The organism is Corynebacterium auris (assembly GCF_030408575.1).
GTDB classification, from domain to species: domain Bacteria; phylum Actinomycetota; class Actinomycetes; order Mycobacteriales; family Mycobacteriaceae; genus Corynebacterium; species Corynebacterium auris.
In genome coordinates this window covers 167,921-280,472 of sequence record NZ_CP047047.1, presented here as the reverse complement: position 1 = coordinate 280,472, position 112,552 = coordinate 167,921, and the positions used below count along the sequence as shown (strand labels likewise).

The following is a 112,552-nucleotide window of genomic DNA, read 5'->3' as shown; positions in this document are numbered from 1 at the left end:
TTTGGCCGGTCGCAGACCTACGCCGAGCTCGACGAGGAGGTGCGTCGCGCCGCGGCGGGCCTGAAGGCCTTCGGCGTGCGCCCCGGCGACCGCGTGGCCATCATGTTGCCGAACTGCCCGCAGCACGTGGCCGCGTTCATGGCCGTGCAGCTGCTCGGCGCCGTCGTCGTCGAGCACAACCCGCTCTACACCGCCTCTGAGCTGCGCCCGCAGTTCCAGGACCACGGCGCGCGCGTGGCCATCGTGTGGGACAAGGCGGCCGACACGGCGGAGAAGCTGCGCTCGGACACCGACCTCGAGATCGTGGTCAGCGTGGACATGACCAAGGCGATGCCGCGGCTGCAGCAGTTCGCGCTGCGGCTGCCGGTGAAGAAAGTGCGCACCCTGCGCGAGCAGCTCACGGGGCCGGCGTCCAACGCCGTGCCGTGGGAGGACCTGACGGGCTCGGCCATCGGCGGCGACGGCCGCGACATCACCTACCCGGACACCCTGCGCCCCGAGGACCCCGCGCTGATCCTCTACACCTCCGGCACGACCGGCAAGCCGAAGGGCGCGCAGCTGACCCACTCCAACCTGCACGCCAACGCCTGGCAGGGCGTGGCCTGGGTGCGCCAGCTGCAGGAGCCCGGCCAGCGCATGCTGGCAACGCTGCCGTTCTTCCACGCCTACGGCCTGACCTTCTCCCTCACGCTGACCTTCCTCATCGGCAGCGAGGTGGTACTGCTGCCGGCGCCGCGGCTGGAGCTCATCATGAGCGCGATCAAGAAGCGCACCCCCTCCTTCGTTCCGGGTGTGCCAACTCTCTTCGAGCGCATCATCAAGGAGGCAAAGGAGTCCGGCGTCGACATGTCCCGCGTCGAGATTGGCTTCTCCGGCGCCTCCTCCTTGCCCGAATCGGCCATTGACCAGTGGGAATCCATCACCGGCGGGCACCTGATCGAGGGCTACGGCCTGACCGAGACCTCGCCGATCCTGCTCGGCAACCCGCAGAGCGACGACCGCCGCCCCGGGTACGTCGGCATCCCCTTCCCCGACACGGAAATCCGCGTGGTCGACCCGGACAACCCGGACGAGGAGCGCCCGCTGGGAGAGGAGGGCGAGATCCTCGCCCGCGGCCCCCAGGTGTTCTCCGGCTACCTCAACAACCCCGAGGCCACGGAGAAGGCCTTCCACGACGGCTGGTTCCGCACCGGCGACATGGGCTTTATGGACGAGGACGGCTTCGTCCGGCTCGTCTCCCGCATCAAGGAGCTCATCATCACCGGCGGTTTCAACGTCTACCCGCAGGAGGTCGAGGACGTCATCCGCGAGCACCCGGACATCGTCGACGTCGCCGTGGTGGGTCGGCCCCGCTCGGACGGCTCCGAGGACGTCGTCGCCTGCGTCACCCTCGGCGAAGGCGCCCCCCTGCAGCCGGAGGACCTGCGCGACTACGCCCGCGAGCGCCTGACCCGCTACAAGGTGCCGCGCACCTTCTACCACTTCGAGGAGCTGCCCCGCGACCAGCTGGGCAAGATCCGCCGCCGCGAGGTGCAGGCGGAGCTCATCAAGCGCCTGGAGGAGGCCGACTAATCAATCGCCACGCCGACCCAGACGGGCTCGGGCACGAGGGTCACGCCGAATCGCTTCTCGACGCCCCCACGGACCTCCCGGGCCAAAGCCACGATGTCGTCGGCGGTGGCTCCCCCGCGGTTCGTCAGCGCCAGGGTGTGCTTGGTGCTTAACCGCGCAGGCGCCGCCTCACCGGGGTAGCCGCGGTGGAACCCGGCGCGCTCGATGAGCCACGCCGCTGACAGCTTCTCTCGCCCGTCGGGCTGGGCGAAGCGCGGCATGCCCGCCTCCCCGACCTTCGCCTCGATGGCGTCGGCCAGCGCGGCGTCCACAACGGGGTTGGTGAAAAACGACCCAGCCGACCACGTATCGTGGTCCGCCCCGTCGAGCACCATGCCCTTCGCCCGGCGCGTCTCCAGGATGTTCTCCCGCGCCTGCGCCAGGGGTAGGCGCTCGCCGCCCAGGTGGCGCAGCGGCCGCGACAGCTCCGCCTCCTCCAGGCGCAGCTCGACCTCGAGGACGACGGCGCGCTGGGTGAACTTCAGGTTGGAGTAGCGGTAGGCCAGCTCTAGTGCTGCGGCGGGCACCCACTCGTCGCGCCCCGTCTCGCGGTCGTAGAGGCGCACGCGCGTGAGCACCTCGGAGATCTCCGCCCCGTAGGCGCCGACGTTCTGCACCGGGGTGGCTCCCGCCGAGCCAGGGATGCCGGAGAGCGCCTCAATACCGCCCAGGCCCCGCTCGACGGCGAAGGCGACGACGTCGTCCCACACGGTGCCTGCGCCGACGCGGAGCGTGTGGGCGTCGATAAGCTCGATGCCCTTGTTCTCGGCGATGACGGCCACGAGATCGAGCTGGCCCTCTGCGACGAGGAGGTTCGAGCCCCCGCCCACGACAAGAAGCGGCTGTCCCTCCGCGTCGAGGCGCGCGACGGTGGCGGCGAGCTCCCCGGCGCTGCCGCAGCGGATGAGGTCGCGCGGGCTGCCGCCGACGCGAAGGGTCGTTAGGGAGGCAAATGATGAATCAAACACGGCACCAACGGTAGTCTGATGGGCATGACTGCACACAGCGAAATCAGCGTCACGGTCAACCACCCGGCGCAGAAGGTTCACCAGGCGTTTACCACCAAGGAGTACTGGGAGTTCATCGCCGAGAGGCTGTCCCCGGAGCCCGGCCAGCTCGCCGACTTCACGGGCGAGACCGCCACCCTCTACGAGATCCTCCCGCAGTCCATCCTCCCCGAGGCGGCGCAGGCCATGATCTCCCAGGACCTGAAGCTCAAGCGCGTGGTCACGATCGGCTCCCTCGACGGCGATTCCGCCGAGCTGTCCTACACCGGCGACGTCAAGGGCACCCCGGTGGACTTCTCCGGCACCATTGCTCTTACCGGCGAGGGCGAGACCACCACCCTGGCCTACGACAACGAGGCCAAGGTGAGCATTCCCTTCATGGGTTCGGCGCTCGAACCGAAAGTCAGCGAGGCCCTGGAGGAGATCTTCGGCAACGAGGCCAAGCTCACCGAGCAGTGGATCTCCGAGAACCTCTAGCGCTTCACGATGGCCGATCACGCCCATAACCTGCGCGCGCAGTCCGGGCGTGGTCGGCCCTTCGGCGTGATCACCCGGGGCACCACCGGCGTCAACCGGCTGCGCCGCTCGGACCGGTGGACCCGGCACAACCCCGCCATCCAGTCACTCCTGCGCTCCGTGCCGCGCCCGCTGGCCGTCGACGTCGGCTACGGCAGCTCGCACACCACCACCGTCGAGTGGGCCCGCTGGCTGCGGCAGATCAACCCAGGCGTCGAGGTTGTGGGCCTAGAGATCGACCCTTCCCGCGTGCTCGCACCGCGCGACGGGGTGCGCTTCCAGCTCGGCGGCTTCGAGCTCGCCGGCTACCGGCCGCACCTCGTGCGCGCCTTCAACGTGCTGCGCCAGTACGACGTCGCGGACGTCCCCGCCGTGTGGCGGGCCGTCTGCTCCCGGCTCGCCCCCGGTGGCTTCTTCATCGAGGGAACCTGCGACGAGCTCGGCCGCCGCGCCGCATGGCTGCTTCTCGACGCCTCCGGGCCGCGCTCCCTCCACCTCGCGTGGGACCCGGCCGACGTCACCGCGCCCTCCGACGTCGCCGAACGCCTGCCGAAGGCGCTCATCCACCGCAACGTGCCCGGTGAGAAGATCCACGCCCTGCTTTCCGCGGCCGATAGCGCGTGGGAGCACGCCGCCGGGTGGGCGCCCCACGGCCCGCGCGTGCGCTGGGTCCACGCCCACGCCGCGCTCCGGCGCGCCGGCTGGCCGCTGCACCCCCTGCGCCGCAAGCTTCGCGACTGCACGCTGTCGATCGATTGGGCAGCCGTCGCACCCTCCGTAAGATGAAGCGCATGAAGACTGCCTGGAAAGTCACCGTCGGCGTCCTCGCCGCCCTCCTCATTATCCTTCTCCTCGCCGAGTTCGGGCTGCGCGCCTTCATGGCTGACCAGATCCGTTCCGGCGTGGCCGACGAAAGCCCCGGCGCCATGTCCGCAGGCGACACAGACGTGTCCTTCGGTTCCAGCCCCATCACCTTCGGCCTGCTGCGCGGTGCCATCCCCCACGTGAGCATCTCCACCCCGTCGACGCTGGCCGCCTCCGGGGACACCTACACCGGCCAGCCCGCGGCGACGATCTCCCTGGATAACCTCCGCGTCGAGGAGGACCGCCAGGTCGCGGACAGTTTTTCCGTGAGCACCGAGCTGCCCGACGATTACGTGCGCTCGCTTCTGCAGGAGCAGCTCGCCTCAAGCCTCGACGGCGCCTTCGGCGGCTCGCTCCTCCAGGAGCTCATCACCGTCTCCGGCGTGGAGTCCAACCCCGCAGAGGGCACCTTCACCATTGATTTCAGCGGCCGGGCTGCCTCCGTTGACCTGCGCCCCACCACCGTCGACGGGACGCTCCAGCTGGAGGCCGCCTCCACCGAGCTATTCGGCTTCGAGCTGCCCGACATCGTCGCGGAGGGGCTGACCAACGCCCTGCAGGAAAGCACGGGCGACGTCAACGCCGGTACGTTGCGCATCGGCGAGTTCACCGTCGTCGAAGGCGGGCTCCGCATCGTCGCCGAGGGCGAAAACGTTGACCTGCAGGATCTCCCCTCGGCTGTCCCCGCGCAGGAACGCACGTAGCGTGCCGGCCGGCTACGGCGCTGCCGGGTCGGCGAACACCCTCTCCGCCCCGGCCTCCATGGCCGCGATGATCGCGTCGGTGTCGCCGGGGCCCCCGTAGACGGCCACGGGTGTCTCAGCCGCGGGAACGACCTGCCCCGCCTCGACCGCGAGGGCGTCCGCTCCCACGCGGCGTGCCGCGTCGACGGCCGCCGGATGGCCGCCGGGGATGACGCCGAAGCGGGTGGGCGCGGGCACCGCCTGGCGCACCGCGATGATGTCGGCGAGCACGGCCGAGTCGTCCGCTAGCGCGGCGTCAACTGCGAGCCACACTTCCTCCGCACCGGTTTCGGCGGCGAGCCTGGCCTCCGCCGCCTTGATCACGCTGTGGTGGCGGCCGGTGGGCCAGCCAACCACCGCGATGACGGGCACCCCGAGCTTGGCCGCCGCGGCGACGTGCGTCGGTTCCACCACCACCCCCGCGGCGCGGGCAGCCGAATCAACGCGAAACGGCGGCTGGCCACCCAGCAAACTCACGCCCGCCCGGGTGGCCAGCCACTCTAGGTCGTCCACTGGGCCTACCAGCCGTAGTTGCCGCGCAGGATGTTGTTCAGCTGCGGCCTGACGTCGAAGTAGTAGACGCCGATGGCCACGGCCCCGAACCAGGCGATGAACGGCATCTGCAGCAGGCACACCACGCTGGAGCCGGCGAGGATGCCCACCCAGACCCACTTGCTCTTCCTGTCGGCGGCGTCGTAGGCGTCATCGCGCGTCGTCGCAGCCATGGCGGCGCCGACGACGCCCGCCAGGCCGACGAGCAGGAAGAGGAACCCGCGCACGAGCACGGGGATCTGGAGGATCAGCTCAACGGTGCTGAGGGGGCCAAACCCAATCACACTGCGTTCTTTCTCTCGGCGTTTTTTCTCACTGTGCGTCGGCTACTCGCCCGCGCGCTGGTCGGTGTCGTCGTCGACAACCTCGCCCTCAACAATATCGCTGTCGGTGTCGTCCCTATCGAACTGGTCGGTCACCTTGTTGATGATCTCGTCGAGGCGGGTCCGCATCTCGTTGATGGTGCCCTCTGCGTCGATGTCGGATTCCTCCGCGCGGTTGCGCACGCCCGCGACGGCCTGGTTGAAGGTCTCACGCACCTCAGAGACGGCATCCTTCAGGGCGTCCTTCGCGTCCTCCGTCTGCGGGGAGTTCGCGGTGGCGTCGCTGGCCCGCGACAGCGAGCCGGTGAGGTCGCGGAAAATGTTCTCGGCGTCCGAGGCGAAGGAGGTGGCCGCGGCGCGGAAGTCACGGTCGTTCTCGGAGGAGTTGAAGGCCTCCCGGGCGTTGTCGATCGCCGCCTTCAGCTGCTGGCCGAAGCCCTCCGCCGCCTCTTCCTTGGCGTGGGCGCCCTGCGGGCCGTCCGACTCCCGGTCCTCGCGGAACTTGTCGGCGAAGTGGCTGGCCACATTACCCAGCGCGGAACCCGCGAGCAGCCAGGCCTCGCCCGCGCTTTTCAGGTTATCCAGCAGGGAGCCGCGCTCCCCGGATTTCTCCTCGGTTTCGACGGCCTCGGGCGCGTTGGTTTCGGTCGCGTTATCCTCGCCCGCCTCTCCGCGGAACTCGGGCTTGGGCGCGTCGGGGGCATCCTCGTCAAAGTTGCCGGTGATGTCGTTGTGGGGGGTGTAATCGGAGGCCATCGTGGGGTCCCTTCGTTCAAATCGCTGGAAAAGGTTCTCTAAAAGAAAAGTATCTGGTAGCAAGTGTAGATAGCCACACCCGCGAGCGCACCAACAACCGTGCCGTTAATGCGGATGAACTGCAGATCTTTACCCACCATCAGCTCGATCTTCTCGCTCGCTTCCTCACCGTCCCAGCGCTTGATGGTTTCGGAGATGATGCCGACGATCTCGCTGGCGCCGTTTTCCGCCACGAAGCGCGTCGCCCGCTCCAGGTTCCGGGCGGCCTCGGCGCGCACATCGGGGTCGGAGACAAGCTTGCCGCCCCACTCGCGGCACAGACCGGTGATCTTTCTGCGCAGCGCCGAATCGGGGTCGCCGGCCGCCTCGATGAGCGCGCTTGAGGCCTGCTCCCACAACCCGCCGGACACCGAGGCCAACGCGTCAGAACCCAGGATGTCGCCCTTGATGCCTTCGACGCGCCGGATCATGTCCGGGTCGTACTGCAGGTCGTAGGCGAACTGCGAGATCTGGCGGCGGATCGCCCGGCGGGCCTCGTGGTTGGGGTCTTCGTCGACGTCCGCCATGAAATTCACCATCTCGCGGTAGACGCGCTCGCCGACGAGCTCCTTGGCAAAGCGGGGGGCCCAGCGCGGCATCCGCTCGTCGATCATCGAGATGATGCTGTCCTCCATGTCGTTTACTTTTCGACGCCCCCACGCCACTGTGTCGTCGACAAGCGGCTCGAGCTTTCCGTCCGCGATGAGGCCGTCGAGCGCGCGGCCGAGCGGCGGGCCCCACGCGGGTCGCGCCGCGCGGTCGACGATCTGGGTCTGGATGAGGTGCTCCGCGTCGGCCGGGTCGATCCCTCTCACCGCGCGCTCGATGAAGGCGCCGACGCGGGCGGAGACCGCCTCGGCGTTGCCGGGCTCGGTGAGCCACTGACCAACGCGGCGGGGGACGTCAGCCTCGGTAATCTTCGCCGTGATGGTGTTGGCGTTGAGGAAGTTCTCGCTGACGAACTCGCTGAGCGCCCCGGCCACCTGGTCCTTTTTGCGGGGGATGAGCGCGGTGTGCGGGATGGGCAGGCCCATGGGGCGGCGAAACAGGGCGGTCACGGCGAACCAGTCCGCCAACCCGCCCACCATGCCCGCCTCTGCCCCGGCGCGGACATAGCCCACCCAGGCCCCGGCGTCGCCGCGCGACTGCAGCCAGGAGCAGGTGAGAAAGATGACGGCCATGACGCCCAGCAGGCTCGTGACGGAGATTTTGTAGCGCCGCAGCGTCGTGCGGCGCGCCTCTTCGTCCGCCGGGGTGGGCAGCGCGAAAGCGTGAGAAGACATGACCCGATTAAAGCAGGCCCCCGCCACGAAGGCGGGGGCCTGGTCGGCGAGGCGAGGGCGACGCGCTAGTTCACGCGGCCGGTGCGCTCCCGGTACTGCCGGTAGCCCTTGCGGCCCGCGAAGAGAAGGCCGAAGCCAAGCACGAGCGTGATGGCCACCTCGGCGAGCCCCAGAATGAGCAGGGTGTCGCCGATCTGGTCCTGCGTGCCGTTGCCGTACAGGTTGAGCCCGACGCCCCACACGGACAAGCCGATGCCGAAGAGCGCGGCGAGGATGAAGCCCATGCCGACCCACAGCTTGCGGGTGTGCAGCGAGGAGTGGGGCGCGCCCAGCGAGACCGGGTCGTAGCCCTCGATGTAGGAGTCCTCGATGCGTGCCTCGTAGTCCGGGAAGGACTCCTCGCGGATGTCCGCCACGGTTTGGTTGGAGTTAGCCATGTCGCTCGCTTCCTTCGTAAGCCTCGTCAAAAGGGGGTATCTCTGTCCCAGTATATGGCACCCGGGAGCGCCGCCGGGGGGATTAGTCGTCGCCGCCGCGGAACGCCGCGCGGGCGCGCTCGGCGTTGATCGCGCCGACTGCGTCCAAGGGGATACCCGCCGGGCACACGTCGGCGCACTCGCCGTAGAGGGAGCAGTGGCCGAAGTTGGTCTCCAGCTCGTCCACCATCTGGCGGGCGCGCTTGCCGCGCTCCTGCTTGCCCAGCGGAAGGAGCTTGAGGTGCTTCAGCTTCGCGCCGGTGAACAGGTGCGCCGCGCCGTTCGGGCAGGCCGCCACACAGGCGCCGCAGCCGATGCAGGCGGCGTAGTCGAGCGCGAGCTCGGCGTCGTGGTGGTTCACGTGCAGGGTGTCGGCGTCGGGCGCGGTGCCGGCGGCGACGGAGACGTAGCCGCCCTGCTGCATCACGCGGTCGAGCGCGGAGCGGTCGACGGCGAGGTCCTTGATCACGGGGAAGGCCCCGGAGCGGAACGGCTCGATACGCAGGGTGTCGCCGTCCTTGTAGTTCGTCAGGCGCTGCAGGCAGGCGGTGGTGTTCTCGCCGGCGCCGTGCGGGCGGCCGTTGACGGTGACGCCGCAGGTGCCGCAGATGCCTTCGCGGCAGTCGGAGGCGAAGGTAAAGGGCTCCTTGCCTTCCTCGACGTACTTGTTGTTCACGTGGTCGAGCAGCTCCAGGATCGACATCTGCTCGACGGCGTCGTCGACCTGGACCGTCTCGTAGCTACCTTCAGTATCGGGTCCGGCCTGACGCCAGATCTCAAGTGTCAGTTTCATTACTTGTAGTTCCTTGCCATCAGAGGGATCGAATCGAAGTGCAGGGGCTCGGCGTGGCGGATGAACTCGCCCTCGCCGGCCGGCTCCCAGGCGGAGACGAAGCACCAGTTTTCGTCGTCACGCTGCGCCTCGCCGTCCTCCGTGAGGTGGTCGAGGCGGTAGTGGGCGCCGCAGGACTCGTCGCGGTCGAGGGCGTCGACGCACATGAGCTCGCCGAGGTTGATGTAGTCCACCAAGCGGATCGCGGCCTCGAGCGTCTGGTTCATGTCGTTCGCGCTGCCCGGGATGGAGATGTTGGCCCAGAAGTCCTCGCGCAGGGCGCGGATCTTCTGCAGGCCCTCCTGGAGGCCCTCGACGGAGCGGGACACGCCGCAGTGCTCGTAGAGGATGTCGCCGAGCTGCTCGTGGAAGTACTCCGGGCCGTGGGGCTCGGGGCCGGCGACGCTCATGAGACGCTCGATCATGTCCTGGGCGCGCTGGACGGCCTCCTGGGCCTCCGGCGAGTCGTCGTCCGGGGCGGCCTCACCGAGGTGGTCCGCCAGGTAGTTCGGGATGGTGAACGGCAGGGTGAACCAGCCGTCCACCGAGGCGGATAGCAGCGAGTTCGCGCCGAGGCGGTTGGCGCCGTGGTAGGTCCAGGAGCACTCCCCGGCGGCGAAGAGGCCGTCGATCGAGGTCATCTCGTTGAAGTCGGTCCACAGCCCGCCCATGGTGAAGTGCACGGTCGGCGCGATGCGCATCGGGGCCTTGTACGGGTCCTCGCCGGTGGAGTCCTCGTACATCTCGAAGAGGTTGGAGTAGCGCTCGCGGATCGTGTCCTCGCCGAGGCGCTCGATGGCGTCGGTGAAGTCGAGGTACGCGGAATTGTGCAGCGGGCCCACGCCGTAGCCGGCGTTGAGCTGCTGGGAAATCGCGCGCGAGGCGACGTCGCGGGGCACGAGGTTGCCGAAGGCCGGGTAGCGGCGCTCGAGGAAGTAGTCGCGCTCTTCCTCGGGGATCTCGTTCGGGTCGCGGTCGTCTTCCTTTTCCTTCGGCGTCCAGATTCGGCCGTCGTTACGCAGCGACTCGGACATGAGCGTGGTCTTCGCCTGCCACTTGGCGTTGACCGGCAGGCCGGTCGGGTGGAACTGGATGAAGCAGGGCGAGGCGAGGTAGGCGCCGCGCTCGTAGGCGCGCATCATGGCGGAGGAGTTGGAGTTCTTCGCCAGAGTCGTCTTGTGGTAGACGTTGCCGTACCCGCCGGTGGCGAGGATGACGGCGTGGCCGGTGAACGGCGCGATCTCACCGTTAATGAGGTTGCGCGTGACAATGCCGTTGCAGTGCTTCTTGCCGTCCTTCTCGGTGATGATCAGGTCCATCAGGTCGTGGTGGGTGAAGATCTCCACGTTGCCCAGGTGGATCTGGCGCTGCAGCGCCGAGGCGGTGGACAGCTGCAGCTGCTGGCCCGTTTGGCCGCGGGTGTAGTAGGTGCGCGAGACCTGCACGCCGCCGAAGGAGCGGGTGGCCAGGGTGCCGCCGTACTCGCGGGCGAAGGGGGCGCCGATGGCGTTCATGTGGTCGATGACGCGGACGGACTCGACGGCCAGGCGCCAGCAGTCCGACTCGCGGCAGCGGTAGTCGCCGCCCTTGACGGTGTCCTTGACGTGGCGGTACGCGCCGTCGTTGTCCACCTTCTTGCCGCGGGCGGAGTTCACGCCGCCCTGCGCGGCGATGGAGTGCGCGCGGCGCGGCGCGTCGTGGTAGGTGAAGACCTTGACGTTGTAGCCCAGCTCGCCGAGCGCGGCAGCCGCTGCGCCGCCGGACAGGCCGGTGCCGACCACGAGGACGGTGAACTTGCGGCGGTTGAGCGGGGAGACCAGGTTCATGTGGTCCTTCTGGTACTCCCACATGTCCTTCATGCGGACCTCGTGGCGGTTCGGCTCCGCGTTGTCGAGGATCAGACCGGGGGTGACGCCGGGGACGATGGAGTCGGGCTGACGGAACGCCTGGGGGGCGCCGGCGGCGGTCGCCTCGGTGGCCTTGGGCTGCTGGGACTCCTGCTGGGCCCCCTGCTGCGACTCCGAGCCGGAGCCCTGCGGGTTAATCGATGTAGTCATGTGAATGTTCTCCTAATCAGCCGTTACCGCTCGAAGTTGGGGACCCAGCCGAGCATGATCGCGATCGGCATGACGACGTTGCCGAGCACGACAATCGCCGGGAGGATGTAGGCGAGAATCACCATGATCGCGTGGCCGCGCTTGCCCAACCACCCGAGGTCGGAGACCGCGAGGTAGATACCGTGGGTCAGGTGCAGCAGCAGCGCGAGGTTGGCGACGATGTAGACGACGGCGACCCACCAGCGGCTCGGGTCGAACGTGGCGATGAGGTTGTTGCGCACCGCGCCGTGGACGAACTCGTCGGAGGCGACGACCTCGCCGAAGGTCATGTCGAGCAGGTGGAAGATGATGAACAGCAGCAGGATGACGCCCGTGATGATCATCGAGCGCGTCGCTGTGGACTGCCAGCCGCCCATCAGGCCCGTGCGCTTGAACTTGCCGCGGGAGCGGGAGGAACGTGCACGCAGCGCGAACGCGCCGTAAATGTGCAGGACCAGGGCGACCAGCAGGACGATGCGGATCACCCACAGGAGAACGCCCTCCGGGAGCAGCGGCGCACCCATAGTGCGCAGGAACTCGGCGTACTCGTCGATGGGGGCGACGCCGTTGCTGTGCAGCGGCATGAAGATCTTTAGGTTGCCCACCATGTGGCCGAGGACGAACAGGCCGAACAGCAAGCCCGTAATGGCCATGGTGAGCTTAATCGCCCACGTCGGGAAAGACGGCTGCTCGCGTAGCGGCTTTTCAGTAATTTTTCCGTGACGAACTGCGTCACGCTCTGCGTTTTGAACAGTCATGGCACCTCCAGTGTCGTACATACCTTACGAAATGCTGCCGAGCTTCACCTACTTCTCCGCGCCCGGCGAACACCTGCCGCGCGCCGCGAACACCGACAGCGGCACACGCCCCCAGCGCCGCCCGAGGCCACTCCCAGCGTTTTCCGAGCACTCGTCCCCGGCGTGCCCCCGGCTTAGCCCAAAGTGTGACCTTAATCACTACGTGCGGGCGCGTATGGCCCCCGCCCCTTCCTCCACCCCAAAGGGTGTCAATCTTTCGTCTGTTAGGTTCGACTAACCCCGTGGCCTGTGGCGATGCGCCTGCGAAGACTTTTCAGGCGCCTTCGCACATTGCGTGCCGGCCCCGCCCGGGGGTGGTTAGATAAAGCCATGTCCAAGACCTACGTGGGTTCGCGGCTGCGGCAGCTGCGACGCGAGCGCAACCTGAGCCAGGCCTCGCTGGCGGCCGCCCTCGAGCTCTCCGCCTCCTACGTCAACCAAATAGAGCACGACGTGCGCCCGCTGACGGTTCCCGTGCTCAAGCGGATCACCGAGGCCTTCGGCGTCGACGCCACGTTCTTCTCCCGCGACGACGACTCGCGGCTGCTCGCCGAGCTCAAGGACGTCGTGGAAGACCAGGAGCTGGGGACCCCCCAGATCGAACTGCAGGAGCTTTCGGAGCTGGTCTACCGCCACCCGTCTGTCGCGCGCACGGTCGTGGAGATGCACCGCCGCTACAGCAACGCGCGCGACAAGCTCACCCTGGCCACGGACTCGCGTGTCTCCTCGGCCGAGAGCCTGTCCATGCCGCACGACGAGGTGCGCGACTTCTTCTACTCCCGCCAGAACTACCTGGACGACCTCGACCACGCGGCGGAGTCCCTCGCCGAGGCGATCGGCGTCGAGCGCTTCGGCATCCACACCACCGAACGCGAGCTCACCCGCCGCATCTCGCGCGAGCACGGCATCGAGGTGAGCACGACCCCGTCGACGGAGGGGGTGCTCCACCGCCTCGACATCGACCGCGGCGTGTTGTCCCTGTCGCCCATATTGTCCTCCGGCCAGCGCGCCTTCCGCATCGCTTCCGAGCTCGGCTACCTCGAGGCAGGTTCGCTTATCGACGCCCACGTCGCCGCCGAACCCTTTTCCACCGAGACCTCGGCGAACCTTGCCCGGCGCGGCATCGCCTCCTACTTCGCCGCCGCGACCTTATTGCCCTACACCCTCATGCACTCCGAGTCGGAGCGCCACGGTTACGACGTGGACTACCTCTGCCACGTCTTCGGCGTGGGCTACGAGACGGTCGCCTCCCGCCTGTCCACCCTCCAGCGCGCGAACATGCGGGGCGTGCCCTTCACCTTCGTCCGCGTCGACCGGGCGGGAAACATCTCGAAGCGCCAGTCCGCCACCGGCTACCACTTCTCCACCTCGGGGGGCACCTGCCCCCTGTGGGGAATCTACGAGTCCTTCGCCCGCCCCGGCGAATCCGTGCGGCAGCACGCCATGATGCCCGACGGACGCACCTACCTGTGGGTGGCACGCGCGGTGCGCCACCACCGCTTCCAGTTCAACGAGACGGAAAAGCTCTTCGCCATCGGCCTCGGCTGCGAAACCCGCCACGCCGACCGCACCATTTACGCACGGGGCCTGCCGCTGCACGACGTCTCTCAGGCCACCCCCATCGGCGCCGGCTGCCGCGTCTGCCCCCGCGAGCACTGCCCGCAGCGCGCCTTCCCCTCCATCCAGCACGGCATCCAGGTCGACCCCCACACCACCTCCATCGCGCCCTACTAAGAGAGCCCACCGGCGTATGCGTTTTTCTCTACACTGGGCGCCATGACTGAGACAAAGAACACCGTAAACCGAGTCATCGACGCCCCCGCCGACCAGATCTTCGACCTTCTCTCCAACCCCGAGCGCCACCCGGAGACCGACAACTCCGGCATGGTCGTCTCCGCCGACCAGGCGGAGCGCATCAAGGGCGTCGGCGAGATCTTCACCATGAACATGACCAAGGACGGCGGAGACGACTACCAGACCCGCAACGAGGTTTTCGCCTTCCAGGAAAACAAGGTCATCGGCTGGAAGAACCTCGAGAACATCACCTCCGACGTGACGGTCGGCGCCAAGTGGCTGTACGAGCTCGAGCCGGTTGACCCGGACCACACCCGCGTGGCCCTGACCTACGACCGCTCCGAGATCGCCGACGACAGCCTGCTGCCCATGACCGAGCAGTTCAACGACGACTTCCTCGAGACCAGCCTCGACGCCGTCGCGGCCGCCGTCTCCGGCAGCTAACGTCGCCCGAACGCACAGAAGGAGCTCACCGGATCGGTGAGCTCCTTCTTTCGTCGTCAAGCACAATGCCTACATGTTGATCATGTGGCCCTCGATGCCGTGTGCGACCTCCTTGAGGGCCTCGGACAGCGTCGGGTGGATGTGGATGTTGCGGGCGATCTCGCTGGCGGTGAGGTCGAAGCGCTGCGCCAGGGTGATCTCGGGCAGAAGCTCGGAGACGTTCGCGCCGACGAGGTGGGCGCCGAGGATCTCGCCGAACTCGGCGTCGGCGACGAGCTTGGCAAAGCCCTGGGTCTCGGCGAGGCCGACGGCCTTACCGTTGGCCGAGTAGGGGAAGGTGGAGACCTTGATCTCGCGGTCCGGCCACTTCTCGCGGGCCTGAGCCTCGGTGTAGCCCATGGAGGCGACCTGCGGGTTGCAGAAGGTGGCGCGCGGGGTCATCAGGTAGTCCTCGATGAGCAGGGTCTCCTCGCCCGCGATGACCTCGGCGGCGATAATGCCCTGCGTCTCGGCGACGTGGGCGAGCTGCAGCTTCGCCGTGACGTCGCCGATGGCGTAGATGCCCTCGACGTTGGTGCGCATGCGCTCGTCGATCGCGATGGCGCCGCGCTCGGTGAGCTCCACGCCGGTGTTTTCCAGGCCGTAGCCCTCGGTGCGCGGAGCGAAGCCGACGGAAATCATGACGCGGTCGACGGTGAGCGTCTCCGTCTTGTCGGAGTCGTTCTTCTGCACGTCCACCTCGACGGAGTCGCCATTGTCGCGCACCGCGGTGGTGGCGTGGCCCGTCAGCAGCTTCACGCCAAGCTTCTTGTACGCCCGGGCGATCTCCTTGGACACGTCCTTGTCCTCGTTCGGCAGGACGCGGTCCATGTACTCGACGACGGTGACCTCAACGCCGTAGTTGGCCAGCACGTAGGCGAACTCCATGCCGATCGCGCCAGCGCCCACGATGACCATCTTCTTCGGAGCCTCGGGGTTGAGGATCTGCTCCTCGTAGGACACGACATTGTCCGACAGCTCGATGCCCGGCAGCGTGCGCACCACGGAGCCGGTGGCGATGATGCAGTTGTCGAAGGTGACGGTCTTACCCTCGTCCTCACCCTCGGTGATCTCGATGGTCTTGGCGTCCTTGAAGGAGCCCAGGCCGTTGATCTCGGTGATCTTGTTCTTCTTCATCAGGTAGTGCACGCCGCCGACGATCTTCTCGGAGACCTTCCGGGAGCGCTTGTGGGCGTCCGCGTAGTCGAACTCCACCTCCCCCTTGATGCCGAAGGTCTTGGCGTCATGCTTAAAGATGCTGGCAACCTCGGCGTTTTTGATCAGAGACTTCGACGGGATGCAGCCGACGTTCAGGCACACCCCGCCCCAGTACTTCTTCTCAACAACGGCGACTTTCTTCCCCAGCTGTGCAGCGCGGATAGCGGCGACGTAGCCACCAGGGCCCGCGCCGACGACAACAACGTCAAAATGTTCGTTACTCACGCCCCCCAGAATACGTGCGTATCAGCCGCCGTGGCGGGGCTGCGGGGAATTGTATTCCCCGCGCGGGGGTTTTTACCCCCTTCGCACTGCAATGTCGCGGGCTTCTGGCAAGATATCCCAAGAGATTGCCTCGCTTCTGTCGGCGGGCAGCCAGCCGATCAGCCATCTAGCCAACCACGAAAACGAGCAAAGCGATTCACATGAAGATCACACGCCCTGTCATCGCCGGTGCCGCCGCCATCGCCATCGCAGCCGGCGCCGTCCCCGCCGCCGCTCACCTGTCCGCGGAGCCCCTGAGCGAGCCCACGGTCGCCTTCGAGCAGGCCGGCCTGAACCGCGCCGCCGACGCGGGCTTCGCCGCTGCGCTTGAGACCCCGCCTGCCCCCGCGGATCCTGCAGCGTCGGAGGAACCTGCCGAGGGCGAGCAAAAGGACGGCGGCAAGGCCGGTGCCGCCCTGAGTCCCAACCGTCCCTCCGCAGCGGTTCCTGGTGCACGGGTGCGCGCTACCGCCGCGCCCGCAGGCAGCCCCGCCGCCGGGCAGGCTCCCGCTCCCGCGGAGGGTGCGTCCGCACCCGCGGACGATGCTGGTTCGAACGATGCCGCCCAGGGAACCGTTCAGAGCCCCGTCAAGGCGCTGACTGCCGCGCCGGTCGACTACAACAACAGGCCGCAGAGCTGGTTCAACACGGTGCAGCGGGCGGACCACTGGGAGGCGCTGGCCGTCCCCTCCCCCGCCATGGAGCGAGGCATCCCGGTCGCCGTGCGCCGGGCCACCGACGCCGCGGGTAACCGCGTGCAGGACGCGCCGACGGTGTACCTGCTCAACGGCGCCGGCGGCTCCGAGCAGAACACGGACTGGATCGCCCAGGCATACAACCACGTGGAGCAGACCTTCCGCGGCCAGGGCGTCAACGTTGTCATCCCGATGGAGGGAGCCTTCTCCTACTACGTGGACTGGGTGAGCGAGCCCGAGGTGAACACCTACTACAAGGGCAAGCAGCTGTGGTCGACGTTCTTGGGCGACGAGCTGCCCCAGGCGATCGAGCCGCACCTGGGCGCCAACGACAAGCGCGCCGTGGTCGGGTTCTCCATGTCCGCCACCTCCGCCCTGCTGCTGGCGGAGCACAAGCCCGGCACCTTCGACGCCGTCGGCGCCTTCTCCGGCTGCCCGGCGACCTCCACGCCGCTGCCGTGGTTTGCCACCCAGCTCACGCTCAACCGCGGCGGGGCGACGCCCGAGCAGGTGTGGGGCCCGATGGGTTCCGAGCTCAACCGCCACAACGACGCCTTGGTCAACTCCGAGAAGCTGAGGGGCACGGCGCTGTACGTCTCCAACGCGTCTGGCCTTGCGGGCGAGACCGACCTGCTGGGCTACCACCTCAACGAGGACGGGACGAACTTCCCGGTGGCCTCCGCGGCGGCGGCGACGCTGCAGGTCGAGGGCGGCGTCATCGAGGGCGTGACCAATAGCTGCACGCACGACCTGACGGCGAAGCTGGATAGCCAGGGCATCGAAGCGAACTTCAACTTCCGTAACACCGGCACGCACTCCTGGCCCTACTGGTTGGAGGACCTCTCGCAGTCCTGGGTCCAGACCATCGGCCCGGCGCTGACCGGCCGGAGCGCCGCAGAGCTCGGCCCGAAGTAGGCCCGCCCGAGGCACGAAAAACCGCCCCCGTCTGGGGGCGGTTTTTCAGTTTTACCGGGTGGTTTAGAGCAGCCCCAGGCCGACCGCGACCGTCGACGAGGTCGAGGAGCCGAGGTGGATGAGGTGGCCGAGGGCCTCGTTGATCTGCAGCTGGATCTGCTCAATCAGGTTCATGGGGTATCCCTTCTGGGTTGGGGGTGGGTAGTGAACTAGGTACGGCTGCTCATTCGCCGTGGGCGGAGTAATTGTTACACAGCGAAGGAGACACCGCTAGTAACAATTTTCACATAAGTAACAGTAGTATGTGTACACGGGGTCGAACTCGACACCGCTTTCAGATACATTAACTCCGGTGCCCCACCCGGCTCACAAAACGTTTGGCGTCGGCTTGCTGCGGGGCTGGAAAGAACTGAAAACCATCTACGTGAAGGATGTACCCGCCCCATGAGCATCAAGCGTTCGGTCCTCGCAGTGGCCGCTACTTTCTCCCTCGCCCTCGGCACCGCGCCGGCCGTGGCCCCCACCTTCGCCACCGCCGCGGGCCCCTCCGTGGCCAACGCCCAGGAGGGCGTCGTCAAGGCCTGGGACGCCCCGAATGACCCGCCCCTGGTGGTGGGCACCTCCAGGCCGCAGGCCTGGGTCCAGCAGGTCGACCACCAAAACGTCCTGTCCTACAAGGTGTACTCGCCCTCGATGGGCCGCGACATCCCCGTCGCCGTCATCCCGGCCACCGACGCCGAGGGTCGGCGCGTGGCCAACGCCCCGATCATCTACCTGCTCAACGGCGCCGGCGGGGCGGAGCAGGACGCGGACTGGCTGACCCGCTTTGGCACCCGCGACTTCTTCAAGGGCAAGGGCGTCAACGTGGTTGTCCCGCAGGCCGGCGCCTTCTCCTACTACACCGACTGGGTCCGCGACGACGTGCAGTCCATGTACATCAACGGCCCGCAGAAGTGGGAGACCTTCCTCACCCGCGAGCTGCCTGGCCCCATCGAGCGCACCCTCAACGCCGACCAGCGCCGCGCGATCGTCGGCTTCTCCATGTCCGGCACGTCTGCCCTGGTGCTACCCACCCACAACCCGGGCTTTTACGACGCCGCCGCCTCCTTCTCCGGCTGCGCAGCCACGGCCTCCCCGCACGCGTACAACTACGCGCGCCTGACCGTCAACCGCGCCTCGGGCAGCGGTGACTTCCGCACCGTGACCCCGGAGATGATGTGGGGCCCGATGGGCGGGCCGTACAACGGCTACAACGACGCGCTGGCCAACGCCGAGAAGCTCCGCGGCACCGCGCTCTACGTCTCCACCGGCACCGGCCTGGCCTCGGAGACCGACATGGTCGGCTTCCTCGCTGGCCAGGGCATCCCGCCGGCGGTCGCCTCGATCGGCGCGGCGCAGCTGCAGATCGAAGGCGGCGTGATCGAGGCCGCCATCAACCAGTGCTCGCACGACCTGCGCGCGAAGCTGAACAGCCTGGACATCCCGGCGCACTACGAGTTCCGCAACACCGGCACCCACTCCTGGCCGGTGTGGCGCGAGGACATTCAGAAGGCGTGGTTCACCACCATCGCCCCGGCCTTCGGCATGTAGGGCCCCGCGAGTAGACTGTCCCGGGTGACGTCCCACAGGCTGCGCTCCACCCCGATCCCCGGTACCCGCGACGAGTACACGGGGGTCGAGTTCAATCTGGGGTTCCATGTCACCCACTACCACCTGGACATGGACTACAAGGTCGGGCCGAACCGCCTGGCCGCGACGGCCACGTTGACCTTGAACAACTGGCGCGACCTGGAGCGCATGACGCTCGATTTGGACGAGAACATGAAAGCCCGCCGGGTCGAAGCCTCGGGCGGTATCGCGGTCGCCTCCTTCCGCCAGTCGGGGGGCAAGCTGCGCATCCGTTTCGCCGAGGCCGTGCCGGTGGACTCCGAGTTCACCCTGAGCATCCGCTACCAGGGCAACCCTGGCACGAAGCCGACCGCGTGGGGCGCACTCGGGTGGGAGGAGCTCGACAACGGCTCGCTGGTGGCCAACCAGCCCAACGGCGCGTCCGCGTGGTTCCCCTGCGACGACACACCCGACGAGAAGGCGACCTACTCCTTCGACATCCGCACTGACCGCGACTACACGGCGGTGACGAACTTCACCGCGGCGCCGATGGCCACCTACCTCGCGACCGTCCAGGTGGGCCAGTACTCCCGCCACCGCCTCGGCCCCGACACCTACGCCTGGCTGCCCGCCGGGACGAACCCGGGTGATGTGGCCGCGCAGCAGGAGATGCTCGACTTCTTCCGCGACACCTTCGGCCCCTACCCCTTCGAGCGCTACGAGGTCGTGGTCACCGAAGATCCGCTGGAGATCCCGCTGGAGGCCCAGGGCATGGCGATCTTCGGCAGCAACCACCTGAGCGGCAACGAGCGCCTCATCGCGCACGAGCTCGCCCACCAGTGGTTCGGCAACTCCCTCGGGATCGCGCAGTGGAACGACATCTGGCTCAACGAGGGCTTCGCCTGCTACGCGGAGTGGCTCTGGGCGGAGTACAAGGGCGCGCCGATCGACTCGCTCGTGCGCGAGCACTACGACCGCCTTCCCGCCCCGCGCTTCCCTCTCGGCGATCCCGGCGCGCGGCACATGTTCGACGACGAAGTGTACAAGCGCGGGGCCATCACGCTGCATGCTTTACGACGCCACATCGGCGACCAGGGCTTCTTCGCCGGGCTGCGCGACTACGTGGCCAACAACGCCCACGGCGTGGTCGAGCCCCGCGACCTGATCGCGGCGCTGGCCCCCCGCGCCGACGGCGTCGAGGAGATCCTGGACGCCTGGCTCGGCCACGCCGCGCTGCCGGAGTGCCCGTGAGGAGCCTCTCCTTCGCCACCCTCTTCGCCGCCGTCTCCGGCTTCGTCGTTTTGTGGGTGGCGCAGTGGGCCCTCGACGCCGACACGGACTACCGCTACTTCGCGGCGTTCTGGGGCCTGTTTTTCGCTTCCGCCGGGCTTATCGACGGCCTGACGCACGAAACGACCCGCGCCGTCGCCTCCGCCGGCGAGTCCGGGCGCACCGGCAGCGCCCGGCCGTGGCGCTTCGCCGGCTGGCTCGCCGCCGCGGCCGTCGCCGCCGGCGCCGTGGGCGGGGCCCTGTTCATGCCCCACGTGGTGCCCTCCGCCCCGGGTGCCGCAACCGGGCTTTTGGTGTTCGGCCTGGCCAGCTACGTCGCCCAGGCGACCCTGTCGGGCGTGCTCAGCGGCACGCGCCTGTGGGACCGCTACGCCGGGCTGGTGGCGCTCGACTCGGGCGTCAGGCTCGTGCTCGCCCTGGTGGCGTGGTGGGCCGGGTGGGGCCTGGGCGCCTTCCTGCTCATCACCGTGATCGGGGCGGCGAGCTGGGCGGTGTTCGTGCGCCGCGGGCTGCGCGGCGCGGTGGACGTCGACAAGCGGGCGTTTGCCCGCCGCGTCGGCTCGGCGATGCTCGCCTCGGGGGCCTCGGCGGCGCTGATCACGGGCTTTCCCACGGCGGCGAACGCGGCGTTCCCGCTGTCTGAGGGCGCGGCCGTCTCGGCGATCATCAACGCCGTGATCCTCACCCGCGCCCCCGTCCTCGTGCCGCTGCAGCGCTTCCAATCCGCGCTGGTCGTGCGCTTCGTGGACCGCCGCGAGAGCATCTACCGGGCGCTCGGCGCCCCCATTGGTGCGGTGCTCGGGGTGGGGGCGGCGGGCTTCGTCGCGGCGTGGGCGTTCGGCCCGTGGATCCTGCGGCTGGCGTTCAAGCCGGAGATGTTCGTGCCTGGCCCCACCCTCGGGGCTCTGACCTTCGCCTCGGCGTTCATGGGCGCGCTCATGATCACCGGCATCGCGGTGCTGGCGCAGGACAAGCACGCCTGGTACGTCGCCGGCTGGGGCGTCGCCTCCGTCGTGGCGTTTAGCCTCATGTTCGCCCTGCCGTTCGACGTCGCGACGACGGTGATCGTCGCCCTCGTCGTCGGGCCCCTGGCGGGCGCGGCCGTCCACGCCGTCGGCCTGACGCGGGCCGTATAGTTACACGGCATGGGAAGAATGCTCGTCACGGGAGGCGCCGGGTTCATCGGCTCCAATTTCGTGCGCCTGGTGCGCGAGCGCGGGGTGGCCGAGGTGGTCGTGCTCGACGCGCTGACCTACGCCGGCAACCGCACCAACCTCGACGGCTGCGACGTCGAGTTCGTCCACGGCAGCGTGACCGACTCCGCGCTGGTCAACGACCTGGTGGCCCGCTGCGGCACGGTGGTGCACTTCGCGGCGGAATCCCACAACGACAACTCTCTTGCACAGCCTTCCCCCTTCGTGCACACGAACCTCGTGGGCACGTTCACGCTGCTCGAGGCCGTGCGCGCCCACGGGGCGCGGCTGCACCACATCTCCACCGACGAGGTCTTCGGCGACCTCCCTCTCGACGGCGACGAGGCCTTCACCGAGGACACCCCCTACAACCCCTCAAGCCCCTACTCGGCGACGAAGGCCGGCTCCGACCACTTGGTACGCGCGTGGATCCGCAGCTTCGGCATCGATGCGACGATCTCGAACTGCTCGAACAACTACGGCCCCTACCAGCACGTGGAGAAGTTCATCCCGCGCCAGATCACCAACCTCCTCACCGGGCGCCCCGCCAAGCTCTACGGCAGCGGCGCCCAGGTGCGCGATTGGATCCACGTCGACGACCACAACGACGCCGTGCTTACCATCCTCGAGCGGGGACGAAGCGGGCACACCTACACCATCGGGGCCGGACCCAGCCGCACCACCAACAAGCAGGTCGTCGAGCTCATCTGCGAGATCATGGGCGGCGAGTACGTCCACGTGGCCGACCGGCCAGGCCACGACCAGCGCTACGCCATGGATGCCACGAAGCTGCGGCGCGAGCTGGGGTGGAGCCCGCGCTACAGCCCCACCATCCGTGAGGGCTTAGAGCGCACCATCGCCTGGTACTCCGAGAACGAAAGCTGGTGGCGGGGCGTGAAAGAGGGCGTCGAAAAGCGGTACGCGCAAAACGGGCAGTAGAAGGCGCTAGGAGTAGCGCAGCAAGGCAACTTCTTTGCTGCCCTCCTCCCCGAACTCGTGAACCTCCTTGTCCACGATGATCTCAGCTTTAGGGTCGATCTCCGTACCCGGCTGTGTACCATCAGGGCACGCATTGATGCTCCGCGGGTCAAACCACTCCACATGCGGTTTTGCGTCTTGTCAAGGTTGAAGGTGCCGCCGCCTGTTTCTTTGATCAAGGCCCGGTAGTCGTCGGGTAATGTCCGGCCGATGGCATGCTCGATTGCGGTGAGGCGGGCATTGTCGGCCGGTTCAGCGGGTTTTGAAAACGAATGTGTAAAAGGTCATTGTTGTTTTCATTTCGGCGCAGGCTGTGTGGAGCGCCTATTGCCTAAAATTCCGGTTCGACGGTTTCTGCGAGAAATTCTTCGTGGGACCAGTATGTCCGGTCCCAGTAGCAGATGAAGTCACGCGGCTCGATCGTGATGTAGTGATCCGGAAGGACGAGGCCATACTCCTGGGTGATAACTTGTAGGCCCTTTGCTTCGAGTGCCTGCGCTGTTTCATCGACCGGTAGGCTGTTGTCTGGGCCGATGGGGACGCCGAGGAAGGTGACGTTGTCGTTGTTGAAGTCCACTCGGGCGGTGACGCATCTGCCGTCTTCGATGATCGAGACGATCTTCCACATCTCTTCCTCCGCACCGTCATTGTCGATGAGGAGGAAGCCCTCGAGGTCGGTACCGGATCCCTTCTTGTTGAAGAAATAGTCGTCGAGAAGGGCGATGTTTTCCTCGACCGTGCCGCCGAGATTGAAGTGCAGCGGCAAATCAAAAGTGAAATCCATTAGTCGCCTTTCGGGTTAGCGTCCGGATCGGTTGCGGTCCAACAGATGGTGGCAGTTTCTCCTTCGAAAACGTAGAACGACACTCCGGTGCCAGTGACCGTGATGCCGCCTGATTCTTTCTTTGTGGGGATATCGCGTTTTTTCAACTCGTTTTGGAATTTGGTGGCACGCATGGGTACCGGAATGCCCAGGAACGTGTCGCCTGGTTCCAGCGATAAGACCTCGCATTCGGTAGAGAGACCCTTTTCGAAAAGTATTTTCACGTAGCGACTCTCTCCATTGAAATCAGCTGTTCCTCTTAAGGTTTCCATGGACAAAAGATCGCGTCGGAAGGGGTCGGCAATTCGGGATGCGAGGTGGTCGATGTTTTTCCCGAACTCGAGCGGTTCAGGCGGATGAGTAGAAAATTCCATGCTGGGGTCTCCTAGGTGAGTTGGTTTGGGTTGACGCGTGGGGAAGGTGATCTGGTGATGAAGCCTTCTTTCAGTGCGTATTCGATTGCCTCGTCCAGGGCTTCATCATATCGACCTTCGAATTGGGGTTGAGTTAGAAAATCGTATTCCATTTGGAAGATCTTATCCGTATCACCTTTCTTGAATAATTCAGCTTGGAGTTCACGATACCGCTTAGCTTCTTTCTTAGGCCCCCAGCTTTCTGTCAGTCTGTGATCCTCCGGGGTCATTTGGATAGCGGGTGCGTTGCTCGGGTTGAGCCCCTTTCTTCCCAGTCCTCCTGCGGCATCAGGATTGCTCTTGATAACCTCCTGCGCTATCAGGTGGTGGCGGTGAAGCTGGATGCCTGTTACGTGTGTCGCGTTCAACCTGTAGTAGCTGCTACCGCGCAATGGCTGTTCAACGGTAGACTTTACGCTACATCTTAAGGATTCTGCTAGGAGGAATGCTGCAGGTGCAGCGTGAGCGGTTCGGTATGTCGGTGGGGCTGTCGCACTAATTGCTTGGTTCGCCCCGGGTTTAATAGAGGGTAGGAATTTGGAAAAGGAGCCCTACACATGCCCTCGAAGTAGACGCCTTAAGTTGAAGCAGCGCGCCATCGAACTGGTGCTGCACGCGCAAGCTGACCTGGACACGTCTCGTGGTGCGATATCCCGCATCGCTGTCGAGCTCGGAATGAGCAAGGAAACTCTGCGCGGCTGGGTCCGCGCTCATAAACAATCCGGCGCGGCAACCCCGGCTGAATCGGTGGATTGTGCAGCACAAAACCGCAGACTGCGAGCTGAACTGATTGAAGCGAAGCGCGCTAACGAGATTTTGAAAAGAGCATCAGCTTTTTTCGCGCCCGAGTGCGAGCGCCCACACACGTAGTCGTCCGGTTCATCGACGACAACCGGGAGGAATTCGGGGTCGAGCCGATTATTCGCACCCTTGGCGACAACCCAGCACGACAATCGCCCTGAGCACCTACTACGCCTACACACCCCTGGCCTGAATCATCTCGATCTATCCGCGACCGACAACTACGCAAAGCGTTGCGTGCTATCTACGACGACAACTACTCCTGCTATGGAGCGCGCACACTATGGGCTGAGGTCAATCGCCGAGGCGACTTCGGTCACGTCGCCCGGTGCACCGCCTAGTGCCTCATGGCACTCGACAGCATCCACGGCATCCGTGGTATCCGACGCCGGAGGAAAAGGCCTTCCACCCGTGAGCGCTGCCCCCGATAACTGCCCATTCGACTTGGTCACACGCGGCTTGTGTGTCGATGCGCCGAACCGACTGCAGGTCGCGGACATCACATACACCCCCCCCACACACGTGTCGGATGGGTGTACGCCTTTGTCCTCGACGCGTACACCCTGCGAGATTGTTGGCTGGCCCATCACCAACCACATGCGCCCATCACTGGCTAAAGACGCACTCGACATGGCCTTGTCAGCGCGCTTGCGCGCCGGTGAAGATGTCTCCGGTCTGATCCATCACTTTAGACAGGGGCGTGCAGTACAGGTCGGTCGTCTACGGACAGACCCTGGCTCAGTCGCAGGTTATCGCCTCGGTTGGCTCGCGGGGGCCCGACCTCGCCTTCAAAATCAGACAGGCTGATCTCCTCACCCTCCTCCATCAGCGACGGGCCGGAGAAGTCCGGCAGCGGGGCACGTTCCTCCTTTGCGTAGATAATCTCGGTTTGGCCTCCTGGTGAGTGGAACTGGAAGGTGCCCCCGACGGCGACGGCGTTTCGGGCGCCGTCGCCTGAGGAACAGGCCGTCAGGGTCACGGCGCTGAGCACCGCGGCAACCGCGATGGCGGCTCTGCGGGGTGTGCTCGGCATGGATTAGATCTCCTTATTCCGGGGCGGTGGGTAAGAAGACGGTGTTCTGGTTGTCCCGGAAGACCACAACACCGAGGAAGGTCATCGTGCTGCCCGGTGGGTGGTCTGCAGCGACCCAGCTCACCCCAGCGACCGACCATGCTGTGGGGTTAGGCGTACCGCAGGGAACTCATCATCCCAGTTTCCTGGTGATAAGCGTTGTGGCAGTGAAACGCCCACTCACCGGGGTTGTCGGCGATCAAGTCCGCGTTCACCGTTTCGCCGGGGAGAATGAGGACAGTGTCCTTGCGCAGACCGCTACTTCCGGGAAGAGCCCAGGTATGCCCGTGCAGGTGCATCGGATGGGGCATGGCCGTGGGGTTGTGCATCCGCATCCGCAGGCGTTGGCCTTCTTGGACTGTGCCCGGGGAATCAGCACCGTCGATGCGCAGTCCCCACTGGTAGGGCATCATCTGGCCGGTTAATTCGACCGCTGTTTCCTTATCCACGTCACCGGCCGGGAGCAGGGCTCGTTCCGCCGGCTCAAAGGACGTCAAGAAGGTACCGGGGGCAGTGAGTTCGGGGAAGGTAGTCTCTGGTGCGGGGGTCTGGCCCGCGGCGGTCCGGATGACGGCAAACGCCCAGTCGTCCTTGCCGGCGGCCAGGGCGGTCAGGGGAAAGACCCCATCACCGAGTACCACCTCCACGTCGACGCGTTCACCCATCGAGAGGTAGAACGACTCGATGTCGTGGGGACGGACCGGGAAACCGTCGACGTGGGTGACGGTCATGCGGTGGCCACCGAGAGCCACCTTGAAGATGGTGTCAGCGCCGGAGCTGATGAACCTCAGGCGGGCTTTATCCCCCGGTCAGGCATTAAACGTTCGGTGCGCCCGGGGAATGCGTCCGTTGATGAGGTAGTGCGGATACATCACATCGCCGGCATCCCCGCCCAGTACCCGGTCCGGGGTGCCGTGCGTCATCTGGCCGTGACCTCCCATCCCCTTCTTCCCGTTATGGTCGCCCGAACCCATTCCGGTGAGCTTGTCGAGCTCATCGTCGGGAGTGCCCTGAATGCCATCGACCCAGTCGTCGAGCACGATGGTCCACTCGACGTCCTGGTCCTCAGCGTCGTCCGGGTCGCGGATGATCAGTGGGGCGTGCAGACCCCGGTCGAGTTGTAGGCCGGAGTGGGAATGGTAGAAGTAGGTGCCACCGTGGGGGACTTCAAAAGCGTAGGAGAAAGACTCGCCAGGTTCAATGGGGTCCTGGGTCATGCCGGGCACACCGTCGGCTGCGTTGTGGAGTGCGATGCCATGCCAGTGGATGGAGGTGCTCTCAGGCAGTTCATTGGTGATATCGACCTGGAGGACGTCGCCGGCGGTGGCCTCAATGGCCGTATCCCTGGTGTCAGAGACGTATCCCCACGTCTTGGCTTCGATGCCGCCGATATCCAGGGAGAGGGGCCGGGGCGGTCAGTGTCCGGCGCACCGTCGGCTCACCGAGCGCAGTGGGGGTGGGAGTGGGGCGAAGGGAGGGATCTGGTGCTGAGGCAGCGGGTCCAGGGTCGCTGGTGCAGGCGGCCACGGCCCCGGTGCCGGCGAGGACGAGCCCGCCGAGCAGAAACTGTCGTCGGGAAAACGCGTTCATCATGATTTAACCTTCCTTGGTGTTAGATTTCAGTGACACGGGAGACAGGCGCAGGTGAGGACCCTGCTGAGCCATCACGTCAGGCGCAGGTCTGTGACACAGGTGGCGCCGTCGTCGGTGGTGGAAAACTCCGTGGTGCCGGTACGCCCCTGGTAGCTGACCTCAATCAGGCCGGTGGCATCATCGGGAAGCCAGAAGCCAATAAACCCGTTGTCGAAGGTGGTTGTCGCCTCGTCCACCAGCACCTCACCGGTCGCCTCATCGGTGATCGTGACCTGGATATCCTCATTGTCGAGTTCCCCCAGGCAGGTCGTGAGGCTGTGGTAGAAGCAGTCGTGGGTGGAGGTGAGATAGGGTGCGATCGAGACATACGTCTGATTGTCGGGAAGATCGACCATGACTTCCTGGTCATCGCTCGAGAGCAGCAGTTCATCGGCGCGCACTGAGGCGATCAGATCCGTGGGACGCTCTGTGACCTTCTGCCGGTCGAGGTGATCAATGATCTCCACCGCGTCCATGGCGGCCAGGCCATGGACAGTCAGGAATGTGTCCTGGGACACCGTCCCATCGGCGGTGGGTTCCGGGTCGGCGGCCGAACACCCCGTGAGGGCGAGGGCGAGGGCGGCGGCTGCGATCGCTGCTCGTTTCACGTCAATCTCCTTGGATCGTGGTAGGGCCATAAGAAGACACCGCCTCAAGGTCGATGCCATACCTTTATCTAGCACGGGTGCCTGACGGACTAGAATCCAAAAACCCTGCTCACAGTCTTATAACAGGGCGAAAAGGGGGTGAATTCGGTGGGCTGGGTCACCACCGGGGCACCACCCCACAGTCGTGGGCGATGTCCTTCTACCCGCCCCGGGTATGCGGTGCAGGCAGTGAAATCCCTGGTGGCGCCTGCTGAACCGACCAGGGGAGGCGATGCCGCCGGCCCGGGTTGGGGCACAGGGGTGACGGCGGTCGAAGGGTGATGTTTGAAGATTTGATGAAGTTTTCCCCGCCGGGCACTGAGCGAGGGTGGTATTCCCCCTGGCCGGAGCGATACTTGGGTCTATGGCTGACCGCACACCGACCACCGCCACGCCCCCGGGGCGGGTGCTGGTCGTCGATGATGAACAATCCCTGGCTCAGATGGTGGCCGCCTACCTCATCCGGGCCGGCTTCGATACCCGCCAGGCGCACACCGGCACCCAGGCCGTGGACGAGGCCCGTCGCTTTTCCCCCGATGTTGTGGTGCTGGATCTGGGGCTGCCCGAACTCGACGGCCTGGAGGTGTGCCGACGGATCCGCACCTTCTCGGACTGCTACATCCTCATGCTCACCGCGCGTGGCAGCGAGGACGACAAGATCAGCGGTTTGACCCTGGGGGCGGATGACTACATCACCAAACCTTTTAGCATCCGGGAACTGGTGACCCGGGTGCATGCGGTGCTGCGCCGCCCGCGCACCAGCACCACCCCACCGCAGGTGACCACCCCCTTGATCGTTGGTGATCTCATCCTTGACCCCGTCGCCCATCAGGTGCGGGTGGGGGAGACGACCGTGGAGCTCACCCGCACGGAGTTCGAGCTGCTGGTTGCCCTGGCCCTGCGCCCCGGCCAGGTGCTGACCCGCCACGACCTGGTCACCGAGGTCTGGGACACCGCCTGGGTCGGTGATGAACGCATCGTCGATGTCCACATCGGCAACTTGCGTCGCAAGCTCGGTACCGACACCCGGGGCCGGGGGTTTATCGACACCGTGCGTGGCGTGGGCTACCGGGTGGGGCAGCCATGAATCACGGACCCGGCCTGACCTTCCGCTTCCTGGCTGCCCAGGTGTTTGTCGTGGTGATTAGCCTGCTGGTGGCCTCGGCCGTGGCCACGGTGGTGGGCCCGACCCTGTTCCATGATCATATGTTGATGGCCGGCCGGGAGGACCCCTCGCTGGAGCTGTTCCATGCCGAGCAGGCCTACCGGGACGCCAACCTGATCACCCTGACCGTCGCCCTGCCCACTGCCTTGATCAGCGCCCTGCTGGCCAGCCTGTGGTTATCGCGTCGCCTGCGCACCCCCCTGCAGGATCTCACCCGCGCCGCTACCAGCCTGGCGGCCGGCAACTATCGTATCCGCGTGCCCGCCGGAGAAGCAGGCCCCGAGGTCACCACCCTGGCGCATGCCTTCAACGCCATGGCCGACCGGCTGGAACACACCGAACAGGTCCGCCGCCAGATGCTCTCTGATCTGGCCCACGAAATGGGCACCCCCTTATCGGTGCTCACGGCCTACCTCGATGGTCTCCAGGACGGGGTCGTGGACTGGAATAATGCCGCCCACACGATCATGGCTGACCAACTCACCCGCCTGACCCGGTTGATGGAAGACATCGACGATGTCTCCCGGGCCCAGGAACACCGGATCGATTTGGACCTGGCGGAGGAAGGGCTCGGGGATCTGCTCCATACCGCCGCTGCTGCCGCGGGGGAAGCTTATGCTGACAAAGGCGTCGATTTACAGGTCGAGACCATTACGGACACCGCCCGGGTGCTCGTGGACCGGCAACGCTTCGGCCAGGTGATGAGCAATCTCCTGTCGAACGCGCTACGGCACACCCCGGCCGGCGGGCAGGTCCGGATCGGCGTCCACCGACAGGGGGAGTCCACCGCGCTCATCCACGTCGCCGATGACGGCGAGGGCATCCCACCTGGCCAGCTCGGACACATCTTCGAACGCTTCTACCGGGGGGATGCCGCCCGCAGCCGGGACAACGGCGGGGCCGGTATCGGCCTGACCATCTCCAAGGCATTGGTCGAGGCCCACGGCGGCACTCTCACCGCCACCTCCCCCGGACCCGGTCGCGGAGCGGTGTTTGCCCTCCGCCTCCCGCTGTCCCCTCCCGACAGTGAGGAGGCTACTCGGTGACCACACCCTGCCCCGCGTGAGGGCCGTGCCCGCCACCCCTTGAAAATATACCCCGGGGGGGTATATGCTAGGCATCGCCCATCCCGCCGACCAGTAGGAGCTTTCCCATGATCACCTCCCCGCCCCGCCTCTTGCCGATGGCCTCCCACGGCTGCAGCTGTTGCGGACCTGCCTCACGTGCCGACACCGCCTCCATCCCTGCCGCCAGCGACTCGTCAGCGGGAGGGTCCTCCCCTAGCTACCAGGTCACCGGCCTGACCTGCGGGCACTGCGCGAAAAGCGTGACCCAGGCCCTTCAGGCCCTCCCCCAGGTCGACGACGTCCAGATTGATCTCGCTGCTGGTGGTGTTTCCACCGTCACCGTCACCGGTGCCGTACCTCCGGAGATGGTTCGCCGGGCCATCGAAGAGGCCGGCTACACCGTCTTATCCTGATCAGTTTTACCCATCATCTCGACCCTGACCGGGTTGAGCGGAAGGAACGTCATGAGCACTCCCCACCATTCCGGTGATCACTATGGTGATCACCCCGCTCCGGAAACAGACCACACCCACCACCCGGATCATGCCAGCCACGAACACCACGCAGATACCGACACCCACGGCCAGGCGATGCCCCACGATCACCCGCACTCCGCCCTGGACGAAGACCACCGCGTTCATGGTCACGGCGAACACGCCGGACACAGCACCGCAATGTTTCGGGACCGCTTCTGGTGGTCGCTGATTCTGTCCATTCCCGTCGTTATTTTCAGCCCCATGGTCGCCCACCTGCTCGGCTACCACCTCCCGGCATTCCCCGGATCCACCTGGATCCCCCCGGTGCTGGGCACGATCATCTTCGTCTACGGCGGAACGCCTTTCCTCAAGGGCGGATGGAACGAACTGAAATCCCGCCAACCCGGGATGATGCTCCTGATCGCCATGGCCATCACCGTGGCGTTTGTCGCCTCCTGGGTCACCACTCTGGGGCTGGGCGGTTTTGACCTGGACTTCTGGTGGGAGCTGTCCCTGCTGGTGACCATCATGCTGCTGGGCCACTGGCTGGAGATGCGTGCTCTCGGGGCCGCGTCCTCCGCGCTTGACGCGCTGGCTGCCCTGCTGCCGGACGAGGCCGAGAAAGTCATCGACGGGACCACCCGCACCGTGGCCATCTCCGAGCTGGTCGTCGACGACGTCGTGCTGGTGAGGGCCGGTGCCCGGGTGCCGGCCGACGGAACCATCCTCGACGGAGCCGCCGAATTCGATGAGGCGATGATCACCGGCGAATCCCGTCCCGTCTTCCGCGACACCGGTGACAAGGTGGTCGCCGGTACCGTGGCCACCGACAACACCGTCCGCATCCGGGTGGAGGCTACCGGCGGAGACACCGCCCTGGCCGGGATCCAACGCATGGTTGCCGACGCCCAGGAGTCCTCCTCCCGGGCCCAGGCCCTGGCGGATCGGGCGGCGGCGTTGTTGTTCTGGTTCGCGCTGATCTCCGCTCTGATCACCGCGGTGGTGTGGACCATTATCGGCAGCCCGGACGATGCCGTGGTGCGCACGGTCACGGTGCTGGTCATCGCCTGTCCGCACGCCCTGGGCCTGGCGATTCCGCTGGTCATTGCGATCTCCAGCGAGCGGGCCGCGAAATCCGGGGTGCTCATCAAGGACCGGATGGCGCTCGAGCGGATGCGCACCATCGACGTGGTGCTCTTCGACAAAACCGGCACTCTGACCGAGGGGGCGCACGCGGTCACCGGTGTCGCCGCAGCTGTCGGCGTCACCGAGGGCGAGCTGCTGGCCCTGGCCGCCTCCGCGGAGGCCGACAGCGAGCACCCCGTGGCCCGCGCCATCGTGGCGGCCGCGGCCGCCCATCCCGAGGCCTCCCGTCAGCAAATCCGTGCAACTGGTTTCAGCGCCGCCTCCGGCCGGGGGGTCCGGGCCACTGTCGATGGCGCTGAGATCCTCGTGGGCGGGCCGAACATGCTGCGCGAGTTCAACCTCACCACCCCGGCCGAGCTCACCGACACCACCAGCGCCTGGACCGGGCGTGGGGCCGGTGTGCTCCATATTGTCCGCGACGGTCAGATCATCGGTGCGGTGGCCGTCGAGGACAAGATCCGCCCCGAATCCCGCGCCGCCGTGAAAGCCCTGCAGGACCGCGGGGTGAAGGTCGCGATGATCACCGGCGACGCCCAGCAGGTGGCCCACGCTGTCGGTCAGGATTTAGGCATTAATGAGGTCTTCGCCGAGGTCCTGCCCCAGGACAAGGACACCAAGGTCACCCAGTTACAGGAGCGTGGCCTGAGCGTGGCCATGGTCGGCGACGGTGTCAACGACGCCCCCGCTCTGACCCGCGCGGAGGTCGGTATCGCCATCGGGGCCGGCACGGATGTGGCCATGGAATCCGCCGGAGTGGTCCTGGCCAGTGATGACCCTCGTGCAGTGCTGTCGATGATTGAGCTCTCGCAGGCCAGCTACCGCAAGATGATCCAGAACCTCATCTGGGCCTCTGGCTACAACATTCTCGCCGTGCCGCTGGCCGCCGGCGTGCTCGCCCCGATCGGGTTCGTGCTGTCCCCGGCTGTGGGCGCGATCTTGATGTCTGCCTCGACCATCGTGGTGGCCCTGAACGCCCAGCTGTTGCGCCGCATTGATTTGGATCCGGCCCACCTGGCTCCGACCGACGGGAAGGAGGAGAAGGCTGCTATGAGCTCTGCAGCCCCCGTCCGCTGACTTTCAATCCTTCATCGACTCCCCCATACACAACCTCCGAAAGGGAACCCCCATGAAGCGCACCATCACCATCGCCGCTCTCGCCTTGACCTCCATTCTGGTTTTGTCCGCCTGCGCAGATAACACTGAGGGAGAAAACACCGACACCACGACCATCGCCACTACGTCCGCCCCCGACACCACCGAAACGACCGGGGCCACCACGGATCCTGAGACAGAGACGGGGGCGGCCGGAGAGGTCTCCGCCGAGCACAATGACGCGGACATCATGTTCGCGCAGATGATGATCCCGCATCACCAACAGGCCGTGGAGATGAGTGAAATCCTCCTGGCCAAGGACGATATCCCGGCCGAGGTCATCGAGTTCGCCCAGGGTGTTATCGATGCCCAGGGCCCGGAGATCGACCGGATGAATACCATGCTCGAGACCTGGGAAGAAGATCCGGTCACCGGTGATATGGGTGAGATGGACCATGGCGGGATGAGTGGAATGATGAGCGAGGAGGACATGACAGCCCTCGAGGACGCCCAGGGCACCGAGGCTGCCCGGCTATACCTTGAGCAGATGACCGCCCACCATGAGGGCGCCGTCGATATGGCCCGCGATGAGGTCACTGATGGCCAGAACCCGCAGGCCATCGCTCTGGCTGAGCAGGTCATTGAAGATCAGGAGGCCGAGATCGCCGAGATGGAGCAGATGCTCAACGAGCTCTGAACAAGGACGTTCCCCGACCACCCCAGATGAGAAACACGACCATACAGCCATCGTGTTGCGCGGTCGTATCTAGTAACACCGTGGTGAGTATCGAGTAACGCATTGGTGAGTATCCAGTAACAGTTCGGGGGAGGATTCTGGTGACCGCGTGACTTCAGGGCACGCGGCGTTACCAGAGGAGTCTGATTGTGACTGACTACCGGGCGGTAATGGATCAAGTGCTGAAAGGCTGGTCTGTCCGCCAAATCTGTTCGAGTTCGCGGTGCTCGCACACCACCGTGCAAAAGGCTCGCGATTCGCTGGTGGAACACAACATCACAACCCGTGAGCAACTTCGTGGGGTTGCGGATCATGAGCTGGCGGACTGGTTCGTCGACGGGCGCAGCCATGCTCAGGGGGATTTCGTCCCGATCGATTTCGACGCTGTCGCCAAAGCGCGCACCGGGCGCAACAAGGTGACCCTGCAGGTGCTGTGGGGCCGCTACACCGCACAACCTGGGGGCACAGGCCAGCGGTACTACAGCTACGAGCGGTTTCGTCAACTTGTGGCTCAACACGTTGATGCAGCCGGGCTGACCGCCAGGATCACCCATGCCCCGGGCCATACGATGCAGGTGGACTGGGCAGGCACGAAGATGCGGTTGTTTGACCCCACCGGCGGACAAGGCTCGAAGGTCAGCATCTTTGTCGCCTCGCTGCCGTATTCGGGCATGGTGTTCGCCTGCGCGTGCGCGGATGAGCGCCAGGGAGGACCTGACCCCCTGTTGGTGGACATAGGCTAGCCCCGGTTGATAGCCGGAGGAAGGTAGTCTCAGTCCATGCCTCGTAAGTCCTACTCTGAGGAGTTCAAGCGCGACGCGGTCGCGATGTATGAAGACACAGACGGTGTGTCTCTTAACTCGGTTGCTCATGATCTCGGTGTTAACCGTGGCAGTCTCGCTGCCTGGGTTACGCGCTACGGCACGGGCAAAAAAGCCCGCGCAACAAAAAGCATCGGATTCAGAGCGGATCCGACAGCTCGAGAAGCAAAACCGGCTTCTTCAAGAAGAGCGAGATATCCTTCGCAAGGCGGCGCAGTATTTTGCGAAAGAGATGGGCTTGTGATCCGCTTCACGTTCATCTGGGACCATCGCACCGAGTTTTCGCTCACACGGATGTGCGACGTGCTGAAGGTGCAGCGATCTTCCTATTACAAGTGGAAAAAGACGCAGGCCGCGCGCCGTCAGCAGGGTTGTTGACGATGCTGTTCTTGGTGCTCGTATCCGCACTGTGTTCACCGACGAACACGGACTCTACGGAGCCAAGCGCATCGCCGCGGTGTTGAACGATTCTGATTCGGGGGCGCATGAGGTGGTCAATCACAAACGCGTTGCACGCATCATGAAGGCCATGGGCATCCAGGGGTTTGACGAAGAAACGTCGCGTGCGCACCACCGTGGCAGATGCTGGCCGCAGTGTCTTTTTCGGATCTTGTTCGCAGGCAGTTTCATGCCCCGGCGCCGAATCGCGTGCTTGTCGGCGACATTACCTACCTGCCGGTATCCGGTGGCGGCAATATGTATCTTGCCACCGTGATCGATTGTTATTCCCGCAGGCTGGTGGGATTTTCTATTGCTTGCCACATGCGCGTCGATCTGGTTATCGATGCGTTGGACTCAGCGCGGCGCGCCCGGGGCAGTCTGAAAGGAGCGATTTTTCATTCAGATCACGGCAGTGTCTATACCTCGAAGGCATTTCGCTCACGATGCACGATGTTAGGGGTGACCCAATCGATGGGGGCGGTGGGAACCAGCGCAGACAACGCGCTGGCGGAGTCGTTCAACGCGACATTGAAACGCGAGGTGCTGCACAACCGAAAAATGCTTCGACTCGATGCTGCACGCCAGACGGGACGTCTTCGCGTGGTGTGTGCGCTACAACCAGAAGCGCAGACACTCATGGTGCGATTATCTCTCGCCCATCGAGTTCGAAAACCGCACCTGCGGTAAACTCACCCTGACCGCATAAGTTCAATTCCCTGTGTCCACTTTCCCGGGGTCGGGCCCTTCTCATCCGCCGGTGGGGCGGTGACCTCGTCGAAACGGATGGTCAGCAGGCGACCAGCTCCCTCGGGGTGGTCGGCGGCTGTTTTTAAGGTGAATCCGGTATCCGAGATGCGGTCAACGGTGACTTTTCCGCTGCGCCCACCGACACCGGTAACGGTGCATACCGCGCCCTGGGTGATTTCTTTCGGACACCCCGTTAACGGGAAGTACTTGTCCATGTTCTGAATCAGTTCGCGGTGTGCCAGCGAGGAAGGTCTTCTTTTGCGAAAAGGGGGTAGACCTGCCGGTAGCTGGAGTAAGCCTTGTTGTCGAACTTTTCCAGGGCTAGATTGGTGGGTTCGAATGCTTGGATGGAACCACCGATGAAGTTTTGTTTTATCCCGCCGCCGGCGGTGTACGGATCCGACGACGGGAATCCGAGGGGGCTTTTCTCCCAGCCGGCTTTGGCCCAAAAGTCGCGAATCTTCCCGCTAACAGTGTGTACCCCGCCAGCAGGCGAGTAGTAGATCGATTAGTAGATCGATCCGTTCTGAAAGTGGTTGTACTTGCCTTTTCCGTCCGGGGTTGTCAACTCATCGGTGGTGGGATAGCCTAGCGGGCCAGTCTCCCACCCTTGGGCCGCCCACTTATCACGAATTCCACCCCAGATCTGGTGCGCGTCGGTGTTCGGCGACCAGTAGATTGATCCGCCCTGGAAGTGGTTGAACCGGCCCACACCGTCAGGTGTTTTCAACTCATCGGTTACGGGGTAGCCCAGTGCGGCGTTTTCCCACCCGAGATCGCCCCATTTGTCGCGGATGCGTCCACCCACCTGGTGGGCGGTGCCGTTGTCGACGTTGGGGTGCCAGTAGATGGAGGCGTCGCGTTGGAAGACCTGGAAACGACCGTTCCATGCAGCCACACTCTCCGGTGTGGTGGCATCCCCGAACCTGCCCCATCCACCAAGCCGGTGGTAGGTCTCCTCAATTCTCCCGCCGATCCAGTAGCCGTGGAACACTGCGGCCGAGGCGGTAGCCACCGTCATTGCACACACCATCACAGCGCCAGCGACAACAGCCGTAACCCGTGCACCGAGCCTCACGGCACACCACCTCACACACAGTAAATAACAACGCTTCTCTACGAAACCTTTGGACATCCGAAATACTAAGACACCCCCGGCAACTTCGCTCGGCAACCGGGAATATTTCTTTCCCCCGGCACACTTCCTCACATCCGGGAAGAACCTTCCACCCCGCCTACACTTGATCCCCATGAGCCCTACCCCCATCAACGGCCTGGAAATCCACCCCCTGACCCTCCACGAGGACAACCGCGGCTGGTTCAAGGAGAACTGGTCCGGCCAGCGTCTGCGCCCGGCGCAGAACAACGTCTCCTTCAACGCCCGGCGCGGCGCGACCCGCGGCATGCACGCCGAGCCGTGGGACAAGTGGGTCTCCGTCGCCTCCGGGCGCGCCTACGGCGCGTGGGTGGACATGCGCGGGGGCTCGCCCACCTACGGCGCGACCTGGGGCACCGAGATCGGCCCCGACACCGCCGTGTTCGTCCCGCGCGGGGTGGCCAACGGCTTCCAGGCTCTTGAGGACGCAACCACGTACACCTACCTGGTCAACGCCCGCTACAACCCCAACGGCGCGTACGCCTACTGCTCCTACCGCGAGATCGACTGGCCGCTCGAGCCCGCCGAGCTCTCCGAGGCGGATAAGAAGCATCCGCCGCTTGCCTGCGCCCCCACCGTGCCACCCCGCAAAATCCTCATCACCGGCGCGAACGGCCAGCTCGGCCGTGCGCTACGCAAGGTGTACTCCGAGCGCGAGGCGGAGTTTTGCACCCGGGCGGAGTTCGACATCACCGCTCCCCCGGAGCGGAATTGGAACGAGTACCGGGCGATCATCAACTGCGCCGCCTACAACGACGTCAACGGGGCGGAAACCGAGAGGCACGCAGCCTGGGCAGTCAACGCGGACGCGGTCGCCGGACTCGCCCGCATCGCCTCCGAGCACGACCTGACCCTGGTGCACGTCTCCAGCGACTACGTCTTCGATGGGTTACATACAGAGCACTCCGAGGACGAGCTCCCGTCGCCCTTAAGCGCCTATGGGGCGTCGAAAAGCGCGGGCGAAACCGCGGCACGGGCCACGCCGCGCCACTACGTCATCCGCACCTCCTGGGTCTTCGGCGAGGGCGAGAACTTCATGGAATCCATGGCGCGCCTCTACGAACGCGGCGTGCAGCCCAGCGTGATCATGGACCAGCGCGGCCGCCCCACCCACGCCGAGGACCTTGCCAAGGGCATCGCGCACCTTCTGGCCACGGGCGCCGAGTACGGGGTGTACAACATCACCTCCGCGGGCGATCCCGCCGGGCGCGACGAGATCGCCATGGCCGTCTTCGCCGGGCTCGGCGGCGACCCGGCGGACGTGCACCCGGTGACCACCGCGCAGTACGCCGCCCTCGCTGGACCGGAGGCGCCGCGCCCGGCGGAATCGACGCTCAGCCTGGACAAGATCACGGCAACGGGCTTCACGCCCTCGCACTGGCGCGCCGCGCTGGCCATCTACCTCGCGCTTCGGGGGGCCTAAACCGTGAAAGGCATCATCCTGGCGGGCGGCTCGGGCACGCGGCTCTACCCCATCACCAAGGGCATATCCAAGCAGCTCATGCCCATCTACGACAAGCCGATGATCTACTACCCGCTGAGCACCCTCATCAGCGCCGGCATCCGCGAGATCCTCGTCATCACCACCCCCGAGGACGCCCCCACTTTTCGACGCCTCCTCGGCGACGGCTCCCAGTTCGGCGTCATGCTGGACTACGCCGTGCAGCCCTCGCCCGACGGCCTGGCCCAGGCCTTCGTCATCGGCGAGGATTTCATCGGCGAGGATTCCGTGGCCCTCGTGCTCGGCGACAACATTTTTGACGGCTCCGGTCTGACGGAGGTGCTCGGGCAGGTCCGCGACATCGAGGGCGGCGCCATCTTCGCCTACGAGGTCTCCGACCCGCAGCGCTACGGCGTGGTGGAGTTCGACGACTCCGGCACGGCCCTGTCGATCGAGGAAAAACCCGAGCACCCAAAGTCCCCCTTCGCGGTGGTGGGCCTGTACTTCTACGACAACAGCGTGGTCGACATCGCCCGCCGCATCACCCCCTCGGCGCGCGGCGAACTGGAGATCACCTCGGTCAACGAGGCCTACCTGCGCCGCGGCGCCCTCACGGTGCACCGGCTCCACCGCGGCGACGTGTGGCTCGACACCGGCACCATCGACTCCATGAGCGAGGCGAGCTCGTACGTCGAGGTCATCCAGAAACGCACCGGGACCGTCATCGGCTCCCCCGAGGTCGCGGCCTACCGCGAGGGGTTCATCTCCCGGGAATACCTGCGCCAGCTCGGCGAGACGATGCTGAAATCCGGGTACGGGCGCTACCTCATCGACGCCGCACGGGACTAGGATTAGCCGCCGTGGCCACCGTTTCCGCTCTCCTGTCCGCCTATCGCGGCACCCCCGCCGACGAGCTGCGCACCGCGCTCGACTCTTTGCTCGCCCAGACCCGCCCCGCCGACGAGATCGTCCTCGTCTTCGACGGGCCCGTCTCCGACGAGGTCGCCTCGACCGTCCGGGGCTACGGCGACGCGGTGCGCGTGGTCGCGCTCGAACGCAACGGCGGCCTCGGCCCCGCGCTTCAGGCGGGGCTGGAGTCCATCGACTCCGACTATGTGCTGCGCCTCGACACCGACGACGCCGCCTACCCGCAGCGGCTGGAGAAACAGCTGGAGTTCATGGAGGCCCACCCCGAGGTCGCCGCCCTGGGTTCGGCCGTGACCGAGTTCCAGCACGAGGCCGAGCTGGGCGACCCCGCCGCGCTGCGGGTGCGGGCGCTGCCCGAGCACCACGCCGAGCTCGCGCGTTACGCGCTGATCAACTCGCCGCTCAACCACCCCTCCGTCATGCTGCGCACCGCCGACGTCACCGCCGCCGGCGGGTACAGGGGCGTGCACTTCATGGAGGACTACGACCTGTGGGCGCGGCTCATCGCCGCGGGCTACGCGCTGCACAACCTGCCCGAGCCGCTGACGCACTTCCGCGTCAGCCCCGCTCAGTTCGCGCGCCGCACCGGCCGGGGGATGTTCGCCGCCGAGCGGCAGATGCAGGCCAACCTGGTTCGCTACGGCCTGATCGGGCCGTGGCGCTCCCGCGCTAACCTGGCCGTCCGCACGGCCTACCGGCTTTTGCCCACAGCGGTTCTGACGCGCGTGTACGCCAAACTTTTCCACCGCGCGGGGTAACCTAATCGGTGCCATGAACGAGATTCAGGATTACTCAGACACCTGGCTGATCGTCCCCTGTTTCAACGAGGGGCCGGTGATCCAGTCGGTGCTCGAAAACGCGCGGGCGACTTTCCCGAACGTCGTCGCCGTCAACGATGGCTCCAAGGACAACTCCGCCGCGGCGATCCGCGCCGCGGGCGCCCACCTGGTCAACCACCCCGTCAACCTCGGGCAGGGCGCCGCGCTGCAGACGGGCATCGAGTACGCGCGCTCGCAGCCGGGGGCGCGCTACTTTGTCACCTTCGACGCCGACGGCCAGCACCAAGTCAAAGACGTCGTGCGCATGGTCGCCCGGCTACGCGAGGAGCCCCTCGACATCGTCGTGGGCACCCGCTTCGCCGGGCAGGACAACTCCCAGGTGCCGTGGATCAAGCGCGTGGTGCTCAAGACCGTCGTCTTCCTCTCCCCCCGCACGCGCCGCCTCGGGCTGTCCGACGCCCACAACGGCCTCCGCGCCTTTAACAAAAAAGTCGCCGACGAGATGAACATTCGAATGAACGGCATGTCCCACGCCTCCGAGATCGTCGCCATGATCGACGACCGCAACTGGCGCGTCTCCGAGGAGCCCGTGGACATCCTCTACACCGAATACTCCATGAGCAAGGGCCAGTCTCTCATCAACGGGATCAACATTCTGGCCGACGGCTTCGTCGCAAGGAGACTCCCGTGATCCAGATCCTCCTGCTGCTTGCAGCGTTCCTCCTCGCCCTGTACTTCTTTGCCAACCGCCGCAAGGCGAACGCAAAGGCGTGGGTCAAGGTCGGCTTCTTCGCCCTCGTTCTCGCCGCCATCTGGGCGATTCTGCGCCCCGACGACGTCACCGTCGTGGCCAACTGGCTCGGCGTGGACCGCGGCACCGACCTCATGCTCTACGTGCTCATCGTGGCCTTCTTCTTCACCACGATCTCCACGTGGACCCGCTTCCGCGAGCAGGAGCTGCGCTACGCGCGCCTGGCGCGAGCCGTGGCGTTGCAGAACGCGGTCGCCCCGGAATCGCGCACGCCGTAGCGTCTTCCGTCGTCCACCCCGACGTGCTCCGCGTGGATGGGGTGTGGGCGGTCTTCGGGCCGAGGTGTGAGATGTTCTCGTCGCGACTTCGACATGGGTCGGCTGGTACAACAACCGTCGTGTGCACTCGGCGCTGGGGTACCGCCCACCCTGCGAGGCCCATCAGGAATACACCGCCGCGAAAGCCCAAGCGGCCTAATCAACAACAATATGGCCCTCTACAAAACCCTGGGCTTGACAGGGCCCTCTACAAAACTCGAGGCTTGACAGGACCCCAAAACGTCACCAAGATCCGAAACCCGATACACCACTACCCAAGACTAGACCGGCAGATCCACCACTACCCAGGACTTGACCGGGGTGTACCCCTCCGATGTCAGAGATGACGATCAGGTTTCACCGTACTGAAATACAGTGTGGTAGACAAAGGTATGCGTGCGGCGACGACAATCAAGGCTGTTTTTTCCTTCGCGGTTTTTTCGGGAATTTTTGCCCTGTTGGCGGGTTGCTCGCCAGCAGGAGATGGAGGTCCAGCAGCTTCGACGGCACAGGACTGGTCGGAGTCAGGTAATTACATTGTCTCTTACGGCCCGGTGCTTGAGCCCTTTGGGAATAACAGTTCAAATAGCTACTACCTCCATGCACCTACAGGGCAAGAGATTGACCACGTGCAAGGCTCGGGTAGCTGGACTCCGGTAGCTCTCCCGACAAACGGGGGAAGCTACCTCTACTTCGCCGACTCAATACAACAGCACGGTCTGCACAACGGTTCCGTTGACATCCACGACTATGACCCCATTACGTATTTCAGATCTTCTCCCGAAGGCTCTATGGCGATTGCCATTGTCAACTCGTCGCAATCAGACACATTCGCCCACCAAGCAATCGTTCTGAAGGAAGATGGGGCCACTTCAACTCACGACCTCCCGTTAGTTCCACACTCTCTCGCTGTCGGTGAGAAACATGCCATCGTAATCGGATATACGCCGAACGGAACAGCTAGCGACAGAAGAATGTTTCTCTTAGATGCCGAGGGAAACGGCAGGGAAATAGCGTTTCCAGATGGCTACGAAGTCAACTCCCCTGATTTTAAGTATCCACACGTCAACTATCTGGGGGATGGGCTCTTCGAGATTCTCCAGGGACGAGTGGAGGGAAACCGAACTTTTCTCACTGCTTTCGAAGTCCGAGTAAGCGGGGACGACACGCTCGACACTGAGCAAGTAACCGAGCACGTCATGACACTCCATGAAGATTTTGCTGTCACTCGCACCCTGCAACGAGGCGAAAACGGGTTCATTGACAACGAAGGCAGAGTGTTCATCAATAGAAGGGATTCTGCAGATCCCGAGTTAACGGGAACGATTGAGGGATTTTCCGAAGAACAGTTCATTCCCGTGAATTCCGCTGGCTCCGACGCCAAATTCGCACTGAACCGAGGTGGAAAAATTGAAGTGAGGAGCTGGAACGCTCCGGAAAAACCGCTGACAACCTTCGATTACCACAGTGAAGCGTGTAAGGACTCGAGCTGCGGGATATCGTCAATCTCCGAGATTGGCTAACTGCAGATCGAGGATTCTTCCTCTGCTCATGACATGTACTTGTACCACGTCGTACGACCAATGCCGAGCCGGCGGGCCGCCTTTGCCTTAGGTACACCACCGGCCACCCACTGCTTGGCCTGTGCAACTTGGCAAAACACAGGCGGCCATGATGTCGGCGGCGGTTTGGGCGATGTCGCCATCCGCGACCGGATCATTCGGGTCGGCGAAGCTGTGAAGATCAGGCACTCGCCGTCATACACCAGTCACGTGCCCTCGGAACGAACGTCTAAGTCGGTGTGGTCGATGAGGGGCCACATCCACCAGGTGTGGGGTCCCCGGGGCGACTACTCACCACGCCGCCGACCTCATATTCGATATGCAACCGCTGAACCGAACTGCTTTACGGAAACCACCAAACGCATAGCCCAGCCACGTCAAACGCCCGAGCCAGGCAAGGTCTCCCCTTGCCCATACGCTCCCGTGTGTCTGATCTGATGTAGTTGGTCCGGTTCGGCTTGGGAAGTAGGCCGTGTTGGCGGCCTGTTTTAGTCCGTTTCAGCGCTGAAAATTAGGCCACTTCCCAATGTGGCTGTGACTGGTGTGGCCCCTTTTTTGGATAGGGAAAGGACCATGCCGATAACGATCCCCCAGTAGGTTTCTGTTCCTGAGAAATGTCCTGTTCAGAAGACCGAAATGGTAGCGGTGTGGTGAGTATCTGGTAGCGCCTGAGTGGGTACCCGGTAGCGGTATCTCACTCAGGCGTTGCCGGTTGTTATGCGTTGGTGGTCAGGCGCATGTTTGGTCCTTCGAGTGTGATGATTTCGGCGCCGGAGACGAGTCGGTTGAGGATTGACTCGGAGATCACGGCGTCGGGGATGGACTTGTACCACTCGTGTGGGGTGAACTGTGAGGTCACAATGGTTGAGACTTTGCGTTCCCGCCCGGCGAGGATATTGAGTAGTTGGTGCGCGGTCGCGGCGTCAACAGGTGTGGTGAGAAAGTCATCCAGGACTAGGACGTCGACGTCGTGGAGTTGCTGGATGAACTTCAGCCGTGTGGGGTTATCGGGGCGGAGGACTGCCAGTTCGGCGGCGAGCATGTCGGTGCGGTAGAACCGTGCGGAGTAGTCGTTGCGGCATGCTGCGGTGATGAGTGCTTGGGCGAGGTAGGTTTTACCAACTGAGGATTTGGTTCGCTCGTGAAACCGCGCGGTGCGAGCATCCGAACTGGTGTTCAATCTGGCGGTAAGAACGCTGCCGAATCAGCAGCGTCATCACCGCACGGTAATCCGTCATAAGCGGACTCCTTCCAGTACGAGCCGCACCCGAGTGGTGCGGCTACCGGAAGTATCACCTTGAGCGCTGTGAGCTGCTACCGGATACTCACTGAAGCGCTACCGGAAATTCACGACGCTGCTACCAAATAGCCGGTCGCAACAATGTCCCGCCTTCGTTTATTCGCGAGATCCGGGACGTGGATTTTTCAGGAAAGGACCAGAAAGTAGATGACGATCAGCATGACCACGATCGAAACTATCAGGCAGCTCGATGACGAGGGAATGTCCAGACGAGCGATTGCCAAAGCGGTAAACGTGGCGCGGGCCACGGTCGATAAGTACGTCAATCAGGAAGATTTCAGCCCCACCCCGCCGGTGACGGTGCGTAAACCCGGCTCGATCGTGCTGGGTGAGACGCTGTGCGCCGTGATTGATGGTTGGCTTGAAAATGATCAGCGCATGCCGCGAAAGCAGCGCCACACCGCGCGACGCATTTGCGACCGCCTCGTCGACGAGCACGGATATACCGGCTCGTATTCCCCGGTTCAGCGCTACGTCAAGCAGTGGAAACAGGACCACACATCCCCAGGGGATGGGTTCATGGAGTTGGAATGGTCACCTGGGGTCATCCAGGTCGATTTCGGCCAAGCCGAGGTCGTTATGGCGGGAACTGCTAAGGTGGTGCACCTTTTGGTGGTGACGTTTCCGTATTCGAATATGCGGTTTTGCAGGGCGTTCGCCGGAGAGACCGCTGAGTGCGTTATCACCGGCCTTTTGGACGTCATCGACACCGCCGGCGGGGTGCCGAGAGAGATGGTCTTCGACAACGCCACCGCCATTGGGCGCCGCTTGGGCCACCACCGTGGTGGAATCCGAACTCTTCGCCGCGCTCACAGGCGCACTATCGGACGAAGGCTCGCTACTGCAACCCGTACTCGGGCCATGAGAAAGGCAACGTGGAAAACGCGGTCGGTTTCATCCGGCGCAACCTGTGTGTGCCTGTGCCTGAAGTAGCCAGCCTGGCGGAGCTAAACGACTATCTCAGCTCCGGGTGCGCCGCGTTTGCCGACCAGATCCACTACAAAAAGTCGGCCACGATCGCGGAGCTATTACAACAGGATCAGCAAGCGCTCAAGGCGTGCCCGTCGGTGAGGTTTAACCCGGTGCGCTTCGAAGTGCGCCGCACCGATAAGACCGGGGTCGTCACAGTCGGCGGCAATCGCTACCTTGTGGGCCCTGCCTGGGCGGGAAGGCAAGTCACGGTGGAGCTATCGCATGACACCATCACCGTCTTAGACGACAACACCCGACGCATCGTCGCACTGCCACGAGTCTTCGGCACCACAGAGGAAACGGTGATCAACCCACTGAGTGTTTTGCCTTCGCTGGCGAAAAAGCCCGGGGCGTGGGCGAACTCACCAGAGGGTGTCAGGAAGTTTGTGTGTGAGGCTCTGATCCAGAAGGAGTTTCACTGATAATGACTACCGTGTCACCGAAGAAAGGCCATGACCCGAGCAGGGTCAACGAGATCAGCGCGAAGCTGATGGAAAACCCGGAAATCGCCGCACTGATCGGCGAGCTATCAACCTCCGTCGACGATGCCAGCGACCTGGTCAAAGGTCTATTGCAAGCCTCGATCAACGCGGGTCTGCAGGCGGAGATGGACGCCCATTTGGGGTACGGGCACTCAGATCGCGCGGCCAAAGCCCAGGTAAGCCCCTCAAACGGTGGCAATCACCGTAACGGGTCGTACACCAAAACTGTGGGCACCGGCTACGGCCCGGTGGACATCACAGTGCCTCGGGATAGAGCGGGCACGTTTCACCCGGTCATGGTGCCGAAAGGGGCACGCCGGCTGACAGAGCTCGATGACATGATCGTCTCGCTCTACGCCGGCGGAATGACGGTACGCGATATCCAGCACCACCTGGCATCGACCCTGGGGGTGGACATCAGCCCGGATACCATCAGTACCATCACCGATGCGGTCCTCGATGAGGTGATGGTGTGGCAAAACCGTCAGCTCGATGAGTTCTACCCGGTCATTTTCCTCGACGCGCTGCGGGTGAAAATCCGCGACGGTCACCGGGTGGTCAATAAAGCCTGCTACATGGCTGTTGGCATCGACATCGACGGGACCAAACACATCCTGGGACTATGGATCGCCGACAATGAAGGGGCTGCATTCTGGGCATCCGTGTGCGCGGACCTGGCGAACCGTGGAGTCAATGACGTGTTCATCGTCTGCTGCGACGGGCTCAAAGGCCTGCCTGAGGCCGTGGAAGCGACCTGGCCGAACTCGATGGTACAAACCTGCATCGTGCACCTGATCCGGGCCGCCAACAGGTGGGTGTCCTATAAGGACCGCAAATCTGTATCCAGCGCGCTGCGGCAGGTCTACACCGCACCGAACGAGGACGCCGCTTGCGCCGCCCTCGATGCCTTCGAAGCCTCGGAACTGGGGCGGAAGTACCCCCAGTCGGTGAAGGTCTGGCGTGATGCGTGGGAGAGGTTTATACCGTTTCTGCAGTTCCCGCCTGCAGCTCGCCGGGTGCTCTACACCACCAATGCCATCGAGTCGCTTAACGCTGAGCTGCGGAAAGCGACCCGCAACCGTGGCCAATTCCCCTCGGATGCTGCGGCGTTGAAGACGCTGTGGTTGATGGTCTGCAACATCGAGGACAAACGCGCCGCCCAACGCGCGAAAAAAGCGAAGCGGGCAATCGACTGCAACGGCTATATTGAAGGGGCGAAAACCTCAGGGTGGAAACAAGCCATCAACCAACTATCCGTGGCCTACCCAGACCGGTTCGCCAACTACTTGTAAACCAAGCCCCCGCACACAAACAAACGGACACTCTCACTCACCACTTCGCCGCCACATGCCGGACGCTGTCGTAGGCTATCTCGACGCAGCAGATGCGACAACCCGCAGAGAGTTTTTCACCCACGCCGAAACCACCGCCACAGAATGCGGATTCGACACCACCGTCACCGCTGCCGCGGCACTGCTGGAAACCAACGCGACACCGACCGGGCCACACCTCGGCATCGCCGCGCGCTACACCGCCCCACCACCAACGCAGCACGCGCGAGCGAATCTCACCACCTACGATCAGCTGCTCGCCACCAGCACCACCACACCTGATCATGAGGAGGAGACCTAAAATGAGCACCACCATCACCAACAACAAAGACCGCGTGGTAGCACTCGGCCGCCAGCTCTACCTGACCACCGCGGTGCTACGCGAATGCGCAGACCATGCCACCCCACGCCAGTGCGACATACTCATTGAGCTTTTCGAAGCTGAACTTGAATCCAGATCCGCATCTAGAGCGCGCCGCCTGCTACACCGAGCACGAATCCCGGTACGAAAAACTCTCGACAGCTACGACTGGTCCCCGGTGAGTCTGCCCGCCGACATCACCCGCGAACACCTCACCACCCTCGACTTCCTCAACGGATGTGAAGACCTCGTCTTCTACGGTGATGTCGGCACCGGCAAAACACACCTCGCCATCGCCCTGGTCACCGCAGCATGTCTCAGAGGCACTCCTGCAAGGTTTTTCACCGCCGCCAGCCTGGTCGACCATCTGCGCAACGCAAAACTCGCCGGCAAACTCGACAAAGAACTCGCAGCCCTCGGCAAAAACGAACTGCTCGTCATCGATGAACTCGGCTACATCCCAATCGACACCGACGGGGCGAGGCTTTTATTCCAAGCCATCGCCGATGCCTACGAACAACGCAGCCTCATCATCACCACCAACCTCGCGTTTTCCCAATGGGGCCACGTCTTCGGCAGCGACGACATGGCAGCCGCCGCAATCGACCGCATCGTCCACCACGGCCGCATGATCACCTTCACCGGCCAGTCCTACCGCATGGCAAACGCCCTCATGAAATAACCCAAAAACCCAGCAACGCCCAAACAGCCCAAAACCACGCCACCCCGGCCTAAAAAACCGCGCCGAAACGGCCTACAACAACTTGACAAAACACATCCCGCGCACGGCGGTTCATCCCGGCCAGACTATGGGAGTTTTCGAAGTGCCTCCGGCCTCCTCGCGGTTGGGGGCACGGCCCCGCCCAGCTTCACGAGCAGGTCACAAACGCGCGCCTAGTACCCGCGCCTGATCCATTCCTCTAGGTGGGGCGCCTCCGCGCCGATGGTGGTGTGCTCGCCGTGGCCGGTGCGCACAATCGTCTCCGGCGGCAGGTCCAGCACCCGCTTTTGCAGGGAGTCGATGATGGTGTCGAAGGACGAGTAGGAGCGCCCGGTCGCGCCCGGGCCGCCCTGGAACAGGGTGTCGCCCGAGAAGAGCACGCCCGCTTCCTCGGCGTAGAGCACGATCGAGCCGGGAGAGTGGCCCGGGGTGGATAGGGCCTTCAGCTCCGTCCCCGCGACCTCGAAGACCTGCCCGTCCGAGATGCGCTCGAAGTCGAAGTCGGGGTTCTCCGCCCGCCACAGCATGTCGTCGCCGGGATGGAGCAGCACGGGGGCGTCGACAAGCCTGCTGAGCTCGGGCGCGGCATCGACGTGGTCGGAGTGGCCGTGCGTCGCGATGATGCCCTTGACGTGGCGGTCGCCGACAGCGTTGGCGATAGCCTCGGCATCGTGGGCCGCGTCGATGACGTAGACCTCGGAGTCGTCGCCGACGATCCAGACGTTGTTGTCCACCTCCCATTCGCCTCCGTCGAGCTTGAACAGTCCGGAGGTTACGACGTTGTCAATCTGCAGTGCCATATGCCTAGTACTCCACCACGCTGCGCAGGACGTCGCCACGCTTCATCTTCTCGAAGGCCGACTCGACGTCGCCCGCGCCAATGCGCTCCGAGACGAACTCGGCGAGCGGGAAGCGGCCCTGCAGGTGCAGGTCGACGTAGGCGGGGAAGTCGCGTTCCGGCAGGCAGTCGCCGTACCAGGCGGGCTTGATGGAGCCGCCGCGGCTGTAGAGGTCGATAGCCGGGATGTCCACGTGGTCCGTCATGTTGGGAACGCCCACCATGACCATGCGGCCTGCGAGGTCCCGTGAATAAAAAGCCTGGCGCCAGGTCGGCTGGATGCCGACGGCGTCGATGGTGACGTCCGCGCCGAAGCCGCCGGTGAGCTCGCGCACCGCGTCGACGACCTCGTCCTCCGACATATCGCGGGAGTGGATGGAATGCGTTGCGCCGAAGGTGTCCACAGCGGCGTCGCACTTGCGCTCGTCGATGTCCACCGCGATGACCGTCGAGGCGCCGGCAAGCGCGGCGCCCGCGACGGCCGCCAAGCCCACGCCGCCCAAGCCGAAGACGGCAACGGATTCGCCGCGCTGGATGTCGCCGGTGTTCACGGCGGCGCCGAGGCCAGCCATAATGCCGCAGCCGAGCAGGCCCGCGGCCGCCGGGTCGGCGGCCGGGTCAACCTTCGTGCACTGCATCTCGTGCACGAGAGTCTTTTCCGCGAAGGAGCCGATGCCGAGGGCGGGGGTGAGGGCGGTCTCGGGGGAGTCGGCAAGCGTCATCTGTGCGGACGCGTTGTGGGTGTTAAAGCAGTTCTTGGGGTCGCCCTTCTTGCAGGCGCGGCACTCGCCGCACACCGCGCGCCAGTTGAGAACGACAAAATCGCCGACCTTCACGTGGGTCACCTCATCACCCACCCGGTCGACGATTCCGGCCGATTCGTGGCCGAGGAGGAAGGGGTAGTCGTCGGCGATATCGCCGTCGCGGTACGCAAGGTCCGTGTGGCAGACCCCCGTAGCCTGCACCTTGACCACAACGTCCCGGGGGCCGGGGTCGGGGATCTGAACCTGGGCTATGTCGACGGGCGCGCCTTTTTCTCGGGAAATAATTGCTGACACTATCTCGCTCATACGCCCGAGGATAGTGAAAAACTAGGAGGCAGCAATCACGTTGGCCACGTGTTCGTGGCCGCGCTGGTTCACGTGGATGGGCAGGTTGCCAGGCCCGCCGTAGAAGTCGACGAGCCCGGCCCACATGCGCAGGTGATCGGGTGCGCACATGCCGTTGTTCGCCGTGGACGGCTTGAGGTCGAGGAACTCCGTACCCGTCGCGCGGGCGGCGTCCACCATCATCCATTGCGCTTGGTCTTCCCACTTGCGCACCGGCGGGAAGGCCGTCCAATCAGAGACGTTCGGCGCGATGTGGAACAGGCAGACCCGGTCGCCCGCGGTGACCTTGGGGTAGCCGACGAACTGGATGCGCGCGTTCGGGGCGGCCGCGCGGACCTTGTTAATCTGCGGGACCATGTAGTTGACAAAGTCGCGGCGCACGTCGGCGTCAGGGCGGGAATCGTTGTTGTACGCGTCGTTGAAGCCGGTGGAGATGATCACGCGGGCGGTGCTGGGGTTGAGGCCGCCGTCGTTGACCGCGCGGTCAATCTGGGAGGACAGCTGCGGGCCCCGGGAGATCGTCGTGGTCCCGCTGCAGGAGTAGTCCCAGGCCGGCAGGCCGAGCTTGTCGGCGGCGCGGCGGCCCCAGCTCGTCGGGCTCTGCGGGCACCAGGTGGTGATGTTCGAGGAGCCACGGGAGTCAAGCCCGAGCTTGCCCGCCAGCCACTGCGGGGCGTTGGGGTCGGCGATCACGGAGTCGCCGAAGATGACCAGGTTGCGCTGCTGTGCCTGGGCGGGGTGGGCAGCCAGGGCAGACAGGGCCACGAGTACGGCCGCGCTGACAACCGCGGCGGCGCGGCGAATACTGTTAACGGTCATTGTTGGTTCCTTCTACGTGTGTTCCGGGTACTGGGTATCGGCGGAAAAGGCGCGGGCGAAGCGTTCCCCCAGGGGCGTCACATCTGCCACTTAGGCACCACCCGTCACTCTAGACGATCGCATGAAATATTTTCCGCACACAAAGCGATTACACAAGGACAATCTCACAGGCTCGCCCGAGCGTTACGGTAGGAGCCGCCCAGACTACAAGTAAGGAGTTTTATGTCGTTCCTCTCACCCCTCTCACCCCTTCGCCGAGCCGCCTTCACCGCCTCCTCGTTCGCGAAATTCGTCGGCGCCATCGGCCGCGCGGGCATCCTCCACCCGGAGGGCAGCCTCAGCGCGCTCACCACGGCGGGGCCCACGCTCGCGCGCTACCGCTTCACCACCGCGCGCGAGGTCGAGCACGCCACCCACACGAGCCCGCAGCGCACGGCGCTTATCGACGACGACGGGGTGCTCACCTACGACCAGCTCGCCCAGCAGTCCAAGACCCTGGCCCGCTGGCTGCTCCGGGTCAGGGACGAGCGCGGCCTGGACACGCTGCGCATCGGCGTCATGGCGCGCAATGGCCGCGGCATGATCCTGCCCATGACGGCGAAGGGCTACGCGGGCGCGGAGCTCTTCCTCCTCAACGTCGGCTCCTCGCCCGAGCAGCTCGCCGGCACCTTCGCCGAGAACAACATCAACGTGCTCCTCATCGACGACGAGTTCGCCGACCGCATCCCGGACGGCATCGACGAGGTCACGGTGGTCTGGGCGCACACCGCGCACGAGCACGGCGAGGACGACACCATCCAGCGGATCGTCCTGGGCGGTGCCGACGACCTGCCCCCTCTGCCCACCTTCCCGAAGCACGGCAACATCGTGCTCATGTCCTCGGGGACCTCGGGCGTGCCGAAGGGCATCCTGCGCCCCGAGCCCGTCCTCCCCTTCGTCGTCGCCGGCTACCTCGACGCCGTCCCGTGGCGCCGGGCGATGACGGTGCAGATCACCGCCTCCATGTTCCACACCTGGGGCTGGTCGGCCGTCAACATCGCCTTCGCCGCCCGCAACACCGTGGTCACCCAGCGCATCTTCGACCCAGAAAACGTCTTCCGGCAGATCCAGAACTTCCGCTGCGACGGGCTCGTCTCCTCCCCCATCTTCTTCAAGCAGATGCTCGATCTGCCCGACAACGAGAAGTGGGACACCACGACGCTCCAGTTCATCGCCTCCGCGGGCAACGCGCTGACCCCCGTGCTGGTCGAGCGCACCATCGACCGCTTCGGCCCGATCCTGGCCAACTACTACGGCTCGACCGAGCTCGCCCTAGCGGCCTGCGCCAGCGCCGACATGATCGCCGAAGATCCCACCATCGCGGGGAAGATCCCCCCGGGCACCATCCTCAGGCTTTACGACGACGAGGGCAACGAAGTCCCCCAAGGCACCGTCGGGCGCATCTTCCTCACCAACGAAACCGCCCTGACCGGATACTCCAACCCCGATACCGAGATCGTGCGCATCGACGGCCTCGTCGATATCGGCGACCTCGGCTACGTCGACGGCAACGGCCACCTCCACGTCTTATCGCGCAGCGACGACATGATCATTGTCGGCGGGGAAAACGTCCACCCCCAGTCCGTCGTCGAAGTCCTCGAACGCATGCCCGGCATCGACGAGGTACACGCCGGCGGCGTCGACGACGAGAACACCTTCAAGCGCATCGCCGTCTGGGTGGTGCGCGCCGACACCGAGGACGGCCACTCGCTCACCGCGGACGCCATCCGCGATTGGGTGAGCGACAACCTGGCCGACCACTCCATCCCCCGCGACGTCAACTTCGTGGACTCCCTGCCCCGCAACGCCACGGGCAAGGTGGTCGCCCGCCATCTCCCGCCCTCGACCCGCGAGGACTGACCGGGCACCTGTGGTGTGCGTCACGTAGAATCGCTACGCAAACGTACACTTAAGGAGCCCCCATGAACTTCACCCCGAAAATGCTGCGCCGCTTCATGTTCCTCTGGCCGCCCTTTCTGGGCGCCGGGATCCGTGTCGCCGAGTTTGCGGACGACGGTTCCCGGGTCGTCGTCAAGCACAAGCTCACGCGGCTGAACCGCAACGCGGTGGGGACCGCCTTCGGCGGAACCATCATGGCGATGACCGACCCCTTCTTCATGCTCGCCTCGATGGCGCGGCTGGGGCGCGACTACCGGGTGTGGGACGTCGCGGGCGAGGTGCAGTTTGTCAAACCCGGCAAGGGCACGCTCACCGCCACGATGGAGATCTCGGACGAGACCTACGAGCTGATCCGGGAGAAGACGGCCGGCGGGGAGAAGTACCTGCACTGGTTCGACACCGCCGTCGTCGACGAAGAAGGCGATGTGGTCGCACGCGTGCGCCGCCAGGTGTACTACCGGCGCAAGCGCGGCAGGTAGCGCAGCGCTCCGCGTGCCCGTCAGCGCGGTGACACGGTCAATGTTCGGCACGGCCACCGCCGGAATGACGAGGTCGAAGCATTGCCGAAAACTCGGATTTTTGGCAAAACTCCAGGTAAAAGGCCCCTATGAGGGCTCATGATCGTTCGGGCGTGCCCGCGGTGCGGATTTCCGGCGCCCGTCGGGCCGCCCTCACTTGTGCTGCGGTGCAGCTGGGGTCGCCGGCCTTCTTTCACCACCGGTAAACAGCACGCTGCCGCTCCGCGTGCGCAGCACCCGTGGGTGTCAAGCGCCTTCCCCCGCCGATTTGCGGTGCGCATTCGCGCCGGATGGTCGGTGGAGCTCTGCTCTGCCGCGGCGCGGGAAATGAGGAAAACCCCAGCTAGAATGAACTGCTGCCCATTAGTTGGAGGGGCTGGTGCACGAGTAGGTGACATCTGATCTGGCTGGCCCTGCGGGGTCGGTCTGGAAGGATGTTACTATGCCCAAGCCCTACCCCCAGGAGTTCCGCGACGACGTGGTGCGCGTTGCTCAGAACCGCGAAGACGGTGTGACTGTCAAGCAGATCGCTGCCGACTTCGGTATCCACCCGATGACCCTGAACAAGTGGATCCGCAAAGCCGACGTGGAGGCTGGGATCACACCTGGCACGACCGCCGCGGCGTCCCAGGAACTGCGCGAGGCCAAGCGGCGCGTGCGTCTGCTTGAACAGGAAAACGAGGTCCTGCGCCGCGCGGCGGCGTACTTGTCCCAGGCGAATCTGCCGGGAAAAGGTGGTACCCGCTCGTGACCGAGCTCGCCGCTGACGGTGTCCCCGTCGCGGTGGCGTGTCGGGTACTTGGAATAGCTCGTCAGCCCTACTACCGGTGGCTGAAGAACCCGATCACCGACGCCGAGCTCGCCGAGGCGTACCGGGCCAACGCTCTATTTGACGCCCACCGAAAGGATCCGGAGTTCGGCTACCGCTACCTCGCCGACGAGGCCGAAGCCGCGGGCGAGAGGATGTGCCGGCGTACCGCTTGGCGGATCTGCTCCGCCGGCGGCTGGAAAAGCGCCATCAGCGAGAAAGGTCGGGGTCGGCACCGCAAGGCCGGGCCTTCGGTCCATGACGACCTCGTCGAGCGGGATTTCACCGCCCACAGTCCAAACGAGTTGTGGCTGACCGACATCACCGAGCACTAAACGGGCGAGGCAAAGCTCTACCTGTGCGCGATCAAGGACGTCTACTCGGGGCGGATTGTCGGGTATTCGATCGACTCGACAATGAAATCCCGGCTGGCAGTCAACGCGCTCAACAGCGCCGTCGCCAGGCGAGGCGACGTGACCGGCTGCGTTCTACACAGCGATAGAGGATCGCAATTTCGCTCTAAGAAGATGCAGATGGCGATCACCCATCACGGGCTGATCGGCTCGATGGGCAGGGTCGGGGCGTGCGGCGACAACGCAGCCATGGAGAGCTTTTTCTCGCTGCTACAGAACAACGTCCTGGATCGTCGACCCTGGGCAACCAGAGACGAGCTCCGCGCGGCGATCGTGCACTGGATCGAGCACACATACCACCGCCGTAGACGGCAAGACCGCCTCGGCAGATTGACCCCCATCGAATTCGAGACCATCATCAACAACGAGGCCCTTCAGGCCGCGTGACTAACCATGTCACCTATCCGTGCATCAGCCCCAGATCCGCTACTTGGCTTCCTACGGGGCGTCACGTCCTAAGCCCTCCAAGACGATCCACGCCTCGGCTGTGGTGTAGATGATTGAGAAGGGTAACTCGCTACCGTCTTCGGTGAACCAGAACATGACCGGGCCGTTAGTCCCGAAAACATGCTCCTCCGGGAGATTTACCGGCGCGCCGGTGAGGATTGTGGTCTCAGCAATTACCCGCGCACCTGTCTCGTCCATGTTGGCCGCGAACTGCTGGCGGATGTCCGCAACCGCCGTAGACGTACCCAGAGCGTTTGGGATTGAAGATTCGTATGTGAGCTGCTGCGCCGGGACGGTGATGTGGGTGAGCGGTCGTTGAAGCTTTTTGTCCTCCGCTCCCCTCCGCCATCGCGCCTCGTAGTGCCGCGTTCTGGCGAGGAGCTCAAACCCTTCGAGCTCCGCTGGGGCCTGCTTTAACTCGGCGAACCAGGCTCGGATTGGAGCGCCGCCGGCCGTAGTTGCGCGCATGGGCACCGCGGCGACAACCGCATCGCCACAGTTCACCACCGTTGCTTTGCCGAGGTGGACTCCCCAGACCTCGGAGCCGTTGTACGCCGTGAATTCCTCTGCGAATGGGGCGAGAGTTTCATCCCACCGCAGCAGCCCTGTATCAATCTTCACAGTCACCGAAGAGGCAGTGCAGCTCACGTCGGCGAGAGAACGCAGGACCCGCGGCGCACCCGGCCGGAGCGCCTCGCCCGGCTCGAGGCCGAGAACCTCAGCCGCAATCTTCAGCGTCGTCGGGTCGAACGCCGCTACGCCGCCGTTAAGGGTGAGCGGCGCGACTGCCCTGTCGGAATTACCTGGCGTCGACATTTCTTCTCCTTCTTAGCGCCGCTTTTGCGCCTGTCCTCTTTGGTCTGTCACGGCATCTCGATGATCCGTTGTCCGCACCAGCCTCGCCTGTAATCAGCTCAGCTCGGTTCCTTCGCAGAGGTGGTCATTCTCGAATCGAAGGCTCACTCCGCGCTGGTGTCGACGGCCATCACCGGGCGAAGCGGCACTACCTTGCGCCACTTCTCCGGCAACTTCTCGTAGTTCGCGATGACTAAGGCAGCGAATTCGCTGCCCCCGATCAAACGGAGTCGGGCGTTCTGCCTTTCAATTATTTGGGCGTCCCGAGTGAAGCTCCCAGTGGTGACGAACAAGAGTGAGCTCCCCCAGCCAACTCCCACCAATTGCTGGACGTCAGGTGCCGTTACGGATCCAATTATTTGCTTGTACTGCACCATGATCTGCGGCGGCTCCACGCCCAACGGGTCTTTGTGCGCAATCACGTCAACCCCGCCGTCTCTGCTGTACGGAGTGACCCGGGCGCGGTACCCGAGAGCGCGGAGCACATCTGCGGTGAGGCTCTCGAACTCGGCTGGTGTGATCTCTTTACTCACTGCTTCGAGCACAAAGTCCCCCGTCGCCTGCTCGATGCGAGCGGCATTCGGCATCTCGGGGGTCGGCTCGTCCGAGTCGGCGACATCAGCGACGGGCTGCGCCTGGGGAGTTGTCACCCGGTCGCCTTCGAAAACCGCGAGAATTTCCTGCTGATGGCGTCGCACGGAAAAGAGCGTGACCGCTGATCCCAGTTCATACAGCGCACTCTGGCTGAACTCGTTGCGCGCTACACCCGTTTTGAGCCACTCAACTGGACGGCGGTGACGGTGGAGCGGCGCATCTGACTCGTAGTAGTACTCACCTGAGATGCGACCGATGTTGATGGTGCTGTCAGGCCTGTAGGGTGCAACAACCAAGTCACCGGGTTCCATCACGTGAGCGAACCGGTAGACCACGCCGGCATGAGTACTAATGCGTCCCGCAGAGTCTTCCGGGTGCAGGCGGGCCAGCTCCGCCTTGATTGCCTCTCGGCGCCTCGCCAATGCCCTCAAGTCTCCCAGCTCATCCCACCCGATGCTGACAAACCCCTGTTCGAGAAGCTCTTCCTTCAACGCGTTGTTATGAAGCCCCCAGATGTGAATTCCCACCAGTGCCCTTTCTCTCGCCAGCCGTTTTTACTCCTCCTCAGCCCCCCAGCACGCAGCGACCGATGAGTGCGTCGACTTTGCGCACGTCGAGGCCGCGGCCGATCTTGATCTTGATGCACCCGGCGCGTGTCCACAGCTCAATCTCGGCGTTGAAGTCGAGCGTGCCGGCATTCTCCGTGGACCACATGTTGATCGAGGAGTACGGCAGCGAGTACATCTCAACTTTCTTGCCGCGGATGCCCTGGGCGTCGCGGACGATGAGTCGGCGGGTGGTGAAGATGGCGCTGTCCCGGTAGGTCTTGAAGGCCACGATCGGTTCCTCGCCGGGCACAACGATCTGGCGGAAGTCCTCCGGGATGGGGGCCTCCGCCACCAGCGTCCATTCGGCGATGTTGCTCATTTCCATTTAGTTTTTCCTTTCTCCGTGGGCGCTCGCCCAGCTCGCGCTGCGGGGGCATCCTCGATCAGCTTGACCAGTGTATCGGTGACGAGGAAGAAGGTTCCGTGGTTGGCACCGTTGGCGACCAGGCCGTCCCACGTGCGCTCGCGGTTGGCGAAGACGACGAACCACGTCATGACACGGTTGATGTCGAAGTATTCGACCTCGGCGGGGTTGCCGATGACGGCGAATTCCTTGCAGTCCCGCTGGCAGCCAGCCCCGCGGAAGCCGCAGAGGTAGACGGCATCCCCGGTTCCGTAGACCAGCCACCCCCGTATTCGAGCGAGCTGAGGGGGTCGGCCGGGGCCGCCGGTTGCCGCGCAGGACAACCACACCGCCGGGCCACTCCTGTGGCTGATCCTCGGGATATGTTCTGGCCATGGTGAGAAGCTAACCCGCGGCCCCGACACGCGGCCGTCCACGTTCGAACGCGTTAGCGCCCGGCGACGTCGCGCATCTGCCGGTCGAGTGCACCGTTGAGCATCGGGTTGAACAGGACGCAGCTCACCGCCGCGAGGTAGAGGCCCTGATCGGCGCCCACGAAGCGTGAACTCGTCCCAGCGTTGCTGTGGGCGCACTCCTTCAGCTGGCGGTACGGGCTTCCCGGAGTGTCCCAGGGGACGGGCACGCTATACGGCAGCATCTGAATGGCCTCGTGGGCGTAGGGGCTGATCCCCGACATCGGAGCATGTTCGGCCGCGGCCACAGGCGCGGACAGGGTGAATAGAGCGGCGGAGGCAGCAGCAGTTTTACGGAGGAAACTCATGGCTGCAGGTTAGTCTCTGCGGTCCAGTCGCCGGGCAGAATTCGTTGCGTGAAGTACGGCCCCGGGTTGAAAACCTCGCCGGCGCCGTTTGCGCGGCACAGCCCCGCGTAGGCTCGGTGCCGATGTTTCTTCTCAGGAGACCCCCCGGAAAACTCCTCATGAACTGCTCCCCACAAGTCGGTAACTGATTTCTCAGTCCAACTAATGGGGAGCAGTTCACCAACCAGGGGCAATGGGGTTTTGCTGTGCGCCGACCGGGAATCGAACCCGGCACAAAACCTACCGTCTAGGCGGCGCTATCGTGCTGTTCAGGCGAAGCAGTCCTCGGGTGCTGCTACGAAGTCCGCGAGTTCAATGCACGACTCATCGCCATCAACAAGTTTGATGTTTTCGCGGACTACCGCGAACAACTCATCCAGTGGCTCGTTCGGGGCAACGCGCATTGCTTCCACGAGGTAGTCATAAATCTCGTCCGCGGCCTCTTGCCCGTAGATGAACTTGAGGAATGCTTCATCCACCTTCGGGCCGTGCGAGGTCACGTAATCGGCAAGATCGAACGCAGACTCAAACTTTGGGACGCTCACACGATCACCTCCTAACTGGGTATCCGAATGGCTGAACTGGAACGCTGTCGATAAGAGTGTACCTCACCCGAATCGTTTCACCACCTACTTCCCCGAGGAAGGATAGTTTGAAATCGTGCGCCGACTTCCATTCGTTTCCCGCTCTGTCAGCGATGAGAGTAGCTGGTGCGCTCCATACCTCTGCCTCTCCTGTTTCCAGAATGTCCCGGATGGCGTCGACGATCTGCTGGTCGCTCCAGTCATCCGGAAACTTCGTCCCCGCTGCCGTGCTTCCTGCTTTGTGCCCGAACCTGTTGTCCAGCGAATAATCACCCGGCGCGCGCCTGCTCGGCGCCACCCGACTGCGTCCCCACGGTGGCGCAGTCGTCCACCCGTAAAGCACATGCCCGGGCACCTGGTGCAAATCCGGAAGCGGTACTGTCATCGTCTCCCCACTCGGAAGCGTCACCGTCCTCTCCGGCTTTCCTGTGTAGCGCGGCACCGTGACCCCCGGAATGTCCGGGAACCGCACCTGCGATTGCACGATGCGCGACCGGCGATCCAGATAGTTTTTCCACTTCCTGATCAGCTCGCCCTGGTCCCCGCCATCCTTGGTCGCCTTCTTCCATGCTGACTCCAGCTCGCGATTGACCCGCGGCAACGGAGCACTCTGCCCGCCGACCTCCATGCCGACGCACCGGCAGTTGTCGTGGAACCGCCTCGACCTCGTCATTCCGACAGTGTCCTTGCTAAACACCGCACCACGCGACGCGATCATCAAGCACCAGTTGCAGGCCCCCGGCTCCGGAACACGCGCAAACCGCATTCCCGGCGCGATGTTCCTGGCGACCGTCTCACGTGCCGGTAGCAGCACCACGCGGTTGAGCGCTCCGGTGAGTTTCTGCATCGTCTTGGCATTGAACTCGTCGAGTCCATCGGTGTTTTTCTCGACCATGAAGTGCTTCCAGTCCGCGTCAGACATCCGCATGGCCGCGCGGAACGCCGCCGCCGCTTGGTCGTAGCCAACTGGATCCGCAACTTCCGGATACGCGAGCCCGGCCAGCGTTTCGTCCAGACTGCGCTGCAGAAACAGATAGTCCGCCGCAGCGTATGCGGCTTGTTCACCGTAGATCGTCGCGATCGCTGTGAACGGCTCCTCAAGCAACGCGCGTCGCTCGACAAAGCCCGTCCCGTCAGTCGTATCCCACCACGCGAGCCAATCACGCAGCGCCAATTTCTCGATTCCGCGCAGAGTCGCGACGTATATCCGGCGAGCTTCAAGAAAGTCCATCTGTCAGCTCACCCGCCATCCGGTCTTCCGTGATGGTGTCCCGTCCTTCCGCTGCACCGGGCGCTGAGGTAACCATGGAGGCGCGCTCGAGTGCCTCAACGCGGCGCACCTCGGCTTCCATGACGCGCTGCTCCTCCGGCGTGTAGCCAAGCCGGTCCCACACGACCCGCGAGTTCTTCGGGGCCACACCCGCCTGCACCTGCTTGACCATCGCGTCCGTCGTCGCCGCAACCGTGGGTGTTGCCGGGTCACCCCAGCGCACACCCACCGGCGACGCATCCGCAAAAGTCGTCCCCGCAGTAGCCGCACCGGCAAGACGCCCGACATCACCCCACGCGCGGCCAAACGACTTCTGACGCCGCTCCGCCCGCTTCACCAGGCGCGCCTCCATCACACGGATCGCGTCAGCCGACGTCGTCTGATCACCACGAAGCCCGAAGTAGTGGCCCGGCAGGCCCGCCTCGCTAGCAGCCAACTGCGCCAGCCCCTCGATCTGCTCCAAGAATGGTCCCGCGGGCGGGGGCTTGAATTCTCCCAGCTCCGGGGCCTGCTCGTCTTCCCCGCTCGTTCCAGTCGCCCACATGCGGCCCACTACAACCTGCCACGGCGACATATGAGCACCGTCCGGGGAGACAAACGAGTCCCGGTCCAACCCGATCGCATAACGCTGCGGGGTGGAGAAGAACTCGCGGATGATGTCCATCGCTATCAGCGTGTGCACCGCGGAATCGGTGTATCGGCGAAGCGGCGCCGTAATCTCCGACTTCCCCCACCGCGCCCCCGTGCGGGAGCGGTTGACGAACGGCACCAGCGGCGCCGCCCCAGCCCACGCGGCGGCCAGGTCAACGAAGTCATCACCGTCGACGAAGTCCGTTGCCAGCAAAGCGGGCTTCGCGAGGAAACTCGGCGTCTGGGAGCCAACCGGACTACCCGGCGCGCTGCTCGCGTCGCTGTCGGAGTTCGTCAAGAGCACTTCCCTCCTTCTCCACGACGTCCGCCAACCGTGCCGAGAGCACGGCGACGTCGTGCGGCTGGTCTGACTCGTCGATCTCGAGAGCCAGCCAGTCACGCAGCGCCTGGTACGTCGCCAGCGCCTCATTGGTCGACGCCGCCTCGAAAACCGAGGCCAGGCCCCGCGGGCTAACCTCTACCCCGTTGGTCCCGGGCTGAAGTTCCGGGTAACGCTCCGGAGGGCGCTGAACCCGCTTTATACACTTATCGGAGCACCACTTCCTCTGGCGGCCGAGCAGCGGCGCCCGGCCACGGCGACGCCTCCACCACCCTCAACATCTACGGCCATCTCTGGGACGAAGGACTCGACGCCAGTCCCCACGCCCTAGACGCACACCTCACCGCCGAGCATGAACGCGAAGCCCGGCACGCGGCGCGGCGTGCAGAGAAAACTGCCAGGCGCGGAGCTATGCGTGCGGTGCCGGCCGCGGGCTAGTACGCCTTGTTTATCCACAGGCTTTGGACATTCGCGAACCGTCTCTATGTAGCGCGAACGCGGAAAATGGCAGGCACGTGATTCCGGGGCCTCGTTTGAACAGGCCCCCTGAAATTCTTGTCAGAAGAGTGACACCTTTGGTGGAGCTCTACTTCCTTCGCGGTGCGATTGTCTCCACCGCCAAGGTTGAGGCGATTGACCCGCGATCACCTCTAACCGTGAAGGGAGGTGAGACCGAAAGTGCCTAACGAATCGGAACCCCAGAAGGGTAAGAGGAGGGCCTGGCCCGCGATGCGTGAAATCGCGAGCCGGCCGGGGTGCGGCTGGTGGCCATGTACCTTGCTGACGGAGTTCGCAAGGCTGTCGAGCGGCTGTCCAGCTAGCCTCACAGAACACCCGCATTAGGTTGGCGCCGGTGCGGGGGTTCCGCCTTTTTGGGACATGGCGGAGTGGCTCATGTCGGCTTCCAGCATATCCATCTCCGACGGTGCGTGTGGTAATCGCCGTAGCGGTTCCTCAACTTATAGCGCAATTACTGACGGTCCTCGGCGATCACCTCAACGCTCAGTCTGTGCTCGGTCGGTGCTCGGTAATACGAGAAACTTCCTGGGCTTTCTCGGGACAACTTCCCTGCGCGGTGAACGAGTGAAACCCCAGCTAGAAACGCTGTCTAGCTGGGGTTTTGGTGGAGCCACCTGCGAGAATCGAACTCGCGACCTTCTCATTACGAGTGAGATGCTCTACCGACTGAGCTAAGGTGGCCGGAACGCCTGCGCAGGGCAGTATGTCCGCGCCATAGCTTAACCGAGGGGCACTGAAAGTGTGAAACCCGCAGGTTACTTGACGTTACAGGCCTGGCGGATGCGCCCGAGCATCCCGTTGAACGCGATAGTCGGCTGCACGTTCTGGTCCAGGCTTTCGCGGCACTTCGCAATCGCGTCCTGGCACGCGACCAGGCCCGCGAGATCCACCCGGGCGGCGATCTCGGCGCTCAACCCCTCGAAATCCGGGTGGGTCAGCCCGACGTCGGCGCCGCTTTTGAGCACCATCGCGTCGCGGTACACCCCCGCCAGGTCCACGAGTGTGAGGTCGAGGACGTCGCGGCCGCGGCGCGTCGAGCGCTTCTTTTGCCGCTCCTCGAGCTCGCGTAGTGCCGCCTCGCTGCCCCGCAGCGCCTTCGCCGCCCCCTTCCCCCTGGCGCCGACACCGACGGCCTGCGCCAGCTCCACGCGCTCCTTCTCGTCCTCCTCGGCGTAGGCGGAGACGGCTTCCTTCTTCGCCGTAGCGACGAGCGCCCCGACGGCCTGGAAGGCTTGGTCGCCGTGGAACACCAGCTCGGCGAGGTTGATCGCCTGCGCGCGGCGCGCCTGCACGTCCTTGTTCCTCACCAGCAGGCGGGCGCGGCCGATGTGGCGCAGTGAGGCGGCGGCGGCGAGGTGGGCGTCGTGAAGCGATGCCCCCTCTTCCTCGGTGAGGATGCGCACAATCTCGTCTTCGGAGGGGGCCGGGATGTAGACGTGGCGGCAGCGCGAACGCAGCGTCTCGGAGAAGTCCTCGGGGTCGGTCGAGGGGGCGGAGAGGATGATGACGGTCTTCGCGGGCGGCTCCTCGACGGTTTTGAGAAAGGCGTCGGCGGCTTCCTCGGTGAAACGATCGGCGTCGTCGATGATGATGACGCGCCAGTTCGCCACCGTGGGCAGGCGGGCGGCCTGGTGGACGATGTCGCGCATCGCGTTGGCGCGGATCACCAGCTCCTTGGGCACGACGTGGACGATGTCGGTGTGCGAGTCCGCGAGGGCGTCGCGGCAGCCCTTGCAGCGCCCGCAGCCGATCTCCTCCGGGTTGGTGCACACGAGCGCGGCGGCGAAGGCCAGGGCTGTCGTCGAGCGGCCCGAGCCGGGCGGGCCCGTCAGGAGCCAGGAATGCGTCATCGCCCGCGGGTCTCCGATGCCCCGGGCGGCGGCCGCGGCCGCCATGATGGTCTCGCGCACCCGCGGGGTGTCGGCGAGCCTGTCGCTCACGCTCCTCAACGTCACATCAGACACACTACTTGTTCCCCCGACACGCGGACCATCCCATTAAGGTAGGTGGGCATGGACAGACTGTGGCGCGGCCTGAAGTGGCTCTGGGGCACCTCGTGGCCCCTCTACGCCGCCACCGTTCTGGGCACCAACGTGCTCGGGGCGCTGGCGATCATGCTGTTCATCCGCTTCTTAATCCCCTTGCCCGAGGTGGAGTCTCTCTCCATCGCCAGCAACGGGGTGGGCTTTGTCGGCCTGACCTACCTCGTCGTGGCCGTCATCCTCGGCGCCGCTGTGACCTTTTTGCTGTTCCGCCCGGTGTTGGACTGGCAGCGCAACCCCGACGACCACGACCCGAACATGGTGCGCAACCTCGTGATGCGCATCCCCGGGCTGCAAACGTGGGTGGTTGTCGCGGTGTGGCTCATCGGCATCGCTATCGCGGGCGTTATCGCCTCGGGCATCAGCGCGCGCCTCACCGTCGTCGTCGTCGTGTCCACCCTCATGGCCTGCGTCATCGTGGCCATCCTGACCTACATGCAGGCCGCGCGCCTCGTGCGGCCCATCGCCGCCAGCGCCTTGGCGCGCCGCTTCGAGGACTCCACCCTGGAGCCCCCCATCGCCGCGCGGCTCTACTTCACGTGGTTTACCACCACGGGTATCCCGGTGCTCGGCATTCTGCTGCTGATCTGGGCGCAGCGCAACAACTACTTCACCAACACACCCGGCGAGCTCATCCCCGCCGTCACGGCGCTGGCGGTCACCGCTCTCGTCACCGGCATCCTGGGCACGGCCTTTTCCATCATGAGCGTCGTCGACCCGATCAAGGAGCTGCAGGAGGCGATCAACCGGGTCCGCCGCGGCCAGTCCGACACCCAGGTGGACATCTACGACGGCTCCGAGATCGGCGTACTCCAGGCCGGCTTCAACGAGATGATGCGCGGGCTCAACGAGCGCCAGCGCGTGCGCGACATCTTCGGCCGCTACGTCGGCATCGAGGTCGCCCAGAAGGCGCTGGAGGAAAAACCGGAGCTCGGTGGCGAGGACCGTAAGGTCGCCGTCGTGTTCATCGACGTCATCGGCTCCACCACGTTCGCCGTCGACCACACCCCGGAGGAGGTCGTCGCCGCGCTCAACGACTTCTTCGAGGTCGTCGTCGAGGTGGTCCACCGCAACAAGGGAGTGATCAACAAGTTCGAGGGCGACGCCGCGCTCGCAGTCTTCGGCGCGCCCATCGCGCTTCACGACGCCACGTCCCACGCCCTCCAGGCCGCCCGCGAGCTGCGCCAGGAGATCCTCGGCCTGCAGCTGCAGGCCGGCATCGGCGTCGCCTCCGGCCACGTCGTAGCCGGCCACATTGGCGGCTCCGACCGCTTCGAGTACACCGTCATCGGCGACGCCGTCAACGCCGCCGCCCGCCTCACCGAGCTGGCCAAGGACACGCCGGGCCAGGTGCTCACGAACGCGACCACGCTGCGCGCCGCCAACGAGGTGGAGCAGCAGCGCTGGACCCTGATGAAGTCCATCGAGCTGCGCGGGCGCAACCAAATGACGCAGCTGGCGCGCCCCGTGCGGGCGACGCTGGCGGACAGGTCGTAGCTTCCTACCTAACTTCCCACCCAACATAACAATTGGGAAGTTAAGTAGGAAGCTGGGTAGGAAGCTATTCGCGCAGGCGGTAGCGCTGCTTCGGGCTCCTCGCCGGCTCCGTACGCTCAACGGTCCCGTCCCGCATGAGCTCATTCAGAGCCTTTTGCACGGAAGAGCGGCTCAGGGTAGTGGCAGCCACAAGCTCGGAGGTCGACGCCGACGCCATCCCCTCCAAGTGCCCCCGCACGCGGTCACGCGCGGTCCCGTACTGCTCTCGTGGTGCCACGCGTCGGCGAGAAAACCGCACCGTGAAGCTGTTCAGAGTGTTGAGGTATTCCGGTGGGGGCATGAGCGCCTTGGCCAGGGCGTTCTTCATGGTGTCAATGCCCGTCCCGCGGTTCTCAGCAACGGCACCCCCGCCGGGGAACCTAACGTCCTCCAGCAACGACGCTATCCGCTGGTTTCGCGTAGAGCTCACGCCTGGCTTACCGAGGTTGTGGAGGGTGACGCCCCCGTATAAGCCTCCCGGGCTTGAAATCTCCAACCTGTCCACGAACATGCTGATCTGCACCGGGCTGCCCTGCGAATGCGGCGAATAGTCTCTGTGCATGAGCGCGTTAACCAGCGCTTCGCGCACCGCTACCTCGGGATAGTCGGGAACGTCGCGCCGAAACGCTCCCTCGATCATCGCCCCTGTCCTCATATTGCGCTTGACCGCTCTGAGCGCTTGGGCCACGATGTCGGGAATGCTGCCCGTGATCGTCTCGGAATCCACGAGCCGCTCCCCCTCCGTCACCTCGCCCTTTCGGGTTCCGGGAAAAACAGCAAACGTCACCACAAGCCGCGGGTAGAATTCCTGGGGATATTCGCCCATCACCAGCAACGACGCCAGCGTCGGGGATCCCTCACGGATCAGCCCTAAGCGCCGAAGTGCCGTGTCGCGCCCCTGCGCGAACGTCTTCGGGCGCCGTTCCTCGTGCACCCGCAAGAAGCCCTCGAGCATCTGCGGGTCCAGGTGGCCTTCCTGAGCCCCGGCGACCGGCTCTTCGTCCCACTTTGGCTGCTTCTTCTCCTCTAAAAGCCTGTCTACCTCGTACCTCGACAGCCGAACGTCGCCGTCACCGGTTCGGATGTAGCTCCCGTTGTACAGGCCCTGCTCCGTGACCTAGCAGGGTTTATCACCACTCACGCTCTCCCCGATGGTGGCCGCCAGCAGAATCGTTCCCTCGAACGGGACGAGTTCGATCCGCGGGCGAGCTGGCGGTGTCACCTGTTCACACCGCTGCTCGAGCTGGTCCTGCGCTTTCCGAGCATCGAAGTCGCGCACCGGCGTAAAGCCCTGTTCCTCGCTCACACCCGCGATAATGAGCCCGCCGTTACCGTTGGAAAAAGCGCTCAAGGTTTCCCGGATGCTCTTCCCGATACCGCTTTTGACTTCGACCGATTGATGGTCGGTACCGATCACCCTCAGCTTCTCGATGATCTCCTCGAGCTGGACCGCTTCCATGTGCATGCTCCCCGCAAACGTAACTTCCCACCCAACATAACAATTGGGAAGTTAAGTAGGAAGCTGGGTAGGAAGTTCAGTGAGAAGCTAGCCCCGCAGGCCGTCGGCGAGGAGCAGCTGCCCGACGAGGCCCGTCGCGGCGCACAGCGCAGCCAGGAGGCGGGCCCGCGGACGGCGGGGAGCCGCGTTGGCGGCGAGGCGCAGCCCCTCCGCCGCGAAGCCGAGGTTGGCGCCGTGGCTGATGCCCTCGGAAGCAGGCGCGCCGTTGCGCAGGGCGGGATCGTTAGCCAGCGCCGTGGTCACAGTAGAGGCGGCACCGCCGACCAGGGCGGCCGGGGAGAGGCCTGTGCCGCGGGCGGAGTAAGCGCCGACGGCGGTGGCCGCCGCGCAGGCGAGCGCCACCGGGACGTCGGGGCGCACCCCGAGGCGCAGCAGCCGCGCCGCGTACACCACCTGGCCGAGCGCGAAAGCGCCCACGCCGAGCAGCGAGGGCGTGCGCGGCACGCGCTGCTGCTCGATCGACGCCACCGCCGCCGCGGGGTTCCACGGGGCAGCGAGCGCCCTGGCGGCGGGTTCCGCAAAGCGCACACCAGCCACAGCTGCGGCCGTGCACGCGACCCAGGCGGCGCGATCCGGGCGGGTGCGCGCCGCGGCTAAGGAGTGCGCCAGCGCCTCCGCACCGCGCAGCGTCCGCAGGATCACTTCTTCCTCGCGCGGACGACGCGCTTCGTCGTCTTCGCAGGGCGCTTCGTCGCCTTCTTCGTTGTCTTCTTCGTGGCCTTCTTCGTGGCGGCCTTCTTGGTCGCTTTCTTCTTCGCGGGCGCGGCGCCCTCCTCCGCCTCGCGGGCGCGGCGGGCCGAGAGCAGCTCGTTGGCGCGCTGATCCGTCATCGTCTCCGGGGTATCCCCGCGCTGCAGAGAGGCGTTGGTCGAGCCGTCGGTGACGTACGGGCCGAAGCGGCCGTCCTTCACGCTCATCGGCTTGCCGGAGACGTCGTTGTCGCCCAGCATCTTCAGCGGCGGCTTCGCCGCGGCACGGCCGCGCCGCTTCGGCTCGGCGTAGATGCGCCGCGCCTCCTCGAGGGTGATGTCGAAGATCTGCTCTTCGCTGCTCAGCGAGCGCGAGTCGTTGCCCTTCTTCAGGTACGGCCCGTAGCGGCCGTTCTGGGCGGTAATGAGCTCGCCGTCCGACTGGTCCACGCCCACCTCGCGCGGCAGTGAGAGCAGCTTCAGGGCCTCCTCGAGGGTCACCGTCGACGGCTCCATGGTGGAAAACAGGGAGGCTGTCGCCGGTTTCAGCTGCTCGTCCACCAGCGCGGCGATCCGCTTTTCCTTCTGCGCCGCCGCGGTCTTGGTTTCCCAGTTCTTCGCCCGCTTGCCCTCCGCGGCGCGCTGCTCGTCCTCGGCGGCGCGCTCGGCGGCGACGACGGTCTCGGCGTGCGCCTCGGCGCGCTCGCGCTCGTCGTCGCGCACGAGCTCGGTGACGTACGGGCCGAAGCGGCCCTCCTTGGCCACCACCATGCGGCCGTTCTCCGGGTTCTCGCCTAGCTCTCGACCGGAGCGCGGGGTGGCGAAGAGCTTTTCCGCTAGCTCCAGGGTGATCTCGTCCGGGGTGGCCGACTCGGGCACGTTGGCGCGCTGGTAGTCCGGGTCGCCGTTGGCGTCCGTGCCCACCTGACGTTCGATGTAGGGCCCGTAGCGCCCCACGCGGACGATGACGGGGCGGCCCTCGTCGTCGTCGAAAAGCGCGAGCGAATTCGCCGCTCGGGCGTCGATGCTTTCGAGGTTGTCCTCAATCATGTGCTTGAGCCCGCCGCGGCGTGCCACGGCCTCGGCCATGCTGTCCTCGGCGTCAGCGTCGCCGAAGTAGAAGCCGGTGAGCCACTCGGTGCGGTTCTCGTTGCCGTGGGCAATCTCGTCGAGCTCGTCCTCCATCGAGGAGGTGAAATCGTAATCGACGAGCGCGTCGAAGTTGTTCTCCAGAAGCCCCACCACCGAAAAGGCCACCCACGTGGGCACGAGCGCGCTCCCGCGCACGGCGACGTAACCGCGGTCCTGGATCGTCTTGATAATCGAGGCGTAGGTCGACGGGCGCCCAATGCCCAAGTCTTCCATCTTCTTCACCAGGCTCGCCTCGGTGTAGCGGGCCGGGGGGTTCGTGGAGTGGCCGTCGACGCTGATCGCCTGCGTCTCCAGCGCGTCGCCCTCGCGCAGCCGCGGCAGGTGCGCCTCCTGATCGGTGGCGTCCGAGTACGCGCGCAGCCAGCCCGGGAACGTGATCGTGCGCCCCGTCGCGGCAAACTCGACCGCCTCGCCGGAGCTGGCGGTCCCCGCGACGGTGACCTTCATGGACGTCCCGCGCGCGTCGTTCATCTGCGAGGCCACGGTGCGCTGCCAGATCAGCTCATAGAGCTTGAACTCCTCCGCGTCGAGGGAGCTAGCCAGCTGGCCCGGGGTGGCAAAGCGTTCGCCCGCCGGACGGATCGCCTCGTGCGCCTCCTGCGAGTTCTTCACCTTCCGGTCGTACCGGCGCGGCGCGTCGCTGACGTACTCCGAACCGTAGAGCTCGGTCGCCGCGGAACGCGCCGCGTCGAGCCCCTGCTGCGACAGCGACGTCGAGTCCGTACGCATATAGGTGATATGGCCGTTTTCGTACAGGCGCTGCGCGATGCGCATCGTGCGCGCCGAGGTGAAGTGCAGCTTGCGCCCTGCCTCCTGCTGCAGCGTAGAGGTCATAAACGGCGCGTAGGGGCGGCGGGTGTAGGGCTTCTCCTCCACCTTGTCCACCTGCATCGCCGCGCCTTCGAGACCTTCGGCGAGGGCGCGCGCCGCCGGTTCATCCACGACGTAGACGCCCTGCGACGTCACGTGGCCGCGGTCGTCGAAGTCGCGGCCCTGCGCCACGCGCTTGCCGTCGACGCCGACAAGCTTCGCGTCGAAGGGATCGCCACCGGGCGAAAGCGTCGCCGTCAGGTCCCAGTACTCGGCGGAGACGAAGGCCATGCGTTCGCGCTCGCGCTCGACGATGACGCGGGTGGCCACCGACTGCACGCGGCCGGCGGACAGGCGCGGCATGACCTTCTTCCACAGCACGGGCGAGACCTCGTAGCCGTAGAGGCGGTCGAGAATGCGGCGCGTCTCCTGCGCCTCGACAAGGTCCATGTCCAGCTCGCGGGTGTTTTCGGCGGCCTCGCGGATGGCGGACTCGGTAATCTCGTTAAACACCATCCGCTCCACCGGCACGGTGGGCTTGAGTGTCTCCAGCAGGTGCCAGGCAATCGCCTCGCCCTCGCGGTCCGGGTCGGTGGCCAGAAGCAAGCGGTCGGCCCTCTTGAGCTTGTCCTTGAGGTCGGAGACCTTCTTCTTTTTGTCAGGGCTGACCACGTAAATCGGCGCGAAGCCCTCCTCGGGGTTGACGCCCAGCTTGGCCCACGGCTCCTTCTTATACTTCGCCGGGATGTCCGCGGCGCGGCCCGGAAGATCTCGAATATGCCCGACCGACGCCTCAACGATGTAGTCGTCGCCCAGGTACTTCTGGATCTTTTTCGCCTTCGTCGCCGACTCCACGATGACGAGGGTTGTGCCGTTGTCTGCCACGCTGGGTGACACCTCTTCTTTCTTCTCGATCTGCGCCTTATATTAAGGGCGCTTGCTCGCACCCACCATAAAGGTGGCCCCGCAGGGCTATGCCACCGCACTCCGCGCACATGTCCGAAACTCCCCTTTTTCTATCAGAGAAGTATCACGCAGACGGTGACTCAAGGAAATAAAATCCCCGGGCGAGCCCCCGGTAGAATCAGGACGGCGTGGCACGGCCAGGAAGGAGCACTCCCCTGTGATCGATTCTTTGATCGGTTTCCTTGAAAACCTCATGCAGATGCCGATCTTCTATCCGCTGGTCAGCCTGTTGATCATCGCGGACGCGCTCGCGCCCGTAGTGCCCTCGGAAACCGTGCTCAACCTCGCGGGAGCGTTCTCCGTCTCCCGCGGCGTCCCCCACCCGGGCTGGGTGATCTTCGCCGCCATCGCCGGCGCCGTCATCGGCGACAACATCTGCTTCCGCCTGGGCAAACGCCTGATCACGGTGGTTGACCGCCTCGACCCCAACTCCAAAGCCGGCCAGTCGATCGCGTGGGTCAAACGCAACATGAACCGCGGCGCGGGCGCGACGATCATCGTCGCCCGTTTCCTGCCCTGGGCGCGGTGGGTGGCCACCATCGTGCTCAGCTCGGTCGGCTACAGCTGGGTGGCGTTTATCATCTACGACACCATCGGCGTCGTCATCTGGGCGTTCCTCAGCGTCGGCGTCGGTTACCTCGGCGGCTCCCTCTTCGCCGACTACCCACTGTTGGCCATGATCGTGGGCGTTGCCCTCGGCTCGCTCGTCGGGCTGCTCATCCAGAAGCTGCAGGGCTGGCTCTTCGACTGGAACGACGTGCGCCGCGGCGTGTCCGCCGCCTAGAACCGCGAAAACCCCTCCGGTAGAGGGGTTGCACTGCGCCGGACGGCCTTTAGAGCTTTTACAGCGCCCGCACGTCCTGGGCCTGCGGGCCCTTGGCCCCCTCACCGATCTCGAACTCGACCTGCTGGTTCTCCTCCAGGGTGCGGAAACCCGACCCCTGGATTTCGGAGTAGTGGACGAAGACGTCCGCGGAGCCGTCGTCAGGCGCGATGAAGCCGAAGCCCTTTTCCGCGTTGAACCACTTGACTGTTCCCGTAGCCATGGTGCGTACCTTTCAAAAAATTGCTGGCAACGAATGGTCTCTCGTTCACCAGGCCTGAAAGGACCTGGCGCCCGCGCAACAAAAACTCACGAGCACCTTGCTGAGGCGCACAAAGATTCTGTGACCGTGCTCATTGTGCCACGAAATTATTGCCGGGGAGGGCCAGGATGGCATACTTTACGGATCCGCTGTTCCAACCGGGGGTAAAACGCATGTCCAACCAGGACCAGAGTTTCGGCACGGAAATCGTCGATACGCTGCGCCGACGCCTCCCCTCCTCCCGCATCACCCACGTGGAACACACCGTGGCGACCCCCGCCCGCTGGGCCGAGTGGCCCTCGTGGGTTGACGAGAGGCTCAAACGCACGCTTATCGACGCCTCCATCACCCGCCCCTACATCCACCAGGCGCGCACCGCACAACTCGCCTGGGAGGGCCGCGACGTCGTGGTGGCCACCGGTACCTCCTCCGGCAAGTCCCTGGGCTACCAGCTGCCCGTTTTGACCACCCTCGCGCACGAGCCGACCGCCTGCGCGCTCTACCTCACCCCCACCAAGGCGCTCGGCTCGGACCAGCTGCACGCCGTCAGCGCCCTTGCCCCGGCGGGCACCAACCCCGCCCCCTACGACGGCGACACCCCCGCCGAGGCACGGCCCGCGATCCGCGACGGCAGCCGCTTCGTCTTCACCAACCCCGACATGCTCCACTCCGGCATCCTGCCCAACCACGCGCGGTGGGCGCGGCTGCTGCGCCACCTGCGCTACGTCGTCGTCGACGAATGCCACGTCTACCGGGGCGTGTTCGGCGCGAACGTGGCCCTGACCGTGCGCCGCCTGCTGCGCCTGGCCGCAGCTTACGGCTCCACGCCCACCCTGATCTTCGCCTCGGCCACCGCCGCCGACCCCGCGGGCCAGGCATCCCGCCTGGCCGGGCGCCCCGTCGTCGCCGTCACCGAGGACGGGGCGCCGACCGGCGCGCGCACCCTCGCCCTGTGGGAGCCGGGCTTCATCGAGGGAGCAGAGGGAGAAAACGGCGCACCGGTGCGCCGCGCCGCCACCACCGAGGCCGCCTCCCTCCTGTCCGCCCTCGTGCAATCCGGGGCCAGAACCTTGGCCTTCGTGCGCTCCAGGCGCGCCGCTGAGCTCGTGGCCATGCGCGCGCAGGAAGACCTCGTCGCCGCGGGCCGCGCGGACTTCGCCCAGCGCGTCGCCTCGTACCGCGCCGGTTACCTCGCCGAGGACCGGCGCCGCCTCGAGCGCGCCCTCGACGAGGGCGACCTGGTGGGCCTGGCCACCACCAATGCGCTTGAGCTGGGCATCGACGTCGGCGGGTTGGACGCCGTGGTGATGGCGGGCTTCCCCGGCACCGTGGCTTCCTTCCGCCAGCAGGCGGGCCGCGCCGGCCGGCGCGGCCAGGCGTCTGTCGCGGTCATGGTCGCCCGCGACGAGCCCATGGACACCTACCTGGTCAACCACCCCGCCGCGCTCGTGGGCAAGCCGGTGGAAAACAGCGTGTTCAACCCCTCCAATCCGTTCATCCTGCGCGGCCACATCTACTGCGCAGCCGTGGAGCGCCCGCTGACCGCCGCGGACGTGGCCGCCTTCGGCGCCGAGGCCGTCGTCGCCGAGCTCGCCCAGGGCGGCTACCTGCGCGCCCGCGGCAGCAGGTGGTTCGCGGTGCCGCAGCTGGACGGCGAGCTGACACCAGAAAGCGCTCACGCCTCAGTGTCCCTGCGGGGCGGCTCGGGCTCCGAGGTGATGATCGTCGACGTCACCGACGGGCGCCTGCTCGGCACCGTCGACGCGGCCCGGGCGATGAGCCAAGTCCACGACGGCGCCGTCTACATCCACCAGGGCGAACACTTCGTCATCGAATCCCTCGAGCTCGATGACTACGTCGCCCTCGCCCGGCCCGAGTTGCCGGACTACTCCACCCAGGCCCGCTCCACCACCTCGATCACCGTCCTCGGGGAGGCGTCTGCGCGGGTCAACCCGGCGCCGGGGCTATGGGTGGCCAACCTCGACGTGGAGGTGGTTGACCGAGTAACGGGCTACGTCGTCCGGCTGGCCGACGGCTCCGTCTCCGAGCACATCCCCCTCGACCTGCCCGAGCAGCGCCTAGTCACCCGCGCCGTGGCCTACACCGTCGACCCGCTCGCGCTCGACGCGATGGGCATTTCCGCCGCCGAGATCCCCGGCGCGCTGCACGCCGCGGAGCACGCCGCGATCGGCCTGCTGCCGCTTCTGGCCACCTGTGACCGGTGGGACATCGGCGGCGTGTCCACGGCGCTGCACCAGGACACCCTGCTGCCCACCGTGTTCGTCTACGACGGCCACCCCGGCGGCGCCGGCTTCGCCGACGAAGGCTACAGGCGCTTCGCCGAGTGGATCGCCGCAACCTACGAGGCCGTGCGCTCCTGTGCCTGCGAAGCGGGGTGCCCCTCCTGCGTCCAGTCACCCAAGTGCGGCAACGGCAACCAGCCGCTCGACAAGGCCGCCGCGCTGAAGCTTCTGGGCGGGCTGTGCGCCATGACCGCCTCCGAAGCCGGCCCGGGCGTCACAGGGGGCCCGCGCGCGCCTGGGCGCGCGAGCGACCAACGCTGACCTCCACGAGCACGTCGGGCTCGCGCAGCTCGCAACTGTCGACGCGGGCGCCGTTAAGCTCGGCCGTCATCGCCGCCGCCCCGCAGGCGTCGGCGCCCTCGTAGAACGCGGTGGCCCCCGCCACGGCGGCAAGGTCCGCGGCGTTGCGCGCACGGTGGGAAGAGGCCACCTGCGCCCCGGCGCCGACCACGACGAGCATGAGACTGACGACGGCGGCGATGATGCCCACCGACATGACCGTGGCGTAGCCCTCGTCATTCGCGTGCGCGCGCCGCATCAGCGGTACTCCACCGGGTAACGCGCCGTCGACGAGATCTCGAACAGCGCCGCGGGAACGGTGGCGGTGACGCTGACGACTCCTGCGTCCTCGGAGACGCTGACGGCACCGCGCGGGGGCTCGTAGTCCACCCCAATCGCGTGGGCGCGCGCCGCAGCCCCGGCGACGTCCACGGCACCGATGTATGCGGCCAGCGTCGCAATCCCGCCGATGATCGCCGCGGCAACCGTGACAAGGACCGACAGGGACAGCGCCGCCTCGACGGTGACGGAACCGTGGTCGTCGCGAAGCATTAGCCCGGCGTGTTGCTCAAGGCGTCGGTGATGACGCCTTCGATGGCGCTGACGACCCCGTTGCCGTTGACCACCATGTACAGCACCCCGGCGAGGGCGGCGGCGGCCAGTGAACCAAATGCATATTCGATGGTGCTCATCCCGCGGTCGTTGGTGACAGTGGCCAGTCGAACGGTCACGTGCGCCGAAAGATGAGAAAACAGTGAGGTGATTGGTGAGGTGAAACGGGACATGAGAATCCTCCCTAGGAGTCGGACGATGAGGTTAGGTGAGCTTCCCGGCCAGGCCGATCACAACGGGCGCGAGCCCCAGAACGAAGAAGGCCGGGAGGAAGAAGGCGGTCAGTGGAATGGCGATGAGGACACCCGCGCGCTCCGCTCTCGCGGTGGCGAGGTCCCCTGCGTCGGCGCGGAGGCGGGCCGCGATGCGCTCGCAGCCAGCCGCCACGGCCGTGCCGGAGGTGTTCGACATGGCGACGAGGTTGAGCAGCTCTTCCCCGCCGGGCAGCGCGCGCATCTCGGCCCAGGCCCGCTCCGCCTCGGCACCCAGGGCGCTCAAGGCGGCGACGGTCCGCCACGCTTCCGCAGCCCCCGCGGGACGCTGGGCGGCGGCCTCCGCGACGGCGCCGGCGGCCGCCGACGGCGGCAACCCGGCTCGCAGGCACGCGGCGAAAAGGTCGAGGTCGGCGGCCATGCCGTGGTGAGTTACCAGCACCGGCGGGCTCGCCCGGCCTGGGCCGTCGCGCGGGCGCGCCGAGGGAACCACGCGAGCGCCGGGGCGGGGTGGGGCGAGCGCCAGGGCTCCCGCCGCTAAGAATGCTGCCACCACAAGGCTCATGCTGCCGCCCCCTCGATGATCCGAGCGCAGGTGACGTATCCCGCGCACACCAGCGCGGTCCCGGCGACGAGCAGCGCGCCGCCCACCCCGCCGCTCAGCAGAAACCCGAGGGGGTTGGCCCCCATCGCAGTCCCCATCACCAGCCCCGCCGCCGGCAGGGCGGACAGCACCACCGCGGTGGTCTTCGGCCCCGCCAAAGCCGCCTCCGTCGCGGCGCGGTGGCGCTGTTCCTGGTCAATGCGCTCGCGCGCCCCGGTGAGCAGCTCCCCCACCGGCAGCCCCCGGGTGGCCGAGAGCTCCCACAGGGCGCCAACCTCCCGCAGCTCCGGAGTCTGCGCAGCACCCAGCGCCTTTTCCGGCGCCACCCCCGAGCGCGCCGCAGCCGCGGTGCGACGCACGTCGCGGCCCACCGCTTCGGGTGTGGAGGCCGGCATGCGCTTAGCCGCCCGCGCCACGGCATCGGGCAGCGTCGCCCCCGCCTTGACGTTGGTGACAAGGTGGCCGAGGAACACCGCGACCGCCTCCGCCCGCGCCCTACGCTCCGCGCCACGACGGCGGCGCGCGAGAGCCCCCGCCGCGGTAGCCGCGACAATGGCGGCGGAGACCACCACGCTGATCCGGTCGACCGCCACCACCCCGAGCAGGGCTGCCGCACCGAAGACCGGGGCCCACGCTGCGGCAGGGGTGCGCGCGGCGGCTGAGTCCACCCGCCGCGCCGGGCGCGGCGGGGCGCTGGCAGCGACCGCGCAGGCGAGCACGAGCCACATCACGACGCGTCCTCCCACACAACCCGCACCGTGACCGGGTTGCCGTCCAGCACCCCGATCTGGTGCACCCGGCGGCTGCCGTCCGGGCGGCGACGTACCACGACGAGGTAGTCCACCGCCGCGGCCAGCTGCGAATGCAGCCCGGCGCGGTCGAGCCCGCCCAGTGCCGCCAGCGCCTCCAGGCGGGCGGGCACCTCCGCCACGGAGTTCGCATGGAGGGTCCCGGCGCCGCCGTCGTGGCCGGTGTTGAGCGCGGCGAGCAAGTCGACCACCTCCGCTCCGCGGATCTCCCCCACCACGATCCGGTCCGGGCGCATCCGCAGCGCCTGGCGCACCAGGTCTGCAATGGTGATCCGCCCGACGCCCTCGGCGTTGTCGCCGCGGGTAGTCAGGTTCACCACGTGCGGGTGGTCCGGTGTCAGCTCCACCGTGTCCTCGATGGCCAGGATGCGCTCCGCGTGGTCCACCTCCGCCAGCAGCGCCGACAGAAGCGTCGTCTTGCCCGCGCCCGTGCCGCCGACGACCAGAAAGGACTTGCGCTCCCGGACCATGCGGCGCAGGCGGGCGGCGCAGTCCGGGTCCATCGAGCCGGAGGCCTCGAGCTGCGCGAGCGTAGCCGTGTTGCCCCGCAACACGCGCAAGGAGATGCAGGTGCCCACCTGCGCTGTGGGCGCCAGCACGGCATGAAAGCGCAGCAGCGCTCCGTCGGGCCTGATGAGGTGGCCGTCGCAGAAGGGGTGGGCGTCGTCAAGCCGGCGGCCACAGCCCGCGGCGAGACGCACGGCGAGGCGGCGCACGTCGGCGTCGGAGGGGAAGCGGAAATCCTCCCGCTCGAGCCCGCTGCCCCGGTCGACATAGACCGCGTCGGGGCCGTTAACGCACACGTCCGTGACGTCCGCCCCGTTGAGCAGCGCCTCGAGGGGGCCGGCTCCGGCGGTGTCGTCGCGCAGGGTGCGCATGACTTCTAACACGTCGACGTCGCTGATCACCACCGCTTCCTCGCGCACGATCGCCGCAAGGCGCGCCGGGTCGGGTATACCGGGCTCGTCCGCCAAGCGGCGCTGCACCCGCTCGATGACGTCGGGGCTGACCACCCCCGCCCCGCTCACAGCCCGGCCTCCGCGAGAACGGCCCCGGCGGCTTTGGCCAGGGCGCGGGGCAGGCGCTGCGGCAGGCCCTCCACCTCGACGGCGCGCGACAGCCGCGGTACCTGCCCGACCTCCGCGATCACCTCCGCGCGAGCTATCCTTCCGATCTCGGCGTTGTCCAGCGAAGACCACGCCCGGTGGCGCACTACGACGGCGGCCGGGGTACTCGCCGCGGCGCATTCGGCAACGATCCGCGCCGCCGCAGCGGCCCCGCGCACCTCCGCCGGTACGAGCACGACGGCGAGGTCGCAGCGGGCGGGCACGAGGTGCGCGGGCGCATCCACGACAGTCAGCCCGGCGCCGGAGGTCGCGGCCACCAGCCTTTCGATGTCCCGCTTATCCGCCCCGGTGGGGTCGTTGATGGCGGTGCGGGCGTGGGTGAGCACCGCGATCCCATCCCGGGTGGACGGCAGGGCGCGACGCACATCCGAGCGGTTGACGCTGCCGTCGCCGAGCACGATCTCGCCCCACCGCGCGCCGATTTCCTCCTCGATCCCGAGCAGGAGGTCAAGTCCGCCGGAGTAACGGTGGGCGTCGATAAGCATGGGTTCCAGCCCGCGTGGAGCAGCCCGGCAGATAGCCGCCGCGAGGGTGGACGTGCCCACCCCGCCCGCGGCGCCGAGAACCGCAATCACCGCTTCCCCGCCGCGCGCGGTGGCAGCACACGTCTGCAGCGCCCCGACCGCGCGGAGCAGTGCTCCGGCCTGGTCGGGCACGACGAACACCCCCTCCGCGCCCGGGTGCTGCTGCGGGGCGCGAGCGACGTCAGCGGCGAGGAGGAACACGCCGGGCCGCGCGGGCAGGGAGGACAGGGTATCCGCGTGGGCAGCGTCGAGGAAGACGGCGTGCGCCCGCGCGAAATGGCGGCGCAGGGCGTCGGGCCCGTCCACGTCAATGACGGGACGGCCGGTAGCTGCCGCGACGTGGAGCGCCTCCGGGTGGGCCAAGGGGTCGGCGACGGCGATGAGGAGCGGCTCTGCGGCCGTGGTGTGGGACATGCCCCAACAATCCAGCAGGCGCGCCGCCCGGGCAACGCACTCAGGCCGCGGCTGTGGATAACACCGATTTTTGTAGACGCGTCACGCCAAATCTGTGCATAACCCGGCCTTCGGAGCAAAAATAAGGGACGGCCCGCGCCTCGGGGGGGTGTGCGCGGGCCGTCAGTAACCCGGCCTCGGGGGGGGGTGGGCCGGGGCCGGCCACACTGTATATCGGGGCCGTGCGCCTCTTAGTATTGCACACAGGCAGGCGAAAAGGCAAGATGCGCGATGACCAGTGCGAACAATCTTTCTATCCGTTTCCTACCTCAAAGCGCGGGCGAAATCACATCCGCCCCACCAGCACCAAACTGGGCCTTTCGTTTACGCCCGACGAGGTCTAAGCTACGGGTCATGACACCACGCGAGGCAGCCGAGCCCGGGAACCCGGTCGGGTCTGCCCTAGCGCTGCGCCCGACGGCGGCGTTTTTCGACCTCGACAAGACCATCATCGCCACCTCCTCCGCTTACGCCTTCGGCCGCGAGTTCGTGAACAACGGCCTGATTAGCAGGCAGGAGGCGCTCGAGCTGTCGCTGTCCAAGGCCTCGTACATGCTCGCCGGGCACAGCAGCGAGCAGATGGACTCGGCCCGCGATTCCCTCACCCAGATGGTGACCGGCTGGTCGGTCGACGAGATCCGCCGCATCACCACGGAGACCATGCACAACGTTGTCACCCCCGCCATCTACGCGGAGGCGCGCGACCTCATCGAACAGCACCGCAGCGCGGGCCGCGACGTAATCATCATCTCGGCCTCCGCCTCCTTCCTCGTCGAACCGATCGCCCACGAGCTCGGGATCGACCAGGTGGTTGCCACCGAGATGGAGGTCGTGGACGGCAGGCTCACCGGCGCGATCACCCGCTACCTCAAGGGCGGCGCCAAAGCCGAGGCAATCTCGGAATACGCCGCGACCCGTGGGTACGACCTGGCGCGCAGCTACGCCTACTCCGACTCGGCCACCGACATCCCTATGCTGGCAAAGGTCGGCCACCCAGTCGCCGTCAATCCCGACCGGGCCCTGCGCAAGCACGCGCTCGCGCACGACTGGCAGGTGCTCACCTTCAAAAACCCCGTCCCCCTCATCCAGCTGCCCAACGCCCGCGAGGTGGGAATCGGCGCTGGCGTCGTGGCAGGAGTGACAGCCCTGTCACTTGCCGCGTACTGGCTGACGCAGCGGATCCTCAGGGAGCAGAAAGGCCGCCGCAGCGCGTAACATAACAGCGCGTAACATAACTAGGCGTGCACGCGTCGTGCTTTTCTCTAGGATTGAGCGTGTCACGCGCCCACTCCGCGCACGGTGTTACAGTTGAGGCTGTTCACAGGAGAGGGTGTCGTATGCCACAGCCGTGCACCCGAGAAAGGTACTTGGAGAAGATGAGCAACAAAGGTCTTTACACTGACGGATCCACCGCGGTCACAGGGAAGGTGGAGTCGATCCCACTGCGCGACACGGGAGTTACCCACCCCGGGCAGGATTCGCTGGGCACCCTCGTTTCCACCGCCGCCGAGCAGGTCTCCACGCTGGTGCGCAGCGAGATTGAGCTGGCGAAGACCGAGGTGATCGGCGAGGTGAAGAAGGGCGCCGTCGGCGGCGGCCTGTTCGCCGGCGCTGGCGTCGTCGCCCTGTACTCCAGCTTCTTTTTCTTCTTCTTCCTGGCCGCGCTGCTGGCGCTGTGGCTGCCGTGGTGGGCGGCCTTCCTCATTGTCTTCCTGGTGATGATCGCGGTCGCCGGCATCCTGACCTTCGTCGGCTTCAAGAAGTTCAAGGCCATCCGCACCCCCGAAAAAACCATCTCCTCGGTCAACGAGCTGAAGAACCTGGTTCCGGGGAAGGCCCAGCAGAGCCTCGAGGAAAAGGACGACAATAGCGCCCTGTACACCGACGCGGCGGGCCGCCCCGCGGCGTCCGAGGAAGCCGCCGAGGCGCGCCTGCGCGGCGGCCGCGGCTCCACCTCCGTCGACGTCGACTAGCACCTGCTTCCTTTCCGCTGCCCGCGCTTCCTCCCGGCGCGGGCCTTTTGCTCGGTTGAACTGCGACAACACCGCAACAACCCGGAACCGAAAGGAGTTCCCATGGCGGGCAGGGAGTGCTCACCAAAAGTTGTGGAGCTCGACGGGCCCTTCTCCCACGAGCTCTTGCACACCCGCGGGCTGCGGCTCCACGCCACGACGGCGGGTGACCCCGCCGACCCGCTCGTGCTTTTCCTCCACGGGGCCTTCGGCGGGTGGTTCGATTACGCCGAGGCCATCGCGCCGCTGGCGCAGCGGGGCTTCCACGTCGCGGCCCTCGACATGCGCGGCTATGGCATGTCGGACAAACCCAGCCAGCGCGGCGGCAATGACATGCTGCTCGCCCTCGGCGACGTCAAAGGCGCCATCACCGCGCTCGGCCACCGCACCTGCGTACTCGTCGGCGCCGACGCCGGCGGCTCCGTCGCCTGGGCCTTCGCCGCGGCCTACCCGGACCTTCTCACCGGCCTCGTCTCCATCTCCGCGGCGCACCCGGCCGACATGCGTGCCGCCATGCGGGCGAAACCCTGGGACTTCCTTCCCCTGATCACACGCGTCGTTCTGCGGCACCCCCCGCGTTCGGGCACCGTGCGCGCCCGCGTGTACCGCCGCGCGCTCCAGTTCGACACCTCCCCGGCTTTCCACCGCACACCTGCTTTCCGCGAGACGCTTCAGCTGCGGCTGCGCTCCGCCGAGATCCCCCATTGCCTGCCCTACGCCCGCGCGTACTCGCGCCTGCTCGTGCACCGCGCGCCCGCCGGGGAGGTCACGGCCCCGACGCTGCTGCTGCACCCGCCGCTCGGCCTGTGGGGCCCGCTGCTCACGCGCCAGCGCCGTCGCCTGCGCGGCCCGGTCACCGTCTCCGCCATCGAGGGCACGAAGAACCTCCCGCACATCGAGGCCCCTGCCGCCTTCGCCGAGGCAGTCGCACGCTTTGCGACGCCCCTTCGGCCCGCCGCCTCCTAGCGGGTGACGCACTCCCCGGTATCCACGACGCTGTCCAGCTCGCGCACGTCGCCGACTTTGTCCAGTACCTGGCGCGCTGTTAAGGCGTAGCCCGTCTGCGAGGAGTCGGCGGAGGCGCCGAAGACAACCCCCACGACCTCTCCCCCGGTGGTGAGGACGGGCCCGCCCGAGTTGCCCTGCCGGATGTTGCCGCGCAGAGTGTAGGCCTCCCGCTCGACGCGGCCCGTGGCGTAGATGTCCGGGCCGGCGATGGTGAGCGTCCCGCGGATGCGCGCGGGCGCAGCCTCGAAGGGACCGGAGCGGGGAAAACCCATGACGACGGCGTCGTCGCCGGTCGACAGGGCCTCCGCCGCGATGGGAAGCTCCCTCAGCCCAAGGCCCGGCGAATGTAGCACGGCGATGTCCGCGCCCGGGTCGTAGAAGACGACGTCCGCTTCCTTCACCCCGAGCACGGTATCGAGCTGCACGCCGGTGGTGCCGGCGACGACGTGGGCGTTGGTGATCACGTAGTCGGCGGCGGCGACGAAACCGGAGCCCATCAGGTGGCGCCCGCAGGTTTCGGCATCGCCGATGACATGGATGACGCTGGGGCGCGCGCGCTCCACCACGGCGGGGTCGACGGCAGCGGGGTCCGGGGCGGGGACGGGGGCGCCCGTGGTGGCGAAGGGGGAGACGAGGGGCGACAGGCCGGAGTCGTCGAGAAGCGCGGCGAAGCGCGCGGGCAGGTTCTCGGCCCCCGGCGGCACGAGCCTGTCGATGACCGCGAGCGCGCGCGATTCCCGCACCCCCGCGCCGAGCGGGCCCGGCAGGACGGTGGCGAGGGGGACGGAGACGAACCAGAGCACCAGGCTGAGCGCCAGGGCCTGGAACAGGGCGCCCACCACCGAGTCGAGGGTCTGCGTGGACTTGAAGCGGGCCCGGTCGCGCACGTGGGAGCCCGCGACCCCGCCGACCGCGCTGCCCAGCCCGGCGAAGAAGACGATGACGGCGATGAGGAGGACAACGCGGAGGAACCTGGCCTCGGCCAGCTCGACGACGAAGGGCGCCAGCGCCAGACCAATGATGAGGCCTGCGACGATGCCCAGCACGGACAGGACCGCCGCGACGGCGCCGCGGCGCCAGCCGCTGACGAAGGCGGCGAGGATGATCAGGACGATGACCACGTCAACGACGATCTGGGCAGTCACGCGTCAACAGCTCCTTCGCGGGTTACACGGACCTATCACCTTACTCCCCCGGCCCGCTAGCGCAGGCGTTCTTCGTTGCGCGAGCCGCGCAGCGCTGTCTCAAGCGGCAGCACGCGCTCGCGCTCCCACGGCTGCTCCCATCCGGCGGCGGAAAAGAGGACGTCGAGAAGCACCCCCGTAAAACCCCAGACCACGTAGCCGTTGATGGAAAATGCCGGGCCGTCCCACCCCATGAGGCGGACCTGGAAGCGGTTGGCGGGGTCGAGGAGCTCATCCACCGGGGCGAAGAAGACGTCGTCGGTCTCCGCCGGGCTCGCGGCGTAGGGCTGGCCCGGGTCGGCGGAGTAGGCGAGGATGGGGCGCACCGATTTGTTGCTTCCTGCCGTGGTCACCGAGGTCAGGGTGGCGAGCGGTGCGACGCGCCAGCGCTCGAGCCCGGTCTCCTCGTGCGCCTCGCGCAGGGCCGCGTCGACGGGGCCGTCGTCGCCGGGGTCGATGCGCCCGCCGGGGAAGGCCATCTGTCCTGAGTGGCTGCGCATCGTGGGCGTGCGGTGCGTGATGAGCACGCCCGCGTCAGCGGGCCGTGCCGCGGCTTCTTCTGCGCCCGCAAAGAGCATGAGCACCGCGGCGTCGTCGGGCCGGCCCGAGCCCGGGGACCGCCCGGCGAGGCGCTTACTGACCAGCTCCGAAGCAGACCCGTCATGCAGGCGCTCCACCAGGGACGCAAGCCAGCCCGGCGCGGCGGAGGGGGTGAGGTGGACGTCGCGCATCGCTACACCACCCCCGCCACGGCGGCCTCGAGCTCGTCGACGTCCTCGAAGGGGTAGGGGAACGCCGCCAGCTGCTCGTCGCCGCGCAGCACCACCGTGATCGGCACAACCCGGGGCAGGCCAAACTCGCCCCCAAAGAGGTTCTCGCTGTCCTGGTAACTGGGCAGCTCGACACCCAGGTCGTTGAGCAAGGCCGCGCCGTTGCCCGCCGCGGGGTCGGCGTGCACGCCCACCACCGTGTACTGGGCGTTGCGCTGCGCGAACTCCTCGATCACGGGCAACTCTGCCCGGCACGGTTCGCACCACCACGCCCACAGGTTCACCACGGTAACGCCCCCGACCTGCGCCTGATCGTCGCCGCGCTCGCCGCCGAGGCATTCCAGCTCCACTCCCCCGGCTCCTCCCGCCGGGCAGTCCGGACGCGGGGGCACGGCCTCGCGTGACGACGCCTCATCCGGCGCCTCCCCCGCCGTCGGCAGCGCCTGGGACTCCTGCCCCGCCGGCTCGGGGCGCAGCGCTATGAGCCCCACCGCCAGCAGGGCGGTCACGGCCAGGATGGCGGCGACGCTGATGAGGATGCTTTTGCGCACGCTAGCTGTCCTCCCCACGTCCGACGGAGTCGAGCCCCACCATCTCGAGGATGTGCTCCCGTTCGTTCCCCGTCACGAGCTCCGCCGCGGCCTCCGGCTCGGTCGGCCCCTCGCCGAAACTCGGGCAGTCGAAGGCGATCGGGCAGGCCCCGCACGCCGGCCGGCGGGCGTGGCAGACGCGACGGCCGTGGAAGATGATCCGGTGGGAAAACATCGTCCACTCCTTCTTTTCCACCATCGCACCGATGGCGTGCTCGATCTTCACCGGGTCCGAGCCCTCTGCCTCACCGGTGAGCTTGAGCCGGCGGACCAGCCGTTGGAAGTGAGTGTCCACCGTTAAGCCCGGCAGCCCGAAGGCATTGCCGCGCACGACGTGCGCGGTTTTGCGGCCCACCCCGGGCAGCGTGACCAGGTCCTCGAGCGCAGTGGGCACCTCCCCGCCGTAGTCGCTGACCAGCGCCTGGCCCAGCCCGATGAGGTTGGCAGCCTTCGCGCGGAAAAAGCCGGTGGGGCGGATGATCTCCTCAATCTCGGCCTGGTTGGCCGAGGCGTACGCCTGGGGCGTCGAAAAGCGAGCGAAAAGCTCGGGCGTGACCTGGTTGACGCGCACGTCCGTGGTCTGCGCCGAAAGCACCGTGGCCACGAGGAGCTCGAGCGGGTTGCTGAAATCGAGCTCAGCGTGCGCGTCGGGGAAGGTCGCCGCGAGTGTGCGGTTGATGCGCCGGGCGCGACGGGTGCGCCCGAGATCCGTCTCCCGGCCCTTCGCCGCCGGGTGGGAGCCCGGGCGGCGGCTCTTACGGGGGGTCAGGCCGGTTGGGCTCGCGTCACTCATAGTGGCCACTATAGTGAGCCGCCAGGTAGCATCGCACCCATGACCGTTCTGCTTGTCGCGCTGGTTCCGCTGGTCTTCGGGCTTTTCGCCGCCTTCATGGAGAAGCTGGAGTCAGTCGCGCTCGGGGAGTGAGCGCGCGCCACCACCCCCAAGTGCGCCACATAACCGTGATGATGTGACGGATATCCCAGAATATTGGTAGGGTGTTCGGTTGTAAACGTGGCCTTGACCAGCCCCTCAACCAGCCGGGGCGCACCCGCTCGCCACTCGAACGACACCCCCACAGTAGGAGGATCCATGGAAGGCGTACAAGAGACGCTTGCCCGCGCCGGAATATTCCAGGGCGTGGAACCTGCAGCTGTCTCCGCCCTCATCGGGGAGATGGAAACCGTCAACTTCGCCCGGGGCACAACCATCTTTGACGAGGGCGAGCCGGGAGACCGCCTCTACATCCTCATTGACGGCAAGGTGAAGCTCGCCCGTCACGCCCCTGACGGGCGCGAGAACCTCCTGTCCGTGATGGGCCCTTCCGACATGTTCGGCGAGCTCTCCATCTTCGACCCCGGCCCCCGCACCTCCTCCGCTGTCTGCGTCACCGAGGTCACGGCGGCGACGATGAACTCCGACATGCTCAAGCAGTGGATCGAGAACCACCCGGAGATCTCGCAGCAGCTCCTGCGCGTCCTGGCCCGCCGCCTGCGCCGCACCAATGCCTCGCTCGCGGACCTCATCTTCACCGATGTCCCCGGCCGCGTGGCCAAGACCCTTCTGCAGCTGGCCAACCGCTTCGGCACCCAGGAGGGGGGCGCACTGCGCGTCAACCACGACCTCACCCAGGAGGAGATCGCCCAGCTTGTCGGCGCCTCGCGCGAGACGGTGAACAAGGCCCTGGCCACCTTCGCCCACCGCGGCTGGATCCGCCTGGAGGGCAAGTCCGTGCTCATCGTCGACACCGAGCACCTCGCGCGCCGCGCCCGCTAAGGCCCACACAAAGACGAACTCCCCCGCTTTGCGGGGGAGTTTCGCGTGTGCTCTAGGCTTTATCGCGCAAAAAGCGCAGCGCCACGCGGGTCGACTGCTCGGCGGCGCCGCGCAGAACCGGGTCGACGTCGTCGTAGATCTCGTCCACGATCGTGCCCACGTCCACGTTGCCGCCGTGTTTGGCCAGCGCGTCGCGGATCTGCTGCAGCCTCAGGTTGCGCCGGTCGATGTACTTGCGGGCAAAGGCGGACAGGTCCTGGCCTTCCGGCCCGTGGCCGGGCAAAAGCATGACGTCCTTGCCCACCTCCTCGAGCATGGCCAGCGTGTCCAGGTACGCCCCGAGGTCGCCGTCCGTCTCCGAGATCATGGTCGTGTGGCGCCCCGCGATGGTGTCGCCGGAAATGATGCCCTCAAGCTGCTCACTTTCCGGCTCGCCGGTGTAGACGAAGTAGCAGACGGAATCCATTGTGTGGCCCGGCGCCGCCACGACCTTCACGCACGGGGTGACCCCGTCGACAGAGATCAGCTCGCCGTCCGCCACAGGCTCCGCCCCGGCGGAGTAGTTGGCGTCCATCGCGCGGATCGGCGCGCCGGTGAGCTGGCGGAAGCGCCTGGCACCGTCCGCGTGGTCGTGGTGACGGTGGGTGAGCAGGATGAGCGCAACCTTGTCCGCCTTTGCCTGCAGGACGTTGAGGTGTCCCTCGTCCTCCGGGCCCGGGTCGACGACGATGCTGGACTCGTCGCCCGGGGCGCGGATAACCCAGGAGTTCGTCCCCTCGAGCGCTGCGTAGCTGGGGTTGGGGGCGAGGACCACCGCTGCCGACGGGGTCACTTGGCGCAATTGGCTGTAAGCAGGATGCTGCATGGGCCCCAGCCTACCGGTTTGAGCGGGGTTTTCTACTCGCTCCGGGCCCGCGGCCTGCTCAGCTGTCCAGCCCCGAGGTGAGCTCCACAATGAGCTCAAGCTCGACCGGAGCGTCCAGCGGCAACACGCTGACCCCGACGGCGGAGCGGGCGTGCGCCCCAGCCTCGCCGAAGATCTCCCCGATCAGCTCGCTCGCCCCGTTGATCACGCCGGGCTGGCCGGTGAAGTCGGGGGAGGAAGAGACGAAGCCGACCAGCTTGACCACCCGGGCGACGTTGTCAATGCCCACCAGGTCGTCCACCGCCGCAAGCGCGTTGAGCGCGCACTGGCGCGCCAAGTCAGCGGCCTGCTCGGCGCTCACCTCGGCGCCGACCTTGCCCGTGGCGTGAAGGGAACCCTGCACGACGGGGAGCTGGCCGGACGTCCACACCTGGTTGCCCACGCGCACCGCAGGAACGTACGCGGCGACGGGCGCGGCCACCGGGGGAAGCGAGATATCCAACTGCGCGAGGCGCTCAGTCCACGTCTCAGTCCGCGTCATGGCCTACTCCACCTCCCGCTTCATGTAAGCCACCATGTTCTCCGGCGTCGGGCCGGGCGTGACGGTGACGAGCTCCCAGCCGTCCTCGCCCCAGGTGTCCAGGATCTGTTTGGTCGCGTGGCTGAGCAACGGCACGGTTGCGTATTCCCATTTAGTCATGCCCACACCCTACCTGGGCACACGGGCGTGGCGCCGGGCTAGAGCCCGACGACCTCGCCCCCCTCGGCGAGGTGGGTGGCCCAGTCCGTCACGTGCGGGTTCTTGCGCAGCACCGCGCGGCGCTGGCGCTCGGTCAGGCCGCCCCACACTCCGAACTCGACCTTGTTGTCCAAAGCGTCCGCGCGGCACTCCATCTGCACGGGGCAGTGGCGGCAGATGACGGCGGCCTTGCGCTGCTCCGCACCGCGCACGAACAGGGCGTCCGGATCGCCGTTGCGGCAGTTGGCGTGGGTCACCCACTCTCCTCGGTCAAGAACCAGGTTGCCGCTTGCATCGCATTTGCGGGGGGATTCCTGTCGCTGCTGGGCGGAGGTGGCGTGGCGGCTGAGAGTGGTCGTCATAGAGATCTCCTTACAAACGTGCGTGCGGCCCGACGGGCGGACCTTGGCGGCCGTCCAGTTGCTGCGCTCACACACCGCAACCTGCAACGGCCCCCAACGGAAGCATCGGTTGATGTAAGTGTATTCACATGGCCCTATCGGTGTCGAATGCATCACACATTCAGGGGGATCTGGCGGTTCCCCCACACGGGGTCCATCCCTTAAGGTAATGAGGGTGTCCGGACTGACATCTTTCGTGAAACTCATCCTCGCCATGGTCGCGTCAGCGCTGGCCATCGCGCTATGCATTGCCCCGGTAGCGGGGCTCGGCGGCATGGCCGTGGCGCGCACAGACGCGACGATGCAATCGAACCTCTCCGACCTCACCAGCGGCGACGTGCCCGGCGTGACCACTATCACCGACGTGCACGGGACCCCCATTGCGTGGCTGTACAAGCAGCGCCGCTACGAGGTGGGCAGCGAGGACATCTCGCAAAGCGCCAAGGACGCCCTGGTGGCCACCGAGGACCGCCGCTTCTACGAGCACGAGGGCGTGGACATCCAGGGCTTTGCCCGCGCCGTGGTGACGAACCTTTTGGCCGGCGGGGTCGAGCAGGGCGCCTCGACGATCAATCAGCAGTACGTGAAGAACTACCTCTGGCTCATCGAGGCGGAGGACGAGGAAGACGTGCGCGCGGCCACCGAGCAGTCCATCCCCCGTAAGCTGCGGGAGATGCGCATGGCCTCCGATTTGGACAAGACGCTGTCGAAAGAAGAGATCCTCACCCGCTACCTCAACCTCGTCTCCTTCGGCAACCACGCCTACGGTATCGAGGCGGCGGCGCGCACCTACTTCGGCATCCCCGCCAGCGACCTGGCCCCCGAGCAGAGTGCCCTGCTCATCGGCCTATTGCAGTCCGTGGAGTATCTCAACCCCTACACCAACCCCGAGGGCGCGACGCAGCGCCGCAACCAGGTGCTGACGAACATGGCGGCGCAGGGCTACATCACCCAGGAGGAGGCGGACAACCTCGCCGCCGGGCCGCTGGGGATCCTCCCCGAGCCCGCAGTGCTTCCCGACGGCTGCATCGCCGCCGGGGACGCCGGCTTTTTGTGCGACTACGCCCTGCGCTACCTCGAAGGCAAGGGCCTGCCTCTAGAGGAGCTCGAAACCGGCACGTACACCATCACCACCACGCTCGACCCGCAGGTCCAGGAGGCGGCGCAGCAGGCGGTGCGCTCGGCGGTCAGCCCCGAGGCCACCGGCGTGGCCCAGGTGCTCAACGTCGTGCGCCCGGGCGAGAACTCCCGCGACATCGCGGCGATGGTCTCCTCGCGCTACTACGGCCTCGAGCTCACGGCGAACCAGACGTATCTGCCGCAGCCTTCCTCCCTGGTGGGCAACGGCGCCGGCTCGGTGTTCAAGATCTTCACCGCTGCCGTGGCGCTGGAGCAGGGCTACCGGCTCGACACCATGTTGGAGACCCCGGAGCGCTCCGTCGTCTACGGGATGGGCGCCGGCGGCGCCCCCGGCTGCCCGCCCGGTGCGTACTGCGTGGAAAACGCCGGCACCTACGCCCCGCGGCTCACGCTGCGCGACGCGCTCGCCCAGTCCCCGAACACGACCTTCATCGAGCTGATCCAGAAGGTCGGGGTGGAGCCGACGGTGGACATGGCCGTTCGCCTGGGCCTGCGCTCCTACGAGGAGGAGGGCACCTACGACGGCGAGCAGTCCATCGCCCAGGCGGTGTCCGAGGGCAACATGGGCTCGTTCACCCTGGGCCCCACGGCGGTCAACGCGCTGGAGCTGTCCAACGTGGGCGCCACCATCGCCTCGAACGGGCGCTGGTGCGAGCCGAACCCGGTGGTCAGCGTGCAGGACAAGCGCGGGCAGGAAGTCTTCATCGAGCGCACTCCCTGTGAGCAGGCCGTTAGCGCCGACGTGGCGGCGGCCCTGGCGCAGGGCATGTCCGAAGACGCGCGCAGCGGCACGGCCCAGCGCGCGGCGAACGCGGCGGGCTGGAACGCCCCAGTGGCGGCGAAGACCGGGACGACGGAGTCCTACCAGTCCTCCGCCTTCATGGGCTTTACCCAGGCGGTCGCGGGCGCGCCCTACATCTTCAACGACGGCACCGAGACCACCCCGCTGTGCACCTCGCCGGTGCGCCAGTGCGCCTACGGCAACCTCTACGGCGGCAATGAGGCGGCCGATACCTGGTTCCGCATGGCGAACAACGTCCCCGGCGCGCGCGAGGCGGGCTTGCCGCAGCCGAGCCGGTCGTTCCAGGCCAGCAACCGCCGCAACGCTGTCAATCAGGTCGTCGGCCGCAACGTCGACGAGGCGCGTAAGCAGCTGGAGGAACAGGGCTTTTCCGTGTCCGTCAACATGGTCCCCGGCAACGGCGAGCCCCGCGACACGGTGCTGTGGTCAGACGCCGCGGACCCGAAGCTCGCTCCCGGCAGCCTGATCACCCTCAATGTCTCGGACGGGGCCCCGCCGCGGGGCGAGGGGCGCGGGGACGCCCCGAGCGAGCTGCCGGACCTCGGGGACCTCGGGGACCTCGGCGACCTCGGGCGCCAGATCGAGGAGGCGCGCAACGCCCTCAACTCGATCCTGGGCGGCGGCTAGCTGCCTAGCCGGGCGCGCACCGCCGCGGAGAGGCGCTTGCCGTCGGCGCGGCCGGCCGCCCGGGCGGTGGCCTCCTTCATCACGGCGCCCATCTGGGACATGTCGCTGGCGCCGAGGTCGGCGAGGGTGGCGTCGATAAGCGAAGAAAGCTCCTCGTCGCTGAGCTGCTTCGGCTGGTAGACCTCGAGGATCTCGGCCTCGGCGAGTTCCTGGGCCGCAAGCTCCTCGCGGCCGTTCGTGGAGTAAATCTCGGCGGACTCGCGGCGCTTCTTGATCTCGCGGGCGATGATCTTCAGGATCTCCTCATCGCCCGCCTCGTGCTTGGCCCCCTCCGTCTCCGCCGTCTGGATGGCGGCAAGGAGCATGCGCAGGGTGCCCGTGCGCTCCTTCTCCTTCGCCTTCATTGCTTCTTTCAGGTCGGCGCGGATCGTTGCTTTCAGCTCACTCATGGGTCCGAGACTACGCGACCTGTAACGTGGACCGGGTGAGAAAGTCCACCTGCGTTGCCTCCACCCTCACCGCGCTCGCCGCCCTCGGGGCAGGGACTCTGGCCCACGGCGTGCGCGAGCTCACCAACTTCACGCTGAAGACGTACGAGCTCGCCCTGCTTGAGCCCGGCACCCTGCGCGGTGCGGGCTCCTTCGACATCGTGCACGTGGCTGACCTGCACATGATCCCCGGCCAGCGCCGCAAGGTGGATTTTGTGCGCGCCCTCGACGAGCTCGAGCCCGACCTGGTGGTCAACACCGGTGATAACCTCTCCGACCCCGCCGGCGTGCCCTGGGTGCTCGACGCGCTCGGCCCGCTGCTCCACCGCCCCGGGGCCTTCGTCTTCGGCACAAACGACTACTGGGCCCCGCGCCCCGTCAACCCCCTGAAGTACCTGCGGGATGCGAAGCGCGCGCCCTCCTACGTCGACCTGCCCTGGCAGGGAATGCGCGCCGCGTTCATCGAGCACGGCTGGCGCGACGCCACCCACCAGCGCCTCGAGTTCAAGGCCTCCGGGGTGCGCCTCGCCTTGACCGGCGTCGACGACCCCCACCACGACCTCGACGACTACTCCCGCGTCGCCGGGGCCCCCAACGCGGACGCCGACCTTTCTATCGCGCTCACACACGCGCCTTATCGACGCCCCCTCGACGCCTTCGAGGCCGACGGCTACGACCTCGCCCTCGCCGGCCACACCCACGGCGGCCAGATCTGCCTGCCCGGCGGGCGCGCCGTGGTCACAAACTCCGACATCGACCGTGCCCGTGCCTCCGGCCTACACCGCTACGGCCGGATGTGGCTCGAGGTCTCCAGCGGCCTGGGCACCTCCAAGTACGCTCCCGTGCGGCTGTTCTGCCCGCCCTCGGCGGCGTTGATCCGCGTGACGGAGCGCCGCTGAACTGGTGTTTTGGGCTTTGCACCGCGCTAGGTTAAAGTTGCTCGAGTAGCGCGCGCCGCTAGGACGCGCGAAACAACCGGGATATGGCGCAGCTTGGTAGCGCGCTTCGTTCGGGACGAAGAGGTCGCAGGTTCAAATCCTGTTATCCCGACCATTATTTATTGTCGTTTCCCAACGACTAGGCGGCCCCGCCAGCACCACCGAGTGCGGCGGGGCCGCCCGTTCTTGCGCCCCTCGGCCGAACGAACTACGCGCCCCTGCGACGCACGCCAACCAGCCCGAGAAGCGCCGCCGCAGCGGAGAGCCCGACGCCGACCCACAGCACCGCCGCGGAGCCCTGGTTACCCGCCGCGGACAGCGCGGCGGTGGACCAGTGCATCGGCAGCGCGGCCGAGACAGCCGCCGTGGCGGCGCTGACGGCGCCGGTGGCGGCCACCTTCCACACCCAACCGACCACCGCGATCTGCGCCGCCACGAAGGCGGCCGCCGCGGCGCCTCCGGCGCGGGCGCCGAGCGCGCGGATGAGCAGGGTGGTCAGCCCGGCGGAGGCGAAGGTCGCCACGGCGCAGGCGAGCAGCGACGCGGCCAGCGCCGCCGGGCCGAGGCCGACGCCGAGCAGGAAGACGAGGAGGAACCCGAGCAGCGCGACGAACACCCCGCCGGCGCCGAGGACCCACCAGCGCAGGCGCGGCAGCGCGAGTGCCACCGCGGCGATCGCGGCGCCGCCGACGAGCAGCAGCGCGCTGATGAGCATGGCGGCCAGGGGTGCCAGCGCAGAGGCCGGCGCCTCCTCCCCGGCACCCGCGGTCGGCGGGGCGGCCGGCAGGGCGCGCTGAACGGCCGTGATCTTGTCGGCGGTCAGCCCGGCGACCTGGTCCAGCTGCTCCGCCCCGTCGCGCAGCGCCCCGACGCCCTCGTCGGCGGCCCCGGCGCCCTCGTTGAGCTCGGTGAGCCCGCTGGCCAGGGCGGCCGCGCCGTTCGTCGCGGAGTAGACGCCGTCGTGGTAGGCGTAGCCGGGCACCGCGAGCTGGTTCGCCACCTCGCGGGAACCGTCCTTGAGCTCGTTGAGCTGGGCGACGATATCCGGCGGCAGCTCCGCCACCAACGCCTGTTCGCGCAGGCCCCGCAGCGCGTCTCTGGCGCGCGCCACGTCGGGGTCGCGCGAACCGCGCATGGTGTCGAGCGCGCTGTCGATACCGGCGACGACCTGGCCGCGCACGGCATCGAACCCGACAACCTGGTCGACGACGCCGCCGACGGTGTCCGCGATCCGTGTCGCGCCATCCGCGAGCTGGCCGGTACCGGCCTGCAGCTCCACCATGCCCTGGGACAACTCCTGGGCTCCGGAGTGGGCGGCGGAGATGCCGTCGATAAGCTCCTGCGAGCCCTCGTCGAGCTGGATAGCCCCGTCTTTGAGCTGGGCCGATCCCTGGGTGAGGAAGCCCGCCTGCGAGGAGGCCTCCCCCGCGGCGCGGCGCGCGTCGACAAGGTTGTCCGGGCCCGCGGCCGCGGGCGCGCCCGTCGGCCCGTCCCCCTCGGCACCGCTGGTCCACGTGTCCGCGGGACTCATCGGAAGGAAAGCCCCGGCAACGAGCAGCGCGGCCGCGGGCAACAAACGCCATTTCATGTCTGGCAAATATAGTGCCGGGGCCGGGCGCGCTGTGCCAGGCGCACCCTGCACGGGGAGGTTCGAGGCCCTAGGTTTGTTAGTTGCTACGCTTTCATTTGTTTCCATGACAACCGCACAAATCTGACGAGCCGCCCTTCGGCTTTGGAGAAACCCCCATGACACTACCCCTTGTACTCGTGCTGGTAGGGGCGACGGTCGCGCTGTCGCCGCTGCTCGTGCGGCTGATGGACAGGAAAGCGGGGTGGCCCCTCGGCCTTGTTCTCCTCGCCTCCGCCTTCATCCTCGGGCGCGAATACCCCCGCGTGATCGACGGTGAGGCCGTCACCTGGGAGGTGGCCTGGGCGCGCGACCTGCTGGGCCCCGGCACGCAGGTGGACTTCGCGCTGCGCGCCGACGGCCTCGGGATCTTCTTCGCCCTCCTCGCGCTCGTCATCGGCGCGGTCGTCCTTATATATTCGGCCGCGTACCTGCCGAAGCGCCAGGGCAACACCAGCTTCTACACCATCATGACGGCGTTCACGCTGTCGGTTCTGCTGCTCGTGCTTGCCGACGACGTCGTCCTACTCTTCATTGCCTGGGAGCTCGTCTCCCTCGCCTCCTTCTTCCTCATCGCCCGCTCGGGCTCCTCGGGCGAGGCCGGCTCCTACCGCACGCTGGTACTCACCTTCTTCGGCGGACTGACGCTGCTTGCCGCCCTCGGCCTGGCCTCGGTGGCGGCCAGCACGACGCGCCTGTCGGGAATCTTGGCCTCCCCGGTCTTCGCCGACCGCCCGGAGCTGACTTCGCTGATCGCGATCCTCGTCGCGGTCTCCGCCTTCACGAAGGCCGCGCAGTTCCCCTTCCACTTCTGGCTGCCAGAGGCCATGGCCGCGGCCACGCCGGTCTCCGCCTTCCTGCACGCCGCGGCGGTGGTCAAGGCGGGCATTTACTTGCTGGTTCGCTTTTCGACGCTCTTCCGCGACGTCCCCGTCTGGAACGGGCTTTTGCTGGCCATCGGCCTGTTCACCGCGATCATGTCCGCGGTGTTTGCCATCACGAAGACGGACCTGAAGCACCTGACGGCCTACTCCACCGTCTCCCACCTGGGCTGGATCGTGGCGGCTATCGGCGTGGGCACGCAGGCGGCGCTCGCGGCGGCACTTCTGCACACCCTCGCGCACGCTTTGTTCAAGTCCTCGCTGTTCATGCTCATCGGCGTGGTCGACCACGAGGCCGGCTCGCGCGACATCCGCCGCCTCGGACCCCTGCGCAAGAAAATGCCGTTCACCTTCGCCTCCACGGTCGTCGCGGCGGCCTCCATGGCGGCGATCCCGCCGCTGTTCGGCTTCGTGTCCAAGGAGTCCATCCTCGCGGCCTTCGAGGAAGCGCCGTTCGGCCCGCTGCTGCTCGCCCTGGCGGGTATCGCCGCCTTCCTCACCTTCGTGTACTCCGCGAAGATCGTCTTCGGCGCGTTTATCGACGGCACCGCCGACGCCTCCGACGTCCACGAGGCGCCGGTTTCCCTGTGGCTGCCGGCCGCGCTGCCCGGGCTTAGCTCGCTGGTTCTGCCCTTCGCGCTCGGCGTGATGGACGGGCCCATCACCGCGGGGGTGCGGGCGGTGACCGGCGACGAGAGCTTTACCACTCACATCGCCCTCTGGCACGGCGTAACCGTTCCCCTGCTCGTCTCCCTGGCGGTCATCGTCGCCGGCGTCGCCTTCCTCTTCGTGCGCCGGAGGGTCTTCGCCGCCGTGGAGAACCGCCAGCTGCTGCCTCTGAGCGGCAACGACATCCTCGCGGGTCTGACCCGGGGCCTGACCGGGCTCGGCCGCGTGCTGGGGGCCCCGGCGAACGGGCTGAACCCCTCGCGCCACCTCGTGTGGCTCATCGCCTGCATGCTCGTGCTCGGGCTGTCCGTCCTGCTGTTCACGGAGGGCATCGACGGGGTCGAGCCTGCCGAGCGCGTGCCCGGCACGACCTCCTGGTGGGACCTTTTGCCCCTGGGCATCATCGCGCTGTCCGTCGCGGGCCTCGCGGCCACGCGCAGCCGCCTGGCCGCCGCCGTCCTGGTGGGCACCGTCGGCGTGGGCCTGAGCCTGCAGATGCTCATGCTCGGCGCCCCAGACGTCGCCCTGACGCAGCTGCTGGTGGAGGCGCTGACCGTCGTGGTCATCATGCTCGTGCTGCGCTACCAGCCGCGCGCCTTCCCGGTAACCCCACGGCGCCGGAAGTGGCTGGCCGGAGCCCTGGCCGTCCTCGCCGGGGCCATCGCGTTTGCGGGCGTGTACGGCCTGACCGGCCGCCGCGAACGCTCCGACCTGGCCATGTGGTACCTCACCGAGGGCGGGGCGCTCACCAGCGCGGACAACATCGTCGCGGTCATCATCGTCGAGTTCCGTGGCTTCGATACCCTCGGCGAGCTGTCGGTGCTGGGCATGGCTGCCGTAGTCATCCTGGCGGTGACCTCCTCGATGCCGCGCCACAAGTTCGAGGCTGGCACGCGGCCGCGTCCCTTCGGCCAGTCCCAGCTGAACACCATGCCGCTGCGCAAGGTCACCGTGCTTGTCGTGCCGGTGCTCATCGTCCTGTCCGTGCTCATCTTCTTCCGCGGCCACAACGCCCCGGGCGGCGGCTTCATCGCCGCCTTGGTCATGGCCACCGGCTTCGGCCTGCACTACCTGTCGAAGGGCGCGGACTCCTACGTAGTGGGCCACCACACGCCGATCCGCCTGGCGGGCTGGGGCATCGTCATCGCGATCGGCGCCGGCTTCCTCGGGTTCCTCGAGGGTGGCTTCCTCTACGCCATCCACGGCGAGATCGCCGGCGAGCACCTGACCACCTCGCTGATCTTCGACTTCGGCATCTACCTCGCGGTGCTCGGCATGGTCACGCAGGCGATTAACCAGCTCGGTGGCTACCTGCGCCCGGGCGCCGAGCCGGAGGAGCTGAGCTACCGCCGCGACGGGGACAACCCGCTCGGCGGGGTGCCCGAGCCCGAACAGCCCGACAACGCCGTTGACGCCCACCCGGAGCCGATTAACCCGGCCGACAACCCGAAGCCCGTGGCTTCGCAGGAGGTTTCCAACCGATGATCGTGGCATTGACTATTGCCGTTCTTACCGCGGGGGCGGTGTACCTGGTGATGCAGCGCGGCATGGTGCGCATCATCTTCGGTATGACCCTCTTGGGCCACGCCGCGAACCTGACGCTGCTCGCCGCCGGCGTCGGCGCGTGGCGCGGCGAGGCCTTCCCCTCGCGCACCCCGCTTGACGAGATGGCCGACCCGCTGCCGCAGGCCTTCGTTCTCACCGCCATCGTCATCGCGATGGCCACGACGACCCTGTTGCTCATGACGGCGGCCCTCGGCAAAACTGACGACACCGAGGACGCGGAGGTCCCGGCGCTCGAGTCCACCCCCGGCTACGACCCGCACAGGTTCAGCCCCTCCGCGCTGTCCACCGCGGGCCGCCGCGCGCGCCTTACCTCGGACCGGTCCGAAGGGCAGGCCAACGCATGACGATCGACGCCATCCTTCCCCTCTTCGCCGCGGTCCCGCTGATCATCTCGGCCGTCACCGCCCTCAACCCCTACAAGCCGCTTAACGACGCCCTGGCGGTCGCCATCCCCGCCCTCAACCTGGCGGGCGGCGTGTGGCTGTTCGCCCACACCACCGCCAACGGGGCCATCGGCCACGTCATCGGCCTCTACCAGGGCGGGGTGGGCATCTCCTTTGCGGCCGACGCGTTCTCGGCGATCATGCTCATCACCACGATGGTGGTGGCGCTGGTTGCCAACTGGTTCGCCATCGTCTCCGGGGAGACCCAGTCCCGCTACTACACCCCGCTTACCCTGGTGCTCATCACCGGCGTCAGCGGCGCGGTGCTCACGGCGGACCTGTTCAACTTCTTCGTCATGATCGAGGTCATGCTCCTGCCCTCCTACGGGCTGATTGCCATGACGGGCACGCGCTACCGCCTGGCCGCGGCCAGAATGTTCATCCTGGTCAACCTCGCGGCCTCGACGCTGTTGGTGATGGGCGTGGGCTACATCTACGCGGTATCCGGCTCGGTCAACCTCGCCGCGCTGCAGGGACTGGCGGCCGGCAACGGCCCCTTGACCGTCGCCGCGGGCATCATCGTCATCGCGATCGCCGCGAAGGCGGGCGTCTTCCCCGTGCACACCTGGCTGCCGCGCTCCTACCCCTCCTCGAGCGCCGCCGTGATGGGCCTGTTTTCGGGCCTGCACACCAAGGTGGCCGTGTACATGCTGTTTCGCCTGTGGGTGGTCCTTTTCGACATGGACCCGCGGTGGAACGCCCTCATCGTGGTCATCATGGTCGTCTCCATGCTCATCGGCGGCTTCGCCGGCCTGGCCGAGAACTCCCTGCGGCGGGTGCTTGCGTACCAGATGGTCAACGGCATGCCGTTCATCCTCGTCATGCTGGCCTTCACTAGCGACGACCCGCGCCGCGCCCTGGCCGCGGGCCTGATCTACACGCTGCACCACATGATCACGGTGGGTGCCCTCGTGCTCAACACGGGCGCGATTGAGGAGACGTACGGCACGGGACGGATCTCCAAACTCGCCGGCCTGGCCCGCCGCGACCCGCTGACCGCGGCAGTCTTCGCCGCCGGGGCGCTGTCCATCGTGGGCTTCCCGCCGTTTTCGGGCACCTTCGGCAAGATCTCCGTGGTCTTCGCCGCCGCGCTCGCGGGCGACTGGCGCAGCTGGGTGGTCATCACCGCGATCATCGTCGCGTCCTTCGGCGCCCTGCTGGCCATGATGCGCGTGTGGCGGGAGGTCTTCTGGGGCAGGCCCATGCAGCACTACCCCGCCGAGCTGAAAGTCCGCTCCAGCCTGCTCGCGCCCTCAGCGGTGCTGATGTTCATCTCCCTGGCCATGTTCCTCGCCGCCGGCCCCCTGTGGGCGGCGTCGACGGCCTCGGTGGACGGGCTGCTGGACGTGGACTCGTACACCGCCGCCGTGCTCGGCGGCGAACCGATCGGCGTCCCCGACGCCGCTGAGTTCCAGGGAGGCACCAACTGATGGCTCTGAAAAGCATCGGCCACGCGCTGGGCTACGGCGCGTGGCTCATCAAAGAAATCTTTTCCGCAGGCACCACCGCCGCCATCGCGGCGTTCTCGCCGGATTCCGGGCTCCAGCCGATCGTCATCGTCTACCCGCTGCGCGTGACCACCGAGTGGCAGCGCTTCTGGCTATCCACCTCCATCACGGCGACGCCGGGGACAATGTCAATCGGTTTCCGCCGCGACCCGGCCGGAAGCGAGCGGATGTATCTGCTGGTGCAGGCTGCCTTCGGCAAGGACCCCATCGCGCAAATCGAGGGGATCATGGACATGGAGCAGCGGCTCTGCCCGAGCGCGGCGGACACCCCCCTCGACCCGGCGACGGTGGAATGGACCCCTTACAGTGATCGCGGCCCGGTACGGGACGCACCCCCCGCGGAAAGGTTGGACTAGACATGTTTGAAACAATCATCACCGCCTGCATCGTCGTCATGGCGGCGTGTATCCTCGTCGGGCTCGGCGCGCTCATAGCGACGAAGGACGAGCTGTCCCGGGCTGTCATGGCGGACCTCATTTTCTACGCCATGGTGGCCGCATACCTGATGTGGACCCTGTTCAACAGCACCATGATCGGTTACGAGGTGGCCATCCTCGCCGCCCTGGTGTGCGGGGCTATCCCGACGCTGGCGATGGGGCGCATCATCGCGAGGGGGCGGCGCTAATGACTATCTGGGAAATCATCACCGCGACGCTGGTCATTCTCGCCACCGTCTACACGGTGGCCACCACCGTTTTGCAGCTGCGCGCGCCTGACGCGCTGACGCGCGCGAACCTGCTCGGCCCGCTGGTCTGCGTGGCCTTCCCGCTGATTGTCCTGGCCAAGCTCATCCGCTCGTGGTCAACCGCAGGCTTCGACCTCAACGACTTCCTCCGCGCCGTCGTCGCTATCGCGGCCGTGTGGATCGTCGCCTCCGGAGTCACCTTCGTCCTGGGCCGCTCCATCTACGGCGTCACATTCTCGGACCGGGCGGCCGCCGCGGAGGACGGCGCCACGGAAAAGGCCTAAGGGTACAGCCCGGACGTCGACAAGCGAAAAGGGCCCGCACCGGACAAACGGTGCGGGCCCTTACTCACGCGAGCTTAGAAGACGGTGGACTGGTCTTCCTTGTCGTCGGTGTCAGCGGCCTCGCGCTTGCGCGACAGCTCGGCGCGCAGCTTCTGCTCGAGGTCCTTGTCCACGTTGCCCCAGTAGGCGAAGGTGCGCTCCTCGACGTCCTTGTCCTCGATGGGCAGCATCTTGTTGGTGACGTTGTTGATGAAGCGCTCCTTGGCGGCGTCATCGAACACGTCGCGGTACAGGGTGCCCGCCTGGGTGAAGTCGTCGTCCTCGGCGTGCTTGACGTACGCCGCGCGCACCAGGTCGGTGCCGTGCGGGTCCGGGTTGACGTACAGGTTCTCCGCCTGGCCGTAGTCGGTGTGGTTGGAGGAGGAGTCCTCGCCGTTGTCCAGGTAGCCCGCGCCCTTGTCGGTGCGGTTCGGCGAGTAGTTCGGCTCGCCCTCGTTGGAGAAGAAGTACGCCATGGAGCCGCGCTCGGCGTAGGTGTTGACGTCCACGATCGGGCGGTTGACCGGCAGGTCCTTGTAGTTCGCGCCAATGCGGTAGCGGTGCTGGTCGGCGTAGGCGAACACGCGGGCCTGCAGCATGCGGTCCGGGGACAGGCCGACACCCGGGACGAGGTTCGACGGGTCGAGCGCGAGCTGCTCGATCTGGGCGTGGTAGTTCTTCGGGTTGCGGTTGAGCACGAAGTAGCCCACGTCCACCAGCGGGTAATCCTTCTGGGACCAAACCTTGGTCAGGTCGAAGGGGTTGAAGCGGTAGTTCTCGGCGTCCTCGAAGGGCATGATCTGCACCTTGACGTCCCAGATCGGGTAGTCGCCGCGGTCGATGGCGTCGTAGAGGTCCTGGCGGTGGAAGTCGGCGTTCTTGCCGGCCATCTCGGTGGCCTCTTCGTCGGTGAAGGTCTCCCAGCCCTGGCGGGTCTTGAAGTGGTACTTGATCCACACGGCGTCGCCCTCGGCGTTGACCCACTGGAAGGTGTGGGAGCCGAAGCCGTCCTGGTGGCGGGAGGTCTTCGGGGTGCCGCGGTCACCGAGCAGGTAGGTCACCTGGTGCGCGGACTCCGGGGTGCGGGACCAGAAGTCCCACTGCATCTCGTCGCTGCGCAGGCCGGTGTCCGGCTGGCGCTTCTGGGAGTGGATGAAGTCCGGGAACTTCATGCCGTCACGCAGGAAGAAGGTCGGCGTGTTGTTGCCCACGATGTCGTAGTTGCCGTCCTCCGTGTAGAAACGCAGGGCGAAGCCGTGGACGTCGCGCCAGGTATCCGGGGAGCCCGCCTCGCCGGCGACGGTGGAGAAGCGGATGGCCATCGGGGTAACGGTGCCCGGCTGGAACAGCTTGGCCTTGGTGTACTTGGACACGTCCTCGGTGATGTGCAGCTCGCCGAATGCGCCGTGGCCCTTGGCGTGCGGGATACGCTCGGGAACGTTCTCGCGGTTGAAGTGGGCCAGCTTCTCAATGAGGTGGATGTCATCGAGCACGTTCGGGCCCTGGCGCCCCGCCGTGACCGAGATGTTCTCGGACGCGACCGGCTGGCCGCCGAGCTGGGTGGTCTTGCCGTTTCCTGCAGGGCGCTCGCCGCGTGCGACGATCTCCTCTGCCTTGGACTTGTCTGCCATGAATCGGCCTCCTAATCAAAAGCGTTTCATTATCGATGTTGGACATTCCATATCCTACGTGCGAACGAAATAGCCAGCAACGAGTTTCAGCCATCTCCAACTTCCTGCTTACCCCACGGGGAGCATCCCCGGTATGCTGGTAATCTTCCACGTGTGAGCAGCAGAAACGACGATTACGTCACCGATTTGGCCCTGCGGGCCGGGCGGGGCGACAAAGCTGCTCTCTCCGAGTTCATCCGGCACACGCAGGACGACGTCTGGCGGCTGCTCGCCCACCTCGCGGGCCGCGAGCACGCCGACGACCTCACCCAGGAGACCTACCTGCGGGTGATGAGCGCGCTGCCGCGCTTCGCCGCCCGCTCCTCGGCCCGCACCTGGCTGCTCTCGCTCGCCCGCCGCGCGTGGGTCGACTCCGTGCGCCACGACATGGCGCGCCCCCGCAAGTCCGCGGCCGAGTACACCGACGTCGCCGCCCTCAGGCCCAGCACCGACGACCCCAACACGTGGTCCGAGGTCATCGACGCCCGCGCGCTTCTCGACGCCCTGCCGGCCGAACGTCGCGAAGCCCTCGTGCTCACCCAGGTGCTGGGCTATACCTACGAGGAAGCTGCGAAAATCTGCGGCGTGCGTGTGGGCACGATCCGCTCGCGCATCGCCCGCGCCCGGCGCGACCTGATCGACGGGGCCGGCCCGGCCTAAGGGCAGCGACACAACCTGCACAAAGGCGCATAACGGGGTGCGGCCCACTAAGATAACCCCGGTCAGAATCTTTCAGCCCTCTTTTTTCGGAGCCACGACCGCACCATGCTCAGGAACGCAATCGGTATTTCTTTCGCCTTCATCGGCGTCCTCGTCGGGGCGGGTTTCGCCTCGGGCCAGGAGGCGATGCAGTACTTCGTCGCCTTCGGCACCCAGGGCTTCTGGGGCGCCATCCTCAGCGCCGCCCTCATGCTCATCGGCGGCATTTCCGTGCTCGAGCTTGGCAGCTACTTCCAGGCCCAGGAGCACATGGAGGTGCTCGGCCGCATCTCCGGCAAAGTCGTCTCCTGGATCCTCGACATCGCCACAATCACCACCTTGTTCTCCATCGGCTTTGTCATGTTCGCCGGCGCCGGGTCCAACCTGAACCAGCAGTTCGGCCTGCCGGTGTGGGTAGGCGCCCTCATCATGCTCGTTCTCGTCATGGGGATCGGCATGCTGGACGTCGATAAGGTGACGGGCGCCATCGGGTTCCTCACGCCTTTCCTCGTGATCTTCGTCGTCGCCGGATGCACCTGGACCATCGTTAACGCTTCCCCGGATTGGACGGCGCTGAACCAGTCCGCCGAGCAGGTCAGCACCACCCTGCCTTCGTGGTGGGTGTCCTCGCTGAACTACACGGGCCTGAACTTCATCTGTGTGACCTCAATGGCCATCGTCATCGGCGGCAACTACCTCGATCCGCGCGCGGCGGGCGTCGGCGGCGCGCTCGGCGGGCTCGGCTACCTCGTCATGCTCCTGCTGCTGTGCGGCGCGCTGCTCGTCTCCGTCGACTCGGTTGCCGGCCAGGACATGCCGACGCTGACCCTCATCAACGAGATCAACCCCACCCTCGGCCTGGTCATGTCGTTCATCATCTTCGGCATGATCTTCGCCACCGCCCTCGGCATGTTCTACGCCCTGGGCAAGCGGCTCTCGCGCGGGCGCACCGATAAGTTCCGCGTCATCTTCATCTCCGCCTGCCTGCTCGGCTTCGTGCTCTCCTTCGCCGGTTTCCAGAACCTCGTCTCCTACGTCTACCCGGTCCTCGGCTACATGGGCGTGGTGCTCATCGTCGTCGTCTCGGTCGCCTGGCTGCGCGGTTCGCAGATTCTGCGCCAGGAGGGCACCCGGCGCCGCCGGGCACTCGAGCTGACGCGGATCAAGCTCGACCCGCGCCGGCGCTTCACCAAGAAGAACAGGGACGAGTTGGCAGTGATCACCGCGTCCTCGAACGTGGCCGACGCAAGCTTCATCGAGGCGATCGAGGACGAGGTCGGCCAGGAGCTGCTCAAGGACGACGAGGTTGACTTCGACCCCAATGACCCGTCAGGCGAAATCGTGTACGTCTCCTACTCGGAGCCCTCCGGCCCCGAAGAGCACGTCACGGCGGCGCAGGACATCGACCCACCCACGGAACCCGCCGAGCCCACCAAGAAAGACAAGTAGCGCGGGCACAAAAAACTCCAGGCCGCCCGGCCTGGAGTTTTTTTACGTGTGGGTCGCTGCTACACGCCGAAGAGGCTGGCCACTCGCCCGGCCAAGCGGTCGATCCAGCTAGAGGAGCTGCTGCTACCCGACGAGCTGGGCGCGCTCTCCTCTTCCGGGTCATCGTCGCGGACGACGACCCGGAAGGTGCCCTTCTCGCCCGATGCATCCTCCACCTCGATGGTGGCGTACTCCTTCGGCTGCGCCGTGGCGGAGGCGGTGACGCGCAGGGTGTCCTCCCCGCGGATCACACTCCAGCCGGCGGGAAGGGCGGAGGCGTCTTGCTCCGGGATGGCGAAGGTGCGCCCCTGGGTGGAGTCGAAGGCGACGGTATCGCCGGCGGAGACCTCGATGTCCTCGGTGCCGGAGACAGACACCACCGTGGTGGTGTCACTGCTACCGGCGGCGATGGCGGGGGCGGGAGCCGCGAGCGTCATCGCCACAGGCAGCGCGACCGCAGCCGCGCAGGCGCGAGCGCGCTGGGTGGAACGATGAGAAAAAGTCACGGTTTCCATTGTGTTCACGCTAGGCAGGAAGGCAAACTCTAGCTACGGTCTTTACCGTATTGCAACCAGCCTGTAGCTCTTTAGTCGCCCTCTTGGAGTCGCCAGCGCTCAGCTAGACCAGCAATTCGGCGATCTGGATCGTGTTCAGGGCCGCGCCCTTGCGCAGGTTGTCGCCCGCGACGACGAAGACGAGGCCGCAGCCGCCCTCAACCGCCTGGTCCTGGCGAATGCGCCCGACGAGGGACTCGTCCTTGCCGGTGGCTTCGAGCGGCGTTGGCACGTCCACCACGCGCACGCCCGGCGCGGCTGATAGCACCTCGCGCGCCTTTTCGGCCGTTATGGGCTGCGCGAACTCGGCATGCACGACCATGGTGTGGCCGGTGAAAACGGGCACGCGCACACAGGTGCCGGACACGCGCAGCTGCGGCAGGCCGAGAATCTTGCGGGACTCGTTGCGCAGCTTCTGTTCCTCGTCGGTCTCCAGCGTGCCGTCGTCGACGACGCTGCCGGCCAGCGGCAGGACGTTGTAGGCGATGGGTTCCGCGTAGGGGCCCAGGTCGGCGGGGGCGAGGACTCCGCCGTTAGTCGTCAGCTCGGTGTTGCGCTCGCCGGTCTCGGCGATCTGCCCGGCCAAAGCGTTGACCCCCGCCAGTCCGGAGCCCGAGACCGCCTGGTAGGAGGCGACGCGCAGGCTGGTCAGGCCAGCTGCGTCGTGCAGCGCCTTGGCCACCGGCATGATCGACATGGTGGTGCAGTTCGGGTTCGCGATGATGCCCTTCGGCAGCGCCGCCGCCTTGTCCGGGTTGACCTCGGAGACGATCAGCGGAACCTCGTTGTCCTTGCGGAAGGCGGAGGAGTTGTCCACCACCTTCGCGCCGGCGGCGGCGAAGACGGGGGCCCACTGCCTCGACGTCTCCCCGCCGGCGGAGAACAGCGCGATGTCCACGTCGGCGATGGATTCCTCCGTCACCTTCGTCAGGTCCTCCACGGCGATGTCCTCGCCGCGGAACTGGAGGACCTTGCCCGCGGAGCGGGGCGAGGCGAAAAAGCGCACCTTCTCCGCCGGGAAGCTACGCTCCTCGAGGATGGAGCGCATCACGCGCCCCACTTGTCCGGTTGCTCCGACGACTGCGATGGTGGTCATGCGAATCCTTCCTTCGGTTGGGGCTTAGCGGCCGGTGCCGGCGTAAACCACGGCCGGCTCGTCGCCGCCGAGCTCGAACTTGGTGTGCAGGGCGCGGGCCGCCTCGGCCAGGTCGATCTGCCGGACCACGGCGGTGATGCGGATCTCCGAGGTGGTGATCATTTCGATGTTGATCCCGGCGTCGCGAAGCGCCTCGGCGAAGTCCGCGGTGACCCCTGGGTGGGACTTCATACCCGCTCCGACGAGGGAGACCTTACCGATTTGGTCGTTGTAGATCAGGTCGTCCCAGTCCTCCGTGTCCTGCAGGCTGGCCAGCAGCTCCATGCCGCGCTTGCCGTCGGCTTTGGGCAGGGTGAAGGTGATGTCGGTCTTGTTGTTCTCCAGGGAGGAGATGTTCTGCAGGACCATATCGATGTTGATTTCGGCGTCCGCGAGCACGCGGAACACCTTGGCGGCCTCGCCGGGGGTGTCCCGGATGCCGAGGATGGTGATCTTCGCCTCCGAGTCGTCGGTGGCCACGCCGGTCAGTACTGCTTCCTCCACGGGGATATCCTCCATTGCTCCGGCGACGAGGGTGCCGGGGTCGTTGCTGTAAGACGAACGGACGCGCATGGGCACGTTGAACGCGCGGGCGTACTCCACGCTGCGCAGAACCAGAATCTTCGAGCCGGACGCCGCGAGTTCCAGCATCTCCTCGAAGCAGAGCTGCTCAAGCTTGCGCGCGTCGGGAACGATGCGCGGGTCGGCGGTGTAGACGCCGTCGACGTCCGAGTAGATCTCGCACTCGTCGGCGCCGAGCGCCGCGGCGAGCGCCACCGCCGTGGTGTCCGAGCCGCCGCGGCCCAGGGTGGTCACGTCGCGTGTGTCGCGGTTGACGCCCTGGAAGCCGGCCACGATGGCGATCTTGCCCTGGTCGAGCGCCTCCCGGACGCGGCCCGGGGTGACCTCGAGGATCCTCGCGTTGCCGTGGCGCTCGGTGGTGATCACGCCGGCCTGGGAGCCGGTGAAGGACTGCACCTCGGCGCCGAAGGAGGCGACGGCCATGGCGACGAGCGAGTTGGAGATGCGCTCGCCCGCGGTGAGCAGCATGTCCATCTCGCGGGCGGGGGGAACCGGGTTGACCTGGGCGGCGAGGTCCAGAAGCTCGTCGGTGGTGTCGCCCATCGCGGAGCAGACCACGACGACGTCGTGGCCCATCCGCTTCGTGTTGACCACGCGCTCCGCGACTGCCCGGATGCGTTCCGCGCTTTCCAGGGACGATCCTCCGTACTTCTGGACGATCAATGCCATTCGCTAAGCCACCTTCCGCTTCACGCTCCGGGAATCCGCGCTCCAATAGTACTAGGCCGCCCGAGACCAGGGGAGAGAAAGGTGAAAAGTATTCAGTGACCGACGCCCGCCCCTAAGGTTGAACGCGTGCACAGCAACGCCCTCGCCGTCTTCCTTGCGCTCCTCTCGGCGGCGATGATCGCTGCGGGCACCGTCTGGCGCCACCACATCGTGCGCGCCGGGCTCGGCCAGTGGGAGGCAAATGCGTCCCCTTTGACGTCGTTAAGCACCCCCGGCTGGTGGCTGTCCATCGCCCTGGCCTTCGGCGCCTACGCCGTCCAGGCCCTCGCCCTCGCCTTTGGTTCCCTGCTGGTGGTGCAGCCCGTGCTCACGCTCTCGCTCATGCTCACGCTCGCGCTGTCGGCGCGGGTGGAGCGGCGGCACATGGAGGCTGACGAGGCGTTCTGGAGCCTCGTGCTCACACTCTGCGTGGGTGTGCTCGTTCTCTTCGGCCGCCCGCTGCCCGGCGAGCGGCTCGGCCCGGCCTGGGAGTGGCTCGCCGCCATCGCGATCGGCACCGCCACATGCGGGACGCTATTCGCAGTTGCTTATCGACGCCCCACCCCCGCCCCCACCAAAGCGCTCCTGTACGGGATCGTCTGCGGCGCCACCTTCGGCTTCGTCGCCGTCTTCGCCAAGGTCTCGGTGGACGCCTTCACCGCCGGCGGGCTGGACACGCTCCTGACAACCTGGCAGTTCTGGGCACTGCTGGCCACCGCTGTCATCGGCACCGCGGTGCAGCAGTACGCCTTCGGGGCGGGTATCCTCTCGCGCTCCCTGCCCGCGATGAAGATCGGCGAGCCGCTCGTGGCGCTGGCGCTGGGCCACGTCCTGCTCGGCGAAAGCTTCGCGGCACTGTCCCTGCCCTTCGGCTGGGTGCTGCTGTGCGCCGCAATCGCCGGGATGGTCGGGGCGACCGCCATGCTCTCGCGCCGGCCCGTGCCGTAGCCGGGGGGTGCGCTGGTGGTAATGCCGGTTCCGAAAGTGTTTACCCGGGTGCGCAGAAAGTTGCGGGTCTCGTTGATCGTCGCTGCAGGGATCGACTCGTCTGACGAGACGGCGTCGCGCGTGAACTGCTCAGTCGAGGTCGTCCGTGGCTGGGCAGAAAAATGCCGGTTCCAGCGCGGCCACCACAAGGGCGCCGAGCCCCTTCTCTGCCCGCGCGCATCTAAGCAGAACAGGGCGCGAAGTAGACCTCCGAGTTGATGACGTCTCCGTCCCGCACTTCCCCGGAAACACACAGTTCTCAACCGACCCTGTTGCGCCGCGCCACTGCCCGACTATGATGTGGCGTATGTCATTGGCACGGCGGAGCCTGTTCGGGCTACTTCTCCTTCTACGCCGCGGCGGGAATCAGGCCCTTACCTAACACGGCCGGCACCCCGTCGCGGAGTTCGTGTTTGCCGGCCGTGAGCCCCACAACGAAGAAGGAAACGCTATGACGCCGAGCACCAACGAGTTTTTCGCCCCCAACGAAATCCGCACTCCCTCCGGCCCGCGCAACGAGGGCCAGCCCGCCTGGAATAAGCAGCGCGGCTCCCAGATGCCCGTCGACCGCTACCGGCCGTTCGCCGAGGAGGTCGAGGACATCGTTTTGCCGGACCGCACCTGGCCGGACAAGAAGATCACCGCAGCGCCCCAGTGGTGCGCCGTGGACCTGCGCGACGGCAACCAGGCGCTGATTGACCCGATGAGCCCCGAGCGCAAGCGCCGCATGTTCAACCTGCTGGTGCAGATGGGCTACAAGGAGATCGAGGTGGGCTTCCCCTCCGCCTCCCAGACTGACTTCGACTTCGTCCGCGAAATCATCGAGCAGGACATGATCCCCGAAGACGTGACCATCCAGGTGCTCGTGCAGGCGCGCGAGCACCTGATCCGGCGCACGTTTGAGGCCTGCGCGGGTGCGCGCAACGTCATCGTCCACTTCTACAACTCCACCTCGAAGCTGCAGCGCGAGGTGGTCTTCCGCAAGGACCGCGCGGCGATCAAGAAGCTGGCCACCGACGCGGCCGAGCTGATCAAGACCATCGCTCGCGACTACCCGGACACGAACTGGCGCTGGGAGTACTCCCCGGAGTCCTACACCGGCACCGAGCTGGACTTCGCGCTCGAGGTCTGTGACGCCGTGGTGGAGGTCATGGAGCCGACGCCGGAGGATCCGATCATCATCAACCTGCCGTCGACGGTAGAGATGATCTCGCCGAACGTCTACGCCGATTCCATCGAGTGGATGCACCGCAACCTGGCTAAGCGCGACAGCATCATCCTCTCCCTGCACCCGCACAACGACCGCGGGGAGGGCGTCGCCGCGGCCGAGCTGGGCTACCTCGCCGGCGCGGACCGCATCGAGGGCTGCCTGTTCGGCAACGGCGAGCGCACCGGCAACGTCGACCTGGTCACGCTCGGGCTGAACATGCTGACGCAGGGCGTCGACCCGCAGATCGACTTCTCCGATATCAACCGCATCCGCGAGGTCGTCGAGTACTGCAACCAGCTGCGCGTCCCGGAGCGCCACCCCTACGGCGGCGAGCTCGTCTTCACGGCGTTCTCCGGCTCGCACCAGGACGCGATCAACAAGGGCCTCGACGCCCTGGCGCAGAAGGTCCGCCCGGAGGCTTCCTCCACCGACGTCAGCTGGGAGGAGCTGCGCGATACCGCCTGGGAGGTGCCCTACCTGCCGATCGACCCGAAGGACGTCGGCCGCACCTACGAGGCTGTCATCCGCGTCAACTCCCAGTCCGGCAAGGGCGGGGTGGCCTACATCATGAAGACGGACCACGGCATCAACATGCCCAAGGCGATGCAGCCGGAGTTCTCCGCCATTGTCCAGGCCATCACGGACTCCGAGGGCGGCGAGGTCAACTCCAAGAACATGTGGGACATCTTCGCCGGCACCTACCTGGACCTGGATAGCCCCCTGGAGCTCATCGACTTCGAGGTCGCCGGCACCGACAGCGAGGGCGCGGACTCCACCGTGACCGCCCGGGTGGTCTACGACGGCGCCCAGCGCGAGATCCACGGCACCGGCAACGGCCCCATCGCTGCCTTCGCCCAGGCGCTGGAGAGCCTCGGCATCGACTTCGAGGTGCAGGATTACTCGCAGCGCTCCCGCAGCGCCGGCGACGACGCGGACGCCGCCTGCTACATCTACGCCGAGGTCGACGGGGCCACCGCGTGGGGCGCGGGAATCGCGGCTTCGACCACGCGCGCTTCCCTGAAGGCGATCGTCTCCGCCGTCAACCGAGGGCTGAGCGGGGGACGCGCAGGTGGCGTGTAGGGCGCGCTTTTGGGGCGTCGTCAAGCATGCTCTGCGGGGCAACTAGACTCTGAGCAATGAGCGCTCCGCAGACCGACCCCGAGGACTACCCCTACGTGGCGGTATACGTCCAGGCCACGGGCATCCACCCGACGACGGCGCGCCTGATTTCGCTCGACGCCGTCGCCTTCGATGACTCCGGCCGGGTCGGCGAGGACCTGCACATCGTGTTCAACCCCGGCGAGGACCCGGGGCCGCGGCACACGCACGGCCTCGAGCCGGGGGACGTCGGGCAGGCGCCGCGCTTTTCGCGCCACCTCAAGACGCTGGACAAGCTTTTCGACGCCCGCACGCTCGTCACCCACGACACCTCCTTTACCTGGGGTTTCATTGTCTCGGAGGCGCGTCGCGCCATGAACGCCGCGGCGCGGGCGAACCGCTCGCGCAACCGCCGCAACGGGCGGCGGCGCCAGCGCGTCGGCCACGTCCCGCGCCCCACCGAGATCGTGGACACCCTGGCCAGCGCCCGGCGCGGCGGGATTGTGCCCGAGGACCTGCGCGTCGGCGCGCTCGCCCGGCTCGTCGGCGTTGAGGCGGACGAGCCGACCGCCACGGTGGAGCGGGCCCAGCGGCCGGAAGAGGAGACCTCCCGCGAATTGACGCTGACCATCGTGGCCACCTACCTCGAGCTGCGCTCCCGCGGCGCACTCTCGGTGCGCACCCCGGAGGAGCTGACCGCCGACCGTTTCGGCCTGCAGCGCAGCCGCCTGCGTGTCGACGCCGACAAGGAGGACGCCCCGGCCGAGAACCCGGGGCTGTACTCCCCCGCCGAGGGGCTGCGCCCCGGCATGGAGGTGGTGGTATCCGACGACGTGCGCGTCGAGCCCGACGAGATCATCGGCGCCGCGCTTGACGCGGGCCTGAGCTACTCGGAAAAGCTCACTCGGAAGACCTCGCTGGTGGTCTCCGACGCCGTGGCCAAAGGCGCGAAGCTGCGCGGCAAGACCATGCACGGCCACCGCAAGGGCATCCCCGTGATCTCCGCCGAGGAGTTTTTCGCCGCCGTGCCCGCGCCAGAGCAACGCTCCGTCGCGGGAGGGGTCTAACGTATAGCCCATGACTGACAAAGGCACCCTCGCCCGTCTGCGCACCCGCGCCGCGCTGACCGCCGCGCGGCTCGCCACCACCGCCTCGCGCGCCACCGGCCGGGGCGCCGGCGGGATGATCGGCGGGCTGGTCGCCGGGGCCATCGACCCCTCCATCATGGACTCGCTCGGCGGGCGGCGCCCCGCCGCGCTGGTCACCGGCACGAACGGCAAATCCACCACAACGCGAATGCTCGCGCAGGCCCTGCGCAGCAGCTACGCTGTGGCCACCAACGAGGGCGGCGACAACATGGACGCCGGCATCATCTCGGCGCTCATGGCCTCCCCTGATGCCACCCACATCGCGCTCGAGGTCGACGAGCTGCACGTGCCCCACGTCGCCAAGCGGCTTGCCCCGCAGGCTGTGGTGTTGCTCAACCTCTCGCGCGACCAGCTCGACCGAGTGGGCGAGATCAACAAGATCGAGCGCGCCCTGCGCGCCGCCGTGGAGGAGCACCCTGACATGACCGTCGTTGCTAACTGCGACGACGTGCTCATCACCTCCGTCGCCTTCGACCACCCGAACGTGGTGTGGGTCTCCGCGGGCGCGGGGTGGGTGGGCGACTCCGTGACCAATCCCCGCTCCGCCGGCTACATCGTGCGCACCCCGGACGGGGAGGACTGGTACGCCACCGAAAAGCTTCCCGACGGCCGCGAGTTCCGCCGCCCCACCCCCACCTACGCGGTCACCGACACGCACCTGGTCACCCCGCAGGGCGAGGTCGAGCTGAACCTCACCCTGCCGGGCCGCGCCAACCGGGGCAACGCCGCGCAGGCGATCGCCGCCGCCGTGGAGGCCTTCGACGTGCCCCTGGACAAAGCCGTCGCGGCCGCGGAAAGCGTGGACAACGTCGCCGGGCGCTACTCCACGGTGCACCTGAGCGAGCACGACATCCACCTGCTTTTGGCCAAGAACCCGGCCGGGTGGCAGGAAGCGCTGTCCATGGTCGACCGCGACGCGGACGGCCTGGTCATCGCCGTCAACGGCCAGGTCGCCGACGGTGAAGACCTGTCCTGGCTGTGGGACGTGAAGTTCGAGGACTTCTCCGGCATCTCCGTCAAGGCCGCCGGCGAGCGCGGCACCGACCTCGCGGTGCGCCTGCTTTACGCCGACATCGACCACGAGCTCATCCACGACCCCGTCGCCGCCATCCGCGCCTGCCCACCCGGGCGCGTCGAGGTGCTGGCCAACTACACGGCCTTCCGCGACCTGAAGAAGGCCCTGAGCAAGGAGGAGGACTACCGTGCCTAAGACCCTTCGCATCGGACTTGTCCTGCCGGACGTGCTGGGCACCTACGGCGACGACGGCAACGCACTTGTCCTGCGCCAGCGCGCGCGCATGCGCGGCATCGGCGCCGAAATAGAGCACTTTCTGCTCAGCGACGACATCCCCGCCGACTGCGACGTCTACACCATCGGCGGCGGCGAGGACTCCGCCCAGGTCATTGCCGCGGCCCGCCTTGCCGCGGTCCCCGGCCTCCAGGCCGCGGCCGCGGACGGCAGGCCCATCTTCGCCGTGTGCGCCGGCATGCAGGTCCTCGGCCGCACCTTCACCGCCCACGGCCAGACGGTCGAGGGCATCGGGCTTATCGACGCCACCACATCCGCCATGGACACCCGCGCCATCGGCGAAGTGTCCTCCCTGCCCACCCGCGCCGGCATCACCTCCGAGCTCACCGAGCCTTTGACCGGCTTTGAAAACCACCTGGGTGGCACCGTCCTCGGCCCCGAAGCCCACGCCCTGGGCAAGGTCAGCCACGGCGTAGGTAACACCTCCGAGGCCTCCGTGGAGGGCGTCGTCCAGGGCAGCGTCGTGGCCACCTACATGCACGGCCCCGCGCTTGCGCGCAACCCGCAGCTAGCCGACCTGCTGTTGGCCAACGCCCTGGACATGCGGCTGGAGGACCTCGAGCCGCTCGAGCTCACGCTGATCGACAGGCTACGCATGGAGCGCCTGCGCTAACCGCGCCTGTGGTGGGGGTTGCCCCGGGGGTCGCGTGCGTTGGGGTCGACCGTGGTCGACCCCAGCGAAAACCCGCACACAAAACCCCAGGTCACGCAACACCCAAAAACGCTGCGGTCGACCGTGGTCGACCCCAGCGACAGCCCAAACCCCTCCTACATCTTCAGCCGCCCACTCAACGCGCGCGACAGGGTGAGCTCGTCCACGAATTCGAGGTCGCCCCCGAGCGGCATCCCGGAGGCGAGCCGCGACACGGTCAGGTCCGGGAAGTCCTTGAGCAGGCGCGCCAGGTAGGAGGCCGTAGCTTCGCCCTCAGTGTCGGGGTCGGTGGCGAGGATGACCTCCTCGATGGTCGGGGCGTCCTGGCCCGCCACGTCGTCGAGGACCCCGCCGATGCGCTGCAAAAGCGGGGCGATCGCCAGATCGCGCGGGCCGACGTTGGCCAGGGGGTCCAGCGCCCCGCCGAGCACGTGGTAGCGCCCGCGGTATTCGCCGGTGCGCTCGATGACCTGGATGTCTTTGGCGTCTTCAACGACGCACACGAGGCCGCGGTCTCGGCCGGAGTCCGCGCAGATGCGGCAGATGTCCTCGCGCGAGACGTTGTTGCAGATCCGGCAGAAGGTC

The 112,552-nt window shown here is 66.5% G+C and carries 109 protein-coding genes, 2 tRNA genes and 6 pseudogenes (2 of these 117 cut by a window edge); 58 read left to right on the top strand and 59 right to left on the bottom strand.

The annotated features are described in order from the left end of the window. On the top strand, window positions 1–1,572 hold the 3' portion of the coding sequence (locus CAURIS_RS01400; protein WP_290342448.1) for a long-chain-fatty-acid--CoA ligase. The gene continues 141 nt to the left of window position 1, outside the view; 1,572 of the gene's 1,713 nt are visible here — the last part of the coding sequence; its start codon lies beyond the left edge, outside the window; its stop codon occupies window positions 1,570–1,572. Here the strand turns inward: CAURIS_RS01400 and CAURIS_RS01395 are convergent. Then, window positions 1,569–2,579: a UDP-N-acetylmuramate dehydrogenase gene (locus CAURIS_RS01395; protein ID WP_290342447.1), complete on the bottom strand. Its 1,011-nt coding sequence runs from the start codon at window positions 2,577–2,579 to the stop codon at window positions 1,569–1,571. The genes CAURIS_RS01400 and CAURIS_RS01395 overlap by 4 nt on opposite strands. Window positions 2,580–2,603: 24 nt before the next feature. Between CAURIS_RS01395 and CAURIS_RS01390 the strand changes: the two genes are divergently transcribed. From CAURIS_RS01390 to CAURIS_RS01380, 3 genes are read left to right on the top strand one after another with little or no spacing between them, the layout of a single operon-like run. Further along, a complete protein-coding gene (locus CAURIS_RS01390; protein ID WP_290342446.1) occupies window positions 2,604–3,095 on the top strand; it encodes a DUF2505 domain-containing protein in 492 nt (163 codons plus the stop codon). 9 nt (window positions 3,096–3,104) lie between these two features. Then, the gene (locus CAURIS_RS01385; protein ID WP_290342445.1) at window positions 3,105–3,920 is read left to right on the top strand and encodes a class I SAM-dependent methyltransferase; all 816 of its coding nucleotides are present in this window, start codon (window positions 3,105–3,107) and stop codon (window positions 3,918–3,920) included. A gap of 5 nt (window positions 3,921–3,925) precedes the next feature. Next, complete coding sequence (locus CAURIS_RS01380) at window positions 3,926–4,702, top strand: LmeA family phospholipid-binding protein (protein ID WP_290342444.1); 777 nt, start codon at window positions 3,926–3,928, stop codon at window positions 4,700–4,702. A 12-nt stretch (window positions 4,703–4,714) separates the two neighbouring features. Here the strand turns inward: CAURIS_RS01380 and CAURIS_RS01375 are convergent, their stop codons facing one another. The 8 genes from CAURIS_RS01375 to CAURIS_RS01340 form a co-directional block, all read right to left on the bottom strand. Next, window positions 4,715–5,254 (bottom strand): deoxyribose-phosphate aldolase, encoded by a 540-nt coding sequence (locus CAURIS_RS01375; RefSeq protein ID WP_290342443.1) that lies wholly within the window; start codon window positions 5,252–5,254, stop codon window positions 4,715–4,717. Between the two features lie 5 nt (window positions 5,255–5,259). After that, entirely contained in the window at window positions 5,260–5,577 is a 318-nt protein-coding gene (locus CAURIS_RS01370; RefSeq protein ID WP_435384014.1) for a DUF2516 family protein, read from the bottom strand. A gap of 42 nt (window positions 5,578–5,619) precedes the next feature. Further along, window positions 5,620–6,372: a CGLAU_01105 family protein gene (locus CAURIS_RS01365; RefSeq protein WP_290342442.1), complete on the bottom strand. Its 753-nt coding sequence runs from the start codon at window positions 6,370–6,372 to the stop codon at window positions 5,620–5,622. 38 nt (window positions 6,373–6,410) lie between these two features. Then, on the bottom strand, window positions 6,411–7,694 hold the full coding sequence (locus CAURIS_RS01360) for a DUF445 domain-containing protein (RefSeq protein ID WP_290342441.1): 1,284 nt from the start codon (window positions 7,692–7,694) through the stop codon (window positions 6,411–6,413). Between the two features lie 65 nt (window positions 7,695–7,759). Continuing rightward, a complete protein-coding gene (locus CAURIS_RS01355; protein ID WP_290342440.1) occupies window positions 7,760–8,131 on the bottom strand; it encodes a hypothetical protein in 372 nt (123 codons plus the stop codon). Between the two features lie 82 nt (window positions 8,132–8,213). After that, window positions 8,214–8,963: a succinate dehydrogenase/fumarate reductase iron-sulfur subunit gene (locus CAURIS_RS01350; protein WP_290342439.1), complete on the bottom strand. Its 750-nt coding sequence runs from the start codon at window positions 8,961–8,963 to the stop codon at window positions 8,214–8,216. Next, complete coding sequence (locus CAURIS_RS01345; protein ID WP_290342438.1) at window positions 8,963–11,059, bottom strand: fumarate reductase/succinate dehydrogenase flavoprotein subunit; 2,097 nt, start codon at window positions 11,057–11,059, stop codon at window positions 8,963–8,965. Before CAURIS_RS01345 ends, CAURIS_RS01350 begins: the two co-directional genes overlap by 1 nt. A gap of 23 nt (window positions 11,060–11,082) precedes the next feature. Beyond that, entirely contained in the window at window positions 11,083–11,856 is a 774-nt protein-coding gene (locus CAURIS_RS01340; RefSeq protein ID WP_290342437.1) for a succinate dehydrogenase cytochrome b subunit, read from the bottom strand. A gap of 369 nt (window positions 11,857–12,225) precedes the next feature. Here CAURIS_RS01340 and ramB point away from each other — a divergent pair, with 369 nt between their 5' ends. Together ramB and CAURIS_RS01330 are read left to right on the top strand one after the other, a co-directional pair. Then, complete coding sequence (gene ramB, locus CAURIS_RS01335) at window positions 12,226–13,629, top strand: acetate metabolism transcriptional regulator RamB (protein WP_290342436.1); 1,404 nt, start codon at window positions 12,226–12,228, stop codon at window positions 13,627–13,629. Window positions 13,630–13,671: 42 nt separating this feature from the next. Beyond that, window positions 13,672–14,133 (top strand): SRPBCC family protein, encoded by a 462-nt coding sequence (locus tag CAURIS_RS01330; RefSeq protein ID WP_290342435.1) that lies wholly within the window; start codon window positions 13,672–13,674, stop codon window positions 14,131–14,133. Window positions 14,134–14,202: 69 nt separating this feature from the next. On the opposite strand, the gene lpdA is transcribed toward CAURIS_RS01330, so the two are convergent. Continuing rightward, on the bottom strand, window positions 14,203–15,615 hold the full coding sequence (gene lpdA / locus CAURIS_RS01325; protein ID WP_290342434.1) for a dihydrolipoyl dehydrogenase: 1,413 nt from the start codon (window positions 15,613–15,615) through the stop codon (window positions 14,203–14,205). A 200-nt stretch (window positions 15,616–15,815) separates the two neighbouring features. Here lpdA and CAURIS_RS01320 point away from each other — a divergent pair, with 200 nt between their 5' ends. The 5 genes from CAURIS_RS01320 (at window position 15,816) to rfbB (ending at window position 22,294) form a co-directional block, all read left to right on the top strand. Beyond that, window positions 15,816–17,264 carry an alpha/beta hydrolase gene (locus tag CAURIS_RS01320; protein WP_353959243.1) on the top strand — a complete coding sequence of 483 codons (1,449 nt, stop codon included), beginning with the start codon at window positions 15,816–15,818 and terminating at the stop codon, window positions 17,262–17,264. Between the two features lie 444 nt (window positions 17,265–17,708). Further along, on the top strand, window positions 17,709–18,854 hold the full coding sequence (locus tag CAURIS_RS01315) for an alpha/beta hydrolase (protein WP_290342433.1): 1,146 nt from the start codon (window positions 17,709–17,711) through the stop codon (window positions 18,852–18,854). Window positions 18,855–18,878: 24 nt separating this feature from the next. Beyond that, window positions 18,879–20,123 carry a M1 family metallopeptidase gene (locus tag CAURIS_RS01310; RefSeq protein ID WP_290342432.1) on the top strand — a complete coding sequence of 415 codons (1,245 nt, stop codon included), beginning with the start codon at window positions 18,879–18,881 and terminating at the stop codon, window positions 20,121–20,123. Further along, a complete protein-coding gene (locus CAURIS_RS01305; protein WP_290342431.1) occupies window positions 20,120–21,298 on the top strand; it encodes a hypothetical protein in 1,179 nt (392 codons plus the stop codon). The genes CAURIS_RS01310 and CAURIS_RS01305 overlap by 4 nt, the downstream gene beginning before the upstream one ends. Window positions 21,299–21,307: 9 nt before the next feature. Beyond that, a complete protein-coding gene (gene rfbB / locus CAURIS_RS01300; protein ID WP_290342430.1) occupies window positions 21,308–22,294 on the top strand; it encodes a dTDP-glucose 4,6-dehydratase in 987 nt (328 codons plus the stop codon). Window positions 22,295–22,664: 370 nt separating this feature from the next. On the opposite strand, the gene CAURIS_RS01295 is transcribed toward rfbB, so the two are convergent. The 3 genes from CAURIS_RS01295 to CAURIS_RS01285 are packed head-to-tail and all read right to left on the bottom strand — an operon-like array spanning window position 22,665 to window position 23,937. Further along, the gene (locus CAURIS_RS01295; RefSeq protein ID WP_019193809.1) at window positions 22,665–23,117 is read right to left on the bottom strand and encodes a hypothetical protein; all 453 of its coding nucleotides are present in this window, start codon (window positions 23,115–23,117) and stop codon (window positions 22,665–22,667) included. Then, window positions 23,117–23,530, bottom strand: coding sequence for a hypothetical protein (locus tag CAURIS_RS01290; protein WP_290342429.1), 414 nt, complete (start codon window positions 23,528–23,530; stop codon window positions 23,117–23,119). The genes CAURIS_RS01295 and CAURIS_RS01290 overlap by 1 nt, the downstream gene beginning before the upstream one ends. Window positions 23,531–23,541: 11 nt before the next feature. Beyond that, window positions 23,542–23,937, bottom strand: a complete 396-nt coding sequence (locus tag CAURIS_RS01285; protein WP_290342428.1) for a hypothetical protein — start codon at window positions 23,935–23,937, stop codon at window positions 23,542–23,544. Window positions 23,938–24,151: 214 nt separating this feature from the next. On the opposite strand from CAURIS_RS01285, the gene CAURIS_RS01280 reads away from it, so the two are divergent. Both CAURIS_RS01280 and CAURIS_RS11590 read left to right on the top strand, forming a co-directional pair. Beyond that, window positions 24,152–24,439, top strand: coding sequence for a transposase (locus tag CAURIS_RS01280; RefSeq protein WP_290342427.1), 288 nt, complete (start codon window positions 24,152–24,154; stop codon window positions 24,437–24,439). Between the two features lie 164 nt (window positions 24,440–24,603). Continuing rightward, window positions 24,604–24,711, top strand: coding sequence for an IS3 family transposase (locus tag CAURIS_RS11590; protein WP_353959242.1), 108 nt, complete (start codon window positions 24,604–24,606; stop codon window positions 24,709–24,711). Window positions 24,712–25,058: 347 nt separating this feature from the next. Here CAURIS_RS11590 and CAURIS_RS01275 read toward each other — a convergent pair whose 3' ends face one another. From CAURIS_RS01275 to CAURIS_RS01265, 3 genes and pseudogenes are all read right to left on the bottom strand, one after another. Next, on the bottom strand, window positions 25,059–25,403 hold the full coding sequence (locus CAURIS_RS01275; RefSeq protein ID WP_435384013.1) for a hypothetical protein: 345 nt from the start codon (window positions 25,401–25,403) through the stop codon (window positions 25,059–25,061). A 149-nt stretch (window positions 25,404–25,552) separates the two neighbouring features. Continuing rightward, window positions 25,553–27,035 (bottom strand): annotated as a pseudogene (locus CAURIS_RS01270) (multicopper oxidase family protein). Window positions 27,036–27,106: 71 nt separating this feature from the next. Continuing rightward, the gene (locus CAURIS_RS01265; protein WP_019193804.1) at window positions 27,107–27,682 is read right to left on the bottom strand and encodes a CueP family metal-binding protein; all 576 of its coding nucleotides are present in this window, start codon (window positions 27,680–27,682) and stop codon (window positions 27,107–27,109) included. 403 nt (window positions 27,683–28,085) lie between these two features. Here CAURIS_RS01265 and CAURIS_RS01260 point away from each other — a divergent pair, with 403 nt between their 5' ends. The 3 genes from CAURIS_RS01260 to CAURIS_RS01250 all read left to right on the top strand — a co-directional run bounded on the left by CAURIS_RS01260 (window position 28,086) and on the right by CAURIS_RS01250 (window position 30,366). Next, window positions 28,086–28,808, top strand: a complete 723-nt coding sequence (locus tag CAURIS_RS01260) for a response regulator transcription factor (RefSeq protein ID WP_290342426.1) — start codon at window positions 28,086–28,088, stop codon at window positions 28,806–28,808. Next, the gene (locus CAURIS_RS01255; RefSeq protein WP_290342425.1) at window positions 28,805–29,932 is read left to right on the top strand and encodes a sensor histidine kinase; all 1,128 of its coding nucleotides are present in this window, start codon (window positions 28,805–28,807) and stop codon (window positions 29,930–29,932) included. Before CAURIS_RS01260 ends, CAURIS_RS01255 begins: the two co-directional genes overlap by 4 nt. Before the next feature lie 107 nt (window positions 29,933–30,039). Continuing rightward, window positions 30,040–30,366 (top strand): heavy-metal-associated domain-containing protein, encoded by a 327-nt coding sequence (locus CAURIS_RS01250; RefSeq protein ID WP_019193801.1) that lies wholly within the window; start codon window positions 30,040–30,042, stop codon window positions 30,364–30,366. A gap of 6 nt (window positions 30,367–30,372) precedes the next feature. Here the strand turns inward: CAURIS_RS01250 and CAURIS_RS01245 are convergent, their stop codons facing one another. Continuing rightward, on the bottom strand, window positions 30,373–30,618 hold the full coding sequence (locus CAURIS_RS01245) for a hypothetical protein (RefSeq protein ID WP_040421024.1): 246 nt from the start codon (window positions 30,616–30,618) through the stop codon (window positions 30,373–30,375). Here CAURIS_RS01245 and CAURIS_RS01240 point away from each other — a divergent pair. From CAURIS_RS01240 to CAURIS_RS11585, 4 genes and pseudogenes are all read left to right on the top strand, one after another. Then, the gene (locus CAURIS_RS01240; protein WP_231908938.1) at window positions 30,544–32,649 is read left to right on the top strand and encodes a copper-translocating P-type ATPase; all 2,106 of its coding nucleotides are present in this window, start codon (window positions 30,544–30,546) and stop codon (window positions 32,647–32,649) included. The genes CAURIS_RS01245 and CAURIS_RS01240 overlap by 75 nt on opposite strands. A gap of 52 nt (window positions 32,650–32,701) precedes the next feature. Beyond that, window positions 32,702–33,364, top strand: a complete 663-nt coding sequence (locus CAURIS_RS01235) for a DUF305 domain-containing protein (RefSeq protein WP_290342423.1) — start codon at window positions 32,702–32,704, stop codon at window positions 33,362–33,364. A gap of 188 nt (window positions 33,365–33,552) precedes the next feature. Next, complete coding sequence (locus tag CAURIS_RS01230) at window positions 33,553–34,146, top strand: hypothetical protein (RefSeq protein ID WP_290342422.1); 594 nt, start codon at window positions 33,553–33,555, stop codon at window positions 34,144–34,146. Between the two features lie 36 nt (window positions 34,147–34,182). After that, window positions 34,183–35,371: pseudogene (locus CAURIS_RS11585) on the top strand (IS3 family transposase). Here CAURIS_RS11585 and CAURIS_RS01205 read toward each other — a convergent pair. Together CAURIS_RS01205 and CAURIS_RS01200 are read right to left on the bottom strand one after the other, a co-directional pair. Further along, window positions 35,355–35,627 carry a hypothetical protein gene (locus CAURIS_RS01205; protein WP_290342418.1) on the bottom strand — a complete coding sequence of 91 codons (273 nt, stop codon included), beginning with the start codon at window positions 35,625–35,627 and terminating at the stop codon, window positions 35,355–35,357. The pseudogene CAURIS_RS11585 and the gene CAURIS_RS01205 overlap by 17 nt on opposite strands. 8 nt (window positions 35,628–35,635) lie before the next feature. Next, window positions 35,636–36,433 (bottom strand): annotated as a pseudogene (locus CAURIS_RS01200) (LGFP repeat-containing protein). Between the two features lie 229 nt (window positions 36,434–36,662). Here CAURIS_RS01200 and CAURIS_RS01195 point away from each other — a divergent pair. From CAURIS_RS01195 to CAURIS_RS01170, 7 genes and pseudogenes are all read left to right on the top strand, one after another. Next, window positions 36,663–37,991, top strand: coding sequence for a sugar nucleotide-binding protein (locus tag CAURIS_RS01195; RefSeq protein WP_435384012.1), 1,329 nt, complete (start codon window positions 36,663–36,665; stop codon window positions 37,989–37,991). 3 nt (window positions 37,992–37,994) lie between these two features. Beyond that, a complete protein-coding gene (gene rfbA / locus CAURIS_RS01190) occupies window positions 37,995–38,858 on the top strand; it encodes a glucose-1-phosphate thymidylyltransferase RfbA (protein ID WP_290342417.1) in 864 nt (287 codons plus the stop codon). A gap of 11 nt (window positions 38,859–38,869) precedes the next feature. Next, complete coding sequence (locus CAURIS_RS01185) at window positions 38,870–39,694, top strand: glycosyltransferase (protein WP_290342416.1); 825 nt, start codon at window positions 38,870–38,872, stop codon at window positions 39,692–39,694. 13 nt (window positions 39,695–39,707) lie between these two features. Next, window positions 39,708–40,406 carry a polyprenyl-phospho-N-acetylgalactosaminyl synthase PpgS gene (gene ppgS / locus CAURIS_RS01180; protein WP_290342415.1) on the top strand — a complete coding sequence of 233 codons (699 nt, stop codon included), beginning with the start codon at window positions 39,708–39,710 and terminating at the stop codon, window positions 40,404–40,406. Beyond that, window positions 40,403–40,744 carry a DUF2304 domain-containing protein gene (locus CAURIS_RS01175; protein WP_290342414.1) on the top strand — a complete coding sequence of 114 codons (342 nt, stop codon included), beginning with the start codon at window positions 40,403–40,405 and terminating at the stop codon, window positions 40,742–40,744. The genes ppgS and CAURIS_RS01175 overlap by 4 nt, the downstream gene beginning before the upstream one ends. Before the next feature lie 109 nt (window positions 40,745–40,853). Then, a pseudogene (locus CAURIS_RS11580) lies at window positions 40,854–40,943 on the top strand (hypothetical protein); the annotation flags it as partial. A gap of 217 nt (window positions 40,944–41,160) precedes the next feature. Beyond that, entirely contained in the window at window positions 41,161–42,306 is a 1,146-nt protein-coding gene (locus CAURIS_RS01170) for a hypothetical protein (protein WP_290342413.1), read from the top strand. A gap of 754 nt (window positions 42,307–43,060) precedes the next feature. Here the strand turns inward: CAURIS_RS01170 and CAURIS_RS01165 are convergent. After that, window positions 43,061–43,525, bottom strand: a complete 465-nt coding sequence (locus tag CAURIS_RS01165; RefSeq protein ID WP_290342412.1) for an ATP-binding protein — start codon at window positions 43,523–43,525, stop codon at window positions 43,061–43,063. A 267-nt stretch (window positions 43,526–43,792) separates the two neighbouring features. Here CAURIS_RS01165 and istA point away from each other — a divergent pair, with 267 nt between their 5' ends. Genes istA through istB form a run of 5 tightly spaced genes read left to right on the top strand, consistent with a single transcriptional unit; the run spans window position 43,793 to window position 47,473 of the window. After that, the gene (gene istA, locus CAURIS_RS01160; protein ID WP_290342411.1) at window positions 43,793–44,578 is read left to right on the top strand and encodes an IS21 family transposase; all 786 of its coding nucleotides are present in this window, start codon (window positions 43,793–43,795) and stop codon (window positions 44,576–44,578) included. Then, window positions 44,566–45,039 carry a Mu transposase domain-containing protein gene (locus tag CAURIS_RS01155; protein ID WP_290342410.1) on the top strand — a complete coding sequence of 158 codons (474 nt, stop codon included), beginning with the start codon at window positions 44,566–44,568 and terminating at the stop codon, window positions 45,037–45,039. Before istA ends, CAURIS_RS01155 begins: the two co-directional genes overlap by 13 nt. A 2-nt stretch (window positions 45,040–45,041) precedes the next feature. Then, entirely contained in the window at window positions 45,042–46,391 is a 1,350-nt protein-coding gene (locus CAURIS_RS01150) for an IS256 family transposase (protein WP_290342408.1), read from the top strand. Between the two features lie 55 nt (window positions 46,392–46,446). Continuing rightward, complete coding sequence (locus CAURIS_RS01145; RefSeq protein WP_290342407.1) at window positions 46,447–46,731, top strand: hypothetical protein; 285 nt, start codon at window positions 46,447–46,449, stop codon at window positions 46,729–46,731. 1 nt (window position 46,732) lies between these two features. After that, entirely contained in the window at window positions 46,733–47,473 is a 741-nt protein-coding gene (gene istB / locus CAURIS_RS01140) for an IS21-like element helper ATPase IstB (protein WP_290342406.1), read from the top strand. A 212-nt stretch (window positions 47,474–47,685) separates the two neighbouring features. Here istB and CAURIS_RS01135 read toward each other — a convergent pair whose 3' ends face one another. Genes CAURIS_RS01135 through CAURIS_RS01125 form a run of 3 tightly spaced genes read right to left on the bottom strand, consistent with a single transcriptional unit; the run spans window position 47,686 to window position 50,278 of the window. Next, a complete protein-coding gene (locus CAURIS_RS01135) occupies window positions 47,686–48,312 on the bottom strand; it encodes an MBL fold metallo-hydrolase (protein WP_290342405.1) in 627 nt (208 codons plus the stop codon). 4 nt (window positions 48,313–48,316) lie between these two features. Next, window positions 48,317–49,420 (bottom strand): S-(hydroxymethyl)mycothiol dehydrogenase, encoded by a 1,104-nt coding sequence (locus CAURIS_RS01130; protein ID WP_290342404.1) that lies wholly within the window; start codon window positions 49,418–49,420, stop codon window positions 48,317–48,319. A 21-nt stretch (window positions 49,421–49,441) separates the two neighbouring features. Next, on the bottom strand, window positions 49,442–50,278 hold the full coding sequence (locus CAURIS_RS01125; protein ID WP_290342403.1) for a GDSL-type esterase/lipase family protein: 837 nt from the start codon (window positions 50,276–50,278) through the stop codon (window positions 49,442–49,444). 222 nt (window positions 50,279–50,500) lie between these two features. Here CAURIS_RS01125 and CAURIS_RS01120 point away from each other — a divergent pair, with 222 nt between their 5' ends. The 3 genes and pseudogenes from CAURIS_RS01120 (at window position 50,501) to CAURIS_RS01110 (ending at window position 54,342) form a co-directional block, all read left to right on the top strand. Next, a complete protein-coding gene (locus tag CAURIS_RS01120) occupies window positions 50,501–52,177 on the top strand; it encodes an AMP-binding protein (protein ID WP_290342402.1) in 1,677 nt (558 codons plus the stop codon). A 62-nt stretch (window positions 52,178–52,239) separates the two neighbouring features. Next, window positions 52,240–52,695 (top strand): DUF4442 domain-containing protein, encoded by a 456-nt coding sequence (locus CAURIS_RS01115; protein WP_290342401.1) that lies wholly within the window; start codon window positions 52,240–52,242, stop codon window positions 52,693–52,695. A 481-nt stretch (window positions 52,696–53,176) separates the two neighbouring features. After that, window positions 53,177–54,342: pseudogene (locus CAURIS_RS01110) on the top strand (IS3 family transposase). Window positions 54,343–54,393: 51 nt separating this feature from the next. On the opposite strand, the gene CAURIS_RS01105 reads toward CAURIS_RS01110, so the two are convergent. The 10 genes from CAURIS_RS01105 to CAURIS_RS01060 form a co-directional block, all read right to left on the bottom strand. Beyond that, window positions 54,394–55,218, bottom strand: a complete 825-nt coding sequence (locus tag CAURIS_RS01105) for a hypothetical protein (protein ID WP_019193787.1) — start codon at window positions 55,216–55,218, stop codon at window positions 54,394–54,396. Window positions 55,219–55,361: 143 nt separating this feature from the next. Then, window positions 55,362–56,378, bottom strand: coding sequence for a restriction endonuclease (locus tag CAURIS_RS01100; protein ID WP_290342400.1), 1,017 nt, complete (start codon window positions 56,376–56,378; stop codon window positions 55,362–55,364). A 37-nt stretch (window positions 56,379–56,415) separates the two neighbouring features. Further along, window positions 56,416–56,784, bottom strand: a complete 369-nt coding sequence (locus CAURIS_RS01095; RefSeq protein WP_040421023.1) for a PH domain-containing protein — start codon at window positions 56,782–56,784, stop codon at window positions 56,416–56,418. Next, the gene (locus tag CAURIS_RS01090) at window positions 56,775–57,152 is read right to left on the bottom strand and encodes a hypothetical protein (protein WP_019193784.1); all 378 of its coding nucleotides are present in this window, start codon (window positions 57,150–57,152) and stop codon (window positions 56,775–56,777) included. Before CAURIS_RS01090 ends, CAURIS_RS01095 begins: the two co-directional genes overlap by 10 nt. A 98-nt stretch (window positions 57,153–57,250) precedes the next feature. Continuing rightward, complete coding sequence (locus CAURIS_RS01085; RefSeq protein WP_155860808.1) at window positions 57,251–57,583, bottom strand: hypothetical protein; 333 nt, start codon at window positions 57,581–57,583, stop codon at window positions 57,251–57,253. A 308-nt stretch (window positions 57,584–57,891) separates the two neighbouring features. Beyond that, window positions 57,892–58,167 carry a hypothetical protein gene (locus CAURIS_RS01080; RefSeq protein WP_290342398.1) on the bottom strand — a complete coding sequence of 92 codons (276 nt, stop codon included), beginning with the start codon at window positions 58,165–58,167 and terminating at the stop codon, window positions 57,892–57,894. A gap of 4 nt (window positions 58,168–58,171) precedes the next feature. Then, complete coding sequence (locus tag CAURIS_RS01075) at window positions 58,172–59,437, bottom strand: VG15 protein (protein WP_290342397.1); 1,266 nt, start codon at window positions 59,435–59,437, stop codon at window positions 58,172–58,174. Then, window positions 59,424–60,404, bottom strand: a complete 981-nt coding sequence (locus CAURIS_RS01070; protein ID WP_290342396.1) for a hypothetical protein — start codon at window positions 60,402–60,404, stop codon at window positions 59,424–59,426. Before CAURIS_RS01070 ends, CAURIS_RS01075 begins: the two co-directional genes overlap by 14 nt. 1,166 nt (window positions 60,405–61,570) lie before the next feature. Further along, window positions 61,571–61,646 (bottom strand) — tRNA-Thr (locus CAURIS_RS01065). Window positions 61,647–61,720: 74 nt separating this feature from the next. Next, entirely contained in the window at window positions 61,721–62,920 is a 1,200-nt protein-coding gene (locus tag CAURIS_RS01060) for a DNA polymerase III subunit delta' (protein ID WP_290342395.1), read from the bottom strand. Window positions 62,921–62,977: 57 nt separating this feature from the next. Here CAURIS_RS01060 and CAURIS_RS01055 point away from each other — a divergent pair, with 57 nt between their 5' ends. Continuing rightward, a complete protein-coding gene (locus tag CAURIS_RS01055) occupies window positions 62,978–64,504 on the top strand; it encodes an adenylate/guanylate cyclase domain-containing protein (RefSeq protein ID WP_290342394.1) in 1,527 nt (508 codons plus the stop codon). 64 nt (window positions 64,505–64,568) lie between these two features. Here the strand turns inward: CAURIS_RS01055 and CAURIS_RS01050 are convergent. The 3 genes and pseudogenes from CAURIS_RS01050 to topA form a co-directional block, all read right to left on the bottom strand. Next, window positions 64,569–66,002: pseudogene (locus CAURIS_RS01050) on the bottom strand (ATP-binding protein). A gap of 87 nt (window positions 66,003–66,089) precedes the next feature. Beyond that, on the bottom strand, window positions 66,090–66,704 hold the full coding sequence (locus tag CAURIS_RS01045) for a hypothetical protein (RefSeq protein WP_290342393.1): 615 nt from the start codon (window positions 66,702–66,704) through the stop codon (window positions 66,090–66,092). Then, a complete protein-coding gene (topA, locus tag CAURIS_RS01040) occupies window positions 66,701–69,598 on the bottom strand; it encodes a type I DNA topoisomerase (protein ID WP_290342392.1) in 2,898 nt (965 codons plus the stop codon). The genes CAURIS_RS01045 and topA overlap by 4 nt, the downstream gene beginning before the upstream one ends. Before the next feature lie 238 nt (window positions 69,599–69,836). Here topA and CAURIS_RS01035 point away from each other — a divergent pair, with 238 nt between their 5' ends. Further along, a complete protein-coding gene (locus CAURIS_RS01035) occupies window positions 69,837–70,463 on the top strand; it encodes a DedA family protein (RefSeq protein ID WP_290342390.1) in 627 nt (208 codons plus the stop codon). 58 nt (window positions 70,464–70,521) lie between these two features. Here CAURIS_RS01035 and cspE read toward each other — a convergent pair whose 3' ends face one another. Then, complete coding sequence (gene cspE / locus CAURIS_RS01030) at window positions 70,522–70,725, bottom strand: transcription antiterminator/RNA stability regulator CspE (RefSeq protein ID WP_290342389.1); 204 nt, start codon at window positions 70,723–70,725, stop codon at window positions 70,522–70,524. A gap of 212 nt (window positions 70,726–70,937) precedes the next feature. Between cspE and CAURIS_RS01025 the strand changes: the two genes are divergently transcribed. After that, window positions 70,938–73,328: a DEAD/DEAH box helicase gene (locus tag CAURIS_RS01025; RefSeq protein WP_290342388.1), complete on the top strand. Its 2,391-nt coding sequence runs from the start codon at window positions 70,938–70,940 to the stop codon at window positions 73,326–73,328. On the opposite strand, the gene CAURIS_RS01020 is transcribed toward CAURIS_RS01025, so the two are convergent. Genes CAURIS_RS01020 through ssd form a run of 7 tightly spaced genes read right to left on the bottom strand, consistent with a single transcriptional unit; the run spans window position 73,282 to window position 77,648 of the window. Beyond that, window positions 73,282–73,605: an Rv3654c family TadE-like protein gene (locus CAURIS_RS01020; protein ID WP_290342387.1), complete on the bottom strand. Its 324-nt coding sequence runs from the start codon at window positions 73,603–73,605 to the stop codon at window positions 73,282–73,284. The two genes, CAURIS_RS01025 and CAURIS_RS01020, sit on opposite strands and share 47 nt — an antisense overlap. Beyond that, window positions 73,605–73,898 (bottom strand): hypothetical protein, encoded by a 294-nt coding sequence (locus tag CAURIS_RS01015; RefSeq protein ID WP_290342386.1) that lies wholly within the window; start codon window positions 73,896–73,898, stop codon window positions 73,605–73,607. Before CAURIS_RS01015 ends, CAURIS_RS01020 begins: the two co-directional genes overlap by 1 nt. Then, window positions 73,898–74,131, bottom strand: a complete 234-nt coding sequence (locus CAURIS_RS01010; RefSeq protein WP_290342385.1) for a DUF4244 domain-containing protein — start codon at window positions 74,129–74,131, stop codon at window positions 73,898–73,900. The genes CAURIS_RS01015 and CAURIS_RS01010 overlap by 1 nt, the downstream gene beginning before the upstream one ends. A gap of 31 nt (window positions 74,132–74,162) precedes the next feature. After that, on the bottom strand, window positions 74,163–74,735 hold the full coding sequence (locus CAURIS_RS01005; protein ID WP_290342384.1) for a type II secretion system F family protein: 573 nt from the start codon (window positions 74,733–74,735) through the stop codon (window positions 74,163–74,165). Further along, window positions 74,732–75,520, bottom strand: a complete 789-nt coding sequence (locus CAURIS_RS01000; RefSeq protein WP_290342383.1) for a type II secretion system F family protein — start codon at window positions 75,518–75,520, stop codon at window positions 74,732–74,734. Before CAURIS_RS01000 ends, CAURIS_RS01005 begins: the two co-directional genes overlap by 4 nt. After that, window positions 75,502–76,611 carry a TadA family conjugal transfer-associated ATPase gene (locus CAURIS_RS00995; protein ID WP_290342382.1) on the bottom strand — a complete coding sequence of 370 codons (1,110 nt, stop codon included), beginning with the start codon at window positions 76,609–76,611 and terminating at the stop codon, window positions 75,502–75,504. Before CAURIS_RS00995 ends, CAURIS_RS01000 begins: the two co-directional genes overlap by 19 nt. Then, entirely contained in the window at window positions 76,608–77,648 is a 1,041-nt protein-coding gene (gene ssd / locus CAURIS_RS00990) for a septum site-determining protein Ssd (RefSeq protein WP_290342381.1), read from the bottom strand. Before ssd ends, CAURIS_RS00995 begins: the two co-directional genes overlap by 4 nt. 393 nt (window positions 77,649–78,041) lie before the next feature. On the opposite strand from ssd, the gene CAURIS_RS00985 reads away from it, so the two are divergent. From CAURIS_RS00985 to CAURIS_RS00975, 3 genes are all read left to right on the top strand, one after another. After that, window positions 78,042–78,902 carry an HAD family hydrolase gene (locus CAURIS_RS00985; RefSeq protein WP_290342380.1) on the top strand — a complete coding sequence of 287 codons (861 nt, stop codon included), beginning with the start codon at window positions 78,042–78,044 and terminating at the stop codon, window positions 78,900–78,902. 161 nt (window positions 78,903–79,063) lie between these two features. Beyond that, window positions 79,064–79,660 (top strand): phage holin family protein, encoded by a 597-nt coding sequence (locus CAURIS_RS00980; protein ID WP_290342379.1) that lies wholly within the window; start codon window positions 79,064–79,066, stop codon window positions 79,658–79,660. 102 nt (window positions 79,661–79,762) lie between these two features. Continuing rightward, the gene (locus CAURIS_RS00975; RefSeq protein ID WP_290342378.1) at window positions 79,763–80,665 is read left to right on the top strand and encodes an alpha/beta fold hydrolase; all 903 of its coding nucleotides are present in this window, start codon (window positions 79,763–79,765) and stop codon (window positions 80,663–80,665) included. Here the strand turns inward: CAURIS_RS00975 and CAURIS_RS00970 are convergent. The 4 genes from CAURIS_RS00970 to nth are packed head-to-tail and all read right to left on the bottom strand — an operon-like array spanning window position 80,662 to window position 84,044. After that, entirely contained in the window at window positions 80,662–81,852 is a 1,191-nt protein-coding gene (locus CAURIS_RS00970; protein WP_290342377.1) for a MarP family serine protease, read from the bottom strand. The genes CAURIS_RS00975 and CAURIS_RS00970 overlap by 4 nt on opposite strands. Before the next feature lie 56 nt (window positions 81,853–81,908). Further along, window positions 81,909–82,622 (bottom strand): NUDIX hydrolase, encoded by a 714-nt coding sequence (locus tag CAURIS_RS00965; RefSeq protein ID WP_290342376.1) that lies wholly within the window; start codon window positions 82,620–82,622, stop codon window positions 81,909–81,911. Between the two features lie 2 nt (window positions 82,623–82,624). Then, window positions 82,625–83,212 (bottom strand): TlpA family protein disulfide reductase, encoded by a 588-nt coding sequence (locus CAURIS_RS00960; protein ID WP_290342375.1) that lies wholly within the window; start codon window positions 83,210–83,212, stop codon window positions 82,625–82,627. A gap of 1 nt (window position 83,213) precedes the next feature. After that, window positions 83,214–84,044, bottom strand: coding sequence for an endonuclease III (gene nth / locus CAURIS_RS00955; RefSeq protein WP_290342374.1), 831 nt, complete (start codon window positions 84,042–84,044; stop codon window positions 83,214–83,216). Window positions 84,045–84,341: 297 nt separating this feature from the next. Between nth and glxR the strand changes: the two genes are divergently transcribed. Further along, window positions 84,342–85,025 carry a CRP-like cAMP-activated global transcriptional regulator GlxR gene (gene glxR / locus CAURIS_RS00950; protein WP_290342373.1) on the top strand — a complete coding sequence of 228 codons (684 nt, stop codon included), beginning with the start codon at window positions 84,342–84,344 and terminating at the stop codon, window positions 85,023–85,025. 52 nt (window positions 85,026–85,077) lie between these two features. Here glxR and CAURIS_RS00945 read toward each other — a convergent pair whose 3' ends face one another. Genes CAURIS_RS00945 through CAURIS_RS00930 form a run of 4 tightly spaced genes read right to left on the bottom strand, consistent with a single transcriptional unit; the run spans window position 85,078 to window position 86,991 of the window. Next, complete coding sequence (locus CAURIS_RS00945) at window positions 85,078–85,890, bottom strand: MBL fold metallo-hydrolase (protein ID WP_290342372.1); 813 nt, start codon at window positions 85,888–85,890, stop codon at window positions 85,078–85,080. A gap of 58 nt (window positions 85,891–85,948) precedes the next feature. After that, window positions 85,949–86,431, bottom strand: a complete 483-nt coding sequence (locus CAURIS_RS00940; protein WP_290342371.1) for a RidA family protein — start codon at window positions 86,429–86,431, stop codon at window positions 85,949–85,951. A gap of 3 nt (window positions 86,432–86,434) precedes the next feature. Continuing rightward, on the bottom strand, window positions 86,435–86,590 hold the full coding sequence (gene sp36 / locus CAURIS_RS00935; protein WP_290342369.1) for a Sp36 family protein: 156 nt from the start codon (window positions 86,588–86,590) through the stop codon (window positions 86,435–86,437). Between the two features lie 38 nt (window positions 86,591–86,628). Then, entirely contained in the window at window positions 86,629–86,991 is a 363-nt protein-coding gene (locus CAURIS_RS00930) for a WhiB family transcriptional regulator (protein ID WP_290342368.1), read from the bottom strand. Window positions 86,992–87,205: 214 nt separating this feature from the next. On the opposite strand from CAURIS_RS00930, the gene CAURIS_RS00925 reads away from it, so the two are divergent. Then, window positions 87,206–89,599: a transglycosylase domain-containing protein gene (locus CAURIS_RS00925; protein WP_435384011.1), complete on the top strand. Its 2,394-nt coding sequence runs from the start codon at window positions 87,206–87,208 to the stop codon at window positions 89,597–89,599. On the opposite strand, the gene CAURIS_RS00920 is transcribed toward CAURIS_RS00925, so the two are convergent. Further along, the gene (locus CAURIS_RS00920) at window positions 89,596–90,048 is read right to left on the bottom strand and encodes a GatB/YqeY domain-containing protein (RefSeq protein WP_290342367.1); all 453 of its coding nucleotides are present in this window, start codon (window positions 90,046–90,048) and stop codon (window positions 89,596–89,598) included. The genes CAURIS_RS00925 and CAURIS_RS00920 overlap by 4 nt on opposite strands. 35 nt (window positions 90,049–90,083) lie before the next feature. Between CAURIS_RS00920 and CAURIS_RS00915 the strand changes: the two genes are divergently transcribed. After that, window positions 90,084–90,986: a metallophosphoesterase gene (locus CAURIS_RS00915; protein WP_290342366.1), complete on the top strand. Its 903-nt coding sequence runs from the start codon at window positions 90,084–90,086 to the stop codon at window positions 90,984–90,986. Window positions 90,987–91,063: 77 nt separating this feature from the next. Beyond that, window positions 91,064–91,140, top strand: a tRNA-Pro gene (locus CAURIS_RS00910). 93 nt (window positions 91,141–91,233) lie between these two features. On the opposite strand, the gene CAURIS_RS00905 is transcribed toward CAURIS_RS00910, so the two are convergent. Continuing rightward, window positions 91,234–92,613: a hypothetical protein gene (locus CAURIS_RS00905; protein WP_290342365.1), complete on the bottom strand. Its 1,380-nt coding sequence runs from the start codon at window positions 92,611–92,613 to the stop codon at window positions 91,234–91,236. 158 nt (window positions 92,614–92,771) lie between these two features. Here CAURIS_RS00905 and CAURIS_RS00900 point away from each other — a divergent pair, with 158 nt between their 5' ends. The 6 genes from CAURIS_RS00900 to CAURIS_RS00875 are packed head-to-tail and all read left to right on the top strand — an operon-like array spanning window position 92,772 to window position 98,688. After that, complete coding sequence (locus CAURIS_RS00900; protein ID WP_290342364.1) at window positions 92,772–95,687, top strand: DUF4040 family protein; 2,916 nt, start codon at window positions 92,772–92,774, stop codon at window positions 95,685–95,687. Beyond that, on the top strand, window positions 95,684–96,112 hold the full coding sequence (locus CAURIS_RS00895; RefSeq protein ID WP_290342363.1) for a cation:proton antiporter subunit C: 429 nt from the start codon (window positions 95,684–95,686) through the stop codon (window positions 96,110–96,112). The genes CAURIS_RS00900 and CAURIS_RS00895 overlap by 4 nt, the downstream gene beginning before the upstream one ends. Beyond that, complete coding sequence (locus CAURIS_RS00890; RefSeq protein WP_290342362.1) at window positions 96,109–97,641, top strand: monovalent cation/H+ antiporter subunit D family protein; 1,533 nt, start codon at window positions 96,109–96,111, stop codon at window positions 97,639–97,641. The genes CAURIS_RS00895 and CAURIS_RS00890 overlap by 4 nt, the downstream gene beginning before the upstream one ends. Beyond that, on the top strand, window positions 97,641–98,075 hold the full coding sequence (locus tag CAURIS_RS00885) for a monovalent cation/H+ antiporter subunit E (RefSeq protein ID WP_290342361.1): 435 nt from the start codon (window positions 97,641–97,643) through the stop codon (window positions 98,073–98,075). Before CAURIS_RS00890 ends, CAURIS_RS00885 begins: the two co-directional genes overlap by 1 nt. 2 nt (window positions 98,076–98,077) lie before the next feature. Then, entirely contained in the window at window positions 98,078–98,344 is a 267-nt protein-coding gene (locus tag CAURIS_RS00880) for a cation:proton antiporter (protein ID WP_290342359.1), read from the top strand. Further along, window positions 98,344–98,688 (top strand): Na+/H+ antiporter subunit G, encoded by a 345-nt coding sequence (locus CAURIS_RS00875; RefSeq protein WP_290342357.1) that lies wholly within the window; start codon window positions 98,344–98,346, stop codon window positions 98,686–98,688. Before CAURIS_RS00880 ends, CAURIS_RS00875 begins: the two co-directional genes overlap by 1 nt. Before the next feature lie 74 nt (window positions 98,689–98,762). Here the strand turns inward: CAURIS_RS00875 and CAURIS_RS00870 are convergent, their stop codons facing one another. After that, complete coding sequence (locus tag CAURIS_RS00870; RefSeq protein WP_290342356.1) at window positions 98,763–100,358, bottom strand: catalase; 1,596 nt, start codon at window positions 100,356–100,358, stop codon at window positions 98,763–98,765. 153 nt (window positions 100,359–100,511) lie between these two features. Here CAURIS_RS00870 and CAURIS_RS00865 point away from each other — a divergent pair, with 153 nt between their 5' ends. Beyond that, entirely contained in the window at window positions 100,512–101,057 is a 546-nt protein-coding gene (locus CAURIS_RS00865; protein WP_290342355.1) for an RNA polymerase sigma factor, read from the top strand. Between the two features lie 105 nt (window positions 101,058–101,162). Then, complete coding sequence (locus tag CAURIS_RS00860) at window positions 101,163–102,545, top strand: YkvI family membrane protein (protein WP_290342354.1); 1,383 nt, start codon at window positions 101,163–101,165, stop codon at window positions 102,543–102,545. Window positions 102,546–102,604: 59 nt separating this feature from the next. On the opposite strand, the gene CAURIS_RS00855 is transcribed toward CAURIS_RS00860, so the two are convergent. From CAURIS_RS00855 to CAURIS_RS00845, 3 genes are all read right to left on the bottom strand, one after another. Further along, a complete protein-coding gene (locus CAURIS_RS00855; protein ID WP_290342353.1) occupies window positions 102,605–103,099 on the bottom strand; it encodes a hypothetical protein in 495 nt (164 codons plus the stop codon). Between the two features lie 103 nt (window positions 103,100–103,202). Continuing rightward, window positions 103,203–104,234 carry an aspartate-semialdehyde dehydrogenase gene (locus tag CAURIS_RS00850; protein ID WP_290342352.1) on the bottom strand — a complete coding sequence of 344 codons (1,032 nt, stop codon included), beginning with the start codon at window positions 104,232–104,234 and terminating at the stop codon, window positions 103,203–103,205. Window positions 104,235–104,258: 24 nt separating this feature from the next. Further along, window positions 104,259–105,524, bottom strand: coding sequence for an aspartate kinase (locus tag CAURIS_RS00845; RefSeq protein ID WP_290342351.1), 1,266 nt, complete (start codon window positions 105,522–105,524; stop codon window positions 104,259–104,261). Window positions 105,525–105,650: 126 nt separating this feature from the next. Here CAURIS_RS00845 and CAURIS_RS00840 point away from each other — a divergent pair, with 126 nt between their 5' ends. The 5 genes from CAURIS_RS00840 to CAURIS_RS00820 all read left to right on the top strand — a co-directional run bounded on the left by CAURIS_RS00840 (window position 105,651) and on the right by CAURIS_RS00820 (window position 111,928). Beyond that, entirely contained in the window at window positions 105,651–106,511 is an 861-nt protein-coding gene (locus CAURIS_RS00840) for a DMT family transporter (RefSeq protein ID WP_290342350.1), read from the top strand. A gap of 490 nt (window positions 106,512–107,001) precedes the next feature. Next, window positions 107,002–108,840 (top strand): 2-isopropylmalate synthase, encoded by a 1,839-nt coding sequence (gene leuA, locus CAURIS_RS00835; protein ID WP_290342349.1) that lies wholly within the window; start codon window positions 107,002–107,004, stop codon window positions 108,838–108,840. Between the two features lie 56 nt (window positions 108,841–108,896). Beyond that, window positions 108,897–109,925, top strand: a complete 1,029-nt coding sequence (locus CAURIS_RS00830; protein ID WP_290342348.1) for an exonuclease domain-containing protein — start codon at window positions 108,897–108,899, stop codon at window positions 109,923–109,925. Window positions 109,926–109,935: 10 nt separating this feature from the next. Then, the gene (locus CAURIS_RS00825) at window positions 109,936–111,216 is read left to right on the top strand and encodes a Mur ligase family protein (RefSeq protein ID WP_290342347.1); all 1,281 of its coding nucleotides are present in this window, start codon (window positions 109,936–109,938) and stop codon (window positions 111,214–111,216) included. After that, on the top strand, window positions 111,209–111,928 hold the full coding sequence (locus tag CAURIS_RS00820) for a type 1 glutamine amidotransferase (RefSeq protein ID WP_290342345.1): 720 nt from the start codon (window positions 111,209–111,211) through the stop codon (window positions 111,926–111,928). Before CAURIS_RS00825 ends, CAURIS_RS00820 begins: the two co-directional genes overlap by 8 nt. 155 nt (window positions 111,929–112,083) lie before the next feature. On the opposite strand, the gene recR is transcribed toward CAURIS_RS00820, so the two are convergent. Beyond that, window positions 112,084–112,552, bottom strand: partial view of a recombination mediator RecR gene (recR, locus tag CAURIS_RS00815; protein ID WP_290342344.1) — the 3' portion only. 158 nt of this gene lie beyond the right edge of the window; 469 of the gene's 627 nt are visible here — the last part of the coding sequence; its start codon lies off the right edge, out of view; its stop codon occupies window positions 112,084–112,086.

Excerpts from the sequence above, each read along its gene's own strand:
- CAURIS_RS00885 (WP_290342361.1), top strand. The coding sequence starts at position 97,641 with ATGGCTCTGAAAAGCATCGGCCACGCGCTGGGCTACGGCGCGTGGCTC.
- CAURIS_RS01290 (WP_290342429.1), bottom strand. The coding sequence starts at position 23,530 with ATGGAATTTTCTACTCATCCGCCTGAACCGCTCGAGTTCGGGAAAAAC.
- CAURIS_RS01320 (WP_353959243.1), top strand. The coding sequence starts at position 15,816 with ATGAAGATCACACGCCCTGTCATCGCCGGTGCCGCCGCCATCGCCATC.
- CAURIS_RS01250 (WP_019193801.1), top strand. The coding sequence starts at position 30,040 with ATGATCACCTCCCCGCCCCGCCTCTTGCCGATGGCCTCCCACGGCTGC.
- CAURIS_RS01105 (WP_019193787.1), bottom strand. The coding sequence starts at position 55,218 with ATGTCGACGCCAGGTAATTCCGACAGGGCAGTCGCGCCGCTCACCCTT.
- leuA (WP_290342349.1), top strand. The coding sequence starts at position 107,002 with ATGACGCCGAGCACCAACGAGTTTTTCGCCCCCAACGAAATCCGCACT.
- CAURIS_RS00855 (WP_290342353.1), bottom strand. The coding sequence starts at position 103,099 with ATGGAAACCGTGACTTTTTCTCATCGTTCCACCCAGCGCGCTCGCGCC.
- glxR (WP_290342373.1), top strand. The coding sequence starts at position 84,342 with ATGGAAGGCGTACAAGAGACGCTTGCCCGCGCCGGAATATTCCAGGGC.
- CAURIS_RS01195 (WP_435384012.1), top strand. The coding sequence starts at position 36,663 with ATGAGCCCTACCCCCATCAACGGCCTGGAAATCCACCCCCTGACCCTC.
- CAURIS_RS01020 (WP_290342387.1), bottom strand. The coding sequence starts at position 73,605 with ATGCGGCGCGCGCACGCGAATGACGAGGGCTACGCCACGGTCATGTCG.
- CAURIS_RS01015 (WP_290342386.1), bottom strand. The coding sequence starts at position 73,898 with ATGCTTCGCGACGACCACGGTTCCGTCACCGTCGAGGCGGCGCTGTCC.
- CAURIS_RS01240 (WP_231908938.1), top strand. The coding sequence starts at position 30,544 with ATGCCCCACGATCACCCGCACTCCGCCCTGGACGAAGACCACCGCGTT.
- CAURIS_RS00860 (WP_290342354.1), top strand. The coding sequence starts at position 101,163 with ATGCTCAGGAACGCAATCGGTATTTCTTTCGCCTTCATCGGCGTCCTC.
- ppgS (WP_290342415.1), top strand. The coding sequence starts at position 39,708 with ATGAACGAGATTCAGGATTACTCAGACACCTGGCTGATCGTCCCCTGT.
- CAURIS_RS01115 (WP_290342401.1), top strand. The coding sequence starts at position 52,240 with ATGAACTTCACCCCGAAAATGCTGCGCCGCTTCATGTTCCTCTGGCCG.
- CAURIS_RS00980 (WP_290342379.1), top strand. The coding sequence starts at position 79,064 with ATGAGCAACAAAGGTCTTTACACTGACGGATCCACCGCGGTCACAGGG.
- CAURIS_RS00895 (WP_290342363.1), top strand. The coding sequence starts at position 95,684 with ATGATCGTGGCATTGACTATTGCCGTTCTTACCGCGGGGGCGGTGTAC.
- CAURIS_RS01330 (WP_290342435.1), top strand. The coding sequence starts at position 13,672 with ATGACTGAGACAAAGAACACCGTAAACCGAGTCATCGACGCCCCCGCC.
- CAURIS_RS01380 (WP_290342444.1), top strand. The coding sequence starts at position 3,926 with ATGAAGACTGCCTGGAAAGTCACCGTCGGCGTCCTCGCCGCCCTCCTC.
- CAURIS_RS01120 (WP_290342402.1), top strand. The coding sequence starts at position 50,501 with ATGTCGTTCCTCTCACCCCTCTCACCCCTTCGCCGAGCCGCCTTCACC.
- CAURIS_RS01150 (WP_290342408.1), top strand. The coding sequence starts at position 45,042 with ATGACTACCGTGTCACCGAAGAAAGGCCATGACCCGAGCAGGGTCAAC.
- CAURIS_RS01365 (WP_290342442.1), bottom strand. The coding sequence starts at position 6,372 with ATGGCCTCCGATTACACCCCCCACAACGACATCACCGGCAACTTTGAC.
- CAURIS_RS00930 (WP_290342368.1), bottom strand. The coding sequence starts at position 86,991 with ATGACGACCACTCTCAGCCGCCACGCCACCTCCGCCCAGCAGCGACAG.
- rfbB (WP_290342430.1), top strand. The coding sequence starts at position 21,308 with ATGGGAAGAATGCTCGTCACGGGAGGCGCCGGGTTCATCGGCTCCAAT.
- CAURIS_RS01345 (WP_290342438.1), bottom strand. The coding sequence starts at position 11,059 with ATGACTACATCGATTAACCCGCAGGGCTCCGGCTCGGAGTCGCAGCAG.
- CAURIS_RS01390 (WP_290342446.1), top strand. The coding sequence starts at position 2,604 with ATGACTGCACACAGCGAAATCAGCGTCACGGTCAACCACCCGGCGCAG.
- CAURIS_RS01355 (WP_290342440.1), bottom strand. The coding sequence starts at position 8,131 with ATGGCTAACTCCAACCAAACCGTGGCGGACATCCGCGAGGAGTCCTTC.
- CAURIS_RS01095 (WP_040421023.1), bottom strand. The coding sequence starts at position 56,784 with ATGGAAATGAGCAACATCGCCGAATGGACGCTGGTGGCGGAGGCCCCC.
- CAURIS_RS01205 (WP_290342418.1), bottom strand. The coding sequence starts at position 35,627 with ATGGACAAGTACTTCCCGTTAACGGGGTGTCCGAAAGAAATCACCCAG.
- CAURIS_RS01145 (WP_290342407.1), top strand. The coding sequence starts at position 46,447 with ATGCCGGACGCTGTCGTAGGCTATCTCGACGCAGCAGATGCGACAACC.
- CAURIS_RS01085 (WP_155860808.1), bottom strand. The coding sequence starts at position 57,583 with ATGAGTTTCCTCCGTAAAACTGCTGCTGCCTCCGCCGCTCTATTCACC.
- CAURIS_RS00870 (WP_290342356.1), bottom strand. The coding sequence starts at position 100,358 with ATGGCAGACAAGTCCAAGGCAGAGGAGATCGTCGCACGCGGCGAGCGC.
- CAURIS_RS00825 (WP_290342347.1), top strand. The coding sequence starts at position 109,936 with ATGACTGACAAAGGCACCCTCGCCCGTCTGCGCACCCGCGCCGCGCTG.
- CAURIS_RS00900 (WP_290342364.1), top strand. The coding sequence starts at position 92,772 with ATGACACTACCCCTTGTACTCGTGCTGGTAGGGGCGACGGTCGCGCTG.
- cspE (WP_290342389.1), bottom strand. The coding sequence starts at position 70,725 with ATGGCTACGGGAACAGTCAAGTGGTTCAACGCGGAAAAGGGCTTCGGC.
- CAURIS_RS01055 (WP_290342394.1), top strand. The coding sequence starts at position 62,978 with ATGGACAGACTGTGGCGCGGCCTGAAGTGGCTCTGGGGCACCTCGTGG.
- istB (WP_290342406.1), top strand. The coding sequence starts at position 46,733 with ATGAGCACCACCATCACCAACAACAAAGACCGCGTGGTAGCACTCGGC.
- CAURIS_RS00920 (WP_290342367.1), bottom strand. The coding sequence starts at position 90,048 with ATGAGTGAGCTGAAAGCAACGATCCGCGCCGACCTGAAAGAAGCAATG.
- CAURIS_RS00975 (WP_290342378.1), top strand. The coding sequence starts at position 79,763 with ATGGCGGGCAGGGAGTGCTCACCAAAAGTTGTGGAGCTCGACGGGCCC.
- CAURIS_RS01260 (WP_290342426.1), top strand. The coding sequence starts at position 28,086 with ATGGCTGACCGCACACCGACCACCGCCACGCCCCCGGGGCGGGTGCTG.
- CAURIS_RS01135 (WP_290342405.1), bottom strand. The coding sequence starts at position 48,312 with ATGGCACTGCAGATTGACAACGTCGTAACCTCCGGACTGTTCAAGCTC.
- CAURIS_RS01275 (WP_435384013.1), bottom strand. The coding sequence starts at position 25,403 with ATGCCGAGCACACCCCGCAGAGCCGCCATCGCGGTTGCCGCGGTGCTC.
- istA (WP_290342411.1), top strand. The coding sequence starts at position 43,793 with ATGACGATCAGCATGACCACGATCGAAACTATCAGGCAGCTCGATGAC.
- CAURIS_RS00850 (WP_290342352.1), bottom strand. The coding sequence starts at position 104,234 with ATGACCACCATCGCAGTCGTCGGAGCAACCGGACAAGTGGGGCGCGTG.
- CAURIS_RS01005 (WP_290342384.1), bottom strand. The coding sequence starts at position 74,735 with ATGAGCCTTGTGGTGGCAGCATTCTTAGCGGCGGGAGCCCTGGCGCTC.
- CAURIS_RS01360 (WP_290342441.1), bottom strand. The coding sequence starts at position 7,694 with ATGTCTTCTCACGCTTTCGCGCTGCCCACCCCGGCGGACGAAGAGGCG.
- CAURIS_RS00880 (WP_290342359.1), top strand. The coding sequence starts at position 98,078 with ATGTTTGAAACAATCATCACCGCCTGCATCGTCGTCATGGCGGCGTGT.
- sp36 (WP_290342369.1), bottom strand. The coding sequence starts at position 86,590 with ATGACTAAATGGGAATACGCAACCGTGCCGTTGCTCAGCCACGCGACC.
- CAURIS_RS01255 (WP_290342425.1), top strand. The coding sequence starts at position 28,805 with ATGAATCACGGACCCGGCCTGACCTTCCGCTTCCTGGCTGCCCAGGTG.
- CAURIS_RS01025 (WP_290342388.1), top strand. The coding sequence starts at position 70,938 with ATGTCCAACCAGGACCAGAGTTTCGGCACGGAAATCGTCGATACGCTG.
- CAURIS_RS01350 (WP_290342439.1), bottom strand. The coding sequence starts at position 8,963 with ATGAAACTGACACTTGAGATCTGGCGTCAGGCCGGACCCGATACTGAA.
- ssd (WP_290342381.1), bottom strand. The coding sequence starts at position 77,648 with ATGTCCCACACCACGGCCGCAGAGCCGCTCCTCATCGCCGTCGCCGAC.
- CAURIS_RS01340 (WP_290342437.1), bottom strand. The coding sequence starts at position 11,856 with ATGACTGTTCAAAACGCAGAGCGTGACGCAGTTCGTCACGGAAAAATT.
- CAURIS_RS01125 (WP_290342403.1), bottom strand. The coding sequence starts at position 50,278 with ATGACCGTTAACAGTATTCGCCGCGCCGCCGCGGTTGTCAGCGCGGCC.
- CAURIS_RS01315 (WP_290342433.1), top strand. The coding sequence starts at position 17,709 with ATGAGCATCAAGCGTTCGGTCCTCGCAGTGGCCGCTACTTTCTCCCTC.
- CAURIS_RS01010 (WP_290342385.1), bottom strand. The coding sequence starts at position 74,131 with ATGTCCCGTTTCACCTCACCAATCACCTCACTGTTTTCTCATCTTTCG.
- CAURIS_RS00940 (WP_290342371.1), bottom strand. The coding sequence starts at position 86,431 with ATGACGCGGACTGAGACGTGGACTGAGCGCCTCGCGCAGTTGGATATC.
- CAURIS_RS00985 (WP_290342380.1), top strand. The coding sequence starts at position 78,042 with ATGACACCACGCGAGGCAGCCGAGCCCGGGAACCCGGTCGGGTCTGCC.
- CAURIS_RS01130 (WP_290342404.1), bottom strand. The coding sequence starts at position 49,420 with ATGAGCGAGATAGTGTCAGCAATTATTTCCCGAGAAAAAGGCGCGCCC.
- CAURIS_RS01295 (WP_019193809.1), bottom strand. The coding sequence starts at position 23,117 with ATGGATTTCACTTTTGATTTGCCGCTGCACTTCAATCTCGGCGGCACG.
- CAURIS_RS01235 (WP_290342423.1), top strand. The coding sequence starts at position 32,702 with ATGAAGCGCACCATCACCATCGCCGCTCTCGCCTTGACCTCCATTCTG.
- CAURIS_RS00875 (WP_290342357.1), top strand. The coding sequence starts at position 98,344 with ATGACTATCTGGGAAATCATCACCGCGACGCTGGTCATTCTCGCCACC.
- CAURIS_RS00845 (WP_290342351.1), bottom strand. The coding sequence starts at position 105,524 with ATGGCATTGATCGTCCAGAAGTACGGAGGATCGTCCCTGGAAAGCGCG.
- CAURIS_RS00830 (WP_290342348.1), top strand. The coding sequence starts at position 108,897 with ATGAGCGCTCCGCAGACCGACCCCGAGGACTACCCCTACGTGGCGGTA.
- CAURIS_RS00945 (WP_290342372.1), bottom strand. The coding sequence starts at position 85,890 with ATGCAGCATCCTGCTTACAGCCAATTGCGCCAAGTGACCCCGTCGGCA.
- CAURIS_RS00965 (WP_290342376.1), bottom strand. The coding sequence starts at position 82,622 with ATGCGCGACGTCCACCTCACCCCCTCCGCCGCGCCGGGCTGGCTTGCG.
- CAURIS_RS00890 (WP_290342362.1), top strand. The coding sequence starts at position 96,109 with ATGACGATCGACGCCATCCTTCCCCTCTTCGCCGCGGTCCCGCTGATC.
- ramB (WP_290342436.1), top strand. The coding sequence starts at position 12,226 with ATGTCCAAGACCTACGTGGGTTCGCGGCTGCGGCAGCTGCGACGCGAG.
- CAURIS_RS00905 (WP_290342365.1), bottom strand. The coding sequence starts at position 92,613 with ATGAAATGGCGTTTGTTGCCCGCGGCCGCGCTGCTCGTTGCCGGGGCT.
- CAURIS_RS01385 (WP_290342445.1), top strand. The coding sequence starts at position 3,105 with ATGGCCGATCACGCCCATAACCTGCGCGCGCAGTCCGGGCGTGGTCGG.
- nth (WP_290342374.1), bottom strand. The coding sequence starts at position 84,044 with ATGAGTGACGCGAGCCCAACCGGCCTGACCCCCCGTAAGAGCCGCCGC.
- CAURIS_RS01075 (WP_290342397.1), bottom strand. The coding sequence starts at position 59,437 with ATGGACTTTCTTGAAGCTCGCCGGATATACGTCGCGACTCTGCGCGGA.